Annotated in this window: 80 protein-coding genes and 2 pseudogenes (1 of these 82 running past the window's edge); 37 read left to right on the forward strand and 45 right to left on the reverse strand. The window is 38.4% G+C overall.

Translation table 11 applies throughout. The features are described from left to right. On the forward strand, positions 1 to 4,292 hold a 4,292-nt coding region (locus L2567_RS17190), incomplete at its 5' end, for a T9SS type B sorting domain-containing protein (RefSeq protein ID WP_235299051.1). A 356-nt stretch (positions 4,293 to 4,648) separates the two neighbouring features. Here the strand turns inward: L2567_RS17190 and L2567_RS17195 are convergent. Then, positions 4,649 to 7,435: a tail fiber domain-containing protein gene (locus L2567_RS17195; RefSeq protein ID WP_235299052.1), complete on the reverse strand. Its 2,787-nt coding sequence runs from the start codon at positions 7,433 to 7,435 to the stop codon at positions 4,649 to 4,651. A 285-nt stretch (positions 7,436 to 7,720) separates the two neighbouring features. Between L2567_RS17195 and L2567_RS17200 the strand changes: the two genes are divergently transcribed. The 3 genes from L2567_RS17200 to L2567_RS17210 are packed head-to-tail and all read left to right on the forward strand — an operon-like array spanning position 7,721 to position 12,000. Continuing rightward, on the forward strand, positions 7,721 to 8,425 hold the full coding sequence (locus tag L2567_RS17200; RefSeq protein WP_235299053.1) for a LytR/AlgR family response regulator transcription factor: 705 nt from the start codon (positions 7,721 to 7,723) through the stop codon (positions 8,423 to 8,425). After that, positions 8,397 to 11,579 (forward strand): sensor histidine kinase, encoded by a 3,183-nt coding sequence (locus L2567_RS17205; RefSeq protein ID WP_235299054.1) that lies wholly within the window; start codon positions 8,397 to 8,399, stop codon positions 11,577 to 11,579. Before L2567_RS17200 ends, L2567_RS17205 begins: the two co-directional genes overlap by 29 nt. After that, on the forward strand, positions 11,536 to 12,000 hold the full coding sequence (locus tag L2567_RS17210; protein ID WP_235299055.1) for a hypothetical protein: 465 nt from the start codon (positions 11,536 to 11,538) through the stop codon (positions 11,998 to 12,000). The genes L2567_RS17205 and L2567_RS17210 overlap by 44 nt, the downstream gene beginning before the upstream one ends. A 371-nt stretch (positions 12,001 to 12,371) precedes the next feature. On the opposite strand, the gene L2567_RS17215 is transcribed toward L2567_RS17210, so the two are convergent. Together L2567_RS17215 and L2567_RS17220 are read right to left on the reverse strand one after the other, a co-directional pair. After that, positions 12,372 to 12,839, reverse strand: coding sequence for a YehS family protein (locus L2567_RS17215; RefSeq protein WP_235299056.1), 468 nt, complete (start codon positions 12,837 to 12,839; stop codon positions 12,372 to 12,374). Positions 12,840 to 12,956: 117 nt separating this feature from the next. Continuing rightward, on the reverse strand, positions 12,957 to 13,565 hold the full coding sequence (locus L2567_RS17220) for a superoxide dismutase (RefSeq protein WP_235299057.1): 609 nt from the start codon (positions 13,563 to 13,565) through the stop codon (positions 12,957 to 12,959). A gap of 182 nt (positions 13,566 to 13,747) precedes the next feature. Here L2567_RS17220 and fumC point away from each other — a divergent pair, with 182 nt between their 5' ends. Next, complete coding sequence (gene fumC, locus L2567_RS17225) at positions 13,748 to 15,136, forward strand: class II fumarate hydratase (RefSeq protein WP_235299058.1); 1,389 nt, start codon at positions 13,748 to 13,750, stop codon at positions 15,134 to 15,136. A 17-nt stretch (positions 15,137 to 15,153) separates the two neighbouring features. Beyond that, positions 15,154 to 15,999, forward strand: a complete 846-nt coding sequence (locus L2567_RS17230; RefSeq protein WP_235299059.1) for a DUF6588 family protein — start codon at positions 15,154 to 15,156, stop codon at positions 15,997 to 15,999. Here the strand turns inward: L2567_RS17230 and L2567_RS17235 are convergent. Continuing rightward, on the reverse strand, positions 15,996 to 16,973 hold the full coding sequence (locus L2567_RS17235) for a CotH kinase family protein (protein ID WP_235299060.1): 978 nt from the start codon (positions 16,971 to 16,973) through the stop codon (positions 15,996 to 15,998). The two genes, L2567_RS17230 and L2567_RS17235, sit on opposite strands and share 4 nt — an antisense overlap. A 282-nt stretch (positions 16,974 to 17,255) precedes the next feature. On the opposite strand from L2567_RS17235, the gene L2567_RS17240 reads away from it, so the two are divergent. Then, positions 17,256 to 19,631, forward strand: coding sequence for a glycoside hydrolase family 15 protein (locus L2567_RS17240; protein ID WP_235299061.1), 2,376 nt, complete (start codon positions 17,256 to 17,258; stop codon positions 19,629 to 19,631). A 236-nt stretch (positions 19,632 to 19,867) separates the two neighbouring features. Here L2567_RS17240 and L2567_RS17245 read toward each other — a convergent pair whose 3' ends face one another. The 4 genes from L2567_RS17245 to L2567_RS17260 all read right to left on the reverse strand — a co-directional run bounded on the left by L2567_RS17245 (position 19,868) and on the right by L2567_RS17260 (position 25,100). Then, positions 19,868 to 21,457: a T9SS type A sorting domain-containing protein gene (locus L2567_RS17245; RefSeq protein WP_235299062.1), complete on the reverse strand. Its 1,590-nt coding sequence runs from the start codon at positions 21,455 to 21,457 to the stop codon at positions 19,868 to 19,870. Continuing rightward, complete coding sequence (locus L2567_RS17250) at positions 21,454 to 23,013, reverse strand: T9SS type A sorting domain-containing protein (RefSeq protein ID WP_235299063.1); 1,560 nt, start codon at positions 23,011 to 23,013, stop codon at positions 21,454 to 21,456. The genes L2567_RS17245 and L2567_RS17250 overlap by 4 nt, the downstream gene beginning before the upstream one ends. Continuing rightward, entirely contained in the window at positions 23,010 to 23,684 is a 675-nt protein-coding gene (locus tag L2567_RS17255; protein ID WP_235299064.1) for a T9SS type A sorting domain-containing protein, read from the reverse strand. The genes L2567_RS17250 and L2567_RS17255 overlap by 4 nt, the downstream gene beginning before the upstream one ends. A 93-nt stretch (positions 23,685 to 23,777) precedes the next feature. After that, the gene (locus tag L2567_RS17260) at positions 23,778 to 25,100 is read right to left on the reverse strand and encodes a right-handed parallel beta-helix repeat-containing protein (protein ID WP_235299065.1); all 1,323 of its coding nucleotides are present in this window, start codon (positions 25,098 to 25,100) and stop codon (positions 23,778 to 23,780) included. Positions 25,101 to 25,250: 150 nt separating this feature from the next. Here L2567_RS17260 and L2567_RS17265 point away from each other — a divergent pair, with 150 nt between their 5' ends. The 10 genes from L2567_RS17265 (at position 25,251) to rfaD (ending at position 35,530) form a co-directional block, all read left to right on the forward strand. Then, positions 25,251 to 26,465, forward strand: coding sequence for a hypothetical protein (locus tag L2567_RS17265; RefSeq protein ID WP_235299066.1), 1,215 nt, complete (start codon positions 25,251 to 25,253; stop codon positions 26,463 to 26,465). 90 nt (positions 26,466 to 26,555) lie between these two features. After that, a complete protein-coding gene (locus tag L2567_RS17270) occupies positions 26,556 to 27,101 on the forward strand; it encodes a YceD family protein (protein WP_235299067.1) in 546 nt (181 codons plus the stop codon). 12 nt (positions 27,102 to 27,113) lie between these two features. Next, positions 27,114 to 27,305 (forward strand): 50S ribosomal protein L32, encoded by a 192-nt coding sequence (gene rpmF, locus L2567_RS17275; RefSeq protein WP_235299068.1) that lies wholly within the window; start codon positions 27,114 to 27,116, stop codon positions 27,303 to 27,305. Positions 27,306 to 27,533: 228 nt separating this feature from the next. Beyond that, the gene (locus tag L2567_RS17280) at positions 27,534 to 27,914 is read left to right on the forward strand and encodes a RidA family protein (protein ID WP_235299069.1); all 381 of its coding nucleotides are present in this window, start codon (positions 27,534 to 27,536) and stop codon (positions 27,912 to 27,914) included. A gap of 95 nt (positions 27,915 to 28,009) precedes the next feature. Continuing rightward, entirely contained in the window at positions 28,010 to 29,050 is a 1,041-nt protein-coding gene (gene trpS, locus L2567_RS17285) for a tryptophan--tRNA ligase (RefSeq protein WP_235299070.1), read from the forward strand. Positions 29,051 to 29,079: 29 nt separating this feature from the next. Beyond that, entirely contained in the window at positions 29,080 to 29,688 is a 609-nt protein-coding gene (locus L2567_RS17290; RefSeq protein ID WP_235299071.1) for a fumarylacetoacetate hydrolase family protein, read from the forward strand. 60 nt (positions 29,689 to 29,748) lie between these two features. Continuing rightward, positions 29,749 to 31,002: a methionine adenosyltransferase gene (metK, locus tag L2567_RS17295; RefSeq protein ID WP_235299072.1), complete on the forward strand. Its 1,254-nt coding sequence runs from the start codon at positions 29,749 to 29,751 to the stop codon at positions 31,000 to 31,002. Beyond that, the gene (locus L2567_RS17300; protein ID WP_235299073.1) at positions 30,992 to 31,570 is read left to right on the forward strand and encodes an O-methyltransferase; all 579 of its coding nucleotides are present in this window, start codon (positions 30,992 to 30,994) and stop codon (positions 31,568 to 31,570) included. Before metK ends, L2567_RS17300 begins: the two co-directional genes overlap by 11 nt. A gap of 118 nt (positions 31,571 to 31,688) precedes the next feature. Then, positions 31,689 to 34,568 carry an aminomethyl-transferring glycine dehydrogenase gene (gene gcvP, locus L2567_RS17305; protein ID WP_235299074.1) on the forward strand — a complete coding sequence of 960 codons (2,880 nt, stop codon included), beginning with the start codon at positions 31,689 to 31,691 and terminating at the stop codon, positions 34,566 to 34,568. Continuing rightward, positions 34,565 to 35,530 carry an ADP-glyceromanno-heptose 6-epimerase gene (gene rfaD / locus L2567_RS17310; protein ID WP_235299075.1) on the forward strand — a complete coding sequence of 322 codons (966 nt, stop codon included), beginning with the start codon at positions 34,565 to 34,567 and terminating at the stop codon, positions 35,528 to 35,530. Before gcvP ends, rfaD begins: the two co-directional genes overlap by 4 nt. A 2-nt stretch (positions 35,531 to 35,532) precedes the next feature. Here rfaD and L2567_RS17315 read toward each other — a convergent pair whose 3' ends face one another. Next, positions 35,533 to 35,979, reverse strand: coding sequence for a DUF4348 domain-containing protein (locus tag L2567_RS17315; RefSeq protein WP_235299076.1), 447 nt, complete (start codon positions 35,977 to 35,979; stop codon positions 35,533 to 35,535). After that, positions 35,963 to 36,610: a 4'-phosphopantetheinyl transferase family protein gene (locus L2567_RS17320; protein ID WP_235299077.1), complete on the reverse strand. Its 648-nt coding sequence runs from the start codon at positions 36,608 to 36,610 to the stop codon at positions 35,963 to 35,965. Before L2567_RS17320 ends, L2567_RS17315 begins: the two co-directional genes overlap by 17 nt. A 91-nt stretch (positions 36,611 to 36,701) precedes the next feature. On the opposite strand from L2567_RS17320, the gene dcd reads away from it, so the two are divergent. Then, positions 36,702 to 37,238 carry a dCTP deaminase gene (dcd, locus tag L2567_RS17325; protein ID WP_235299078.1) on the forward strand — a complete coding sequence of 179 codons (537 nt, stop codon included), beginning with the start codon at positions 36,702 to 36,704 and terminating at the stop codon, positions 37,236 to 37,238. On the opposite strand, the gene L2567_RS17330 is transcribed toward dcd, so the two are convergent. After that, a complete protein-coding gene (locus L2567_RS17330) occupies positions 37,235 to 37,534 on the reverse strand; it encodes a rhodanese-like domain-containing protein (protein WP_235299079.1) in 300 nt (99 codons plus the stop codon). The genes dcd and L2567_RS17330 overlap by 4 nt on opposite strands. Position 37,535: 1 nt before the next feature. Beyond that, positions 37,536 to 38,324 (reverse strand): PASTA domain-containing protein, encoded by a 789-nt coding sequence (locus tag L2567_RS17335; protein ID WP_235299080.1) that lies wholly within the window; start codon positions 38,322 to 38,324, stop codon positions 37,536 to 37,538. A gap of 101 nt (positions 38,325 to 38,425) precedes the next feature. Between L2567_RS17335 and L2567_RS17340 the strand changes: the two genes are divergently transcribed. After that, positions 38,426 to 39,718 carry an MATE family efflux transporter gene (locus tag L2567_RS17340; RefSeq protein ID WP_235299081.1) on the forward strand — a complete coding sequence of 431 codons (1,293 nt, stop codon included), beginning with the start codon at positions 38,426 to 38,428 and terminating at the stop codon, positions 39,716 to 39,718. A 7-nt stretch (positions 39,719 to 39,725) separates the two neighbouring features. Here the strand turns inward: L2567_RS17340 and L2567_RS17345 are convergent, their stop codons facing one another. Then, positions 39,726 to 43,310, reverse strand: a complete 3,585-nt coding sequence (locus L2567_RS17345) for a reprolysin-like metallopeptidase (protein WP_235299082.1) — start codon at positions 43,308 to 43,310, stop codon at positions 39,726 to 39,728. 92 nt (positions 43,311 to 43,402) lie between these two features. Continuing rightward, positions 43,403 to 46,873 carry a hypothetical protein gene (locus L2567_RS17350; protein ID WP_235299083.1) on the reverse strand — a complete coding sequence of 1,157 codons (3,471 nt, stop codon included), beginning with the start codon at positions 46,871 to 46,873 and terminating at the stop codon, positions 43,403 to 43,405. Positions 46,874 to 47,065: 192 nt separating this feature from the next. Here L2567_RS17350 and L2567_RS17355 point away from each other — a divergent pair, with 192 nt between their 5' ends. Then, complete coding sequence (locus L2567_RS17355; RefSeq protein WP_235299084.1) at positions 47,066 to 49,024, forward strand: peroxidase family protein; 1,959 nt, start codon at positions 47,066 to 47,068, stop codon at positions 49,022 to 49,024. 294 nt (positions 49,025 to 49,318) lie between these two features. Here the strand turns inward: L2567_RS17355 and L2567_RS17360 are convergent, their stop codons facing one another. Then, the gene (locus L2567_RS17360; protein ID WP_235299085.1) at positions 49,319 to 50,251 is read right to left on the reverse strand and encodes a lysophospholipid acyltransferase family protein; all 933 of its coding nucleotides are present in this window, start codon (positions 50,249 to 50,251) and stop codon (positions 49,319 to 49,321) included. Between the two features lie 42 nt (positions 50,252 to 50,293). Between L2567_RS17360 and L2567_RS21185 the strand changes: the two genes are divergently transcribed. The 7 genes and pseudogenes from L2567_RS21185 to L2567_RS17390 all read left to right on the forward strand — a co-directional run bounded on the left by L2567_RS21185 (position 50,294) and on the right by L2567_RS17390 (position 65,922). Then, positions 50,294 to 50,950, forward strand: coding sequence for a response regulator transcription factor (locus L2567_RS21185; RefSeq protein WP_319942137.1), 657 nt, complete (start codon positions 50,294 to 50,296; stop codon positions 50,948 to 50,950). 113 nt (positions 50,951 to 51,063) lie between these two features. Beyond that, positions 51,064 to 54,114: a T9SS type B sorting domain-containing protein gene (locus L2567_RS17370; protein WP_235299086.1), complete on the forward strand. Its 3,051-nt coding sequence runs from the start codon at positions 51,064 to 51,066 to the stop codon at positions 54,112 to 54,114. 30 nt (positions 54,115 to 54,144) lie between these two features. After that, complete coding sequence (locus L2567_RS17375; RefSeq protein WP_235299087.1) at positions 54,145 to 55,059, forward strand: PorP/SprF family type IX secretion system membrane protein; 915 nt, start codon at positions 54,145 to 54,147, stop codon at positions 55,057 to 55,059. A gap of 326 nt (positions 55,060 to 55,385) precedes the next feature. Further along, positions 55,386 to 60,026, forward strand: a complete 4,641-nt coding sequence (locus L2567_RS17380) for a T9SS type A sorting domain-containing protein (RefSeq protein ID WP_235299088.1) — start codon at positions 55,386 to 55,388, stop codon at positions 60,024 to 60,026. Positions 60,027 to 60,291: 265 nt separating this feature from the next. Next, positions 60,292 to 60,423, forward strand: a pseudogene (locus tag L2567_RS21350) (hypothetical protein); the annotation flags it as partial. A 463-nt stretch (positions 60,424 to 60,886) separates the two neighbouring features. Next, positions 60,887 to 61,546 carry a hypothetical protein gene (locus L2567_RS17385; protein ID WP_235299089.1) on the forward strand — a complete coding sequence of 220 codons (660 nt, stop codon included), beginning with the start codon at positions 60,887 to 60,889 and terminating at the stop codon, positions 61,544 to 61,546. A gap of 365 nt (positions 61,547 to 61,911) precedes the next feature. Next, entirely contained in the window at positions 61,912 to 65,922 is a 4,011-nt protein-coding gene (locus L2567_RS17390; RefSeq protein ID WP_235299090.1) for a T9SS type A sorting domain-containing protein, read from the forward strand. A 62-nt stretch (positions 65,923 to 65,984) separates the two neighbouring features. Here L2567_RS17390 and L2567_RS17395 read toward each other — a convergent pair whose 3' ends face one another. The 22 genes from L2567_RS17395 to L2567_RS17500 all read right to left on the reverse strand — a co-directional run bounded on the left by L2567_RS17395 (position 65,985) and on the right by L2567_RS17500 (position 92,347). Continuing rightward, positions 65,985 to 67,352, reverse strand: coding sequence for an ATP-binding protein (locus L2567_RS17395; RefSeq protein ID WP_235299091.1), 1,368 nt, complete (start codon positions 67,350 to 67,352; stop codon positions 65,985 to 65,987). Continuing rightward, positions 67,353 to 68,207 carry a DUF4412 domain-containing protein gene (locus L2567_RS17400; RefSeq protein WP_235299092.1) on the reverse strand — a complete coding sequence of 285 codons (855 nt, stop codon included), beginning with the start codon at positions 68,205 to 68,207 and terminating at the stop codon, positions 67,353 to 67,355. A 55-nt stretch (positions 68,208 to 68,262) separates the two neighbouring features. Continuing rightward, positions 68,263 to 70,731 carry a contractile injection system tape measure protein gene (locus tag L2567_RS17405; RefSeq protein WP_235299093.1) on the reverse strand — a complete coding sequence of 823 codons (2,469 nt, stop codon included), beginning with the start codon at positions 70,729 to 70,731 and terminating at the stop codon, positions 68,263 to 68,265. A gap of 15 nt (positions 70,732 to 70,746) precedes the next feature. Next, entirely contained in the window at positions 70,747 to 73,500 is a 2,754-nt protein-coding gene (locus L2567_RS17410; RefSeq protein WP_235299094.1) for a hypothetical protein, read from the reverse strand. Positions 73,501 to 73,507: 7 nt separating this feature from the next. Then, a complete protein-coding gene (locus L2567_RS17415; protein ID WP_235299095.1) occupies positions 73,508 to 73,669 on the reverse strand; it encodes a hypothetical protein in 162 nt (53 codons plus the stop codon). Positions 73,670 to 73,671: 2 nt separating this feature from the next. After that, positions 73,672 to 74,580, reverse strand: coding sequence for a hypothetical protein (locus L2567_RS17420; protein WP_235299096.1), 909 nt, complete (start codon positions 74,578 to 74,580; stop codon positions 73,672 to 73,674). 3 nt (positions 74,581 to 74,583) lie between these two features. Beyond that, the gene (locus L2567_RS17425) at positions 74,584 to 78,570 is read right to left on the reverse strand and encodes a hypothetical protein (protein ID WP_235299097.1); all 3,987 of its coding nucleotides are present in this window, start codon (positions 78,568 to 78,570) and stop codon (positions 74,584 to 74,586) included. 30 nt (positions 78,571 to 78,600) lie between these two features. Next, entirely contained in the window at positions 78,601 to 79,020 is a 420-nt protein-coding gene (locus L2567_RS17430; protein ID WP_235299098.1) for a GPW/gp25 family protein, read from the reverse strand. Positions 79,021 to 79,028: 8 nt separating this feature from the next. Beyond that, a complete protein-coding gene (locus L2567_RS17435; protein ID WP_235299099.1) occupies positions 79,029 to 80,843 on the reverse strand; it encodes a phage baseplate assembly protein V in 1,815 nt (604 codons plus the stop codon). A 4-nt stretch (positions 80,844 to 80,847) separates the two neighbouring features. Further along, positions 80,848 to 81,522 carry a CIS tube protein gene (locus L2567_RS17440; protein WP_235299100.1) on the reverse strand — a complete coding sequence of 225 codons (675 nt, stop codon included), beginning with the start codon at positions 81,520 to 81,522 and terminating at the stop codon, positions 80,848 to 80,850. Positions 81,523 to 81,524: 2 nt separating this feature from the next. Next, on the reverse strand, positions 81,525 to 81,725 hold the full coding sequence (locus tag L2567_RS17445) for a DUF5908 family protein (RefSeq protein WP_235299101.1): 201 nt from the start codon (positions 81,723 to 81,725) through the stop codon (positions 81,525 to 81,527). Between the two features lie 2 nt (positions 81,726 to 81,727). Next, positions 81,728 to 82,189, reverse strand: coding sequence for a phage tail protein (locus L2567_RS17450; RefSeq protein ID WP_235299103.1), 462 nt, complete (start codon positions 82,187 to 82,189; stop codon positions 81,728 to 81,730). A 5-nt stretch (positions 82,190 to 82,194) separates the two neighbouring features. Further along, positions 82,195 to 82,653, reverse strand: coding sequence for a phage tail protein (locus tag L2567_RS17455; protein WP_235299104.1), 459 nt, complete (start codon positions 82,651 to 82,653; stop codon positions 82,195 to 82,197). A gap of 187 nt (positions 82,654 to 82,840) precedes the next feature. Beyond that, positions 82,841 to 83,296 (reverse strand): phage tail protein, encoded by a 456-nt coding sequence (locus tag L2567_RS17460; RefSeq protein WP_235299105.1) that lies wholly within the window; start codon positions 83,294 to 83,296, stop codon positions 82,841 to 82,843. 61 nt (positions 83,297 to 83,357) lie between these two features. Then, complete coding sequence (locus tag L2567_RS17465; protein WP_235291106.1) at positions 83,358 to 83,822, reverse strand: phage tail protein; 465 nt, start codon at positions 83,820 to 83,822, stop codon at positions 83,358 to 83,360. Positions 83,823 to 83,891: 69 nt separating this feature from the next. After that, positions 83,892 to 85,586 (reverse strand): phage tail sheath family protein, encoded by a 1,695-nt coding sequence (locus L2567_RS17470; RefSeq protein ID WP_235299106.1) that lies wholly within the window; start codon positions 85,584 to 85,586, stop codon positions 83,892 to 83,894. A gap of 37 nt (positions 85,587 to 85,623) precedes the next feature. Further along, the gene (locus L2567_RS17475) at positions 85,624 to 86,559 is read right to left on the reverse strand and encodes a hypothetical protein (RefSeq protein ID WP_235299107.1); all 936 of its coding nucleotides are present in this window, start codon (positions 86,557 to 86,559) and stop codon (positions 85,624 to 85,626) included. Positions 86,560 to 86,689: 130 nt separating this feature from the next. Beyond that, positions 86,690 to 87,211 carry a DUF4255 domain-containing protein gene (locus L2567_RS17480; RefSeq protein WP_235299109.1) on the reverse strand — a complete coding sequence of 174 codons (522 nt, stop codon included), beginning with the start codon at positions 87,209 to 87,211 and terminating at the stop codon, positions 86,690 to 86,692. Positions 87,212 to 87,216: 5 nt separating this feature from the next. Beyond that, on the reverse strand, positions 87,217 to 87,495 hold the full coding sequence (locus L2567_RS17485; protein ID WP_235299110.1) for a hypothetical protein: 279 nt from the start codon (positions 87,493 to 87,495) through the stop codon (positions 87,217 to 87,219). 6 nt (positions 87,496 to 87,501) lie between these two features. Then, the gene (locus L2567_RS17490) at positions 87,502 to 89,109 is read right to left on the reverse strand and encodes a hypothetical protein (RefSeq protein ID WP_235299111.1); all 1,608 of its coding nucleotides are present in this window, start codon (positions 89,107 to 89,109) and stop codon (positions 87,502 to 87,504) included. Next, positions 89,087 to 90,658, reverse strand: a complete 1,572-nt coding sequence (locus tag L2567_RS17495) for a hypothetical protein (RefSeq protein ID WP_235299112.1) — start codon at positions 90,656 to 90,658, stop codon at positions 89,087 to 89,089. Before L2567_RS17495 ends, L2567_RS17490 begins: the two co-directional genes overlap by 23 nt. A gap of 249 nt (positions 90,659 to 90,907) precedes the next feature. Next, on the reverse strand, positions 90,908 to 92,347 hold the full coding sequence (locus tag L2567_RS17500; RefSeq protein ID WP_235299113.1) for a M23 family metallopeptidase: 1,440 nt from the start codon (positions 92,345 to 92,347) through the stop codon (positions 90,908 to 90,910). Positions 92,348 to 92,496: 149 nt separating this feature from the next. Between L2567_RS17500 and L2567_RS17505 the strand changes: the two genes are divergently transcribed. Further along, positions 92,497 to 92,895, forward strand: coding sequence for a 5-fold beta-flower protein (locus tag L2567_RS17505; protein WP_235299114.1), 399 nt, complete (start codon positions 92,497 to 92,499; stop codon positions 92,893 to 92,895). Positions 92,896 to 92,955: 60 nt separating this feature from the next. On the opposite strand, the gene L2567_RS17510 is transcribed toward L2567_RS17505, so the two are convergent. The 8 genes and pseudogenes from L2567_RS17510 to L2567_RS21355 all read right to left on the reverse strand — a co-directional run. After that, the gene (locus tag L2567_RS17510; protein ID WP_235299115.1) at positions 92,956 to 93,345 is read right to left on the reverse strand and encodes a hypothetical protein; all 390 of its coding nucleotides are present in this window, start codon (positions 93,343 to 93,345) and stop codon (positions 92,956 to 92,958) included. A gap of 3 nt (positions 93,346 to 93,348) precedes the next feature. Further along, positions 93,349 to 94,884, reverse strand: a complete 1,536-nt coding sequence (locus L2567_RS17515) for an eCIS core domain-containing protein (RefSeq protein ID WP_235299116.1) — start codon at positions 94,882 to 94,884, stop codon at positions 93,349 to 93,351. Positions 94,885 to 94,900: 16 nt separating this feature from the next. Further along, a complete protein-coding gene (locus L2567_RS17520; protein WP_235299117.1) occupies positions 94,901 to 95,245 on the reverse strand; it encodes a hypothetical protein in 345 nt (114 codons plus the stop codon). 63 nt (positions 95,246 to 95,308) lie between these two features. Further along, a complete protein-coding gene (locus L2567_RS17525; RefSeq protein WP_235299118.1) occupies positions 95,309 to 96,325 on the reverse strand; it encodes a WG repeat-containing protein in 1,017 nt (338 codons plus the stop codon). After that, positions 96,325 to 97,047: a hypothetical protein gene (locus L2567_RS17530; RefSeq protein WP_235299119.1), complete on the reverse strand. Its 723-nt coding sequence runs from the start codon at positions 97,045 to 97,047 to the stop codon at positions 96,325 to 96,327. The genes L2567_RS17525 and L2567_RS17530 overlap by 1 nt, the downstream gene beginning before the upstream one ends. A 108-nt stretch (positions 97,048 to 97,155) precedes the next feature. After that, positions 97,156 to 102,456, reverse strand: a complete 5,301-nt coding sequence (locus tag L2567_RS17535) for an eCIS core domain-containing protein (RefSeq protein WP_235299120.1) — start codon at positions 102,454 to 102,456, stop codon at positions 97,156 to 97,158. Between the two features lie 26 nt (positions 102,457 to 102,482). Beyond that, the gene (locus tag L2567_RS17540; RefSeq protein WP_235299121.1) at positions 102,483 to 102,851 is read right to left on the reverse strand and encodes a hypothetical protein; all 369 of its coding nucleotides are present in this window, start codon (positions 102,849 to 102,851) and stop codon (positions 102,483 to 102,485) included. 554 nt (positions 102,852 to 103,405) lie between these two features. Further along, positions 103,406 to 103,693: pseudogene (locus L2567_RS21355) on the reverse strand (PAAR domain-containing protein); the annotation flags it as partial. Between the two features lie 142 nt (positions 103,694 to 103,835). On the opposite strand from L2567_RS21355, the gene L2567_RS17550 reads away from it, so the two are divergent. The 9 genes from L2567_RS17550 to L2567_RS17590 all read left to right on the forward strand — a co-directional run. Then, entirely contained in the window at positions 103,836 to 105,563 is a 1,728-nt protein-coding gene (locus L2567_RS17550) for an nSTAND1 domain-containing NTPase (protein ID WP_235299123.1), read from the forward strand. Between the two features lie 69 nt (positions 105,564 to 105,632). Further along, the gene (locus L2567_RS17555; RefSeq protein WP_235299124.1) at positions 105,633 to 106,859 is read left to right on the forward strand and encodes a HesA/MoeB/ThiF family protein; all 1,227 of its coding nucleotides are present in this window, start codon (positions 105,633 to 105,635) and stop codon (positions 106,857 to 106,859) included. 46 nt (positions 106,860 to 106,905) lie between these two features. Continuing rightward, positions 106,906 to 107,184, forward strand: a complete 279-nt coding sequence (locus L2567_RS17560) for an EsaB/YukD family protein (RefSeq protein WP_235299125.1) — start codon at positions 106,906 to 106,908, stop codon at positions 107,182 to 107,184. Between the two features lie 60 nt (positions 107,185 to 107,244). After that, on the forward strand, positions 107,245 to 108,051 hold the full coding sequence (locus L2567_RS17565) for a ubiquitin-conjugating enzyme E2 (RefSeq protein ID WP_235299126.1): 807 nt from the start codon (positions 107,245 to 107,247) through the stop codon (positions 108,049 to 108,051). A gap of 34 nt (positions 108,052 to 108,085) precedes the next feature. Further along, a complete protein-coding gene (locus L2567_RS17570; RefSeq protein WP_235299127.1) occupies positions 108,086 to 110,359 on the forward strand; it encodes an MPN domain-containing protein in 2,274 nt (757 codons plus the stop codon). Continuing rightward, entirely contained in the window at positions 110,346 to 112,727 is a 2,382-nt protein-coding gene (locus L2567_RS17575) for an FHA domain-containing protein (protein ID WP_235299128.1), read from the forward strand. The genes L2567_RS17570 and L2567_RS17575 overlap by 14 nt, the downstream gene beginning before the upstream one ends. A gap of 2 nt (positions 112,728 to 112,729) precedes the next feature. After that, entirely contained in the window at positions 112,730 to 113,635 is a 906-nt protein-coding gene (locus tag L2567_RS17580; RefSeq protein WP_235299129.1) for an ion transporter, read from the forward strand. A 2-nt stretch (positions 113,636 to 113,637) separates the two neighbouring features. Further along, complete coding sequence (locus tag L2567_RS17585) at positions 113,638 to 115,122, forward strand: hypothetical protein (RefSeq protein WP_235299130.1); 1,485 nt, start codon at positions 113,638 to 113,640, stop codon at positions 115,120 to 115,122. A gap of 22 nt (positions 115,123 to 115,144) precedes the next feature. Further along, a protein-coding gene (locus L2567_RS17590; protein WP_235299131.1) for a DUF4199 domain-containing protein crosses the window boundary here: on the forward strand, positions 115,145 to 115,343 show its beginning. Its footprint extends 326 nt past the window's final position; only the first 199 of its 525 coding nucleotides appear in the window; it begins with the start codon at positions 115,145 to 115,147; the stop codon falls past the right edge of the window.

The raw sequence follows: 115,343 nt of genomic DNA on the forward strand, positions 1-115,343 counted from the left end.
GAACGAATCTATCAGGAAACGAGGCTTACTACACTGCACCAAATGGTGGGGGCACAAGATATGATGCAGGAGATCAAGTGACGGAATCTCAGACACTTTTCATCTATGGTGATGCCAACGGATGTCCGTCAGAATCTATCTTTGAGGTGAATATTGTGGAGACTCCTGTATTGGATGAGATTGATCCTGTTGTGGCATGTGATGGTTACACATTACCGTCCATCACTGGTACCAATCTCACAGGAAACGAAGGGTATTTCACCGAGATGAATGGGCAGGGTACTCCATATAATGTGGGAGATTTGATCTCAGAAAACATGACACTCTACGTCTATGTTTCTGCAGGAACCTGTTCAACAGAAGAACAATTGGATATTACCATTATTCCAACACCAATTCTCGACAATCCAGACAATCAATTTGTCTGTGAATTTTATACATTGTCGCCTATCACTGGTGAGCATTTGGATGGAACAGAAGCTTACTACACGGGACCAGGAAGGACCGGAACCCTACTTAACATTGGAGAACAAGTCGAACCAGGCACCACTGTATTTATCTATGCTGGTGGAGAGCTGTGTAATGATGAGGTTACGTTCGAAGTTATTGGTCAGGATATCCCAGAAGCAGAATTAGTGGGAGGTGGAAGCGTTTGCGATGGTAAAGATGATGAAGTAACATTAACCATCAATTTCTCAAATGGTGACAATTGGATAGTAGAACTATTGAAAGACGGAGAATTGTATGAAACCATCAGCACCACAGATCCTTCATTTGAATTACAAGTGACAGAGGCTGGAAACTATACGTTAGGCAAAGTTACAAATGCTGCAGGTTGCGAAAATGACGCCACAGGCTCTGCTACCATCATTCTATACTATGTTCCAAGGGTTGAAAATGTAATGGTAGAATGTAACGCTGATCGACCAGGCTATAAAGTAACATTTGAAATTTGGGGAGGAGATCCTACAGGCTATATCGTCAACGGTAACACCATTGACAATCCTCAAGGAGTGGAGCCTTATGTTTATATAAGTGAAGACATTGAGTCGCTTGAAGATTATTTCTTTGAGGTAACTGATGTGAATGGATGTGAATTGATCACTATCGCTGATAAAGGAATTGAATGCGGATGTCTGACCATTGTGGGGACTATGAATCAGGATTTGATAGAAGTTTGTGGACCAGACTTATCTGCCACTGGAGTATATGACGCTACACAGCAATTCCTGGATTTCAATGATAGGGTTATATATGCATTACACGAAGGAAATGATACGATTCTTGTCAATATCATAGCATTAAGTGAAGATGGAACCTTCTTTTTTGATCCAGCAACTATGGTGCATGGACAAACTTACTACATCTCAGCAGTTGCTGGTAATGAATTAAGTAACGGTTTGGTTGATCTTACAGAGGAATGTACGGTGGTGGCAATCGGTCAACCGGTGGTATGGTACGAAATTCCAACTGCTGAGCTCAATGGTGAGGAGGAGATATGTTTGGGTGAGTCCGTAGACTTACAAGTTTTGTTGACGGGTACGGCTCCATGGACCATTGAGGTTAATGCCAATGGAGAAATTTTTACGTTCTCTGATATTTTAGAAAGTCCTTTCACTTTCGCAGTGGAACCAGATGTAGATATGAACATTACTTTGGTATCTATGTCCGATGCACATTGTGATGGAGAGGTTTCAGGCGAGGCCAATGTGGAGGTTAGTTATCCAACCACAGCAAGAATTTATGAGTATACTGAAATTTGTAATCTTGACTTTAAGGGTGCGATCATAGATCTCGATACCTTGGTTTTCGAAGGAACGCTTGATGGAGTTTGGGCAGATATATCTGAATCAGGAGCCTCCCTTAATGGTAATATTGCTGATTTTCATGGAGTGATCCCAGGTGATTATCAATTCACTTATACAGTGGATGATACTGATGGAATATGTGAAGCTAACTCTTATATTTTGAATATCACAGTATTAGATTGTTCATGTCCTGTCATAAACATTGGAGAAGCAGGGCCGTTCTGTAACGATGACGCAGTATTTGATCTTAGCAGTATAGAGAATGATTCAGATGATGGTACATGGAGCGTAGCTATTGTTCCGAACGGTGGGAATGCTGCTGTTATCAACGGAGACATATTCAACGCAACTGGAGCAGATGCTGGCGAATATGGACTCAAGTTTACACTTGACGAAATTGATCCTCTTTGTACTATGGACACCACTATTTTTGTAATGGTGATGGAGAGGTTATCATCAGGTGATCCTTTAGCACCAGTTGAAGCATGTGAAATGGATGCAGTAGTAATTGATCTAGCTTCCATTTTAGAAGGAGAAGATCCAGGAGGCACATGGACCAGTACAGTACCTTCCGGATTCAATGCTGCGAATGGTACCTTTACTACCAATGGTATTCCTGCAGGTACATACGAATTTACTTACCAGGTAGATTCTGAGGCACCTTGTGAGGATAATGAGACTACAGTACAAGTGATCATCCATGCTCTTCCAACTGTTGAAGCAGGTATAGGTTTTACATTGACATGCGAAATGCAGGAAGGTAGACTAGATGGAAATGGCACACCTACTAGTAATTATTCCTTCCTATGGTCGACTCCACAAGGTAATATTGTTGAAGGAGAAAGTACGCTTACTCCTTTGGTAGATCAGCCAGGCTGGTATTACTTACAAGTAACTGATAATACAACGGGCTGTATTGATATAGATTCAGTTGAAGTATTTATTGATGAGAACTTCCCGAATGCAGATGCAGGAGAAGATCAATTCATCAATTGTGCAGTGACAGAAGTGACCATCGATGCGACCAATTCAAGTAGAAATAAAGTGGTGACCTGGATAGGACCGGACGGTGAAGAATTTACGCCTGAAGATAATTTCTTATTCACCACCAGCATACCTGGAGAGTACACATTGATTATTACGGATACGATTTCGGATTGTACCAATACCGATCAAGTTTTGGTCACAGATGAAATTGCATTCCCGGAAATCGACACGAATGTTCCGGCAGTACTAAATTGTATTAATGACATCGTGGAAGTTGCTGCATTTGAATCAAGTGGCAATCCTGCTATGACCTTTACATGGACGACAGAAAATGGAAATATCGTCAGTAATGCAGATTCATCTGCTATATTTGTTGATCAACCTGGAGTGTACACGGTCACAGTGACCAATGGTGATAATTTCTGTATTTCCACAGAAACTGTTACGGTTCTTTTAGATAGAAATTATCCAATAGCGGAGGCAGGACCTGGATTTACATTGACATGTGTCATTACCAATGTCAATCTCAGTGGTGAAGGATCCTCCGTAGGAAATGAGTTTTCCTATCGATGGACGACCACCAATGGTAGCATTTTGAATGGCTCGACAACCTTGAATCCGGAAATCAATTCCATTGGATGGTATTATCTTGAAGTCACTAACAATGTCAATGGATGTTCTACATTGGATAGTGTTGAGGTTATCGATAATATCATACCGATCAATGATTTTGACATAGAAACCATTAATCCATGTTTTGGAGACTTTGAAGGCCTGGTAGCTGTACTTAATGTTGAAGGTGGCGTGGCACCTTACACTTACTCATTGAATGGAGGCTCGTTCCAGGATAGAAATGTTTGGGAGAACTTAGGTCCTGGATCTTATGATGTGACGGTAAAGGATGCCAATGGATGTACACTGACTAGATCAACGGAACTTTTCGAGGGATTAGATCTCCAAATTTACGCCGGTGAAGACCAATACATTGTTTTGGGTGATAGTGCACAACTGCAGGCTGAAGTGAATATAGATCCTTCTATTATTTCCTCAGTAGTTTGGGAAGCTTCTGATGCAAATATTGATTGCCTTGAATGTATGGATCCGATGGTATGGCCATACTATACTTCACAGTACAGTGCTACATTGACTGACATTTACGGTTGTACAGACGTATCTACTGTGAGGGTTTTTGTGGATCGCAGGAGCAAGGTCTATGCACCAAATATTTTCTCACCTAACAATGATGGCGAAAATGACTATTTCACCTTGTATTCCGGAAACCAGTTAGATAAAATCAATGAATTGAGAATTTTCAATAGATGGGGAGAAAAAGTTTTTGAAAATGGAAACTTTGATCCGGGAATTGATGAGATGGGTTGGGATGGAACTTTCCAGGGTCAATATGTTAATCCTGCGGTGTTTGCCTGGTATGCAAGGGTGCTTTTGGTGGATGGTACAGAGAGAATTTTGAAGGGAGATGTGACAGTAGTGAGGTAAGTTATTACTATGGAAAAAAAATCAAATTGATTATAATATCAAAGTGTTCCTCTGAATTATTAAAAGAATAATTCAGAGGAGCTATTCATTTTACGAAATGGTATATTATCCACAGAATTTACAAACTGTTTGTATAGGCTATATGGCTAAGGCAGTTTCATGCATTTTGAAGACAATCCGATGTATATTCTGAATTTATTTAATACTGTAGAGTTTTTATCTATAAGCATCAATCTTGAAGTTTCGAATTAAATATTACATAAAGTATTATATGGAAGAAGAAAAATTTGTTGCCTACGAAGACTGTCAAATTTTTGAGTGTATAGATATCTGGATTTAAACCATATTTTAACTATCTATTTTTCCAATTCAGCAATCCGCTCTCGTAAGGATTCCACTTCTGCCGATAACTCCTGAACTGCCTGTATAAGCGGCACGATAAATTCTGAATATTTCAAACCATATATGTCTTCAGGATGATCTGGCTTCGAAACTCCGTCAAAATCATAACCTTTTTGTAGCACTAGCTTTTCTACCTCTTGAGCGATAAGCCCAGTTCTCCTAACCCTGCTCTTCTGATTCCTTGCTTCTATCATATCTTGCGATTCAGGTGTTCTGATTCTTCTACCATTTACATCTGTTGAATATTGCTCTCCTATGTGGTGAGATATTTGATTGAAATCTAAGGTATAAGTCACAGGATTTAAAGCCTCAATAAAGCTTAAACCAGGAACATTATCCTCTCTCACATCCTTTTTAAATCTTCCATCACTCGCATTTGACCATCCAACAAAACCACCAATATAGGTCATAGAACTATTTCCAATTCTTACTGAATTTGACCCCACAATCACAGAGTTATAACCTAGTGTAACTGAGTTGCTGGGATTAGTATTGGATGAATGAATAGTAGCATTTACCCCCACTGATGTGCAGAACGAACTTGTAGGAGAAGGATTATTCAGCGAATTTCGACCCACTGCTACATTATTGCTGCCAGAGGTGATGAATAAACCAGCAATATCACCTACGAAGGTGTTTTGATGTCCGGTGATTAATGCCTGACCCGCACTTACACCTAACATTGAGTTTCTATAGCCTGTCGTTACATTGTATCCACTGTTTTCACCTACAAATGTATTTCGTTCTCCCGAAGTATTAAATACTCCAGCATCCTCACCTATGAAAGTATTTTTCGATCCACTTGAATTGGTTTGACCTGCTTGATGACCCACAAATGTATTTTCAGTAGCAGAAACCGCAGATTGCCCAGCTTGCCAGCCCACATAAGTATTTGCGGAACCATCTGTATTCAGGTTGCCAGCATTTCTACCTACAAATACATTCTCGCTTCCTGTGGTGCTGGTATACCCAGACCTATCTCCTATAAAGGTATTTTCGTTACCTGTCGTATTGAATCTGCCACTTGATTGGCCAATAAAAGTATTATTCATTCCAGTGGTATTAGATCTCCCAGCATCATAACCGACAAAAACCGAACCTTCACTGGAAGAACTCCTTCCAGCATAGCCACCTATTACTACATTTTTGCCCAGACCACTGATGTTATCTCCAGCATAGGTACCTATAATCACATTATCGTCTCCAAATGCTCCTCCGCTAGCCGCATAGTTTCCTAATACCATATTTCGAGTACTACTTATAGCATTTTTCGCAGCGTCATACCCGATAATCGTATTATCATCCCCAGACTGATGATTTTGTGCAGCGTTATTGCCCAGAAAATTGTTTCGATTGCTGCCTTGACTCAGCCATCCTGCGAAAGAACCTAGCATTACATTGTTTTCACCTGAGCCCAAGTCTTTTCCACTTCCATATCCCATCAATAAATTAAATTCTCCGGTTGTCGAATTACGACCACTTTCAGTACCTAAAAAAATATTGGAGCCTCCAGCAGTCTTGTTCTGCCCGGCAAATGTTCCTATGAAGATGTTGTTGCTTGCATTAGTGACGTTCTGGCCAGTTTCGCTTCCTATGTAAACATTAAAGCTGCCACCTTCTGAAGAGAAACCTGATTCATATCCAATCATCACATTACTATTTCCCGTTTCATTTTCTCTTGCAGAATTGACTCCCAAATAGGTATTTCTTTCCCCTTGATTTGTAAGGCCTGCATATGCACCAAGGAATGAATTGCTATTTCCCAACGTATTCATTGCTCCGGTATTATATCCTATAAATGTATTTTCTCCTCCTGTTGTATTTTTTCTCCCTGCCTCGTATCCTATGTAAGTATTGTATATGCCGGTCGAAAATTGAGCAGTAAAATTTCCAATTAAAGTATTGCGCATGCTAATATCATCCAGGAGAAGTCCAGAATCATAACCGATGCTTATATTACGAGGCAGTGGATTAAGATAAGATGTGTGTGCATTTCCTGACGCCGTCCAATTATTAATACCCTTGGAGAAAAATCTTACCAAGTCATCATCCTCAGTTAATTCTACATCTATTCCACTATCTCCATCATCATCAAAAACCTCCGTTATAGCTAGTCGTTCCCAGGAACCATTCCCCCAGGGGTCGCTCACCATTACCCGACCATCTCCCTCTGTACCATCTTCTATGCGAAAAGCATAGTTTTTAATGAAAGTAATGGAAATCGCATCGACCCATACCTTGTCCGCACTATTGAAGTTAGTATGCTGGTCTTTAACGTAGTACCAGTCCAGAGTATTCTGACCTATTGCGAGGTTATACTTATGAAAAGTCCAATCTATGTTCCCATTTCCGGTGTAGACTGGAGTTCCATTAATGTGCAATTCAAAGATGTCATTTTCAGTATCCTGCTTATGGTAAAAATTAATGTAACATTCCCTGTCCGTGGGACAATCGATATTTAAACGAAGCCGTCCAAAGTTATTGTCTTCTGGATTCACAGTCGCGACCGAAACAGAACCCTCGTAGACTTCCTCGTAATCAATATCCCATGTAAATTCTCCCATTCTTTCGAAGTCAGACAGATCCTCACTTTCGAAATCCTGACTGTAGAAAACAGAATCAGCTAAAGGGTGTGAGATATGAAGTTTTGACTCAGGTCCATTTGTGCCGATTCCTATATTTTGAGCGAATAAAAAGGCACTTGAATAAAGAAGGATGAAGAATAAAATCACACGTTTCATGAATTGGATTTTAAGGAGAAGACCGCTTCACCAGATGAATGGTTGATATCGAAGTTGACCAAAACCTTTTGTGAAGAGGTTGTGGAAATATCAATTGGTTTCATGAAGTGAAGCTTAGTCTTTATTTGTAATTTAGGTTGAAAAATGACTACAATATTTTATAATTTCCGATGGTGGGAACTTATTTATTATTGAAAGGGAGGAAATAATTATCGATCGGGAGAAATGTGTGCGATGAAAAGACGAAATTGACAAAGTACTTAATTCATCCTAAAACTTAACCTTATGAAAATCGCTATTGTAGACGATGAACCTAAAGCAGCAGAAGTTCTTGAAACCCTTCTTGTCCAATATTTTCCTAACGAAATCCAAAATATCAAAATATTTAATGACCCCCAATCTGCATTAATATCTGTAACAGCTAAACCACCAGACCTTTTATTTCTGGATATAAAAATGCCTAAAATGGATGGTATGTCATTTATCAAACAAATGAGTAACGCCTCAATCAAAGTAATATTCGTGACCGCTTACAGTACATTTGCAATAGAAGCACTGCGGGAAAACGCCTTTGATTACCTGGTTAAACCTGTAGATGAGGAAGATCTGATTGCAGCTATAGATAGGTTTAAAAAATCTTCCCATCTAAAGCCGGAAACGATCAAGATGAGATCTGGAGAAGTCGATGTTTTCGCTTCAGTAAAACATATCATAAGGGCTGAAGGATTTAGTAATTACACTAAAATCTTTAGGGATAATGGAAAAAGTATATTGACAGCCAAAACACTTAAAGAGTATGAGAAATTACTTAAGCCCTTTGGCTTTCTCAGAACGCACAAGTCCCATTTAGTGAATCCAGCATTTCTACATTCAATATCCAAAAATGCTGTTATCATACTTAAAAATGGCGATTTAATTCCCATCGCTAAAAGAAGACGCAAGGTCATAAAAGAGGCGCTTCATGAACTATTACTTGAAAGCCGATATTAAAATGAAGCGATCACCGTTGATCTTATTCATAATAACCGTTCTCTTTATTTCCATAGATGTCAGGAGTCAAACTCTTAGCCGTGAACTAGACTATCTGATAAAGAGCTCATACGAAATTAGTGTTACTAAGCCTCCGTATTTCATACGTAGCATTTTCAAAGATAAGGAAGGATTTATCTGGTTGGGATTGTTGAATTCTGTTGTACAATTTGATGGATCTAGAGGCAAAGAAATTTTCTATCACCCACAGAATAATCCCGAAATGATCACGGCTGGACCAGACATTATAAGAGAAGATCAAATGGGTAACATATGGTTTGGTTCATGGAAAGCGGGCCTGTGTGTTTATGATAAAGAGCGAAGGAAATTTCGATCACTAGAATTGGGCAGTAATGAAATTACCGACATTCTGGTCAGATCTGATTCGACCATTTGGATAGCTACAAAGAACGGTACTCTCTATCAATACACGAAGAATTCTAAGATATTGGAAAAGGTGCAAATTATTCAGGACGAAACCATTGGCCTAGAAGAAGAATCTGAAAAGTTAGGTAGAATGGCAATACATTCCTTATATGAAGATGAGCTGTGGATTGCTGGACATCATGGTCTTTTTCTTTACCATTTCTCTTCAGGATTAACCGACTACATCCCTTATCCTTTCACGGAAGAAAGATATTACGAGAGGTGGCCTCCTCCTGTATTGGTAGATGACCTACACCAGGTCTATGTGGGTCTTTATAATGGATTGGGAATTCTAATTTATAATGCTGACTCTAAGAAATGGACACACCAAATTACTGTTTCGGAAGAGCAAGGATTAAAACTAGGCAGAACTAGGATGATAAACATTTTTCCTTATCAGGACTCTCTAATACTGGCTGCTAGCTGGTTTAATCACTTCTACCTGATTAAGAAAAACAATCCATCAGACTTCGTAGTAAAGCCTTACTCGGGAAATCAGAACGCTCTAGGTTTTTTTGTAGACAAAGAGAGCGCTGTTTATGTAGGTCTACATAACAAATTGCTAGCATTCGACCAGTCGAACGATATTTTCAGAAACTTTACCTTCGAGGTATATGAGGATTATGATGGTAAGTCAAATTTTCAGCGTTCTTTTCTAAAGGACGAGGCGTCCGGGCGATATTATTTCGGGACAGCAGGTGGCGATGGAGTGCTTTCCTATGATAAAGAAATGAAAAACCTTGAAGTGTTTCGTCATAAATCTGAATATGGTAGAGATCAATTCGATTCAGAAATTAGCTCACTTTTTAACTGGAGAGATACGATATGGGCTGCTACATCTGATGGACTCAGGTATTTAGAAGATGAAAAGCTTAGACTTGGACGCAAAAATGATATGCATTGGCAGAACATCGATCAATGTTTCGATGCAGTGGATGGATACTGGTTTTCACTAAAGAATGGTGGTATGGTTTCTATCAATAATATGGACAAAGTGTATTTAGAGAAGCGTACTATAGATAAAGTGGTGGAAATAGATTCTTTCATTTTGCTCATCAAAGCGAGAGATCAGCTATTTTTTTACCATTATCCTTCAGAACAGATCGTTGAGAATTCTGTATTAAACAATGATTTGCTAAGGGCCTTTGAAATTAATGACTTCATTTGGGAAAACGATACGATCTGGATGGCAAGTAAAGGTAATGGCCTTCTCCAGGTCTTTGAAAAAGACAGTACTTTTCAAATCGTGCAATGGTTGAGTGACAGAGGTAAAGGGAGCAACGTCGTCAATAAATTATTACTCAGCAATGCCGGCAATATTTGGATGTCGACCGATCATGGGTTCTCTTGTTTCGTTCGAAATTCATCAAAAATTCTGGATTTTGGGATCGAAGATGGAGTCGATTTTGCACCCAGAGCAGGTCTGCTAGAAGAGCTGAGTGATGGAATTATTATATCATCAGCAAGAAATGGATTTGAATATTGGGATGAAGGATTATTGACCGGTGAAAAGCTTTCCCTTAATCCATATGTAAGAAATATTTATGTCAATGGTAGTTTTACAGATCATGATCCAAACCTTTCTCTTACATTGAAGCCACATGATGACCATTTGAGCATTGAGTTAGGCACTATTCACCACGGGCTCAATACCGATATCTATTATTGGTACAGACTGAAGGGTTACGAGGAAGGATGGATAGCTAATGGTACGAACAATGTTGTTCAGTTTACTAACCTCGCTCCTGGAAACTATGCCTTAGAGCTGAAGAGCACCACGACGCCCTCTTGGGAAGAGGGAGGTGTTACCGAAATGAAAGTACAAGTGAGGGCTACTTTTTTTGAGCGTAAACTTGTTCGATTTTCTGCTCTTATAATACTTACATTACTGCTAAGTTTATTGTTATTTCTGTATTATGATCGCAAGAAAAAGAGAGATGTGCTGCGGGAAAAGGAACTAAAACTTAGTGAAGCGAAGAGAGAAAAAATACATGCTGAAATGACTGCTTTAAGATCCCGCATGAACCCTCACTTTATATTCAATAGTTTGAATTCGATCAAGTGGTATATCCTAAAAGAAAAACCTGAGCTTGCCTCTAAGTATTTGTCAAAGTTCTCCAAGTTGATGCGTCATATTTTAGATTACAGTAAGCAGGAGATGATTAATCTTAAAGAAGAAATCTCGTGGCTAGAACTTTATGTAGAGTTGGAATCACTAAGGTTTGAAGAGTCATTGCAATTCATCGTCAAAGTAGATATAGCTAGGGATCAAAAAACCGTAATGATACCCACATTTGTACTCCAACCATTCTTGGAAAATGCTATCTGGCATGGCTTGGCGGATAAGAGTGGTGAGAAAAAGCTATGTTTAATAGTGAAGGAATATGAAGATCATCTTGAATTTCGTGTTAAGGACAATGGTGTCGGCAGAAAGTCCGTGCAATTTTGTGAAAAACCTCATTCTTCTAGTGGTATCGCTATTACCTCCAGAAGAATTGCACCATACAGTGTCGATGGTGAAGTCCCTATTATTATACATGACTTAATCGATAAAGGGGGTGCACCTTCGGGTACCGAAATTGTGATTCGACTCAAGAAAGTAATTCATGGAAAAAAGTATCTTTACGATCTTAAACACTTAAAAGATGAAGAAAATTTTATGGGTGATCACGATGACTTTAATCCTTAGTTGTTCTCAGGAATCAAAGTTTCAGGATTATGATCTGATGAAGCATGGCTTAGCCATAAAAATAAAGGCGCCAGCAGAACCTGAAGTCAAAGTCACTGATATGGGTATTGCAAAGGATGTCACTGTAAAAAAAGGTGATGAATATAATATTCAGATAATCTCTTCAGCTGCAACTACCTATGATATTGCTAAAATCATCGAAGAAAAGAAAAAAGAGGTTCAGGAAGGGGTCTATTTTTCTCAAATCATACAAGAAGATGACAACGGCTTTGTTTTTGAGAAGAAAGTAAACGAAGATAATGTCAACTATGACTTTCGAGTAGTCAAAATTGTGGGTGATGTGGAATACGACTTCCAGACTGGTTTGATGGGAAAGTTTTCTAAATCAGATGTTATCGATATGTACGACGCCGTTAGATAAATAATTGAAAATTATAAATAAAAAAAGGCACTTAGTTTAAACTAGGTGCCTTTTCTCTTTAGAAAGAAATCTTCTCAGGCTTTGCTTATAAGTCGTTCACCAAAGGCGAAGAAAAGTAATATAACAATTGATAGAATTAACATGGTTTAGTAATTTAGTTCAAATTAATGTTTTTAGTTATTCGTGTCAATCATATGAGCGAAATTTTATGTCGTACGATAGGCACTAACAGATTGTTCAATCATATTAAACAGAAGAAACATTTGTTAAATCTATCATATGCAAATACATTGCCAACAATTTCTATAAAAGATACGGAAGAGTTTATAGGTTTTTAAGGTCAATGGTTCACGGCATTAAATAATCATTGACTAGTGCTTGAAGTCTCTGTATTGCTTTTGCATGGCGAACAAGAAATTACGGAGATACTGATCAAGGCATTTTCTATATTGATTTTGTCCTGGTTTGCGAAAAAACGCATTTACCTCATGTTTGCTTATGACTATTCCTACAATATTATATAATTCCACCATCTCTTCCACTTTTAAGTTCATAGCGATCTTAAGTTTTCTCAGAATGATGTTGTTATTCAATTCCTTCTCCGGATCAGGTTGTATTCCCTCTTTTTTGCCCCGCTTTTTATTGATCAAACCATTCAGAAAAGCAGCCAAATATTCATCTGAAAGATTGGAAAAGGAAGCGTCGTCTTCCGGTTTTAACCACTCGCTCAGTTCTTTGCGATTAGTAGGTTTGCCTCCTGACCGAAATAAATCCATCATCTGATCATCTCCATAATCGAAAATATATCGAAGTTGTCTAAGCACTACATTATTGTCCATTGTTTCATTTTTATTAAGAAAAAGGTTCTCATCATTGACCTTTTATGGTAGTAAATGAAAAGAGCTGATGAACCTCCGCTCACCAGCTCTTTAAATTTTTTATTCAACAGCTAAATGTTACTTGGCTGCATTGTACCTCTTATTGACTTCATTCCAGTTAATAACATTGAAAAATGCCTGAACATAGTCTGGTCTTCTATTTTGATAATTTAAGTAGTACGCATGTTCCCACACATCTATTCCAAGGATAGGTGTTCCACCACATCCGACGCCTGGCATCATGGGATTATCCTGATTGGGAGTAGAACAGATTTCTACTTTACCACCTTTGTGCACACAAAGCCATGCCCATCCAGATCCAAACTGTCCTCCAGCTGCACTTTTAAACTTGGTTTGGAAATCTTCATATGATCCAAATGCTTTAGTGATTGCATTGGCCACATCACCAGTTGGTTCTCCACCACCATCCGGACTCATTATTTTCCAAAACAAACTATGATTATAAAAGCCCCCGCCATTATTTCTGACAGCTTTATTGTTCATATCAAGACCACTCAATATTTCTTCTATTGATTTACCTTCCATATCGGTACCTTCGATAGCATCATTCAGTTTATTGGTGTAACCCTGATGGTGCTTACCATGGTGGATTTTCATTGTTTTTTCGTCAATGTGGGGTTCTAATGCATCGTGAGCATATGGTAAATCTGGTAATTCGAATGCCATAATTATATTTTTTAGTTGTTTAAATTTTAATTTCAATTTTCACTAATTTAACCAATAAGTATATCTTTTGTTCGGATAAAATCCAACTTCCACGGAATATATATGTTATAAAAAAAAAGGTCGTAAATTTGCGCAGTTTATATGGCCATAGTTCAGTAGGCATTGCATTTATTATACAAGATATGAAGACAAGAATTGAGAAAGACAGTATCGGTGAAATTGAAGTTCCTGAAAATAAGTATTGGGCAGCTCAAACCCAACGATCTAGTGAAAATTTTAAGATAGGTGGGCACGAAATGCCGACGGAAGTGATCAAAGCTTTCAGCGTATTGAAAAAAGCGGCAGCTTTGGTAAATGCAGAAGCCGGTATTCTTGCAGATGAAAAAGCTGAGGTAATTGCGAAAGTTTGTGATGAGATCTATGCCGGAATATTAGACGATGAATTCCCTTTAGTCGTTTGGCAAACAGGTTCTGGTACACAGACGAATATGAATGTGAATGAAGTCATAGCAAATCGTGGTCATGTGCTAAAGGGTGGTCAATTAACGGATGACGATAAGTTTTTACATCCTAATGATGATGTGAATAAGTCGCAATCATCGAATGATACTTTCCCTACCGCTATGCATATTTCAGCATACATAATGTTAGTTGATGAAACCATACCTGCTATAGAAACGCTTGCCAATACCCTGGCATCTAAGTCAGCGGAATTTATGGATGTAGTGAAAATCGGAAGAACGCATTTTATGGATGCTACTCCAGTAACATTAGGTCAAGAACTATCGGGGTATGAATCACAGCTCAGACACGGAATAAGGGCCATAAGAAATACCTTGGCTCATCTCAGTGAATTGGCATTGGGTGGTACAGCCGTCGGTACAGGCCTAAACACGCCTAAAGGATATGCGGTCAATGTAGCTGCGAAGATTGCAGAACTGACAGGCAAACCATTTGTAACCGCTGAAAATAAATTTGAAGCATTGGCAGCTCATGACGCCATTGTGGAGTCTCACGGAGCATTAAAAACGGTTGCGGTTTCATTGATGAAAATAGCCAACGACATCAGAATGCTGGCATCAGGTCCCAGATGTGGTATTGGAGAAATAAAGATCCCCGCAAACGAACCCGGATCTTCCATTATGCCAGGGAAAGTTAATCCAACTCAGGCAGAAGCTATGACCATGGCCATGGCGCAAGTATGTGGAAATGATGTTGCGATCAATATAGGCGGAATGACTGGTCATTTTGAACTTAATGTCTTCAAACCCATGATGATCTTCAATTTTTTAATGTCTGCCAAACTGATTGCAGATGCTTGTAGTAGCTTTAATGAGAATTGTGCAAAGGGCATAGAGCCAGCTTACGAAAACATCAAGGAAAACCTCAACAACTCTTTGATGTTAGTCACAGCACTAAATACCAAAATAGGTTATGATAAAGCCTCTGAAATTGCAAAAAAAGCCTATAAAGAAGGAACTACTTTGAAGGCTGCGGCATTAAAGTTAGACTATCTTACGGAAGAAGAATTCGATCGATGGGTCGATCCCTCCAAAATGCTTGGCAGATAAAATAATTATGGACTAGAATGAGAACACTTTATATCCTTTTAATGGTATGTTGCTGTCTTGCGCTTAAGGCGCAATTTACAATAGGAGATCAAGTGTCCTATGAATTTGCAACCAGTGATCTTGGCAAAAAGTATTTTGAACCCATCAGTCAGGTGTACAGCAGTCTTCTTCACTCCGGTGTTTTTCCGAGATATAGTGAGGAGGGATTTCATATAAAGATTGGGGCGCACGTGACCAGATATCCTGTATATAGTGGATTGAGAACTTATGCAGCTTCGGATGAAATTACGGATGCACCCACATTGATCGGACCTGAAGAACCGATTTCAATGGATAATGGTGTATCCCTTCCCGGAGGTAGTGACGTTGATAACATCACACTTGGTATTCCTGAACTTTACATTGGTACATTACTGGGCACAGATTTTTATGGTCGGTATCTTCAGCTTCCCGTAGAAGGTAACCTGGGGAGGTTAGAGCTTTACGGAGGAGGCATCCGACATGACTTTGGTCGCTATTTTTTACCGGAATATGTGAAATGGTACTTATCATACAGCTATCATCAACTTCACGTAGGCGAATCGGTAAACGCAGTCAACCAATACGGTCTGACACAGCTAGGAGTCAAATTAAACCGTATTGGTTTCTATGGTCTTTTTGGGTATGAATACAATCGTTCAGAGTTGACATATGATTTTAGTGGAGGACCCAATGATCATACGTGGACTGTAAACATTGATGACGAAATTCCTATTCGCTATGGAGGTGGGTTCAATCTCACATTCAAACATGTGGACCTATACGGTGAGTATAATGTAAATGAACCCATTGTCTTGTTATTAGGATTCTCTGTGGGTATCTAGATTGAATTCATATATTCGCTGACCTGTGCATGTCTTAGAATTATAAATTTTTTCATGAGCTGTACTTCTTTTTGAAAGTCATCATTGTCGTAGTAATCATCGGCATCATGCGGCCATCTGATGAAATTCTTTTCTACCAATGGTAGAAGTTGTGATCGATAATTCTCCACCATATCCAATATTGATTTTACGGAAAGTACATTATTTTGGACCAGAAAATTCCAGCGATTTTTCAGCTGAAGACGATAATGTTCTTCTTTAACTAAATTTGAAAAGAGCAAGGATTTATCCAAATCTATCAATCGATCGAAGTTATATTCTCCATCACCATCTCTTCCGAAACTATGGTCAAAGTCCCACGGTGCGACTCTAATACCAGTTTGTGCATTGATCTTATAGAGATAGAAGTTTTTTAAAAAACCATCACCTGCATTACTTATAAGTAAGAGTAAATGCCAGTCAATAATGTTAGATAAGTCGAAAATCGTTTGCAGCTGTTGAAAATCGCTCTTATCGTATGACATCAATAGTTTTCTAATTAATCTTAGCGAATCTGCAAGATCACGATCGGCTATATCCGGACTAATCTGTTGATAGTAATTGGCAGTGTCTTGAGGTGTAACATACGCTTGATGTCTGAATAGGGAGGGCTCTTTGAAAATAAAAGAGGCACTGTCATTTTTATTAATATCGAGACTTGAAACGTCTAGTTTTTCCATTAAAACATAGAGACCATGATAACTTCCATTGAGCTCAAGTTCTACATATACGGATTGGCTCGCCTCGTGGTCGGGATTCATCTTTCGAAATAAGTCATAGCTTAATTTGTGCCGCATAAATGTCTTGTCAATATAGTTGGCATTCAAAATCCAATCATCGTCAGCAGGCAAATCAAATAGACTGACATCCTGATCAAAATCAATTTCATAGGAAGCTTTTGGATATCTGACCGAGTAGCCTCCTCTAGTCTTCATTCGGCCTTTTAAAGTTTTATGATTATTAAAACGGATAGAGGCATCGATGTAATTTCGAGACAGATTTTCCTTCTTGCACTGCACGCGAATGGTATCTATAGCTTCCGCTTTCTCGCCCTCACAGCTAACATTAACAAGAAGAAGTAGAGCTATTCCTATCACTAAAGAGAACAGCATCAAATTTTGCTTTTGCAAGGATTTATTAAAAGCCGAATCAATCATCTATGTGCAAGAAAATCAGGTTGTCTAAAACAATAGTGCAAGTAATGTACTTAATTAATTATGGAAAATGATAAATATGCTCCCGGATCTCCAGGAATCGCCCCTCGATGGACCACCAGTTCAAAGGAAGGAATTGGTACTTCTATCACCTCAGAAAGTAATGTGCACTTTACTTTGAGTCATGGTATATTGAATGAGATTTACTATCCCCAGACTGACACTGCTGCGATTCGTGACATGGGTCTAATCATCACTGATGGAAAGAAATTTTTCGCCGAAGAAAAGCGCCATACCAAATCTAAGACAAAGCAGATCGAACCAGGGATTCCGGCTTACCAAATTGTGAATGAATGTCCGGAAAAGCGTTATAAGATTACAAAGATACTTGTAACAGATCCTTCCAGAAACACCATGTTGCAAAAAATCAAATTTGAAAGTAAGGGAGAGGATGAATATAAGCTGCATGCCTTGCTAGCACCAAGGTTAAACAATCAGGGTGCAGGTAATTCGGGTTGGTTAGGACACTATGAGGATTATCCTATTATTTATGCTGAGAATGGTGGTAAATTTCTGGCGATGGTTTGCAGTAAGCCTTGGTTACGAAGATCTGTGGGATTTGTTGGTGAGTCGGATGGTTGGCAAATCTTGAATGAAGACAAATGGCTAAGCAGGGAATACACTGAGGCATATGACGGCAACATTGGATTAACAGGTGAGATTGATATCAGTGTTGGAGAAGTTGTCATTGCTATTGGTTTTGGAAACACACACGAGAATGCTGCCAGAGCGGCTATTGAAAGTATTGAAGAGGGATTTGACTTTATATCAGAGCAATATATTAATGATTGGAGGGATTGGCAGGATATGTTGAACGAGTTACATGAAGGTCGAAAATCTCCGGGTCATTTATTTAGGAACAGTGCAGCAGTTTTGCGAACTCATTCATCGAAAAACTATCCTGGCGCAATGATGGCCAGCCTCTCCATACCCTGGGGGGAAATCAAAGGAGATGACAGTGTGAGTGGATATCATATGGTGTGGCCGAGAGACCTCGTAGAATCTGCAGGCGGCTTATTGACGTTGGGTGCAAAAGAAGATGCCATGAAGGTATTGGATTATTTGGTCAAAACTCAAAAAGAGGATGGAAGCTGGTCACAAAATATGTGGTTGTCAGGTGACGAGTTTTGGGATGGTATACAATTAGATGAAACCGCCCTACCGATTTTGCTTGTAGACCTTTGTTTGAAGCATGAAGCCATTGGCAAAGAAGACATCGATCGTTACTACGAGATGGTTAGAAATGCTGTTACATTCTTGTTGAGAAAAGGACTTTTTACTCCTCAGGATCGATGGGAAGAACAAGAAGGTGTTTCAGCGCATACAAGTGCTACGATCATATCAGCCTTGGTTGCTGCGGCTGAGTTTGCTGATAGAGTAGGGGATAGTATAGGTCAATATTTGAGAGAGAATGCTGACGCATGGAATGAAGGATTGGATTATTGGTTATATGTACGTTCGACCCGATTGACTGAGGAGGTTGGAGTCGATGGATATTATCTCAGAACCAATCCGCTAAGAATGAAAGCAGCAGATTTAGGTGACAGAACAATGACGGTAAAGAATCAGCCGGAGGGAGAAAATATTATGCCAGTAGTAGAAATGATTAGTGTGGATCCATTGGCCCTGGTGAGATTTGGGCTCAGGCATCCCAAGGATCCAAGAATATTAAATACCATAAAGGTAATCGATCATACCATTATGGCAGAGACAGAGAACGGTCCTTGCTGGTATCGTTATGTTAATGACGGATACGGCGAACATGAAGATGGTACCGGCTATGATGGCACTGGAATAGGCAGACCATGGCCGCTTTTAGCTGCTGAAAGAGCACACTACGAAGTAGCAAAAGGTAATGTCGGTGCTGCTAAAAAATTATTGAGGGCAGTCGAAAAATTTTCCAACAATGGTATGATTCCTGAGCAGATCTGGGATAGTGAAGATATATTAGAGAAAGAACTGTTTAATGGGCAGCATTCGGGTTCGGCTATGCCATTGGCCTGGGCTCATTCGGAACATGTGAAATTGGTTTGCTCCATTAAACACAAAGAAGTTTTTGATTTGCCCCGATGTACTTACAAGCGCTATGTCGAAGATGGTGTGCAGTCTAGCCATGCTATCTGGAGAGGTGATTTGCGATTAGCGGAGATGCCTGCGGGCAGAAAACTCAGGATAGAAACGGTTTCTCCTGCGCGAGTGAAATGGACAACAGATGGTTGGGATACTGAGCATCAGGTAGAGACAGAAGATATGGGTCTAGGAGTTCACTTTACGGACCTGCCGGTTCAGGAATTACAGGAAGGACAAGTCATCTTTACAATATTTTGGACAGAAGAGGGTCAATGGGATGGAGAGGATTATAAGGTGGTAATTGTATAGCCTTTAGCAGTTCATTTTATTCCTGTTTTAAAATCATAAAACATATGGCAAGTCTACTTTAATGAGCAATGATATGGGATGTTTTAAAGTAATTTGTAATTTATTATAATGGGAAATTCTCTACCGTTTTTTTTCTGGAGATTTCGAATTTTATGAACTAGAATTGACTAGAAAAGTTTTATTAGGTGTAAAAATTTCCAGTATGCTTCATATTCATTAGCGTCTTTTATTATCTTTTATAAATTACTACTCCTTCTAGATCTTAATAAATCTGGCAATGTAGGCTTTCTTATTTTTTTATCAAAAATTTGTACAATGTATTTACCCGTTTGTAAACTGGAAATGTCTATAGAATTGTTAGCGACTAAGGAAATTTGGGCATTCACTATGGATCGGCCATCTATAGAAAAAAGTCTAAATTTAAGATCACTAGAGTTTTGATTTTTTAAACTCGGTAGGTAAATAAAATCCGATGATGGGTTAGGGTATGCATTGAATGCAGTAATATCACGCACTTCGTTGTTTTCTTCTTGTGTGGAAGATGTGAAAGATAATAGATCATCACAATCATTCCTGAAGCATCCATTTGGAGGCAATTTTATTAATAGTCCTACATTCACTCTCGGTTCTACATCATCTCCCACATTGTCTAATTCTGATCGTCCTGCTGCAATTAATGATCCATCAGATAATTCTATGACGTCATGAATTATACTGTTGTCTATTTCACCCTCCTTATTGAAATTAGTATATATGTATTCCCAGATTCGTTCTCCTGAATTCCTATCAAGCTCAGAAACATAGGCACTTGCAAAATTATCTACATTTCCTAAGTTCGGAAATTCCACACTGTCAGGATTGAAGAAATTCTCTTTGATTCCAAACGCGAATATATTCCCGTTCTCTCTTTCTGAGAACCCAGTAATTGTAACTGCGGTGAACTCTGCTGCTGCAAGGTCTGGAGCTTCCCAATGAATTCCTGAGGCCATGTTTTCATAATATTGCGCCCACCAGTTGGGAAAAGGAAGGTCTGGATTTCTTCCATTAAAGATATATTCAGTAGAATCGAAGAAGTGGAATGAAAATTTCCAAGGTTGAATGGAACCCCATTGATGAATAATGTTATTCTCCCCTTCTTCATCTATCCTTAAGATGCCACGACTATTTTCTGATTCAGGTATTCTTCCATTAAAGTATATATGAGCTAGCTTACCACTCACATGCAACGAGAAGAATTCCGAGGATGAATTCAAAAAGATTTCCGAACCCTTTAGGCTGTAAATTAAGGAGTCACGAGCCTGATCTATCTTAAGATATAATGCTTTATGATCTTCAGAATCATTGAAATATCCAGAAATATGAATGATTGAATCTGCAATAACCAATTGAGTAGGAACAAATTCAGGAAAGGAGTCAAGCGCAACGCGCAGAGTGTCCATAAGATCCAGATTATAATTGTATTCATTCAGGTACAATGAAGAATCTGGCTCATTGTACACCAATAGATAAATGCTGTTTGTGTCTTGGAAAGATCGAAATGAGGGTTGATCCCAGTCTCTATGCTGGGTTTTGTACTCTGGAAATATTGACTTAATCCTTATGAATTCTTTATTGTACTTAAATAAAAGGGGTTGTGTCCCTGCTCTATCTATATATTGACCACTGACTATGAAAGTTGAATCACTTGTTATGTGAATTTTAGAAAATTCAGTGTGATCATTAGCTGGGAAGAAAAGGCTCTCGTACTTGACGAAAGAAGTGTCACTTTGTGCATTAGAGATAATCGCAATCAATAATATTACGGCAACTGAGAATAAGTTTTTCATTTCTTTATTATCTTAAAAGTATAAGTTTCTTTTTTTTCTAGGTCAATGATATTAAGGAAATATATCCCAGCGCTAAGACTTGAAAAGTCGATTACACCCGAATCTGACATTCTCAACTCGGCATTTTGTACGCGTTTTCCTTCAACATTACTTACATTATATTTAAGTGTCCGATAGTCAATAATGTGAAGATCCTGAATATTTAGCTGATTGACCACAGGATTAGGATACACTTCTAAACTAGGATTGGAATCAAAAGTGATATTATTCGAAGAAGACAGAAAGGACTCCATACCCTCACAGTCACCAAGAAAACACCCATCTGGAGGTAATTTGATGATCCAGGGTTTTACTGCTACTATACGACCTTCTGGATCTTTTTCATCAAGTAAACCTACGCAGAAAAGATCCCTATTTTTTAAAACGGTCATTCCTGAAATACCATAAGTTTTAACTTTGCCGAAAGTATCATACTCTACGTAAGTTCTACCCCATTCTTTTTCTCCAGTTTCAACATTAATTTTTAGAAGATATGCAGTAAGATAGTCATCTAAATCGTCAGGTATCGGAAAATCAACCCCATTATATCCAAAGTGCCATTCTCGAACACCGTAAGCATAAATCATATCCTGTTCAATGGTGTAATTAATTATATCTGGAATATTAATATTAGTTGCAGGCAAGTCTTCTAATTCCCAAATCGTATCTAAATTGGTAGTCATCAGTACATGCTTTCCTCTAGGTGGGCCACCTGATAAGTGGCTGTAATATAATACTTTATCATCGAAGAATTTTGAAACATTAACATTCGAAGGACGGCTATATTGTCCAAAATCCTGACTAATGTACATATTGTTGGGGTTAATGGTTAGAATTCCATGATTTGGGCGGGTCCCGGGTTCGTCAAAGTTTTTCTTTGCAAAAAAATACACGTAAATATCTTCTTTATCTGAAAATGCTACTTGATGATACTGATGTCTACCATCATAATTTCCAGGAATAGTATCTAAAATAAGATCTGGAATCAATGAACTCTTATTTATTTTGACTAGAATCCCATTTTGCACATCAATTTTGTTAGCCCATCCTACAAGTACTATTGATTTATCATTAACAGCTATATCAACCCCAGCACATTCTATTGCGGCATTACCGCATGGATACAAATTCTGACTTAGTAAGTTGAGACTTGTATCTACTTTTGATAGTCTGAATTGAAAACTATCGTCAATCTTCACAACGTCGAAAATAAAAATGGTATCACTATATAAGACCATATTTTCGGTGCTTTGGGGAAAGAAATCAAAGAGCTTTGTTTCTAATACTGTGCCTTCACTATTGATCTTGGTAATATGTGAAGTAGGAATTCCATCGTCTGTAATATTTAGACCCAATACGTAAAGCGTTTCATTTTCACTCGATTCTACCCATCTGAATCTAATATTATTTTCAGTATAACCGAGGTCAGGAACAGCACTAAAGTATCCATTATCCTGCGAATACAGGATAATGGAATTTAATAACAATATGCTCAGAATGATTATTCTCGCATTCATATTTTACTAATTTTCTGCGAATGAAGAGTTCGTCCATTGGTGGAACGAATCATTACACCGTAAAGACCAGGTAAAAAATCTTCAGAATTAATGCTGATTACAGTTGTAGCCTCACCATTGATAAGATGAGACTGCTCGTAAATTTTCTGTCCAGAAATACTAAAAATTGTAACATTAACCTTGTTATCAGTTGTGCCTGCAATTTCTAAATTAATTTGATTAGATACAGGATTCGGAAATAGTGTTATATTTTGCTCACTAAAACTCCTATTTTTAACTGTGCTTTCCTCAGAAAATAGAGGTTTTTCATCCTTTAAGTTCAATTCACCAGTTAAAGCATGTAGCAGTGATCTTGCATATCCATCCAGGACATCTTTCTGATATGCAATGCTCTGTAATCTCATTTTATTAGCTGCTGATAAAACATATTTTTCACTTGATAGCCAGTCGATGACCAAGCTTTGAGTAAAAATAAAATCTTTCTCAGATCGATTCAAACTATGAGTTTCTGGAAGAGCAGTAAGATAGGTCCTTGCCTCTGCTAAATCTCCATTTGAAATCATTAGTCCTAGAATATATCTAGCGTGCATAAAGGAAAGAACGCCATAACTAAGCTTTAGTATTTCATAAGAATCACTTTCAAAATTGTTTACGATGTCCAAAAAATTCATCGACTGTTCACTATTTCTTGTGACGTTTATATCCTTGCTTTTTGCAGAAGCACCACAAGAAGCCACGTTACTTGCATCGAAAATATTTCCTGGTTAATTATACGGAACCTTAGTCGAAGATGTGGAAGTTCCAGTTTTTATGTGGTAATTAAAAACATCAGTGGTGCCATATCGACCTATTGCTTTAAATCTAGTTGTGAAAGAATTACCCGCTTCAGTAGTTGTGCCATCATGTTCCCCTAAAATACCAGGACTTGGTCCTACAGCATAAGTATTACCACTGTATCCTACATCCTTACTACTTGACCCGGTAAAACATTTTTGTTCAAATTCGAATCCAGAATTATCATAAAAGGCATAAATTCCGAACTCGCAATCATAAAATTTATTAAATTTACTTAGATTACTGTTGTTTCCAGTACTAGATAAGTAAATTCCTTCATAGGTTAAGTCTCTAAAGCTATTATCTTCAATAGTAAACCATCCATCACCTACTACATATACACCATAGCGGTCTCCGCCTTCGAATACATTGTTTGCAATAGTTATAGGAGATGTATTTCCAGGTGACAACATTAGTTTCTGGTATCCATCATCAAATATATTTCCGTCTATGTCGGAGACTTTGTTTCCTGAAAAAGTATGTTCAATAATAATAGAAGCTTCAGCACTACTATTAATATAGCTTCCGTCAAAGTTTGAACTATATACATCTACACCAGCATCCAAAGTGCTAATTGCCGAAGTGGAATAATTTAGAAAATCGCAATTGTTGTATTCCACACCTACAGTTTCCCAATGAGTGGCATTTTCATCCTGACCGTCAAACGTTACATTGACAAACTCACTTTTATTTTCAATATCATAATCAACAAACTCAGCGGCTCGGAAGCAGTTTTGGATAGTTGAATTCTCAACCAATATTAATCCACCGCGATAATCTTGCTCTTGTGGCCATCCTATTCCTCTAGAATTTGTAGAAAAAGCTGTCCATGCGTTTTCTATTAAGGAGTTGTTCTTAACCTCCACTACACCATTGGTAGCATAACCGATTTGAAAACCGGGCATAGTCTGAGATTGATTACTATAACCATCCACGAATATTCCACTCCATTCATTGGCACATGGAGCAGTAGTTATTGTGCCACCATCTATGATAAATTGCGAACCTCTTCGTACCAATACGTCCACACTTTCTCCCATTAGTAATGTTCCATTTAAAGTAAGTTTTGAAGTTGGTGCAAATTCTATTTCAGCATTATCCGCCAATTCTACTGTTCCATTTATTGTAATATTAGCTCCATGATCAATATATAAATCTCCGCCGATGTAATCATCATCAATGGTTTGAGTACCGCTGTAAGTCTTGCCTGATCCCATTCCAGCTGCTATTTGCACAGCAGCACATGCATACATTTTATTGTTTTGCCGGTTCAGGAATTGCAGTAAGGACAAGTCATCTTTACAATATTTTGGACAGAATAGGGTCAATGGGATGGAGAGGATTATAAGGTAAAGGTGGTTTGATTCCTGGGCTTTACTGAACAATTATTGCAAAATGATAGTTTGAAGCGAGACATGAAGGCTTCGTTATTTCTTTTGATTATTTGTTCCATTTTTATAGCTTGTGCTGTTGATAATCAGCACACAAACAAAGAAATTCCAATAGAATTGACCGATTATGAATGGAGAGTCCCTTTTAAATCCACGTTAGACACATCGGTGGAATTCACACGACTTTATGAAAGGGACGAGACCCTCTTACTATTTTTCCAAGACTCAATTGGTCAGTTTATAAAGAAATACAACAAGCTTGGTGGCAGTATCATATGGGAAACTGCCATACCTGAAACTTTTCATGTATGGACCAATAAAGAGCTTCGACCATCTAATCGAAGTTTTTATCTGAATGGAAATTTCGGATTGACTGGAAATGTAGACTTATCTGATGGCTCTTTTAATGACAATACTTTTGATGGTATGATTACAGATGTCATCTCATATGAGGAGACTGATGTGATAAGTTCTGACAAAGCGATCTATGTTTTGTCACGTGAAGGTACCCAGAATTTGGCATTGGTCAATCCGACCAGCACTAACCTAAAGTCATCTCATCAACTGATCCAAAATGAACTTGGAGATGTTTTTCTTTTAGAATACCTTGGAATAATAGGTCCACAAATAGGTAAGATCTATAGAAATATTTACCAGGTTTTATCTAAAGGCAATATTAACCTTAAGTTACTTACTCAGAGTGAGATTACAAAAGATGTTGAGTACTACGATGCTAGCTTATTCACAGATTTCACTTCAGATTCAATCATATTGTTGACCAAACGAGACAAAATCATAGGGTATCATATTTACAGTGGTTCGCAGACAGAATCGTCACCTTCCGTATTTAGTAGATATGGAAATAATGAATATAGGATTCATGAAGACATCATTGCAGTAAAACATAGTCCTAATGATATTATGATCTTGGATAGGAAAACACTTTCTGTCATTTCTCAACATGAAATTGGACAATTATACTCGATGAATCGCCAGGAGGTGGGGTTTATTAAGCAAAATCTGCTTGAGATTGGTAATTTTCTCCGTTTGTTCAATTATGAAAGGGGTAACTGGACCAATGTTTTTCATACGCCTACCGGTAGCAATGAGATTGGAGACTTTGGGGGTCTACACTTTCAAAGTCATACCATGGATCAAGAATACATCTACGTTTCTGATGAAATCTATTTGTATAAAATTAAAAAAGAAGATCTATTAAAAAATTAGGTGGTATACTAAGCGATATTTTATTTATCTAGTATTTCGTATTTCAAACCTTTATATTATCTTTGCACTCCTTTTGAAAAGTAAAATGTTATGAAGCGTCATAATACTTTCAATATTCCTTTTAAAAATGCACGTCTCGGCATTCATGAATACAAATTTCAGGTCGATTCGATATTTTTTAAGGATTATGAAAGCAAGACGATCGAGAAAGGAAATTTTGACATCGTGGTAGTCATGGATAAGAAGGAATCTATGTTGGATTTGGAATTCCAGATTGAAGGTGCGTATGAAGCACCTTGCGACAGATGCCTTGCCGATATTTCGATTCCGGTGGTATCCAAACAAAGAATACTGGTTAAATTCGATGATTTCGGAAAGGAAGATACAGATGAAGTCATCTACATTGGAACAGATGAGACCAATCTTAATGTGGCGGATTTGATCTATGAATTTGTATCAATCTCACTACCCATGTCTAATACCATCGATTGTGAGTCCAATAATTTTAAATATTGTGACGAAAAAGTGCTCGACTATTACGAAGAGTTAGAAGAGCAGGCAGAGCAGATAGAAGAGGAAGAGAAAGAAGAGAGTAGCAAAATCTGGGATGCATTAAAAGATATTAAGTTAAACTAAAAATATAGGGATATGGCACATCCGAAGTCAAGAATCTCAAAACAGAGAAAAAGAAAAAGAAGAACGCATAAAAAAGCTTCTGCTCCACAAATTGCTATCTGTAAAAATACAGGTGAAGCACATCTTTACCACAGAGCCTATTGGTCTGAAGGAAGTCTGTATTATAAAGGTAAAGTAGTGATAGAAGCGGCGGAGGAACTGTAGTTTTCTCTCTAAAGTTATAGCGAATAGCTCCTTTTCCTTTATGGATTAGGGGCTATTTGTGTTTATGTTGGAGGAGGAGAGGAGTAGTGGGAGGTTAAAGTGAGGGGGGATTAATGAAGAATTACGAATTGCGAATTGCGAATTGCGAGTTGCGAATGAAGAATTACGAATGACGAATTACTAATTGCGAATTGCGAATTACGAGCACCGAACAACAAAAAAATATCAATGAAAAAAATAATCAACACAGATAACGCTCCAGCTCCTGTAGGTCCATACAATCAATCAGTTTTGGCAGGCAATACACTCTACGTTTCCGGTCAAATTGCCCTGGATCCTGATACGGGCGAGTTGAGAACAGACAGCATCGAAACAGAAACGCACCAGGTAATGAGGAATCTGACCGCGGTTTTGGATGCAGCGGGAATGACATTTGACAATATTGTCAAATGTTCTGTTTTTGTTGCAGATATGGAAATGTATGGGAGAATTAACGCGGTTTATGCAGAATATTTTGATGAAGATTCTGCACCTGCCAGGGAACTGGTGGAAGTCGCAAACCTTCCTAAGTATGTCAATGTGGAGATCAGTGTGATTGCTGTCAAATAATCGATAAGAATAAGGAAGAAAAATGAATTGCGAAACGCGAACCGCCAAAGCGAATGGCATGCAGCCATCAATGAATAGCGAAAAAACTTTTAAAAGTGAGCGATAACATCAAACAAAAACAAATCTCCAAAAAAAAATCAATCCTGTCCTGCATCCAACCCACAGGCGATATGCACCTTGGAAACTACTTTGGTGCCGTTAAGAACTGGGTGGACTTACAGAAGGATTACACTTGCTTTTATGGAGTGGTGGACTACCATGCCATGACGATGCCTTACGATGTGAAAAAGCTGAGAAACAATACCTGGGAATTGATTTTCAACTTGATGGCAGTAGGAATCAAACCTGAAAATCTTTTCGTCCAATCTCTTATTCCTGAACATGCAGAGCTAGGATGGATATTCAATTGTTTTTGCTCCTATGGTCAACTGACGCGTATGACCCAATTCAAGGACAAAAGTGCACAAGTATCGCAAAGTAGTACAGACCAATTTATTTCTGTGGGCTTGCTGGACTATCCAGTTTTACAGTCTGCAGATATTTTAATTTATAGGGCTGATTATGTGCCAGTTGGAAAAGACCAGGAACAGCACCTGGAATTGACAAGAGATATAGCTGGACGTTTTAATCATTCCATTGGCAAAGAGTATTTTGTTCTGCCTGAAGGATTGTATACGGAAACACCTAAAATTCGATCTACTGCCGATCCCAGTAGAAAAATGTCTAAATCAGCTGGTGATAAACACTATATCTCTCTTTTCGAAGATGAAGCAAGAATAAGAAAACAAATCAAGTCAGCCGTCACCGATACGGGTGATGCGCAGGAAGGTCAAATGTCAGAAGGCGTCACTAATTTATTTGAATTGCTGAAAGTTAGCGGTGGAAAAGAGGAATATGAAAGTCTGACTCATGATTACAACGCAGGTAACTTAAGGTATTCTGATCTAAAGCAAGCAGTTGCAAATCAGTTGGTTACATTGACCAATGATTTTAAAGACCGAAAAAATGAAATTGTCAAGCAAAAGAAGGATATTAAATATCAGATCAAGCAATCTTCTGCCGAAATCAGGAAAAGAGCACAAGAAACCTTAAGGGAAGTTAAGGATATGGTTGGTCTTTTAAATGTGAAACTCTAAGTAATAAGTTAACAACCCTTAATTCAAATATGAAAATCATCTGTATCGGTCGCAATTACATTGACCACGCTAAAGAACTTAATAATCCTGTGCCTTCTCAGCCATTGGTGTTCATGAAACCGGCCACCGCCCAACTTAAGAATGGCAGTGATTTCTACTATCCTGAGTTCTCTGAAAACATTCATTATGAATTAGAATTGATCTTAAAAATCAGCAAAAATGGAAAGTATATCGAAAAGAAATTTGCTGAGAATTATTACGACGAAATTGGACTGGGAATTGATTTTACAGCCAGGGATCTCCAGGATAAATGCAAGGAAAAGGGACACCCCTGGGAAATTGCAAAAGCATTCGATCACTCCGCTGTCGTTGGAGACTTCATAAATAAAGAGGATATTCAGCAAGACCATATTGACTTTAGACTTGTCAAAAATGATGATGTTGTTCAACAAGGCAATTCTAAGGATTTGATTTTTCCTTTTGACACCTTAATTGAGCATGTTTCAAAGTTCTTTACCTTGAACAAAGGGGATCTGATTTTCACAGGGACACCAGCTGGAGTAGGGCCAATAAAAATTGGTGATCGACTTCAAGGATTTTTAGGGGAACATTCATTATTGACTTGTAATATTAAGTGATTTCTTAATAAATAATATCTTTGCGCTCAATTTACACATTGACATAAAATACATATATAAATGGCATATCTATTTACGTCTGAATCCGTTTCCGAGGGACACCCGGATAAAGTCGCTGATCAAATCTCAGATGCATTGGTTGATCACTTCATCGCCTTTGATCCCGAGTCCAAGGTGGCCTGTGAAACATTGGTAACTACAGGTCAGGTCGTATTGGCAGGCGAGGTGAAATCTCAGACTTATCTAGATGTCCAAAATATTGCCAGAGATGTCATTAAAAGAATAGGATACACAAAATCAGAATATATGTTCGAGGCCAATAGCTGCGGAGTTTTCTCAGCTATTCACGAGCAATCACCAGACATTAATCAGGGCGTGGACCGAGCCACCAAAGAAGAGCAGGGTGCAGGTGACCAGGGGATGATGTTTGGTTATGCCAGCAACGAGACAGAAAACTTCATGCCTCTTGCCCTTGACATTAGCCATAAGATTCTGGAGGAACTGGCCAGAGTGAGAAAAGAAGGGATAAATTTGACTTACTTGCGACCAGATGCCAAGTCTCAGGTAACCATCGAATATTCGGATGACAACAAACCTCAGAAAATTGATAGCATCGTAGTGTCCACTCAGCACGATGAATTCGCAGATGATGAAACCATGTTGGCACAAATCAAAAGAGACATCATCAACGTCATTATCCCTAATGTAAAGAATCAACTTAGTCCGGAATTACAGAAACTCTTTACGGATGATGTTACCTATCATATCAATCCCACTGGAAAGTTTGTGATTGGAGGACCTCATGGAGATACTGGATTGACAGGGCGTAAAATCATTGTAGACACCTATGGAGGGAAAGGTGCACATGGAGGTGGAGCATTTTCAGGCAAAGACCCTTCTAAGGTGGACAGGTCAGCAGCTTATGCTACCAGACATATCGCTAAAAACTTAGTGGCGGCAGGGCTATGTGATGAAGTCCTGGTTCAGGTTTCTTATGCCATTGGGGTCGTGGAGCCTACGAATTTATATATCAATACATATGGTACTTCTAAAGTGGATATGACCGATGGTCAAATCGCAGAAAAAGTATATGAAATCTTTGACATGCGTCCATATGCCATAGAAACACGTCTTAAATTAAGAACACCTATTTATTCTGATACAGCGGCTTACGGCCACATGGGACGTCAACCACAAACCAAAGTAGTATCATTTACTGATGGATCTGGTAATACCAAGGAAATGGAAGTAGAAACCTTTACCTGGGAAAAATTAGACTATGTGAACAAGGTAAAAAAAGCCTTTGGATTATAGTATTGTTGATATCCCGGATCTTATACCTGCATTAGAGCAACACTGTGATGAAATGGGATTTACCATGCCATCTGACCGACGGATAGGTGCGCTATTAAGGACGCTTTGCCTTTCAAAACCGGGAGGTCAATTTCTAGAATTAGGAACAGGTATAGGCCTTTCACTCGCCTGGATGGTTGATGGATTGACAAAAGGTTCAAATATTACCTCTGTCGATAATGACACGGAACTTATTGAATTTGTTTCTAATTATTTCGGAAATCATCCACAAGTCACCTTGAATTGTGTAGATGGCTGCCACTGGATTATTGCCAATAAACATCGCAGATTTGATCTGATTTTCGCCGATACATGGCCCGGAAAATATGAAATGATCGAAGAAACTTTGTCTATGCTCAAGACTGGTGGTTTTTATGTGATAGATGACATGAACGAGCAGGACAATTGGCCGGAAGGCCATGCTGAAAATGTGCATCGACTTACTGATTTGCTATCTCGAAGTGATGATTTGCAAGTCACAAAAATGAATTGGTCCACAGGCATCTTTGTTTGTGTCAAAATTACTTGACAAATCGCTGTGAAAGTTTCGTGAACAAATCTCAATTTTTAATATTTATAGTATCTATATTCATCGCAATTAGCTTAACAATGCTAACTTTGCGGCTGTTATAAACCAAGCGATAAAAATGCAGATAACTAATAAAGGAGATCGATTTGCAGACAGGCATATTGGTCCCTCTAAAGAAGCATTGAATGAGATGCTCAACACCTTGAATATTGCTGATTTAGATATGCTCATCGATGAGACCATTCCGTCTGATATTCGAATGAGAAAGGAGCTAGATATTAGCGAGGCCATGTCTGAATTTGAATATTTAAATCATATTAAAGCACTGGGTGAAAAAAATATAATAGCTGATAACTATATCGGCCAGGGTTACTACGGAACCATTACCCCATCAGTAATTTTACGAAATATCTTTCAAAATCCGGGTTGGTATACACAGTACACGCCCTATCAGGCCGAAATTGCCCAGGGACGATTGGAAGCCTTATTGAACTTTCAGACCATGGTCTCTGACCTGACTGGCATGGCATTAGCCAATGCTTCTTTGCTCGATGAGGGTACTGCGGCGGCCGAAGCGATGTCCATGTTCTACGGTCTTAAAAACAAGCGGGCCAAAGACGAACCGGTCAGCAAGATTTTTGTGGACAGTGGAGTATTTGACCACACGGTAGAAGTATTGTTGACCAGAGCCGAGCCTATGGATATCGAAGTGGTGATGGGTGATTGGAAGGAGATGGATCTGGAGGATCAGTACTTTGCAGTTCTGCTTCAATACCCGGACAAACATGGCGAAATTGAAGATTTCAGAAACTTTGTATCGAAACTGAGTGATAAAGGCATCTATTCCATATTTGCGGCGGATTTATTAAGCTTAGCCCTGATCACTCCTCCGGGAGAATTTGGCGCTGACGCAGTGGTCGGTTTGACTCAAAGATTTGGGGTGCCTATGGGTTTTGGTGGGCCTCATGCAGCGTATTTTGCTACCAGAGAGGATTTTAAGAGAAACATTCCCGGAAGAATTATCGGCGTGTCTAGAGACAGAGATGATAACTATGCACTGAGAATGGCGCTTCAGACCAGAGAACAGCACATCAAAAGAGATAAAGCTACTTCCAATATTTGTACAGCTCAGGCACTTTTAGCCATTATGGCCGGTATGTATGCGGTTTATCATGGCGAAGAAGGGATTAAAACCATTGCGGAGAACATTCATAAAAGAACTGCGTTTCTGGCTTCAGGACTTCTATCTCTGGGCTACGATTTAACTAGCGAATCCTTTTTTGATACCATTTCCATCAAATGCAGCAATGATCTCTTAACAAAAGTAAAAGATCAGGCATCAGAGCGTAGAATTAACTTCTTTTACGCTGATGGGGAAATAAGGATTTCTATTGATGAAACGAAGTCAGACCAACAAGTTCGTGATCTGTTGCAAATGTTCGCGGATATTAAGAGTGGCGACATTGCTCACGACTTCATGTCTGAAAATTCATATATTCCTACCAGTCTTCAGAGATCATCGGCTTACTTAACGCATGAGATATTCAACCAACATCACTCTGAAACTAAGATGATGCGCTATATCAAGTCTTTGGAAAACAAAGACCTGTCATTGGTTCATGCCATGATACCACTGGGATCATGTACCATGAAGCTAAATGCTGCATCTCAATTAATTCCGGTAAGTCTTCCTGAATTTGCGAACATTCACCCGTTTGCACCCTCTGACCAAACCAAAGGGTACATGGAGCTTATTCACGAGTTAGAAAAAGACTTGAGTACGATTACAGGTTTTGCAGCATGTTCGCTACAGCCTAATTCGGGTGCTCAAGGTGAGTATTCCGGACTTTTAACCATCGCTGCTTATCATAAAGAGAATGGGGAAGCACATAGAGATATTGCCCTAATTCCTTCATCCGCCCATGGTACCAATCCCGCGAGCGCAGTCATGACAGGAATGAAAGTGGTGGTTGTGAAATGTGATGAGAAAGGTAACATCGACGTCGATGATTTACGAGATAAAGCGGATCAACATTCAGCTTATTTGGCAGCCTTGATGGTGACTTATCCTTCTACTCATGGTGTGTTCGAGTCAAGGATAAAAGAAATATGCAAAATCGTGCACGATAATGGAGGTCTGGTGTATATGGATGGTGCCAATATGAATGCACAGGTAGGATTAACTTCGCCAGGCCATATCAATGCAGATGTGTGCCATCTTAATTTGCACAAAACTTTTGCCATTCCCCATGGTGGTGGAGGTCCAGGCATGGGGCCAATTTGTGTTAATGAGAAACTTAAGCCATTTTTACCAGGTCATATTTATGCGGACTGTGGTGGGAATAAAGCCATTAAGGCGGTGTCTGCAGCACCATATGGCAGCGCCAGTATTCTACTGATTTCATATGGATATATTAAAATGCTGGGTGCAAAAGGATTAGTGGAGTCGACGAGGTATGCCATTTTAAATGCTAACTACATTAAAGCCAGACTAGAAGAAGAGTATCAAGTTCTTTATACGGGCGAAAAAGGTAGAGCAGCCCATGAGCTGATCATTGATGTTAATCCTTATAAAAGTTTAAATGTAACTGCAGAAGACATTGCAAAGCGACTGATCGACTATGGTTTTCATGCTCCTACTTTGTCATTTCCTGTAGCAGGTACATTGATGATTGAACCGACTGAAAGTGAGAGCAAGGATGAATTGGATCGTTTTTGTGATGCCATGTTGGAGATTAAGAAAGAATTGAATGAAATAGCTACCGGAGAGGCAGATAAAGACAATAATGTACTGTCCAATGCGCCTCATACCTTAGCCATGCTGACCAGTGATGAGTGGAAATTGCCTTATACCAGAAGCAAGGCTGCCTATCCTCTATCGTATTTGCACCAGAATAAATTTTGGGCATCTGTACGAAGAGTGGACAATGCATATGGTGACCGTAATCTGATTTGCACCTGTCCACCTATGGAAGCTTACGAAGAGGCGGAAGCATGATCATCGTCACGGGAGCGGCAGGTTTTATCGGATCATGTATGATTCGTTATCTCCAGGATGAGGAATATTCCGACATTGTGGCAATTGACAATTTCCGGGTAGAGAAAAAAGAAAAAAATTACATCCATAAGGAGGGTATACTAAAGATCGATCGCAGGGAAGCCTTTAGTTTTATTTCGACCAATTCGAGTGATATCAGAGCGATCGTGCACTTAGGTGCCAGAACCGATACAGTGGAAACTGATCCTGCTATCTTTCAGGATTTGAATGTCAATTATTCTAAAAAAATATGGGATCTCTGTGCTACACTTGACATACCTTTAATTTATGCATCTTCAGCAGCTACATACGGTAATGGAGAACACGGCTTCGACGATCATTTGGATGATATTTCAGTATTGAAACCTATGAATGAATATGGTCGGTCTAAGCAAATATTCGATGAATGGGCGCTTGAACGTAGCAAAAAACCACCATATTGGGTCGGATTGAAATTCTTTAATGTCTATGGTCCTAATGAGTATCACAAAGACAGGATGGCCTCTGTTATTTTTCATGCTTTTTCACAAATTCGAAAGACCGGTCACATGAAGCTCTTCCGCTCTCATAAGCCAGAATTTAAAGACGGGATGCAATTAAGAGACTTTATTTATGTCAAGGATGTATGTCAATGCATCATTTCTCTAATATATCAGCCGATCGATTCCGGCATTTATAATCTGGGTACTGGACAAGCCAGATCATTCCTGGATTTGGTCAATGCCACATTCGAGGCCATGGAGATAGAACGCCAAATAGAGTACATTGACATCCCTAAAGACATTCGTGACAATTATCAGTATTTTACTGAGGCAGAGATGGGCAAATTAAAGCATCAAATGCCAACTCTGAATTTTTATTCTCTAGAAAAGGGTGTAGATGATTATGTGAAAAATTATTTATTGCCAGGTAAATACCTATAGCCTCACCAATTTTTTTCCTCGGTTCCGTAGTAAATCAGACTCCAGGTCGAATCTACTTTGCCCCATCGCCTTTCAATTGTCAGTAAGCCCATGTTATCCTGAATTTTCTCGATCACCAAATCTCCCAGTACCGTAAAAGATCTGGAATACCCGGCATCCATGTTAAAAGGTCGATGAAGTTTCCATGAATCTGAAACATAAGTTTTTTCTAAGGTGAGTGTTTCCATGGAGTCTCGGCTAGTCATTTCACCTTTCAACGGAAAAACGATGTGACTCATCTGAAAAGATGAATCGGAATGAAACTGGTCATAGAAGTCATGAAAGCCGTCTGGTAATTCAGTCTGTAATCCGGATTCTTTCACAGGCTCTTCCTGTAATTCCGGCTTGCTATTGTTACAGCTTGTAAGGAAACAAGCACAGAATATTATTAATTTAAATGGCTTCGGCATACACTAGAATATGTGAATTGATTTTCATCGCTTCTAACTTGAAATCTGATTGATAATCTTCTTTTTCGAATCGTCCTATAAATGTGATGGGTGAGCCATTCCATTCGTTCACATGGATATCCATATGCTTTTTGAAATCCACCGATTTCTTTCCATACGCTTTAAAGAGCGATTCTTTAGCTCCCCAAATAATGTGCATTACTTCAATGTGTTTGTCCTCCGATATATTGTCTAAATCTGACCATTCTCTTTCATTCATAAACTTAGGTGCTATTCGATCGATCTTACTGACAATAAATTGGATGTCGATACCGACCAATGACTTAGAGGCAATGGCTGCTGACATACCATGGGAGTGGCTGAAAGAAATGTGATGTTTTGAATCGTGGATGTAAGGTTTACCATGTTGATCTTTCAGAATAACAGCCCTCTGCGTTCGTTTAGACATCAGGTGTATCAAATGGCGGGACGACAGCCATTCTATACTTCTTCGTCCTTTCATATCAGCAACCAGATCTTGTTCCTCTGAGGTGAGTGCGAGCTCATTTTCGAAGTATGCATCATCTTCCTCAATCATCCAAACACCTAGCATGGCTCCTCCAAATACCTGTTTATCTATGTAGTGCGGCATGGCCCAAAAATAAGGTATTATCTTCTAATATACGCATAAAGAAAGGTGGATGAAATTTGTCTATATTTGCACGCACTTAAAAAAGTCATATATGATTCTTACAGATGTGAGTATAAAACAGGCCATAGAGAATGGTGAAATCATTATAGATCCTTATAGACCTGATTGCCTGGGTACCAATTCATATGATGTCCATCTTGGAAAGTATCTAGCGATTTATAAGGATGAAATTCTCGATGCAAAAAAACACAATGAGATAGAAGAAATCATTATTCCTGAGGAAGGCTATGTACTTAAGCCGGGAGAACTTTATTTAGGCGTGACAGAAGAGTACACGGAAACTCACAACTCTGTTCCATTTTTAGAAGGTAAATCAAGTGTAGGTCGACTTGGAATTGATATTCACGCCACTGCGGGTAAAGGTGATGTAGGCTTTTGTAATACCTGGACACTGGAAATTTCATGCACTAAACCGGTTAGGGTCTATGCTGGAATGCCTATAGGTCAACTCATCTATTTTATGGTAGATGGAGAGATCCACAACTACTACAATAAGAAAAAGAATGCTAAATACACGGAACGGACCATTAAGCCGGTGGAGTCGATGATGTGGAAAAACAGTTTTTAAAGCCCTTTACGGTTCCATTCCAGCATTCCACCCACCAGATTTCTTACATTTTTAAAACCCATCTGCTCCATGAATGCTTTAGCTTGTCCGCTTCTATTTCCGGAACGACAATAAACCACGATTTCCTTTTCCTTCGCATCTTCGTAGTCTTCTAGGTTGGCGGGAAGAGTTCCCAGTGGTATGTGATCGCCACCTACATGAAATTCAGCCCTTTCATAGTCCTCTCTAACATCGATCAGAATGAAGTCATCCTTAGCGTCTAATTTATCTTTCAGTTCTTCTACTTGAATATCCATTTTAATTGCAATTAACTGGTTTGTTCTGAGATATGGTCAATGTGATCTCGTCTCCTATTTTTATGAGTCCTTCGGGATTGTAAGTGGGGTTCTGTCCCACCACATAGGCAGAATTAGCATCAGCCACTTCCCCTGAAGAAACAATCTGGCCTACATTTAGTTTTAAACTTTCTATTAAGAATTGAGCAGATTCCAGATCCATGCATACCAGATCAGGTATGCCCATCTCTCCTCCGTATCTTTTACTTAAAACAAACTGTAATGTTCCACCTTTTTCAATCTCCACTTCATTATTGCGGCCTTCGCTGGATATAATTTTCTGGCCCTCATAGTAGACTTCCAAAATATGGTTAGGCTCTCCCGGGTCATAGATGTAATCCCTCACCTCTGAATTGATATCCATAAAACCTAATTCTTTGCTTTTTCTTTCAAAATCCCTTCCATACAAGCTGGGAAGACTACTGACTTTGATTTGATCAGCCAGATATTTCGTTGTGGTTACGTATACTTTCCGATTTTCCTTGACCTTACTATCAGGTTTTGGATTCTGGTCAATGATGATTCCACCTTGACGGCCAATTAAATGCACAGAATCATTTACTATGATTTCAAATGTCTCTTTTTGGGCCAATTGAGAAGCTTCCGTCAATGGCATGTCCACAAAATTAGGTAGGATTAGCTTCTGTCCGTGATTGGTATATGACCTAAGCCACAAGAGGACCAAAAGGAAGATGACCACGAAAAAAAGTGCGATAAAAAGAAGATTCTTTATAAATGACTTGCTTGTCAAAAATTTAAATATTGAATTTGCCAATAAAATTAATTCATTTAAAACGCGAAATATAGCTATTAAAGGTGATTAATCAATGATATATTGTGCTCAATTGTAATATGAATAAAGAAATCCTCCGGCTTGCTATTCCCAATATTATAAGCAATATTTCCATCCCTTTGCTATCTTCTGTGGATACTGCTTTGATGGGGCATTTGTCAGCGCTGGAATTGGGTGCGGTGGGCATCGCATCTATGATCTTCAATTTTGTTTACTGGAACTTTGGTTTTTTACGGATGGGCACAACAGGTATGACAGCCCAGGCCTTTGGTCAAAAGAATGAACAGGAAATTGCTGCGCTACTACAGCGATCCTTGCTGCTTTCATTCGGCATTGCATTCGCGATCATTTTACTCATGACACCCATTGGTTCAGCGGCTTCTTACCTGATGAATGTCACCACAGAGCAGCAAAGCTTTGTCGATGATTACTTTTACACCAGAATATGGGCCGCACCCGCTACTCTTGGCCTGTATGCTCTGTTGGGCTGGTATTTCGGAATGCAGAATGCAAAAGTGCCTCTTTTAATCACGGTTTTTATAAATTTGGTAAATATTGCCGCCAGCTATTATTTTGTAAGAATAGAAGACTATGGTATTAAAGGTGTGGCATGGGGAACAGTCATTGCTCAATACCTGGGCTTGTTCCTTTCTATTGGAATAATCATCTATCAATATGGTAGATTTCTCAAGAGCATTCCGGTTAAAATTTTATTAGCCCGCAAAAAAATCAAAAGATTCTTGAATGTCAATCGAGATATTTTCATTCGCACAATTTGCTTGACATTTGCTTTTGGATTTCTCTACAGCCAGGCATCTTTAAAAGGAGAATTATTCCTTGCTGCGAATGTTATCTTATTGCAGTTTTTGAATTGGATGTCCTATGCCATCGATGGTTTCGCTTACGCTGCAGAAAGTTTGGTAGGCAAATATTTTGGTGCAAACGATCGTCAAAACACAAAGAAATCTATCAAATATATATTTTATTGGGGCTTGAGTTTTGCATTTGGATTTACATTATTGTTCTGGCTGGGAGGAGACGCCATTATAAGGATATTCAGCAATCAAGACGATGTGATCAATAAGGCCAATGAGATGCTAGTTTTGGTGATTATTTTGCCGTTGATTTCCTTTGCCTGCTATATTTGGGATGGGATATACATTGGACTTACTGCCTCCAAGTCAATGAGAAATGCCATGATTTTGGCAACTGCTATCTATTTGGGGATTTATTTCGGCTTAGATTTACTAACAGGTCAATCAATGATCTGGCTGGCCTTTATCATTTTCATGGGAGCCAGAGGATTAATCCAGACCGCTCTGTATAAACGATACGGGTTAAGACTTCAATAAAGAGAAGCTAGGGAACAATAATTTTTCTAACATCATTGATGGCATCACTTTGTACATTTAGGAAGTAAATGCCACTAGTTAGGTGACTGACATCTATTGAAAATTTCAAGTCAGATGCAGGAACTTTCTTTTGCAAGAGGCTACGACCTGTGGCATCCAGTAAATTAATGTGCCTGACTTCATGGTCGAACGTAAATTCAATCACTAGTCTGTTTCGAACAGGGTTTGGAAATACTTTAAACCTTGGAATTGATACATCTTCAGTATTGATGATGATGTCATTATCAATAAAAATATCGAAAGAAGTGATGCTGATCCAACCTCCTTCGCCATCCTGAACGGTGAAAAGGAAACTGTCCTGCTCACTTGTCCCGTCGTGCTGATAACTTATAGTCATTTCATTAAGGTTTTTCTGACTAAATTGGTCACCTTCCGATAGTACCTGATCCTCATTTCTTAAAATGCCACTTTGTGGTAAGCGAACCAATGTATAGACGAGTTCTTCTTCCGTATTATTACCATCCTCAGTCAAGAGTAACTCGGAAGATAATCTTCTGGCAAATCCATTAGGTAAGCCCATCTTTTCATTGTTAATCAATGAGGGACCATCTAAGACAGCATTGGAGCACACCTCCAAATTGTACTCCTGGACAGTTCCACCATTTCCTACTTTCGTATCTGTCAGCTTAAATAACCACTCTCCAGCGATTTGCTGTCCATTAAATGTGTCCAGCTTTTCCTGTGGTTTGAATGACAACCCCTGACTTAAGGGACAAGTCACTTCGCCCATAGCTTCATCATCGAATCCAAGATTAAAATTGGATTGATTTCCGCATTTATTTCTAAAAAGTAGCACCTTGGTCCCTTCGGGGCTAATGATTTCACCCTTTAATTCACTTACCCACGAGTGTGTCCCTCTAATCTTTTTGATATTGACATCTGTTACTTGTCCATCACCTATAATATTAATCGGCATATCTATCTCCAAAATACCTGATGGTGATATCCCAAGTGGAAGATCATTGTAACTGTAAGTATTACAACTTACGGCCTCTGTAGCGAAGGCATAAACTTCGGGATCCTCAGCCACGCCGCATTCATTCCTGGCGGTCACTTGCCAGTAATAAACGGTATTTTTATTCAGTATATCATCCAGAATAAAAAAAGTATCTTTTACATTCTCTTTATATAAGATATCACTTTGATTTTCATTAAAAGATGGATTGTCAGATAACTTAATGTCATACGATTGTGCATCTGAATCTCCTTTCCAGGAAAGGATTGGTGCTACACCATTACCTGAAGATCCTTGTTTGGGATGATCAAAGGCAACGTTTGAAAAGTCAGTCGAAACCAGGTCTAAAATAACTTCTCTGGTTAAGGTGTCTGTCAATGATGCCGCCTGAATTACAATGGGTATTATTCCTGTCAACGAAGCATTATTAAAGTCAAAGAGAGCTGTTGTTGTTTCTCCCGGAGCCACCTCAGATTTTGAGAATTCGACGGAAAGGTCTTCGGGCAGTTCAGTCAAAACTTCAAATGTGATGGGCTCATCATAGCCCAAAATACTTTCTGTCGTAAAATTAACCGAAACAGGCTGTGGAACACAATTGCGGATGTAACCAGGAGTATATGAAAACAGAAATCCGGGAACCACGGGCTCTGCGATAGTAATATTTTGATCGTTAATGTCGAAAAATATGTTTTCAGCGGCTTTCACCTTCAGTCTAATGGCATCTCCCGGGAGATTGGGCATAAATACTTTTTCCTGACCATCATTGGGTGTATTTTCTAACAAAATCACATCATAAGTATATCCTCCGTCTTGCGATAGAAGTATATCTACAGCCTTGCATCCTACAATTTCATTGTCAGTATTGGCAACGTCCCATAAAACCTCGATTTCTTCTCCCACCTGGAAGGTGTCAGGTTGATTGGGAAAGTCAATGACAAATGGTCCTGCACTTTCCGTGGTATAAAAATCAATTTCTTCCCAGGCTACTCCTCCTGATTCCAGATTATTGTCTCGAACTACAAACTGAAAATTTAGATCGCGTTCGTATGAAGGTAAGACCTCCGTTTTAGAGCTTACATTATTGACAAGGAATTCTAAATCAGGGAAGACACGAGTTGGAGCGTGCGAAGGATAGGCAGAAACGAATAATGGGCTATTTCCCACGGGTTCACCAGGGATGGCCATTGGCCCTAAATTGAATTGCTCCCAGGTATAGGTAAGTTCATCTCCATCCTCATCCGTTGCTTCACCTATTAGTTCGAACGGTGTGCTAACCGGGATAGCAAATCCACCTTGTAAAGGCAGATTAATCTCAGGAATGTGGTTGTTTGTGGTGATAATGTTAGGACAGTTGCCACCCAGGCCTTCCCTGGTATAATTAGTCACTTCTATGATGGAACTTACGTGGAAGTAATCATCCGAGACAGAGGTAACATTGAGCTGTGAACCACACAAACCGCCATAAGACATAATTGTTGTGCCGCTGCCAGGCTCATAGGCAGTACCACTATTTTCGTTACCATTACAATTATTAAATGTATGATTAGAACCCAGTTGATGCCCTACTTCATGCGCAGCCACCCGAATGGCCATGGCAGTAATGTCATTATTATAGTGGCACGTCACACCGGCACCTTTATTTCCAGCACAGGCACTACGTATAGCCGCAATACCTCCCGTATCATCGCACCCTCTGGTGTAAACATGACCGATATCAAAGTTGGCAAATCCAATGGAATCCGTTAAGTACTTGGTATTTACAGCAAGCAATGAAGATCCGGTATTCCCATCGGTGTAAAAGTCATTTTCTGGGTCGGTATTAATCACCTTGTCGTTGTTATCTACAATCACTAATCGCACAGCGAAGTCATTCTCTAAAACCATATTCATTCTATTCACAGACTTCATCATTTCTCCGAGAACATCCTCAATTGAGGGTCCATAAAATGCACCGAATTCTCCTGTACAAGCCAGCGCAAATCGGTATTCCCGTAATGGCAATAAGGTTCCGGCACTTCGACTTTCGACCTTGAATGGATCTTGCTTCCCACTTTCCCCAATTGTACCGCAAGTTTGTTTGAATATATTTTCGTCTATGTGGTCCTTTGTGTAATAGGAAATGTAGAATTGATCTTGTTTGTCTGCATATCGATCAATGGAGTAGGAGGCACCAGGCTTTCTAACGGTGGCATAAAAACCCGTACTACTGAACCCAAAATAGACTCGCTCACTCTTTCTTTCAGGATGGTATCCCATATAAGTCTTGATGCCCGGATACTTGGCTGCGATTCCATCTTGCATCATTTTTGTTTCGAAAACGCTATACCCCACTTCTTTACCCTCCGGATCGATCAAATAAAATAGTTTTCCTTTATCGTCTGAATTAATATGGTTTGTTAAGTATTTTTTCATTTCATCGAAGTTCGCTTCTAAAACGCGATATGAAGTAGGTACGATCGAGCGTTCAGTTCGTATTTGCTTTTGAATGGATGATTCTTGTACTTCGGTAAAAAAAGATTGCCCGATAAGACCCTTGGCCAGAAAGCAGATCAATAAAAAGATAAAGTTATGCTTCATAAGATGCTCGTAAAACGAAATTTTAAGATTCAAAAGTAGGATTTCTGTTCACTTTAATTGTCAATGCGCGGCCTATTATTGAGAAATATGATCTAAAAACTGCTCTTAACCTGCGCCCTGCCCACATGCACGGTATCTCGATCTCCGGTTTTTCGACCCTCGTAAGAAATACTGACATCGATATTTTTTCGGATTCTTCTGGAGTAGTCGATTGACCAAAGAACGTTTCTTCCATCTTTCAAGCCATCCAACATGCTTAGCTCGAGGGCTGTATTGGGTTGGCCGGTATAATTCACATTGGCATACTTGATTTCTCCCATGATCCTTGACTTACTTCTTTCTGCATAGGTAACGCCAAAATTCACATCATTGATCATGGCCTTTTCATTGTTTTCACCTGCTATATTTACTTTTCTTTCATAGGTGTATTCCATGTTGAGTCGAAAAGAATTTCCAACCCTGTAGGTTAATTGTGGTTCTGCCCTTGCAATCTCTAGAGCAAAATCATTATTAGAGTAAATTTCAGACACCAAAGACCTTTCTCCTCTGGTAATTACCAAGATCACATCTATATTTTTTGAAGCAGCGATCCGATTTCGAAGATAATACTCTTCAAACCCTCTTTGTTCAAATCCAAGTGTCTGTACGACCTTACTCTTATTGTTCCGAATACCTAATTGTATGTCATATGCCGGATTTCCTTTGTTAAAAAACAATATTCCATTATAAAGTGAGCTATAACTTACCAAAGAGGTGTCGTTAATAGAAAATTGATTTCCTTCGAAAAGTCCCTTACTTCCTCTATTCTTGGCATCTACTCTATAATTAGAAATCAATGACCAACGGCTTGCAAATTGATGCCATTTTTGCTTTTCCTTGATAGATCGTAGGAATATTTTGGGGTCTATTCGCAGAGATTGAGTTAGGCCATTATTATTGGTTCTAATGAATTCATTGTTGAATAGACTCACTCGAACATAATTCGCCTGATCTTGATAAGGAGCGATTTGAAATTCATTTCTTTGTTGGATTCCATCGCCATCATCAATCCAGATATACTCTCCATCCCCCTGAAGTACCTCTCGGAAATCAAATTCGATTTTGGGCTCTTGACCGCTGGAGACTTTGTAATTGAAGGTAGAATTAAACGCCCCCTTCCATAACTTTAGAATGTGGTTAAAGTTCCCCAGCAGCACAGCATTGTTTTGCTCCGCAGTCAATTCATCATCCTTTATCATCAATTCTCTGTAGGTAAATGACCAACTGGAATTCGAGTACTGCTTCACGTTCCACTTCCCATTAAGCACATATTCGTTCGCAGTGGCTGATAATGTAAATTCGCCTGGTTCAGAAGAGTAATCATTTCTTTGATTGAAACCCACACCGAAACTAAAATTATCCTTGTCATCACTTCTGAGAAAGAACTTTGAATAATCATAGAGGAAACTGAGATCATCTAAAGTGTCTGCATTCTTTTGTTGAATTTCATTTCTTTCACGTTCACCATAATATCCCACGCTCCAGTTGTCTAATTTGCTAAACTTCTTAGATATATTGATTTTCGGACGCGCAAATTTGGTGGTCTGATCCAATGAAGTGGAAGTAAGATAATTATTGTTGAAGTTGACATCGAAGCCGCCTTTATTAAGATCCGCTGAAACATTATGACGATGACCTTCGTAAAATCCATACTGTGTAAAGTTACCATAGGAATAACCCACGGCAGCTTCGTTATTTATCTGATTAATTCGAAAACCAAAGTTTCCCAAAAACTCATCAGTTTCAATATTGGGGTCCAGATTCCAGTCTCTGATAAATTCAGGATTTCTATAAGGGTTAAAAGCTTCAAAATTACTGGTCTTGGATTCCATGCTGATGAGGGGGCGCAGGTTCCAATTTTTGTTTTTACCCAAGCCGATCTTATGTTCAAAATCAAACCTCCCACTTAATCCAAGGTTGTCCCGATCGTCAAGAGAGGAAAAGCGGTTCAAATCGAAATAAGACATCCCTATTTCAGCAGTAGCATGGGCATCTTCATTGAATTGGTAGTGGCTTCGAAGCGCATACATCTGATTTTGCTCCGGTGCAACCAGTCTTACAAACGGCTCATAGTTGCCTTGACCCGGGCCTACATATTTATACACCCGTCCATTGGCATTTACATTGGTATTGATGATATAAGAACCATTTCCATTACCCACATCTGAGAAATTCGCCTGATACATGGCACTGTCAGGGTCAGCTGTAAACACCAAAACAGAATCTGGAGCCTCTGGTCTGAATTCTTTCTTGTAGTAGATTTTATTGTTACTGAATTCTGCCCGATTTCTTCGAATACCAGATCGTACAGCGCTTTCATCCGAATCTCCGGCATTGTCAAGCAAACGGAAGTCCAGCGAGTCCAATTCAATATTACCTGTCGTATTCCTACTGTCTTGCTGACTGACGACATTGAAGTCCATCTGCAACTTGTCCTTGGTGTAGGTTGAACTGTATTGATACAATGATCTCAAATAGCGCTGATCCGCATATTCAAATTCAACAATGATTCTGCTGTCCTTAGTAATCAAACGATTGGTGGTAAACACAATCTCTGCACGGTCATAGTAAATGACGTAATCATTTTCTTCGCCCCTGGTCATCAATCTACCATCAAAATAGACCTTCTCAGTTCCTGACAGCACAATAAGAAAGCGCTCACCCTCACTACCTGTTAATTTGTAAGGGCCTTGATTTCCTTCTGCAACATCTAATATGTTTCTGCTAAACTTACCTCTCGATATGGCAGCACTACCTTTTTGATATAGGTTGCCAAACTTGCCCAAATCATTTTCCTGAATTACTGAAACCCCTTGTAGCTTCTTGTAATAGTTTATAAAGTAAGAGTTGGGTCTGCTGATTTCATAATCCCCTGCGAGAAGTGTGGTGTTTTTTCGTTTGAGTTGAATGAAAACCTTATCGAAGTCCTGTAGCTGTTGAGTGGTGCCTTCAGGTTGAATGGGTATGTTAGCGTCTGAAATGGACGCCAGAATTTCAAGATCGTCTGAAAGCTTTCCACCGAGTTGCAGGTTAAAGCTAGAGTTAAGTACGAGGGACTGACTATTGCCAAAAGACAATCCTCTGGAAAAACTACCATCGTACTCAAGACCTCTGGAGAATAGGAGTTCCGGCTCTTTTCTTTGATAGATATCATAGTCATAGCCAATATAAACCTCGTTCGGTTTTGGCAAAACTTTGGTGCTATCTAAGTGAGAATAGGGAGTGCCGAAGTACACCGGAAACACCCTATACATGACTTTAATGCTGTCTGAAGTAGTGGTCAATGCCTTAGTTTGCGGTCTTATGATCAGACGATCATGATCTAGATGATAGCTGAGTTCTTTAGTGATGTCAATGTTGTTATTGAAAAAACGAAGGGATGAGGGAACAATACTTAGCGTATCTAGTTGTATAATCGTATCGCTTAAACTGATGTTCTTCAATCTGATATTGGATAACTCCACTTGAGAATTAACAGGTGAATAGAGCAAGACGCTCAATATCAGTAATGAAAAAAATCGCATACTTTCTAGGTAACAGTCTTATCGTACGATAGAGATTTATAATAGTTTAAATCACTTCGCTGAATATAAACGCTTGAAAAGTCGGCATATTCTAAAAAAAGAAGAAATTTAGAACTTATGTGTCATATTAAATATTTTTGTAATATGAATATACTAAATTTATATTTGTAAAACATAGGTGGGTATCGGTAAATGTTTATCTTTGACCCCTATTACGATTGTCCCATGATGCAGATTGATTTAAAACTAAGTCTATTTATCCTATTGCTTGGAGCGCTTTGCTCTGGGAATCAATTATCTGCACAGAATGTAAGAAATATCGATGGTTTCGGGAATAATACAAATGATCCTGAATTAGGTGCTGCGGGAAGTTTACTAAAGACAGCGACGACAGTTGATTTTAGTGATGGTATCGGATTACCTGCCGGAGAAAATAGAGAGAATCCACGCGTCATCAGTAATCAACTTTTCCAACAAGAAGGCTTTATACCGGATGCCAAATCTTTAAGCGATTACAATTGGGTTTTTGGTCAATTTATTGATCATGACCTGACATTGGTGGAAAATGCTTCACCAACTAATATTTTTGAGGGTTTGGTGATTGTTCCGCCTGCAGATGATAATTTTTTTTCTGAAAGTGATCGGATTTTCATGATGAGGAGCAAGTTTGCCGAGGGGACTGGAACGGATGAAAGTAATCCTAGAAGATTTGTCAATGAAATTACCAGCTTTCTGGACGGATCAGCGATTTATGGAAGCGAAACAGAAAGAGCGCACTGGCTTAGATCATTTAAAGATGGAAAACTGAAGGTATCCAGTGGAAATTTGCTTCCATGGAATACAACGACAGGTGAATTCAATGCGCCATTGGACAGTAAGACTCCATTTATGGCAGATGACACGCGTGTTAACAATGCCAAACTTTTCGTGGCAGGGGATGTAAGAGCTAATGAAAACCCACTTCTGATCGCGATGCATACTATTTTTGTGCGAGAACACAATAGAAATTGTGACCTTCTCAAATCTGAAAATCCTGGTTGGGATGATGAAGAGTTGTATCAACATGCCAAGCGAATTACTACAGGTGTTTTGCAATCCATCGTATATAATGAGTGGCTTCCGGCTCAGGGAATAGAAGTTCCGACATACAGAGGATATAATCCATCTATAGACCCTTCGATTTCCAACGTATTTTCTGCTGCGGCTTTCAGAATGGGACATACGCTAATCAATTCCAATATCATCAGATTAAATAATCGAGGAGAATCTAACTTTAGCTCGATGTCATTAAGAGATGCCTTTTTTAATCCAGCAGCCGTCTGGTTGTCAGGTGGGATAGATCCATTTTTAAAGGGTATGGGTACACAGATCCAACAAGAGCTTGACTGCAAGATTATTGATGATGTTAGAAATTTTCTTTTTGGAGCTCCCGGGGCGGGTGGTTTAGACTTAGCAGCTATAAATATTAATCGAGGAAGAGAAAGAGGGTTGCCGCACTACAATGAAGTGAGGATCAATTTTGGCTTGCCGGCGGTTAAGTCATGGGAAGACATCAGCTCAGATGTAGAAGTCATAGAAGGAATGAAGGCCATATATGAAGACGTGAATGATATTGACCCTTGGGTCGGTATGTTGGCGGAGGATCATATGAAGAATGCGATTTACGGCGAACTTTCGATGACCATCATCGAAAAGCAGTTTAGAGTAATAAGAGACGGAGATAGATTTTACTACGAAAATGATGACATGCTTTCAGAAGCTGAAAAACGCGAGATTTCAGCCACCACTTTGCATGATGTGATTATGCGGAATACCGGTATTGATTTGATGCAAAAGAATGTATTTACTGCGATGCCACACGAGGAAATTCCCAATGGTCCGACTTTGCGAGTTTTACAACTAGATGCAGCCATTTATCCTAACCCGGTAAAGGATCATTCGACAATTAAGGTCTATTCTGAGCGTGATACGGAATTGGAAATAGAAATGTTTGACAATTATGGTCGGCTGATCAGAAAGGAGAATTTTTCGGCCCTAAAAGGTGACAATTTCGTTCCTTTTAATCTCTTTAGGGACCTGCCCAATGGTGCCTACAACATCAAGGTGACCAACGACCTTGGAATTTTTACAGTAATCAGGGCTGTAAGGTAGAACTGATGGGCTTTCTTTGTTAAAATGTACTTGTTTAGATAAGAATAGTTTTGCTTGTTTGATTGGCCTTTGGCGAAGAGCGAATCTTGAGCAATCCATTAAAGAGCTTCCTGTGCTGTAAGGCAATTCTGTAGCTCTTAAAGTCTGCTGCATCCCTTTAAGAGCTTCCTGCGCTGCCTAGCTCTGCTGCAGCTCTTAAAGTGAACAGCCGCCTGCGCTGCCTAGCTCTGCTGCAGCTCTTAAAGGGAAAAGCGAAATGTGAATGACGAACTGCGAACTGCGAACCCCGCACCACTATACCTCCTCTCTTCTATGCTTCCACCTCTTATGGGTCCAAAGCCAGTTTTCCGGCTGCTCGATTATCAATTCTTCTAATCTTTTCATAAAAAGTGTTGTGATTTTTCCATCATCACATTGACCTACATCCCTCACTAGCCATTCCAATCTCACTTCATAGAATCCTCGCTGCACACGTTGAGGATATGCAAAAACCACCGGTAAGTTATATTTTCGAGCATATTTTTCAGGACCATGCAAACAAGCAGTATCCTGGTTTAAAAACTGAAGCCAAACAGCCTTATCGGTATTAGAAGGACTTTGGTCAGCGGCCATTAAATAAATACTAGGCTGCTCTTTATCTTCATGAATTTGAAAAGCTCTGGCAGTTTTTTGAATTTCGTACATTTTCACTCCCGTATGCGAACGAGAATTTTTCATGTATCTGTTCAAGTAAGGATTATGTAACCTTTTATATAATGCGACCAATTGGTGGTTAAAAAAATACGGTGGAGACAAAGCTGCCCATTCCCAATTATTGTAGTGTCCTGCTACCAAAATCACGGACTTACCTTCCTCATAAGCCTGATCTAAAATTTCAGGATTAATGAATTTATACCTCCTCACAATTTGTTTCTTCGTCATGGAACCACCTTTTATACCTTCCACCATAATGTCGGCTAGATTTTGATAAGCGCATTTTATGATGTGGTTATAGTGTGATTCGCTTTTTTCTGGAAAAGAAGCTTTTAAATTCGCTACCATAACATCCTTGCGGTATGCTAATACGCGGTGTAGCATAAAACGGATGGCATCAGAAAGAAGATAAATAGCCCTAAATGGTAGAAGGCCAAAAATGAAAATGAAAAACCGAATAATTAAGTAACTGACAAACTTCAAACTTGGAATGGCATTGGTTTTGTTATACAATATTACACCTTTTAATTTCACTGGAATAATCTTTTACAGATTAAGAACAAAGACATTTTATCAATGCTGAACACTGTCATACTGGATCATCAAAATCTTTTCGTAGAAGGATTCAGATTAATTTTACAAAAGATGGAGCAGCGCAATTTCAAATTTATCGATCTTAGTTTTGAAGAACTTTGTCAAAAAGAAACCGATCACGAAATTGATTTGATATTTGTCGAATTGAACATGGACCTGGCAGAGCAGCAAAGAAAAATTCGGAAGTTGCGAAGATGTAATAAAGACGCCAGGATAGCTATTCTAACTACTTTTGAAAACACAAAAATTGTGCGAGAAACATTCCAAAGCGGAGTGGATGCTTACTTTTTAAAATCAACAACTTCAGCTGAAATTTACCGTGGCATCGATGATATCTTAAAGGGCAAAACATTTATGACTGATGGTTTGCGCTTGACTCCAAGAATCGGACATAAGTCTAATTCTGAAAACAGGCAATTTTTATATGGTGACCAAATGCAAGCCAAACAAAAATTGACCAAAAGAGAAAGAGAGGTGCTTGAGCATATCGTTCAAGCCAAGTCCAATGTTGAGATTGGAGAACTTTTATTTATAAGTGAACAAACAGTCGGAGTACATAAAAAAAATATAATGCGAAAATTAGGAGTACACAATACAGTTTCACTCGTTAGGTTCGCTATAGACCACAACTTGGCATAAGACTTGTATTAAGCCTAATACTAATATTTGTCCCAAAGGATTCAAGTGGCACGAATATTGGAATTAAAACTAATGCTATCTTTGCTGGCGTATTTTAACAATAAAAAGAATATATGCAAATCATAAAAAGTCCCTCTAACATGGTAAAGAAATACTCCTTGTTTTTACTTGGACTATTCGCAATGATTCAGGTTGCAACCAGCCAGGTAACTGTGACCATAAGTGACGACGCAGCAGATGCAGGCGGAACGGTAGATATGGATATCACCTATGAAGATTTTACAGATATCATTTCTTTCCAATATTCAATCAGGTGGAATACAGATCATTTTGATTTTAATTCTATTCAAAATATTACTTCTAATCTTCCTGATTTTTCTATTTCTGCAATCAGTACGCCGGATCAAACCGGTGACCAGGGTGTTATACAAGTTTCATGGAATAAGTCAAATACACAACCTGAATCACTGGCAGATGGAACTCGAATTTTTACTTTGAGACTAGATGCCGTAGGTGATCCTTGCGATAATTCAACGGTAAGATTTTCCAATGATCCTTTGGAAATCGAATTTGCCAATAACGATGCAGTCAATATAGGAGCGAATACGAACAATGGCACTGCTTCTATCAATGGTATGAACTGCAGTGGTGGAGATGGTGAATTGACTGTTACTGTTGAAGATGTTACAGTTAACAAGAGATCTAACCAATGTGTCAAAATTGATGTAGAAAATTTTATAGATATACAGACTGTTGAATTTGCGGTAGAATTTGATCCGGAAATCATTAGTTATACTGGTTTTCAGAATGCCAACTTGCCTAATTTTACAGGCAACGGCGGCAATTTAAATGAACTACAGGCTGATCAGGGTAGGCTACAATTGGCATGGTTTGACAATACCGCTGTGAATCCTGTTACCCTTGAAGGAACACTCATTGAGTTCTGTTTTGATGCTATTGGAACAGATGGACAAGTAAGCCCCATTACCATAGAAGAGCAAATAGATTTTACAAATGAAGATGAGGTATCTCTTCCTTATGTATTGAACAATGGTTCTTATACAGTTGCAGGTGGAGTCAATGAAAGTGATTTTATCCTCATCGCAGGTAAGGAAAATATAGGGATGGGACAAACTGGTTGTATTCCTATTTCAGTACGTAATTTTTCAGACATCCAGTCTATGCAATTCAATGTCAGATGGAATCCAGATGACTTGATATATAATAGCGTTCAGAATTTAAATTTGGAACAATTAACAGAGGATGTGATCAATAATGTTGGAGATAATCTAGTAAGAGTATCATGGGGAAATCCTACCGGCACAACGGTTGCAGACAATACGGTCATATTTGAATTATGTCTTGAAGCTAAAGGTGATTGCGATAAAACTGTTCCTGTTCAAATTGTAAGTGCAGGTGGTGTTGCTATCGAAGTAAGTAATACTTCAAATGAAGAATTACCAGTTAGTGTCATCAATGGTTCAGCCACCATTGATTGTGATGGCTGCTCTATAGCAATCGAGTCTTTAGAAAATCCTACGTGTCCAGGTGACGCTGATGGAAGTATCATGGTTAGTCTGCCATCCGGTAGCTATACTTGTACATGGACTGATGACGATGGAAACATTATTCAGCAATCATCAGAATGTGATCTTGTCAATGTAGAGGCAGGAACCTATACTTTAATGATAGATGATGGTGCAGATTGTCAGGAATCGAGAACCTTTACGTTAGAAGGACCGGGTACAATTGTGTTTGGTGGTTCTAAGGTCAATGAAACGAGTGGATGTGACGGAAGCATCAATCTGGATATGATGGGAGGAACAGGTGAATTTGATTATATCTGGGATGATGGATCTACTGAACAAAGTAGAGATGAATTGTGTGCGGGTGAATACTGTGTGACGGTTACTGATGATAATGGATGTACAGCAGAGACTTGTTTCACCATCACCGCAGGTGGACCAGTGACATGTGGAATTGACATAACGAATGTAAGATGCAATGGTGATAATGATGGAGCGATAGACATTTGTGTAGAAGGAGGAACAGGACCTTATACCTATGCCTGGAATGGCCCTTCAGGTGAATTTAATACCGAAGATATTTCCGGATTGCTAGCCGGTACTTATAATTATACCATAACGGACTCTTCTGACCCAGCCTTAAGTTCACAAGGTTCGGTTGTTGTGGAGCAACCTGATATGATTACCGCTTCAGCTGTTCCTACAGTTTCCTCAGGAAATGATGGTGCACTTGATTTGTCTGTTTCCGGTGGTACACCTCCTTACAGTTTTGTGTGGAGTCCTGGTGGTCAGACGACCGAGGATATCTCTGGATTATCAGTGGGGACCTATACGGTAATGATTACCGATGATAATAATTGTAATAGATCTTTCGACTTTTTAGTACCATCTGATGGAATAACCTTTATTCCTAATCTGACCCATGCATCATGTAACAATGTTTGTGATGGTATCATTGATGGTGAAGTACAAGGTGGAGTTGGACCCTATACTTTCTCAGTCGGAGGAAGTGCCATTACCATTCCTTTCAATGAGCAATGCCCCGGAGATTATGAGTTATTGGTCACAGACAGTGAAGGTACAACAGGCATGCAGACTATTACCATTAGAAACCCGGAAGTGCTCTCAGTGGAAGTAGTGGAAAAAGTGAATTGTTCCGAAGGACAAGCAGATGGATCTATTACGGTAGAGGCTAGCGGCGGAACGGAACCATATACCTATAATTGGGATGCATCAGGAAATATGGCCAGGATTTCAAATTTAGGATCGGGAACCTATAATGTTATTGTCACAGATGCAAGAGGCTGTACAGCAACACTAGATAGCCCTGTTAGAATACAATGTATTGACAATCCATGCTTTAACGCACGAACAATTATTACTCCAAACGGTGATAATTTTAACAATGAATTTGTAATCATGTGCGCAACGGATTTTCCTAATCGATTGCTGGTTTTTGATCGATGGGGAAGGACAGTGTTTTCACAAGAAGATTATGCCAATGATTGGACAGGTACTGATGATAATGGAGAAGAGCTTCAAGATGGTGGCTATCTATGGGTACTTGAAATTACAAATGGAGATGGTTCTAAAGAAATACATCGAGGTACCGTCACGATATTAAGAGATCAATTTTAATTATTAGACCACTCCGGATAAAAAAAAGATATGAAGAAGATTTTAATAGCTTTAGTACTTGTAGTGGGAATGTTTTTGAATGTTCAGGCTCAGGAAAGAAGTGTTTATACACATCATTTCATCAATCCTGTTCTGATTAATCCGGCCGCATCTGGTTTCAACGGAGAATATAACATTCTTGTCAACTATAATAATAAGTGGTCTGGATTTTCAGATGGACCGAAAGCTTTTACATTATCATACGATGGGCCAATAGCAGATCGATTATCCATCGGAGCAATATTATTTCGAGATGGGTTTGCTGCGCTGGAAACAACAAAGGGTCAACTTTCTTTTGCCTATAAAATTCCAGCTGACAATTATGAGATCAGCTTTGGTCTGGCAACTGAATACTTACAGTTTGGATTGGGCGGACCGGCAATTGCCTCACCGCTGGTAGATCTCAATGATCCGTCCTTACAGGAAAGACTTTCAGGAGCAAGATTTTTTGACGTGGCTTTTGCCACTTATGGTACATTCAATGATAATGTTAAGTTTGGATTAGTGATACCAGGCCTGGTCAGAGCGAGATTAGATGACAATGAAGGTGACTCCGATCGAACAAATAACTATATCCTTCATTTAGGGTATGCGTACGATGTACCTAACTATGACTTTACAATAGAACCCTCCCTATTTATAAAGCAATTAAGAAACGTTCCTTTTCACGCGGATATCAATGTAAAACTAGGTTTTATGGAAGATCAGCTGATGGGAGGTTTATCCTATGGAATAGGATATGATAGGTTAGGATTTTTATTGGGCACGCAGGTGAACAATTTCAATATATTATATTCTTACAATGTTTCCATGACAGATTCTCAGTCATACCATAATGGTATGCATGAAATAACGCTGGGATTCAATATCAATAGGATGCTTGACGGGAATACGATGAACAATTAAAAGAGAATTAAAAATTATAAGATATTAATATTTAGTCAAATTAGATATGACGAATATTTATAATATAAAAAATACCAAAATGTTGGTATGTGATCACAAGATCGAAAATGTATCTTTGTGTTTGTGAGTACCGAGAGCAAAAGTGTCTCTCTGTGTTCTATTTATAATAAGACAACGAAAACTACAATTTTTTAGAGGCTTTTCATTTTTGACGAATTGTGAAAAGTACTTACACAACTAGGGTAATTCATAATATCCTTGTCTTACATTAAATAAGGCTAACTTTTTTTGAATTAAAATATATTTAATAACCAAAACTCAATCTCATGAATAAGGCGAATTTTACCTTCTTTCATTTGAAGAGGACTGAGAAGCTGGGCATGAAAATCGCCGGTTCTTTGTTCTTATTCTTAAGTTTGTTCTTCTCAGTTAATCTGAGCGCTCAGACTGTTTCCTGTAATGGAAACTTAAATGTGTCGGTTGATCCCGGAACATGTACTGCAACGCTGACGCCAGCGACTGTAGGTACTGTGAACGGAGCAGCTGCAGACACCATTGTTTCAGTTGTTGGGCTTCCAGAAGCTGCAACTGATCCTACTCCTGATGGTAACGACCATAACAACGATAGTGACAGCGATGAAACTAACGGTAGTGATATGGTAGTTATCGATGTAACTGAAATTCCTGCATTCCTGGCAACAGGAATGGTTATGGACATTTCTTACAATTTAATTGTTCTTGACGGTAACGGAAATGTTTCCAACTCTTGTTGGGGAACATTCTTGTTGGAGGATAAAGCTCCTCCTGCTGTCCGTATGGGAATTGATACTTCTATCTCTTGTGATGATTACAACGAAGCCACTTTCTGGTTGCCGTTCACTCCTACTGTAGATGATAATGATGGTATTGATAATACTGATGACCCTGCTGAAGGTGATGAGTCAGTTGTTGAATGTACCAACATTACTGTGTCATTTTCTGACAGAGAGAAAAATGTAAGATGTGTTGCAGACACTATCTTTAGAACATGGAGAGTTCGAGATGTTAAGGGTAACGTAGCAACTATTGTTGATACACTTGAACTTACACCTGAAACACTTGACTCGCTAACTTTACCTCCATATTTCGATGGCCGAGGTGACAGAGATGGTGACCCAGCTGTAGCTGGAGATGAACCAGATTCTGTTTTAATCGGTGGCGTTTACTACTTTATTGCAGATGAAGGAACGATTCTTTGTTCTTCTTTAGATTCATTTAATCTATTGCCTGATGGTAATCCTTCTCCGGATGGTAATTTACCTTCAACTGGTATTTGGGCTGAAGACGATAAGTATGGAACGGGTAGACCTGGCGGAATCTCTTGTGGAACGATTAATGCAGATTTCGAAGATACTGAAATTGATGTATGTCTTCCAGTTGAAGAATGCGATCAATTCAATCCTTCTTATAAAATTTTAAGAGAGTGGACGATCGTTGATTGGTGTACTGGTGCTGTACTTGAGTACAATCAGATCATCAAGATCGAAGATACGCTTGCTCCAACTATTACTGAACTTCCTGATGTAACTATCAGTACTGACCTTTGGGGTTGTGGTGCTACTTATTTGTTGCCAGCTGGAACAGCTACAGACAACTGTACTTCTGCTGATGCCATCAGAGTAACTTATGGTTCTTCTGAAGGTACAATTACTAATGGAGTACTTATCTTACCTTCTGTTGCTAAGACTATGCCTGGCGAAGAAGTGGAAGTTTACGTGAATTATCTCGATTGTTGTAATAATATTGCTATTGATACATTCCTAGTAACTGTTGAGGATCAAGTTCCTCCAGTAGTTGTTGCAGACAGACACACTGTTGTTTCTTTATCTCAGTTCGCTGAGGAAGGATTGGCAAAAGTTTTTGCTGAAACGTTTGATGATGGTTCTTTCGATGGCTGTGGTCCTATTGGATTTACAGTTAGAAGAATGGGAACTGCTTGTAGTGGTAATCTTCCTGGTGAAGGTTCTGTTGCTGGAGATGATGATGATTTAGAGAACGAAGACGGAACTGATGATGATGATATGCCAGGTGATGGCGAAGGAACTAAAGCGAGTGATATCTGGTTTGACTACATCCACTTCTGTTGTGATGACTTAGTTAGAGATGAAGATGGTGATGGAGAAGTTGACCCTGTAATGGTTCTTTTCCAGGTTTGTGATGATGCAGATATGGATGGAAACATTGGTTTCGAGCCCGATCCTACTCAACCTAACGGAAGAAGAAAAGATGCAGGTGATTACTGTAACACTGCTATGGTAGAGGTTACTGTACAGAACAAATTACCTCCTATCTGTCAAGATCTTCCTGAAGTAACGATTAACTGTATTGATCTAGTTGCTATTGATGATCTAGTTGGTGCTGGCCCTCTTGATGAAGATGGTGCTGCTAAATTAGATGCATTATTTGATCCTTTCTTAAGTGCTTCTACTTGTAACCTTACAGCAACTCAGCAGATTTCTGGTGATGACGACTGTGGTGAGGCAGTACTTACTAGAATCCAGACTGTGACAAGCACAAGTGGTTCAACTACTTGTAGACAAATCATAGATGTAATCGTTGAAGATGAAAACATCTTGGGTTGTGAAGATATTACTTTCCCTGATGGCTCAGCTGAGGAAAAGGCTGGTTATGACTGGTGTGAAACTAACAATGATGACATTGACGATGGAGATTTAGATGACACTGAGACTGAAGATTTCCCTGCAATTGAAATTACTGATTGTGGAGGAGCTACAATTACTCCGCCTCAAATCAATATTGACAACTTGTGTTCTGAAGTTGGTATCAACTTAGAATTAGATACATTTAACTTCAATGGTGTTGGAACTTGTGTTAAGATCCTTGCACACTGGGAAGTAATTGATCAGTGTATCTTCCGCGAAAATTATTTACACAAACCTACAAGTGATCCTAGTTCATGGGAGGTTAATCCTTTCGTTCCTGAAAATGGATACTTCGAGATCTATGTAGAATATGATATTTTTGATAACGTTGGTCCAGAAATTGAATGTGGTGACGGTTTATTGGTTGGATGTGGTGAAGAGCTTACAGGTTCTTTAACAGCTACAGCTACTGATGATTGTACTACTGATCCTTCTTTCTTCGGATGGTCTTGGAGATTAGATCTTGACGATGATGGAGACATTGATGCTGAAGGTGAAGGTCAGACAGTAAGTCCTAGCGATGCTGGATTGGATGAATTCCCAGAAGGAAATCACGTGATCACTTGGATTGTTTCTGATGCTTGTGGTAACATTTCTTCTAAAGATTGTCCATTCGGAACAGAAATCGTTGACAATAAAGAACCTACGCCTTACTGTTATGATGGTTTAGCTACTGCTGTAATGGAAGTTGGTGGTGTTACATTGTGGGCAGCTGATTTTGATGCTGGTTCATTCGATGCTTGTACTGATGTTACTGTTTATATTATCCCTGAGGATGATGTAGTTGATGGTGAGTTGTCTAACGAAGAAGCTTTTGCAGCTGCAAAAGAAAATATCGTTTTCAACCCAATCACAGGTCAGGATGAGTTTGGATTCACATTTACTTGTGACTACATAGATAATGGTGTTTCTTCTACCATTGATGTTAGAATGTATGCTGAAGATGCAGCTGGTAATTTCGATTACTGTACTGCAAGCTTGAGACTACAAGATAACTTAGATGCTTGTGAAGATGATATCGATGGAAATAGAGCTATCGGTGGAACAGTTGCTACTGAAGGAAGTGACGCTGTTGATAATGTATTAGTTGAAGCTATGGCTGACAACCCTGAGTTCCCTAAATATGCGAATACAAACGCTGCGGGTAACTACGAGTTTTCTAATAATCCTGTTGGATTAGGTTATGAGCTTTCTGCTACAAGAGAAGATAACCATATGAATGGTGTTTCTACTCTTGACCTTGTAATCATTCAGAAGCACATCTTAAACATTGAGTCTTTAGATTCACCGTATAAGAGAATTGCTGCTGACATCAACAATGATGGTAGCATTAAAGTGAATGATTTACTACAATTGAGAAAATTAATCTTAGGATTATACGACGACAATAAATTACCTTCTAACGAAGCGTGGAGATTTGTTGATGCTAAGCAACAATTTGCTGACCCATCAAATCCATTCCCTTTTGACGAGGTAGTCAATATTGGAATACTTGCTGAAGACAGAATGGCTGAAGACTTTGTTGCCATCAAAGTTGGAGACGTAAATAGCAACGTTTCATTGAATGCAAAACCAAATGCAACAGTGAGATCTGCTAAGTCACTTACTTTTGACTTGAACAATAGAGACTTTGCTGCTGGTGAGATAGTTGAATTAGAATTTACATCTGCAGACTTCAAAGAAGTTTACGGATACCAGTTTACTTTAGAATTTGCTAAAGGATTATCTTTCAATGATATCGTACCAGGCGCATTAAACGTAACTGAAGCTAACTTTGGACTTAACAGAACTTCTGAGGGAATCATTACTACATCATTTGATGATGTTAGAGGAGCAAATGTTGCTGCTGACGAAGTATTATTCACTCTTAAGTTTGCTGCTACAACTGCAGGTACATTAAGTGACATGATAAATGTTACCTCTACTAAAACTGCTGCTGAAGCATATGTTGGATCTTCTCTTGAAGTACAGAATGTTGATGCTTCATTCAGAACGAATGAAACTGAAGCTGGATATGTACTTTATCAGAATGAGCCTAACCCGTTCAAAGGTTCTACAGTAATCAAGTACAACTTACCTGAGGCTGCAAATGCAACTCTTAAGGTATTCGATGTAACTGGAAAAGTACTTTACAACCAACAATTAAGTGGTGAGAAAGGCGCTAACAGAGTAACTGTTAAAGGTCTTAACGCAACAGGTGTTATGTACTACCAGTTAGATTCAGATGAATTTACTGCAACTAAGAAAATGATTGTTATTGAATAATCTCCTTCTTAGTTAGCCGAAGATAAAATCGGTTTTTGGGATGGCCTCTCTCTAGATTTCTAGAGGGGGGCTTTTTTTTTGTCCCAATTTTTGTAGTGATAGAATTTTTGACGAGCTGAGTTAAGCATGTGTTAAGGTTGTTGCTTAGTCGGTAGTTTGTGTTGATTTATTTTGATTTACAATGTCTTTGATGCACTTCCAAGATCATCAGACTAGGCAACCATGCAAGAACAAATTAATATGACTTGCAAAGCTAAATGTTTGTGAAGATCGATACGGAAGGGCTTCCACGTTAAAGGTCTCACAGTTACTTGCGAAAGCGTGGAAAAAATATATTGGAGAATACACGCTAGCTGATGCGATAGGGGATCGACTTAGACAAAAAGCGCAAAAATAGAACTCAAAGGAAAAAGATTACCGGACATTAGTAGCCTAAAGAAATTATTAACCTAATAATGATTGAAGCATTTCTCAGAATTTGAGGGGGTCAACTTGTTAGAATGAGACTGCTTATGATAGGTGTAAACTTGTAGGAATTTTGTAAAGAAATAGAAGATTTGTACCATTGCTTCCACGTCATGATCTGAAGATCAGCTTGATAGAAATAGGGGGTCAGAGATACAGGTATATATGATTTGTGTAAATTAAACTGCAAGCTATAACTGTATTATCTTTACATATAGCTAGTGTTTTTTAATATCTTGCGATTAAGAGTTTTTAAGGATATTTGAATGTAGATAGAATACATCATGCGAAAATAAAATTACAACTTTTTTTACAAATTTTATATGATTTATTATCAACTAGAAGTTAAAGATTTTTTGAAGCAATATAAGAACTGTAAACTTACTCTAGAGGAAATGACGAGAATTAGAGAATTTGCAAGTACTTACATTGACCCCTATCAGGGAATTTCTAGTAAAAAACCAAATGATATTCCATTACAAAAAATAGTTTATAATGTTAACGTAAAACCAAAAGATATTTATGCTTTAAGTTCTTCTTTTGTAAGAGGAAATGCGATCAGTAATCGATTGAAGGAGGTCTTTAATGACTATAACTTGCCAGGGCATACTGAATTTGAAGGTATAAAGTATTATTACAAAAATAAAAACTTACGTAATGACTTTAATTATCTTTTTATATATGAAAGTGTCTATGATAAAATTGATTTGAGTAGATCAACATTTTACAGCTATAATTATTCAGATAATATTGAAGTTCGAAAAAGTGGAATAAAATCAGAAAAGATAATCGATAGAAATTTGAAGTTTAAAACTAAAGAAGAAGTAAAGAGCTATGACACTAAATTAGAAAAGCTGTATAATCAAAAACTTTGGTTTCAATCATTGGTGATAGCATGTGAAATAGAATATGATATTGTAACTCTATACAATTTAGCGAACAGGTATTGGATGATTTCCGAAAGACTTCTTGACAAGATGCAGAAATTAAAGCTAACGGGATTTGATTTTATAGAATTTCCGGTGAATATTAAGTTTAGAAGTGATGCTGGCTAATTATGCTGGGTAGTTAGTATTTTTTTAAACGATACCTTTTACTATTATTCTCTCATGAGAAGTAATTTAAAGAGAAACAGTACCGCTGTTTCATATTTACAAATTCAAATATAAAATATACCATAAAAAAGGTAGTATAACATATTAAAGAAATCTTATATTTGTTCCTGTAAACTAATCAACTGTTAAAATCTGTCCTTTCGGACAGTTCCTTCCTGAACGATAATGTAAAATAAAACGATAGAGCTTCGACTACTCTGATCGTATGGACTTTTCGTCTAAGGTATTTAATAACTACAATTTTATAATGTGGGCTGCCGACTACAGCTTACCATTACTCATTTTAAGAAAACTATTTAAATCTCATGAAGAAAGCGATTTACACTTTCCGAACTTTAAGATGTCATCTTTTGATGCCTCTGACACTTTTGTTTTTAATAAGTATTCCAGAGGTTCTTGATGCTTGTGAACTTTCATGTACACAATCCCAGCAGGTTTCATTTGATGAAAATTGTGAAGCATTGATTACACCCAACTTAATTCTTAGTGATGATGGTGCTTCTTGTCCTGATGGAACAACCTTTTCGGTAGGTGTTAGAAGAACGATGAATGGCCCCAATTTACTTGAAGGACCAACCGTTGTGGTTGATGAACAGTTCTTAAACGAAACCATCATTGTAGAAGTTACTGCTGATGATGGAAATGTGGTCAACAGATGTTGGGGAAATGTATTATTAGAAGATAAGCTGGCTCCCTCCTTGAATTGTCCTGATATCACAGTTTCATGTGCAGAAGATGAACTTCCTCAACCAACATTAGACGGTAATGAATGTGGGGATTTCACTATTAATTTAGTGGGCCAAAGCCCAGATATGACTATGTGTTCTGATACATTGAAAACTTTCGATCAATCCTTTACAGCGACAGATGAACAAGGAAACACTACACCAGAGCCTTGTACCAGAACTGTTTCCGTGATCAGGTTAGATATTGAAGAGGTTATATTTCCGGAGAATTTCAGAGTTTCAATGGGTACAGCCTTATCATGTGATGGTGATTATCCGAGAGTGGAGGAAGGGAGTATTATTCCAGATCCTTCATTTACTGGTGTGCCGACGCTGGATGGCGAACCATTATTTCCAACAGATGACTTTAATTGCAATACAGTAGTGACCTATGAAGATATGATACTTCCTGAAGTAGGTTGCGTTACTAAAGTGATGAGAACGTTCACCATTTCTGAATGGATATGTGGTGAAGATCAAATAACAGATAGCACACAGATTATCGAAATAGTAGACAATCAAGGTCCTGAAATACAGCCTATCAATGATGCTACCATCTCTACATCAACTGGTTTCGACTGTGAAGCGGCTTATTTATTACCACCTGTAAATGCAGAAGATAATTGTAAAGAGGTCTCAAGAATAGACATAGCCTATCCAGGCGGCTTTATTGAGGACTATGATGGTTTCGAAATGATCACTCTTGATAGAGGTTCAAATTTAATTACGGTTACAGCATATGATGCTTGTCTGAATTCTACCGAAGAGACATTTACGGTATTGGTAGAAGATAATAATGCACCAGTAGCAGTATGTGATCAGAATACTGTGGTGGCTTTAAGTTCAAATCCTGATGGATTGACGGAAGTGGCAGCCATTTCTTTTGATGATGGTAGCTATGATGAGTGCGGTCTCGCTTCGCCGGCTTTTAGTGTTAAAAGAATGGATGACGGAGCGGCATGTGGAATTGATGGAGATGAATTTTCTAGTTCTGTATTCTTCTGTTGTTCAGATATCGGAAATAACCCTCAAGTCATTTTTAGAGTGACAGACCTGGAAGGCAATACGAATACTTGTATGGTCAATGTAGAGTTGCAAGACAAACTTCCTACTTTACTCATTGCACCAGCTGACATGACAGTTGAATGCGATGAGCCATTTGATCTTACAGAACAAGGCCTGATAGATGCTTTTGGAGACGCCACAGGAGTTGATAATTGTGGCAATGGAGCAGGTGCGATTAACAGATCGTTTGCAGATCTGCGTGATGATTGTAATTTAGGTGAAATAAGAAGATTTTTTACCAATCCTGATGGTTCAGGCAATACTGCAGTACAGCGTATTTTCTTTGAGAATGATGATCCTTTCGATGTTGAAACGGATATAGAGTGGCCGGATGATGTGACTTTAAGCGATTGTTTGCCATTGGCGATGGGAATGCAAACGGAGGATTTAGCAGAAGTAAGTCCTGATGTTACGGGTAGACCTATTTTAAGCAAAGATGCATGCGACATGGTGGGCATTGATTATGATGACATGATTTTTGAGATGTTTAATTCAAATAGCGCTTCTTGCTTCAAGATCATTAGAACCTTTACTGTAGGAGACTGGTGCCAGGATAAAACGGTACGCTACTCGCAGACCATTATGGTTATCAATGAGATTGCCCCTGAGCTTCAGTTATCATGTGACACCATCAATGTAGAAACATTTGATGCAGAGTGTGAAGATGGAGAAGTTACTCTTAGAATGGCCGCAAGTGATGATTGCACCCCAGCTAGTGCTTTGTCCTGGCAGTTCTCAATAGATGCCAATAATGATGGATCTTTTGATACGATCAGCCCAATACTTAAGGGAAGTGAAATTGACTCACTCAATGGAGAAGAAGTTTCTATAATCGATGCCTCAGGTGACTATCCAATAGGAACACATAGGATCGTTTGGACCGTGGAAGATCGATGTGGAAACTTGACAAGATGTACACAAATTTTCACTGTTTCCAGTGGAAAAGCACCTACACCTTATTGTTATAATGGCTTAGCGATCGAAATTATGGGGGTAGATAACGACGGTGATAATGTTATAGACGACGCAATGATCGATATTTGGGCATCCGATTTTGATGCAGGATCATTTCATAGCTGTGGTTATGACGTAACTGTTTCGTTCTCTCCGGATCCACTAGATACCGGAAGAACATATACTTGTTCCGACTTGGGTGAAAATCCTATAGAATTGTGGGCTACTGTGACCTTGCCAGATGGTACTCAAGTTCAGGATTTCTGTACTTCTTATATTGATGTTCAGGACAACATGGATCGTTGTAGTCAGCTCAATGGAGGTGATGATGAAGAAGAGGATATGTTGACTGTCAGAGGCCGAATAGCCACAGAATCAGAACTTAATATAGAAGAAGTAGCAGTTCAGGTTACAAATATGGATATGTTGCCTGCAATGACTAATGTTGATGGGGAGTACTTATTTGCTGAAATGCAACAGGGTGGTTCGTATAGCATGAAACCACATCTGGATAAAAACCCTATGAATGGCGTTACAACTATCGATCTTGTTCTGATACAAAGATATATTCTAGGGCTTAAGGATCTAGAATCACCTTACAAAATCATTGCTTCGGATATCAACAACGACGGACAGGTTACTGCCAAAGATCTGTTGGATCTGAGAAAGTCGATATTGGGACTAACAGATGGTATAGCCAATAACACTTCATGGAAATTTGTAGATAGAAGTTACAATTTCATTGACCCTACTAATCCTTTACAGGAGCCATTTGCGCAGAGTTATGATATATATAACATGAATTCAGATATGGCTATTGATTACATTGGTGTCAAAATCGGTGATGTCAATAATACGGTTAAAGCGAATAGGGCTATAGAAGGAGAGGTAAGGAGTAGCTCGAGATTAAATTTCGCAATAGAAGAAAAGGCAGTCGAAAAAGGCGAAATGGTTGAAATTCCGGTCTATGCAGACAATTTTGACAAGGTATACGCTTTCCAGTTTACGATTGAAATAAATAAAAACTTAAGCTTTGTGGATATTAAGCCAGGTGCACTGGAGGTAAATGGCAATAACTTTGGTTTACAATTAGCTCATGAGGGCTTGATCACAACCAGCTGGGATGACTATGTCGGCAAATCAGTGGACAGTGAAGAGCCTTTATTCTACCTTCACGTCAGTGCGGAGAACTCTTTTGATGCGTCCGAAGCCATAACGTTTGGGTCAAGCATTACAAAGGCTGAAGCTTATTCTGAAGAAGGTGTTTTGGATGTCAATCTTGTAAAAAGGAATCAACCATTGGCGGTCAATTCCTTCAAATTATTCCAGAATACTCCGAATCCTTTTGAATCGTCAACCGTTATTCGATTTGAATTACCTGTCAGCCAGGTGGCCAGTTTGAATATCTATGATGTAACAGGGAAGTTGATTAATTCCTATAAGAAAACTTATCAGCAGGGTATGAATGAAGTAGAGATCAGTGTAAATGAAATGCCGACTCAAGGAGTTCTTTACTATACTTTGAGTACAGAAAATTATACCGCTACCAGAAAAATGGTAGTCATTAAGTAAGATATTATTGTTTGTGGGATGGGGTCCTCCTTCGCATTAAGTTGTGAAGGAGGCCTTTTTTATCAAACAGTTTTACCTTCTTTTCTAAATTCTTTTTTGATACCCTCTATGATATCTTCCTGATAAACCTTTTTTTCATCACGAATAACTGCATTAAGTGCGCAATGCCTTAAGACGTTGATGATAGAACCACCTGTCATTTCGTAATTCTTGGAAATGGGCCATAGATCTACCTTGGGATCGATCTCAAAATCCTTGAAGGCGTTTTCCCATAATTTCAGTCTTAACTGTGGGCTTGGGGTAGGGAAGTAGATCATAGATTGAAACCTTCTGGCAAATGCCTCATCCATATTACTTTTAAGATTGGTCGCCAAAATGAGAACACCTGGAAAGTCTTCAATTCTTTGTAGCAGATAAGCAATTTCCTGGTTAGCATACCGATCCTTTGAATCTGAAGTACTCGTTCTTTTCCCAAAAATAGCATCAGCCTCGTCAAAGAAGAGAATCCAATTCTTATTTTCGGCCTGATCAAATATGTTCGCCAGATTTTTCTCTGTTTCACCTATATATTTAGAAACAATCTTGGATAAATCCACTCTAAATACATCCAGACCAGTAGATTTACCAAGCAGTGAAGCAGTCATCGTTTTTCCTGTGCCTGGAGGTCCGTAGAATAAACTTCTGTATCCTGGTTTGAGTACTTTTGCAAGCCCCCAATCATTAAGTATTTTACTATAATTATTGATCCAAACCAATATTTCCTGAATCTCATCCATGAGATATTCTTCAATGACTAAATCTTCCCATTCCAGTTTTGTCGTAATTTGTTGAGCTGGAAATTCCGATGAAAAGTTCGGTTTGTATTGAGTTCCATTGGTGAAGTATGAAAGATAATCCGGTGTGATGGAAAGAATGCCGCTAAGAATAGGCTCGTTACTTTTATCTTTATCCAGACTTACTATTTTGTATTTACTAAAGTAATGATCTGGATCAAATATGTTCATCACTTTGATCTTGCCCAGAATATCGTTTCCTGCTATGACAAAGGCAGCAGTCTCACCTGTAGGGATAAATCCACTGTGTTGGCTTCCTTTTACGCCGCCAAATTCCGTGAACCCCCTGCCATATTTTTCATTCTTGGTAAAAAAAACGTCCAGAATTTGTGGACAGATGTGTGGAGCCATGGCCAAGAGAATGATGATCCTTTCTTCGATGGAAACATTGTAGTATTTGATTACATCAGCATAGACAGATGACCCTTCCTTAATTTCGGGAACTGGAATTTCATGAATGCTAGCGTACTCACTAGGCTGATTAAAATACAACTTGAACCTGGTATCCAGTATACTGTGTAGCCACTTCAGCTCCTCTAAAAGCGACTTGGAATTGTTTTCAATCTTTAGGTTTTTTTCGGTAGCTACAACGTCCATTTACTTTCCTGCTTCCAAATCAGTCATATCTACAAGTTGATAAGCAGACAAATCAAATAGTGAAGGATCTGCATCTTCTTGAATATCAGTAACATTGTAAGTCACGATTTTATCGTCGTCATATTCAAGACTCATTCTTAAGGGAAAACCCAATGCGGGATCAAGATATAAGCCATCAAGCTCTAAAAGGGAATAAACTACTGCTATTTCAGCATCTATCTCTTTCGTAAACCATATTTCACCTTCATAATCTTTATGATCCACAATATACTTTCTTGCAATGTATCCTCCTATGGTTTCAATATCGTCCGTTCTTTCAGCTTCAGCATATTTATCTTCCACAACATCGGACAGGGAAACCCAATCTTTAAGAGCTTTTCCATTGTAAAGTTCGTTGTTAATCGTAGTCTGGGTTTCTTCTTCTTTGTTGTATATAATTAGATTGTGCGGTTTTTTAATCATCAAGGGCCTGATGGCTGTTTCATATTCCCTCATGGCAATGGTATACATGTTGCTTTCATCATCTCCTTCGCCAGAAACATCTCTGGTGATTAGAAACTGTCCATTAAATGCATTAGGAATAACTTCCTTAACTACAATAGCTTCCCCATCACCTTCGTAATAAATATCATCATCCTTATCCTTATTCTTACCGCGTTTTCTGCGTTTTTTTCCTTTGATAGCATCTTCAGTCTCATCTAGAGTGTTATCAATAGCTTTATCAATATTGCGGTCAATACGCTTGTTGACAGAACGTTTCGCATCACGTGCGATTTTACTTAGATCAATTTGAGCCTGACCACTGACTACAAAGCAGAATAGAAAAAATATAGGAAATAATGACTTGAGGTTCATAATTTAAAGTTTATCATTCAAAGAATATTTTATAGACGGTTGAGATACTATAAAGTTACATAATATTTCGTTCCCACTCAACACTTACGACGTATGGTGCCCAAGATAACTTGATCATTCCGATACCCCATGGAAGCTTATCCATTAAGATATCATAGGCTTTTTTCTCAACGGTAAGTAACCATCCATTAGAAGATGGAGTCAAAATTCCATCTCTTATTAGGAACGAGCCTCTTAATCCATCAACACTTGAGCTTTTTAAAGCGTTCCATTGCTTTAGGACATTGTTTAACAAAGCATTAGATACGTCTATTTCTTTTTCTGTCATCTTTATTTCATAAGGCAAAGATTCATCGAGCGGGTAGCCTGTTAAAATTTTGTTAAGGGGATAATAGAACTCTTCACCATATGACCTTTTAATGGCAAGGTATTGTAGAAGGTGACAAGCTCTTGCCCTTTCTTCCATAGATCTGAAATTCCCTTTGCCATCCAATAATTCGAGCATATTGAAGTATATCTTTAAAAATGGCCACAAAATCACTAATCCGGCATTCTTAACACTAATGTCCTGAGCATAATTGTCATAGGTAAAATCAACTTTCAATTCATCTTCTACTTTTTCCTTGGTTAATGCCAACAATAAATTGAGCTCTTTACTGACTTCCTCAGATAGTTTCCATCGGTTTTGCAGAACGGTTTTAGCATCGCCGAATTGTTCCATCCAGTAGTTGACCATTTCTTCCAGATAACTCTTTTTATGCTCTTTGCGTGCATAATAAAGCATGAAAGCTTTTTGAAATTTCTCCGGAACACCGCCTTCTATGTTGTACTTAAAGTACAAGTACTTGTTTTTGATTTCACTATCTGTATTGGGAGCAAAGGCTTTAACCATATGTAATAGTGCCTTTTCTGATAGATTTCCGAATATTTCATAATTCATCTTATCATTATTAGCGAAGATGGACAATTTTTTAATCTGGCTGGCACCCAAAGATAATATTGCGAAATCGATTCTTTCGACTGTAGTCTGAATCCCTGAACTGAAAGGAATCGCATGATGTCTTAAATAATAGTCCACAAGGTCGACTTCTTCATATATCTGTTTTGCATACTTAGGTTCTGAACCAAAATAGTTTCGCTGTTTGATGTCAAAATCGAATTTGCTGGTATCTCCTTCCTTCAATAAAATTTTAAACAGCTCTAAATGAGCATTTTTAAGCCCACCACCACTCTCTCGATTTATACTATTCAAATGTTTATTAACGTATGCTCCTTTTCGGACGAATGAGGAGATTACTTTAACGATCGAGGGCTTCGAGATCTTTTTAAAGAATTGCTCAGCTATTTTTTTCCAATCGCGATCTGAGTCATATTCGATGATAAGATATTTAAGCAATGACTTAAGTTTGTTAGGATTGTCAGCGTAAATAAACCTGATCATATCGTTGATATCAAATCTCCTGATATGGGCTTGAAAACTTTCATCACTAAGATCTAATACGAGTGCTGTAAAGTAATCCTCAAATGCCCTGGGAATCCTGGGATCAAACTTAGATTCAGATTTTGTTTGGTCTAACAGTCTATTTAATCTCACCTTAGCCTTATTATCGTGTCTTATTTCTTTATTTATGGCCTCTGAGAACCCTGGTTGCTGATGATTAAGATTAAAAACATCCAACATGGAAGTTCCGAGTTCATATTTTACATTAGAGGGTAGTCTTCCATATTTTAAATAGTATATTAATGCTTTATCAAGAGGTGTCAACCGTTTAGGCTCCACTGGCAGTCTTTCAGCACTTCTGAGCTCTTCTTCCTTGTCCGGTTCAATATTTAACTTCTCTCTTTGTTTCCCATCTTTCAGTTCTAAATGCAATTTTGCTGGCATACCTTCAATTGAGTGTGGCTCTGACTTATTCTCTTTTTGCGATTCGTCTTTAATCGTAAACTCACTTTCCGAACTCGACCTTATTGGTTCTTCCTTAGAATCAAGATTGATTTCATTTTGTTGGGGGGCAATCCGAGATTTTTTTATGACCTCTTTTTGAATATCAATGGCATCGGCTATAATGTAGTCTTTTAGGTCAATGATCTCTTTCTCTCGTGCTTGAATTTCTTTCGTCAGCATGGTAGATCTTTCCGTTTTAACATCTGATCTGTAAAAGAATTCAGTCTTATCCAATTCATAATGTCCTCCGGAGGTAGGTCTGAATTTAGCCTGAGAAATCTCTTCCTTCAGATTGCTAACATGCTTTTTTAAAAAGAGATCGATTTCTGACGCGATGGCATTCAAGATGTATTGCTCGAACGCATGTGTTGGAATATTGCCCAGATCTATTTCAAGCTTTTTAATAATGAGGTCACCTCCCGGAAGATTGTATTTCTTGAGAATTTCAGAAATGGCAGATGGCAGCTGGTAATTGGTTAGTTTAGAGATTTTATCTGCATAGGGTTTGAATTCACTTTCGGAAGCAAATTCAATTTCAAAATTGAGGTTATGAATGATCAATTTATCTTTTGAAGCCATCCACGCAAGCTAATGTTATTTTAGAGCTTTGATTGCAGATGCGATCTCTTTCTCCAGATTTTTATTGACTTCCTTACTATCAAATTTCTTAATGAAGAGTAGTAAAAGATGTGAAAGGTCATCCAATAAAGGTTGAGTGGGCTCAGGTTTGCATCGTTCTTCAAGCCATTTTTCATAATACTCTTCGAATTTTGCCAAATCCTCTATTCCCAACCAGAAAAAATTTAATTTCAAATGCGCCGGAGCGTTTATTTTGACAATATTTTCGAATAAATATTTCATTCTACTACTATTGAATCTACCAGACCATGAAGGAATAATGAAACTCATTTGTAGGGAAAACGGATCATCATCATAAGCTTTGATTTTACCAAGATCCTGTTCGTACTGAATTCTAAATTCCAGTTGGGGACTGTCTATAGGTGTAGCCTTTATTTCCTCAATTAGAGCCGGAATGGCATCATCTGCACTCTTCTTAAGTAAAAATGAATCATTAGAGGCTACTATATTACCTGAATCATCTGTTAAATTCAAGGCATATTGCTTCTCTCCAATTTTCTCCACTTTATAATTCTTTTTCACCTTTCCGAATTGAATCAAATCAGCAACAAAACTGAGTTGATCTATTTCTGGATCTAAGTATTGATATTTACTTCTTAACAACACATTGTTATCGCTTAAATAAGTAAAGCAGTACCTTGAATCCGTATCTCGTAGAAGGATGTGCTCGATGATATGAAAGCCTTCTGACTGAGAATTGTAATCCGTCAATTTCTTAATCAATTTCGTCAGATCATTCTCGCATTGCTTGATATCTTTTCCTTTGTATATCAATATAGATTCCCGTGATACAGGGTTTTCGAAGAATATACTGATATTCTTGCCATCATTATCTAAATGGTAATTCGACCGCTCTACGCCATAAGCCAATATTTCGGAAAGAATGTTCTTATTTCCAGAGGTGAATGTAAAATGATTTGCTTTTGTCTTTGATTTGGGCTTTTCAGATGTTTCTTCGACGGCTAAATCTTTTGAACTTTTGATTTCAGAAAGTTTCTTGTAGCTGTAGTCCTTAATATTGAATAGAAGGCAGATTTTCTTCTTCAAACTGGAGACATTCTCCTCAGATTGAAAATCCTCCATCTTATTGAATCCTACTGCTTTGTCTCTGCCGATTTCCACGTAGTTCTTGATGTATTTGAGTTTAGCATCAATGGTTTTCTTGAGAAAATCAATTTTTGCATAGGAGCTCGATTCTCTATGAATTGCAGAATAAGCCTCACTCAGAAATTCTTCTCCAAATCTCGCTAATATGTGATCTAAAAAGCGGTTTCTACGCTCATATTTGTTGTCGTATTTGGACAATATTTCCTTAAAGGTTTCTTCAAAACCATCTTCTCCATTGCCCAGAATATCTTCATATCCATTAATATAGTCTAAGGGCTGGAAAAAGTAAGTTTCATTGATATCTTCATCAGCGGAGAGCAGTTTGTCAACATTGACCAGCTGCCGTAGGTAGTTGGCCATAATTTGCTCATAAACAAAAAGATAGGCTCTAAGTTGTTTAACTTGTGCCAATCGCATGTCAGTTTGCTTACCTTGGAGACCATAGTCAGTGATACCGTAATTTCTGGGAAAACTATTTTGGATAGAATAGTAGTATTCGATTTCTTCTTTGATTCTTGATGATTCAGTTTCTTCTACATCAAAATCGATAAACCTTTTATGTTGGATGGTATCCCTATTTCTAATGGTGTCTAATGTGTACTGGATTACATTTTCATCCGGTGCATACAGAATTTCTCCAGCATATAAGGAGATCGACTTACTTCGAATAATTTTCGAAATATCCAGATTGGGTATTTTATAATCATCTAATTGGATCAGTTCAGTTTTCACTTCTTTTCCACTCTTGAAGATTGAAAAGTTGATGACTTGTTCAACGCCTTCAGTGTCCGAAATAAGTCTGATCAAATCAGATTTAAAGAGTTGATTGACTTTGCCTAAAGATGATTTTTCCAGTTCATTGTCGAGAACCAATCCATTTTCGATAGGTGGATTATTAAAAGCAGATTCATAGCTATAACCTTTCTCAAGAATCTCTTCCAAATTGTATAATGAAATATTAGGCGCAAAGTGATCCAGCATTTTACTTATGATGCGGGCAATGATGGCCTCTCCTACAGAATTTTGAGAAATGGATATATCCGCTTCGATGCTGATATTTTCTGGTTCCAAAATTTTTATGGATTCGAAATCTTCACATAGATTGCGATTCTTATTCAGAAGATTAAGTACTTTATTGATGATATAGGATCGATCATACTTTTCTTCATCTAACAATAAAAGCACTTCATAAAGTCCAATCACCTTGGCCCCAAGACTACTCTGTCGCTTAGGAACCAACCAGGCATTTTTAACTTCTTTGACATTATCTATCAATAATTTACGATAATCATTGATGGTAGTTGGTGCTGCTGGCAACACTTCGTTGGCCTTATAAAAAGTTTCCGCAAAAGCTCTTTTCTCCCCATTTTGGCTGAAGAAAAGGTCGGGAACCGAAAAATTAGACTTGTATCCAAGTTCCGTTAGTGCAAAACATAGATTCTCAAGAATGGTAATACCTGGATCATGTTCGTTGTAATCTGTCCAAATTTTTCCTGAAAGTTTTTGAATATGCTCTATTCCTTCACGCTTTAATCCTTTAAAGTCCATACTGATGGGCAGGACTTTCCCTTTTTTGATACTTTTAGGTTCTATGTTGGACATACTGTTTTCAGTTTTCTTTGCTGATGGAATTCAATTTCTTTATTTGTTCATCAGCTTGCTCATTGATTTTTCCTATTAATTCATAAACTTCTTTAAAAGGCTCTTGAGCCAGGGATTTGATAATTTTATTGGTTTCCTCTAATGTCAAGGTTAATGTTATCTCTTCCATACTTACTTTCTTTTAATCGTAAGACCACCCTTCCGTTTAGTAGATGTCGCACCATTACCGGGGCTAGTGGGCGCAGGTCTGGGAGCAACGGGCCTGGTCGCGTTACTATCTTCCCATTTTCTTTGTGGATAGACTTCTAATTCATAGTCTTTGTCCCATAGTCTTTTGACCCTATAAAAAATTTGCTTGGGTTGACCATCTTTCATTCCGTAGTGACCTTTGGTTTTGATCTGGCACATATACTTAAGCTTGCCTGGTTCAGTATTTAAGTCATCTATGATCCAACGAAATTTAATCTTATTCCAAAACCTTCCAAAGAGCCATTTATTACCAGATTCTACAGAGACTACTTTTGTACGATATCCTCTCTTACCGTAGGTCATTAGTACTGTGCCAATGGACAGTCCGAACCTCTTATCTTTTTCGTCCACAATGTGCGCAATAATTTCATAGGCCTGGCATCCTTCCAGATTGGTCATTTTTGCCATGGTATGCCATTTTGCATCTGCTAAAGCAGTTCCTACAGAATAAGTTCCTACAATGCCTTTGACTGCTATCAAGCCATTTACATCCAATTGATAATTAGGGTTTTCTGTATTGATACCGACTCGCCCTCCTTCTTTAATGAACATTCTGCTTTTCTCACCTTCGAGGAAATTAAGACCTTTACTTCCTCTCTCACTATCTAAAGAAATACTCCACAGTGGAGTCGATTTATCACTGATCCTCTGATAGAAAGAGGCGAGTTTTTTTGATGGCCCTTTCGCGGTAAGTACTAATCCTTGTTCGGGATTAACACCAAGACCGTCATCTTTTATATTTAGGGCGCTGTCCACTAAATGTTCAAAGGCTTTATCGTGAAAACCGCCTTTGTATATTTTATATAATTCTGATCTAGTATGTTGAGCCATTCTTTATAATTTAATACTAACGGTATAGGTTTTCTGAGTTTCTTCGGTAGATGTGTAAGCTCTTTCCAAGATAGGGTTTTTAATTTTGATATATTTCTTTTCGCCAAGGATGTTGACTTTATCCTGAAAACGAATTATCTCGTCTGTATTCACCCGTTGTTGAGGTGGTTCTTCTTCTTCATACTCTACCATTTCTATTTCATGCTCTGAATCAGGCAGTAAGACCCCCCAAGGCCTAGCTTTAATAATCGAGACAATATCAGTTTCCATTGCTGTGTCATGCAGTTTGTATAAACCATCTTCTTCGATGATATGGATAATGGAAAACTTGGTGAGAAACTTGACATAATCAAGACCTTTAATAAAGTTTTGAATCACGTTTTCGTTAATGGATCCTCCGATTACAATTTCTTTTTTATCGTCGTTTATCCATGGAGAAATAAAATGGTTGATATCCTGCACAAGCCTTTCCATGGTCTGCCCGTTGTTCATGTTTTCAATAAATTTCACGTTGCAAACAATTCGGACGTATTCATACTGAGGATTGACCATCTTTACAGATGTAAAGGGTGAAATCAGATAAGCTAATTGTTCTTCAAATTGCATTAGTTGGTGTAAAGAAAACTTAGGAGTGAGGTTTTTAAAGTAAACTTTCTTTCTTGGTACAACGACTACTTTCACGCCTTCTTTGTGCTGAACGCCATTATAATCCTCCTTACTTTTTTCGACGTTGATATACTCTTCAACGGTTTCAATGTGATTTTCTTCTAAAGGATTGCTTAAGTATGATATCACTTTGGTTTGCTGGACTTCATAAAACTTTTCAAGAACAATCCTTTCGATATCCCAGTGAGTCACACCTCTGCCCTTATGTCTAATCCTTTCACTCACCCGGGCAAAAAATTCTTCGTCATTTTCTTTAGGCTTTCCACCAAAGGATTCGAATCCTTGACGAACCGTATCTATGGCCACCACTGATTGCTGCAGTCTATTGATTGAAAATGGTGGAAGCGGTTCACGAATACGATCTATAATTTCATCGTTCATAACCCAATGTGCCTTCACTGCATGTGGTTGGAGATCTATCACGTGACAAACCAGTTCCGTATTGCCATGCAGAGATGCAGCCAACCAAAATAAGTCATAATCGAGAATATCATTCTGGTCTTCCAGTGCGGCTGGTAATTGAAGTCTGACAATTCCAGACTTGGTAAATCCATCTGTACCATCAAACAAAACTTTACTCTCATCCATAGTGTACCAGATGTTATTAGACAGATACTTCCACTCTATCTGAGGAATGGTATTCACATTTTGAATTTTAGTTTTTTTCGAGCTTAATTCAAAGTAAAGTGAAATTGATTCCGGAGGATTAACATCCTGAAGGCCTATAAAAAGGTAACCATCGGCTTCATATTTTGGAAGAAGGCCATCTTTGTCAGCTGATCCATCATAGTAAGTTTTCTCGATACCAAAAGGGTGAATGTAAAAGTACTCTTCAGGCAACGGTTTGCTTCCAAAGGTCACATTAAACTTAGCTTCAGCCTGGTAGGAGATGTTAAGATTTCGAGCATACGGTGTCACGGGTTCTTGTGGGAATTTTCTTTGCTCCTTAGGATTATTTATATTTCTATTGAGGGCTTCTTGTACCTCATTTTGATAGACATTATGTGAAAATGCATTGCGTGGTTCCACGATCTCCATCACGAAATATCCAGTCTTCGTATTTTCATCTAAAGGATTATTCTCAGGTAAATATGGATCTGGATATATGTCAAGATTATCGAACGCATAATTATTTAATTCAAATTCACTTTCTGAAATATCAGTCTCATCATGAATTTCCAGATCCCCTTCGGTAGATGGGAAAAATGGAAAATTTAGTGAATCATCAAAATTGGTGATCACTTCATAATCTGAAATGGCTCCGAATCTTATTTTGAGCGAAGATGGATGAACCGATTCCTTATAATCAGAGTATCTGTTCTTAAACTGACTTACGGTATCGGGCATATTTGCCCAATTGAATTTAAAAGTGGCATTCGTCACTTCTTTGCGAAACATTTCAGGAACACCGATGTAACACCTGGCATTTCTGCCGGGATTATTTCCGAATGGATATAAGTTTCTTGAGGTCTGAATATTGTAATTTTCATCGTACACTGTAAAGTTCCTAATTTGATCTACACTGACCTTCATTTCAACGTCTTGTACAATAAGACTCTGGAGGAATGAATATGAAAATGGTTGTTTATTATCGTTTAAGACCACCTTCATTACAGGGAAATCAGTGTCGAAATATTCGTCCTTGTACTGATCCGGATCAAATGGAACGATCGGAGGTTTTGCCTTGGATACAGAAAATTTGATTTCAAGAGTGTTCATAATGTCAATGCAGTCCTCTATATTCTGACTAAAGTCGTAAAGCCAGTTTCCATCGCCTACCGCTCGGATAGTAATGGTACTGGGATCAACTTCTATCCATTCTTTTTCTCCAGTAAGATAAATTTTAAAATTTCTGGTGGTGTCTATCTGATTGAATACTCTGTTATAGAACGTTTCTTCAATCGTATTCATAGGTTCATCTGCCTCTTTACTGGCATTTACTTTTTCATGTACATCATATACCAGGCGTTTATAAATTCTGGTGGACTCTCTGGTGAAATTTAAGCGAAGCGTGACTTCTCTTCTTCCTTCGGCTAATTCCAATATGGGAGAGGCAATGGCAAAACCCAATTCAGCAGTTTGCATCGTATTTTGTCCTTGTGGCTTATATTCTTGTTCTTCACCGAATGTAGGCCATTCATCGTAGACATTTTCAAATTTTGCACCTAGGCCATCTTTTGAATTAGCTATGGGAGCAGAATAGATGTGGCTGACCAGTTTATAATGGCTGGTATCCAAATCATCAATTCTACTGAGATATAGCGTTTTTAGTGCTGCAATTTTTGCACTTGTAATTTCCAGATGATCTGAAGTTTTAAAATCGACATTCACACCATCGATGATCACAGATGTGTTTAGTATACTACCTTTAGGGAGATAATGTCTGTCGAAACGATCCTTCAATGTAAAATTTACGAAGACCTCATCAGGAGTTGCTCCATTGGGCTGCAGTTTGAGATACTTTTTGTAGTAAAAATTTAGTAATCTGGAGCTGATTGAATTGTAGTCGTTTTGTACATGATTAAACAATTTCAAGAAGGAGATCAAGAGTCCAATATTGGGATGATGGTCATTCTTGAATTTTAAAGAATTGACAAAAAACTTCTCAAAATGATAGACTGAATAGTTCAAAGAGTTGAAAATGGACCTAAACAACAATCTGAATTGCAGCATGGCTGAAGTAATCTTTTCCAACTTATCTTTCCCGAAGTATATGTTGTCTTCTTGTACATCATCTAAAGCCCATATTTTCTTGAAATTTTTGAAATCATATAGGTCCTTATCATCAATGATTTTATCCTTTACTCCAGCATCGATGTAAGATTTAAATCTTTGAAAAGGAAAGCGGACTTTTTCTACAATAACATTGTGAAATTCATGTTCTACTGTATTTTCAAACCGGCTGGACTGGAGATTTAGTTTGGTAATGTCAGCATACCATCTATTAAATTTTTGTGCCTGTTCGAATAATAAATCAGTAAGTTCTTTGAAATATTTATATCGTTGATCAAAGTTTTGATTTTTATAAAAATTTGAAATAATGATATTAAACTTTTCAGTTATCTTCTCAAGATCTGTGCTGATAATGGATGCCAGCACGATGGAAATATCTGAAGAGTAGAAATTATTCCAATTGCCTTCTTCTTCGTTTTCTAGATTGTAATACTTAACATGTTGGCTAATATCTGCTATAAATGCCAACATGGTAGGCATATTTCGATCTTCAAGTCTTACGTAATTTGGATCTAGTGCCTTTAAAAGCCGTGAGGATTGGTGGGTACCATTGCCAAAAAAAGAGGAACTATTGTGTAGTACTTCCTTCATTATGTTTCAATTGGTCTTTATTGGTCGTTGTTAAATATTGTCTTCGTCAATCAGAGTTCCCTCTAATTTATAAAAAGGAAATACAATATTACTCCTAACATTGATTTTTCTTATGGTGTATTCTAATTTAATATCAAGGATACCTTCTAATTCTCTGCTGGTATCTATTTCAACGTTGTTGAGTGTAATTCTGGGTTCAAAGTAGAGTATAGCCGTTTCAATGGCACTTTTCATTTTGGTCAAAGTGGACTTAATGGTAGGTTCGAAAAGGTAATCATAAAGGTTGCATCCAAATTTTGGGTTGGTGATTCTTTCTCCCGGTCTGGTAGAAAGAATAAGCTTCAAACTTTGTTCTATATCAATTTCGTCTTCGACCATTTCCACTGCATTTTTTTCTTTGACGAATGTTGGTGGAAAGGTCCATCCTCTACCTAAAAATGTATTTTTCATATTGATTATCAATTTATCATTACGACTGATCCTTTAATAGTAGCTATGGCACTAGATGACATGGTGGCACCGATGGTGCCGGCTTCAAATTTACTTCCTGCAGTATTTTGCATGGTGGCTGACATTCCTCCCTTTGCGCTAAAAGTCATTTTTGATTCTAAAGCCATTTCTTGCATGGAGTCCATATTCACCTTGCCTTTTACGTCCACCACAAAATCTTTGTTACCTGTGAATTTGAATCCACTAGAATCCATGACCATCTTATTGCTATGTTGATCTTCTAGAGTGATAGATTTTTCTCGATCATCTAATTTTATCTTTTGTCCGGCTGGAGTTTCTACCCGCACAATTTTATCTTTATCGTCAAAATGGAGTAATAGGCCTTCCCTGGTTTTCCACCCTTTGTGGTTATTTTCATCAGTGTGTATGAAGTCATTCGAGGCAAAGTAATTTACACTTGAATAAAGATGACCCAGAATGACAGGAAATCTTAAATCACCCCCTAATGCTCCAAGTATGACCTCGTCATCAACTTCAGGAAAAAAAACGGAACCGAAATCTCTACTGGCCATGATATTGCTCACCCTGGCCCACACCCCTCCATCTATATCTCCGCCAAGCATTGGAATTTTAACCAGAACTCTTGCTTCACCTTTGGGATCAACTATGTCTAATACTTTGCCGATAAATAAACCTTGATAGCCAGGAAATAGACCATCAGCTAAAGGAAGTGTGACGTCATTTTTATTACTAATAAAAAGTTCAGGCTTAAGTCCAACTTCAACTTCAGTAATCCAATCGCCATCTTTTTCTTCATGATAAACTCCAGTCACATAAGCTTCCCCGCTAAAGTGCGGAGAAACTTGCTCCAACTTTAAAAAGTCGTTAGGATTAATTTTTGCAAAACCTCTAAATTTTACAGTTCCTCGGACCCTTGATAATCTGGATATCAATAAGGTAGATTCTGCCCATTTTTCGAGCTCCTGGCCTTCTAAATAACCTGTCGAATGTAGTTTTGACTTTTTAAATTGCAGTTTACCTGCAATATCTTTTCCTTTAATATTCCCCAACTTGTCGACCTCTGAGGGTTCTTTGCTTTTGCCTGTTACATTTTGTTGTGTCGTGTAGTCCCATGCAGAGGTTTCCACCTCTAATAATTGTGTTCTGGCATCAACAGATAAATCCATCGAAATGATATCTAGTCCATATTCTACTACAGCATCAGTTTTTGCACCCTCACTTGGTTTAACAATTTTCAGTTCATTATTCAAGGTGTAAACGACGAGGTAGTTAGCTTGAGCACGAGTAACTATAAAATCCCAGGCAGTGCAATTTTGTTGTACAACCCGTTCATGAAGGATATTTGTAGCTGAACATGAAACAGGAACGCTCTTATCACTTGCTAAAGCCTTGATGACATCAGAGTCCTTAATATCCTCATAGATCTTAAATTCTCTTTGACCTGTAAGTACTATACTCTTATCGGCACATTCTATAAATACATGTGAGGTGCCGGTAGAAGAGATCTTAATGCCATGTTTGACAATGATGCCTTTAAATACAGAGTCATTACTGGTACCATAGCCCATTTGAATTTCAACTTCATCGCCTTCTTTGAATTTGTTCTCTTCTATAGTTTTAAATTCAGTATCATGCATGGTGCCATCCTCAATTTGTATCTTTGCAGTTGCAATTTTATTAAGTGCCTTTGATACAGAAATATATGTTATGATAAACTCATCAGGGACGGCTTGTCCGTTTATCTTGACTTCGTATGAAGTTAATTCGATCTTTTCCTGACTTGTTAATGGGCTAGCAGGCATAGTATTAATTGACTAAAGGAGGAAAAATAATTTGTTGTCCCGGTCTCACCTGTCTAAAATTTGTAAGATTATTTGCTTCAGCGACCTGGACATAATAAGTTGGGTCATCATATATATCATCACAAATGATTGGAATTTTATCACCTTCCTTCATTAACTTCATATGTGTCATGTCTGGCGAGTTTCTATTTTGTTGATGAGCCTGAGCAATCGCGGGCACAAAATTAACAAAGACAAGATCCACTTCAGCATTCGTTGCGGTGCCATCAGTATTAAAAGTGTTATAATTAATACTCATGTCTTTCAAATGCCCCAGAAACTTAAATTCACCCCAAAGTACTGTGACATATGGTGATTTGTGGCTAGAACCATCATAGTCATAAGTTGCTTTCAATAGATTATCTATTTGTTCACTGACACTGGTAGATTCCCGTCCTGAATATGCGTCAAATTTCGTCAAGATTAGTTTGATCTCCATTTCTATTTCACCGTGACCTTGGTATTGTTTGACATCATAACCTGAATTAGCTCTATTGTTGGTATTGAATAAAATAGATCTTTTTGTCTTTATATTGGAAGGGTTAACCTTCGCTTTAAATTCTTTCGGTCCAGCTTGACCAGGTGAAGATGGTGGATCTGTGTGTCCCCAGATGTATATATATTCTACTGTTGCAGCCATGGTTAACGTTGATTTTGTTTATCAAATTCATTGGCAATAATATCTCGACATTCATTCAGAATTTCCTCTCTCAGAACTTTAATAATTGAAGAGTTGATGATATTGCTGTTTCTGTTTTCAAATTCTTTGACCACTGCACTCCTGGAATGAATGGAGTTAGAAACAATTCCTTTTATTCTTAATTCTCTGATTTCTACTGGCATAATTAGGTATGAACGTAAATAGATGTGCATTCTAAGACGATGGTTTCCAAGGTCAGTTCTTTACTCATGGCATCAAAACTGGAAATCTCCCACTTCGTAGGATATGCTCCTGTTAACAGAAAGTAAGCCACTGGATCCCCTTTCTCGTTCATCAGAGTAACGGTCACATCCTGATGACTAATTTCATTATCGACCTGATTCATCTTTAGATTGAAAACAGAATCAAGGATCTTCTCGCTTAGTAAGTTGCCTTTGACCAGTCCTTTCTTAAAAGATACCGGACCTGGTTTTACTTTATCAAATTTTTTGGGTGCAGCCGTTGAGTCTCCACCTGGGTTTTCTTGCTTATATTCAATGGTAGCTGAAAGACCACTAACTTCTTTAAAAGCCATTTCTGTGCCTCCCATAACCACTTTAAAATGGTAACCAGCTACAGGATATTTGAGTGAATTGGTTGATGCCATAATTGTTATTTAATCTCTATACCGGAGTGACTGAATTCTATTTGTTCTATTGCGATTGCATTGTCGCTAGCACTCAATGACTCCATGGTCAGTTTGGTGGGTACTGCGTTTTTGGCGACCCAAGTAAAAGCACTTGAACTGGTTTCATCCAGTAAGTCAATCTGAACATCAATTGCTTTTTCATCTGTACTAAAGAATTCTTTGAGCTTAGTGACGTTATCATAAATTTTGATCAAGTCTTTATCATCTTTAAATAAACCTTTTTTTAAAGTGATGCTTCCTGACTTGCGCATACTCACTCTTCTTGCGGGAATAAATTCTTTGTCTGTACCATTTCGGTATTCTGTGATTTCATTTTCAACAGTTAAGCCCGTCACTTCCTGAAAAGCGATGGTGTTACCATCAATCTTTACTTCGAAATGAAATTTCGGTAATGGGAATTTATTATCTGCGGATGATGCCATTAATAATCAATTAATTTTTACAAACCTATTAGGTGATCAGAGAACATTTAAATTTCAGAATGAAGAAATTAAATTCATTCATTTCTTGAAAAAGTCCAGCATGAAAGAATAATGCGCTCCTCCTTGCTGAACTTATAATATGATTCGTTGTAAAAAACTTAGTAATATTTACAATGAATTATTTGTATTACGCTTGAATTATTCCGGAATGAACAAAATCAATTTGTTCAATCGCGATAGCGTTCTCTTCAGACTTTAAGTCTCCATTGGTCATTTTTATTGCGACTGCCTTAGCAATGGTCCAAGTTATCACTGTTCCACCTGATTCATCTAAGAGTGTGACTGTCAGATCAACTGGAGTTGACTGGCTGTAATAATTCTTATCATCTATGATGGTTTTATAATTGTCCCAAACGTCGGTATCACCTGTAAAGACGCCTTTCTTGAAACTTACCGTTCCTGTTTTTCTTAATCCTGCCCTTTTTAAGGTTACAAATTCAGGATCATCACCTGACCGGTATTCCATATGATCGTTTTCCATATCCAAGCCAGTCACTTCCTGAAAAGCAATGGGTCCTGATCCCAGGTCAACGGTAAAATGAAACTTCGGTACCGGGAATTTATCTTCTGCTGACGATGCCATAAAGTTTTACTTTTTAAAATCGCCTCCGGAAATATTACCGGAGGCGTAAGATTAATAAATTTTATTCGAATTCAATTTCGATTTCCTCGTAAGCAAATTCGATAGATTCTATCGCTACTTCGTTAGCATCTGATTTCAAATCAGTAAAGCTATACTTAATAGGGAAACAATTCGTCAAGTTACATGACATCACAGCTTCGCCCTGCTCGTCTAGGAGAGAAACGACAATGTCCATTCTGTCATCTTGAGTATAGTAAGCCTTTTCCTCAGTAATGGCTTTCCAGAATTCCAAAGAATCTTCATCATCGTGGAAAATACCTTTCTTAAGAACAAGATTACTAGTTTTAATTAAGCCTGCGCTTTTGTTAGGGCTGAAAATCTCGCTATCGCCATGTCTGTATTCGATAACAGTAGTCTCAGTCTCTAACCCAGAAACTTCTTGAAAGCTAATCGGAGTACCATCAATTTCGACTTCATAGTGAAATTTAGCTACTGGCCACATGCCTTCATAATCTTCTGCTGCCATAATTTATTTGTTTTAAATTTTTTTAATAATTAATACGATCAAATTAGCTTCTAATGAAGCTATAGAAGATTACTCTTCAGCTGCGCCATCTTCGCCACCTTCTTCTTCGCCTTCTTCTTCACCTTCTTCTGCTCCTTCTTCTACCGGCTCTTGCATTCGTTGCTCAAATGTGATTTCAATGAATTCTGCAGGTCTGGCTACAGACAAGAAGACAGATATTCTCATGACACCATCTAGAATGTCTTCCGGAGTCATGGTATCGCCTAATCCTATCGCCACTTCATATGCTTCTGCTGGAGAAATACCCATCAACGCTCCTCTCTTCCACATAGAAGTCAAGAAGTTTTCAATAGCTATTCTAACCCTCATCCACGTCTGAGGTGTGTTAGGTTCAAAAATGTAGTTTTCAACAGCAGATTTAACAGATTGCTCAATCATAAGAATAGTTCTTCTTACATTGATGTACTTCCAATCTTGACTGTTTCCATCCAGGGTTCTTGCACCCCAAACTAATACTCCTTTACCGATAAAGCTTCTAATTGCATTGACGGCCTTACCGTTAATAGGTAAATTTAAGTCCTCTTGAATTGCTCCCGTAATGTTAAGAGTAGGTGATAATACCGAATTCAAACCTATGTTTGCCGGCGCCTTATGTACACCAATATTGTTGTCTACATTGGCATAAATACCAGCAATAGCACCACATGTTGGCATTACATTAGCACTTTCTCTTATTTCTCTCAATATCGCATTATAAGTAGGACTGATGGCTTTCAGGTTTTGATCTAGAACCTGACCGCTTCCTGATACACTCTTGAGTCTATCGATCTCAGCTTTCACCTCATTGAACTTCATCATTGCTCGGCTATCCACATTTTTTGTAGAAGAAGCAGATGACTTGGAACTTGATGATTTAGAACTTGAACCCGACGAACTCTTCGAGCTTGAAGAACTTTTTGATGATGATGATGAACTGGAAGATGAGGTTGAACTGGAACTTGCACTTGGTTGAGGTCCACCCAGATAGCGATATTCTGCTTCCTTTGTCAAAATTTTAACCAGTTCGTTCACATTGCTGATATTCTTGAACGATATCTCGCTGCCAGAAACTACTGTAGTATTAAGCCAAGGATAGTAAGCTGCGCCATAAGCTAAATTCTGATGACCAACTCCTTCTCTGAATTGGTTGATATTATCTTTGTCATCGTAAGATCTTGGTTCATTTCCGTTAGGAACATCAAAGATTGCAAATCTATCTCTGGTTTCGCGCCCACAGTGATTTAATATATCTCTGTAAAGTTCAAAACACTCTTTAGAGTCGAGATTGACTGCATCTGGACAAACCACTAAGCTTGGCTCTTGTTCTGCCACTAATACTTCAAGTCCTTCCTGAAGATTTTTCAGTTTAGAACCGCTTTGATAGTTACCTACGGAGACGATATAGCATGATCCTCCACCGTTAGAGTAGAATAATCTTAAGCTATTATATAAGTGGAAATTACTTTCCGGATCTAATTTTAAAGTATAGTCTTTTTCATCTTTTGCTTTGATAGAAAAAGAAACTTTAGGACCTTTTCCAAAGTAGTTGATAAACTCTTTAAAAGAATCAATCCTTGTAGGGGTATTTAAAAGAGATTCGTGACCTCTTTCAGCCTTTGCGGTATATCCAATAAATGCCGGTATTGCCGACGGTGCTTCAACCACTGAGCTACTGAAAGCATTATTCTCCCGAACGTAAACACCCGGGGTTGCTAATCTTGCCATAGTACGATTATTTGATTAAGTAAATAATAAAAATTTGTTATAAATAAATGTAAGTGGTGGAGTAAATTTTATTGGATTCCCTGTCCGGTTTCACGGATTTTATCTTTGGTTTTGGAATCTTAACTGATTTGCTTAACCACTTTGAGTTGTTCTTTATTTTCAATTCTAGTTTATCTGAGACATTTACCACTTCTTTTAATTCAATCGGTTCTTTTGATTCTATAGCAAATGCGTCTTCTCCATTGGTCAATGTTACTTTTTTCGGTTTAGAAAAAGCGATGTCCTTGCCATTATAGCTCACTTTGACTTCTTCTAATTTTAAGTCCACATTTTTATTCTCAGAAAGAATAAAATATTTCCAGAAAGTTTTGCGGGCATTGAGATTAATTACATACTCCTTATGATCTATTTTTCCGTCTGTGAAGAACTTGTTTTCTTTTGGCAGATCATTCAGGAATAAATCCATGATGCCCCACATAGGTTCTTTTATGTAGTCTATCACATAAAAGGACATTGAGGACTTTCCGTTAAGGATGGAATATTTTCCTTCGGAAAGATTTTTAAGTTTGACCAATGTATGATCCTCAACTTCTTGAGTCCAAAGGTCTTTCTTTAAATCGTTTTGTCTTACATCTACAAGTTTGGTACTTTTAATGACTTTGTCAAGTTTTATGGACTGATATTTATTATAAATTCTCAATGCCTGCTCCTCATTGACGTATTCTTTGTCGTGAATCAGCAGTTTAGCCCCATCTTTAGACGTGGACAAGTTCGTGAAGTAGTACATTTTGTTGTTATCTGAGAATGCCAGATCGGTGTAATTTAACAGATAGCTATTTTTGTTTCGAATGAGAAAGATCAGCTTTTGGTCTAGTTTAGCCTTTATCTTTTGAATCTTCTGAAACTTTTCCGTATTGCAAAACAGTGAAAAACCATTCGTTTCCGGCTTGAAGAACAAATGATAGTTCTTCATAATAATCTGAGTCTTATTAGTAGGAATAAACTCAAAGTCCCTACCAGATCCATCGTGGTAGAAGTTGTTTAAGCATTTTATTGTTAATAATTTATCCCACTTAAAACCGAGATTAACCCTTTGGTACATACTAATAGTCGTCTATAATTGAGCCGGAAACCGGTGGTACTTCATCATTAATTCTATCATCATCCATACTAATTGTTCTAAACCTGAATAGTACAGATGGCATGTATTTAGCCCCGAGACCAGCCCAAATGTTACTCATTTCTCTGAAGTCGACATTATGAAGTTCTGCTAAAATGGTATCTGATTCTATCACAAAGCTGGGATTAGCTTGAAAGAAGCCAATTACTCCAGACAGGAATTTTAGGGATTCAAAATAGTTGGTGAAATAAGCAGAAAATAGAACATATAAATTGACATGAATGGGCATATCTCCTGCTCCAGGTCCGCCACTCCCATAAGGATTAGAACCGTCCCTCTCGACATTGATCAGCGATACAATAATCTTATTTTCTTCTCTTACGGCAATAGATCCATCTTGAGCCAGGATATTCGATAGAATAACCGGGTCCTCGCTGGTATCAAATTTAGCATCCAGATAATCATTGAGCTCATCTGCGATGATAGGAATTACTTCATGGATCATTTCAACTAGTTTTTAGATTCATCGTGATAGATGTCTGGAATTATATAAGGTATCTGGGTTAAAATTCTTAAAATCAAGTATGCTGTAATCCTCATCAGATAGATGCCTGCTACGCCCAGCAAGATACCGTAAAGAATAAGCTTTATTTCGTCTCTGATCAGATACTGAGCTTCTGACATGATAAAAAAGATGGAAAGCACCATGCCTGCAGGTAGTATCCTGAACAAAAAAAGTTTGAACTCAGGAATAATATGCGGAACGATAGATCGAAACATCTTTTTCATACACCTCTATTTTACAATGTTTACATATTTCTTTGATCTCATCATCATCTTCTTAACCATAATATAAATGAAGAAGCACAGCATAATTAATAATCCAAGCCCCAGCAATAATATTCTGGCTCCTCCTATCCCGGTACAAATGATAAAAATCAGTATTGATACCAAAAAGAAAATTCTAAACCTGGTCCAATACTTATTAAATTTTGCCAATGAATTTCTGACCTCCCAGTACCTGAGTATCGAATACACAAATCCAATCGGTAAAAAGGCTGCTAAATAATAGGCAATGACCCAGCCGATCTTTTCTCGTTTTTCACCAAAATTATCAGCTATGGCAGCCCAGTTCTCCCCCCTGCGATTATCTGGATTAGAGTAGTAGCCTAAGGCATTAACTGCAAATCCCCGCATTCCCAAACTGTCAACTAAATAAATATATTTGGATGCCAATGAAGTCGAATCCTCAATAAGATAGGCAGATTGCGTTTCATTGTCAAGATAGTACGCCATCGTGTTGTCATTCTTATATTGAATCGTACCTGACCGACCTCTGATGTCTTTGTTAAACTTGTCAATGGTAATATATGGACTTCCTTCCTTCAAATTGTAGTTGTTGTTTTCATCACGTTTGAAAATAACCCCATACCATGGTAGTTCTACGATAAATTTATCCAGAATGACATCTTCATATCCAGGAACCATATAGTTGTTCAATGTGCCCTCAATACTGTAAGACGATTGCTTATCTATCGCTACCAAGGGTGAATAGGATCGCGAGTACTTTTCAAATCCATAACCTTGAATAATAAAGCGATCAACCATCGGTTCCAATAACTGTATAATTTCGAGCGGTATTAGGGACTCTTTCCTATATTTCGCAGGTACTTTCAAATAGATCAAATGATCCTGACCTAATTCATTTCTTAAGAAGGTTATAAAATCAACAAAGTCTTCATTATAAAAGCTGTTCTCGATCTGTAAATCGATCAAAATACCAGATCGATCAGCGGTGATATTGTAATCCTCACTTAATTCCAGGAAATAACTTTGTAAACTATCCTTTAAAGTCTGATGGACTTCTACGTCCTTTAAAAGGGTGTTGATGTATTGTCTTTGCTTTGCTTCTCTTCCATAGTCACCATAGTAGGTCAATTGAAGCAGAAAGTTGATTCGAGGTTGGTGATAATCAGCAGTTTGGATGATATTGAATTCATCTTTAGCTGTCTTATCTCTCACTTTTTTCTCAAACTGCGCTCTTAAACTGCTTCGATTTCTCGTATTTCCGGTCGTAGGATTAATGTCATATTCTCCAACCACAAGGGTGGTCAACAAATTAAAATAGTGGTCTTCAAATCTACCTTCATTAATCATCCAGGAAGGCTCAAATCCGATAACCTCATATTGTTGTTGTATGGCCATATCTATCAGGTCGGGTCCCTTGCCAGTATTCACAAGTCTTTTTCCGTATTTTTTGACTCTATTTTTCTTCAGGAAACGTTTTGAAATCCTGTCAAATACTGATTGTGACTGCAATGACTCAGTCGGTATACTCACCGCCATAAAAAGCGTAAGTAATGGAATTAAGAATCGTATATTAAAATTCTTTCTTCTCGACATCGATGGCAAAAAATTTAAAAAATACATTAACTGGTGTTGCTTTATTATTATTACAGGCGCAGAAATAGATGTCTCCATCATCTGCAGCCTTGCCGCTAATTCCATTGTCTGCTGTGATGAACTGAGCATTTCTGACCGGCTGATTAAGCTTGCTATATCGCTCGCCAGCCATAAATTTCAGCATGTTTTCCGTATCCACAATGGCATATTCTGCATCTTCATTCAAATATTCACTGTATCGGCGTTCATCGGGATAACTTGGATTTTTCCGTCCCAGTTCTGTCCCGCCGAATTTGCTGTAGATGTACTCTGCTGCAGCATCTGAAAATTCTGTACGATAAACCCTCTTGATTTCTTCACTATGAATGTCAAAAGCTTCTTCAGCATTCTCTCCCACGCCTACCCAGTAAAACCAGATATTAAAATTAGTAGGTTGAAGTGTGATGATCTCACATTTTCTATTTTCATTGTTGGCTGCAAAATTCAGCTCCGGCTCTAGCCTTAGTTCAATGTCATTAGGAATAGAAGTGACTTGGGTAATCACATTTTTTTTGTTCAGGGTTTCTTGCATTTCCTTCATGGTTTCCGCAATGGCTAGTGCAAGTTCTTCACTACTTTTATTGCCTTCAGCGATTAGCTTTGCGATGTCCATACCGGGATCACTTTCAGCTCCTTCAGCATCAGCATTACCAGAGTTGTCAAATAGATCTTCATTCTCACCTCCTGTGGAATTTTCAGAATTGGTGTTATTGACCATTTCTGAATAATCTACGGCACGTTCTCTATAGATACTTAAGTCTCTAAATAAGATATCATCGCGTGAAAGCAAGTCCCTCAGATTTAATAATGAAGTGCCTTCATCGTCATCATCCAGATAAAAATTAAAAGTATAGGTACCGTCGGAAGTGATGTCGATCACTGTAGAACCCCTAATGGACATGATTTTTGGTTGCTGAGTGATATTGAGTTTGAGAAAAGCAGCTTTTTTATCTGTACTGCTTATCGTTATTTTATCTCCTTCCGTGAGATAGTAAACCACTTTGAGTGCGTTGGCTTCACCTTCTTCAATTACAGCATTGGTGGCATGTAAAACTTCCTTAGACTCTCCTTCCTTCACACCTTCATAGTCTTGGATGTCAATTTTTAAAGAAAGATCTAAACTTCTTTCCTTTAAAATTCCGCTACCTCTACCGGTATATATGAAATCCACTCTGTATGTGCCTTCATACGCAGCAAGAAAATCTCTGCCTGACCGGTTAAAAGTTGCAATCACTTCCTCTTCCTGTTGGTTGAGGTCAATAATCTGTACTTCCAGATTCTTTAAATCCGCATTTCCTGAGTTCTTGCCATAAGAAACCGTCACAATATCTTGTTTTTCTAACTCCAGGACAAAACTTGCGGGGTAGTCTTTAGATACCTTAATAGAGGTGATGTTTATGAGATTGCCAGCATGAATATTGACAACACATAAAAGAAAAATGCAGGTAGAAAGTGTAGAATACACTGATAGCCTACGAATGTAATCCGTAAAGATTGATTTTATTTTCAATGATTGTTCTTTGGTTTATGTATTAGTGTTAACTAAATACGCTTCGAAGTTATAAAGAATATAATAGTATGTCAAACTTTTTTAGAGTGTTTATATGGAAATTTCGAAAATAGAAATACTTATACATCTAAACTTTTGAAGATAAAGCTGAAATGCAAATTTTGTTTCCTGTTTTAATCATTAAGATTGTAAATCGATTATCCTAAGTCACAAGGCCTCTTTTCATTTCCTTTTTAGTAGAAAAAGTAATCAGAAATAGTTTATTTCTTTAAGCCTTGCTTTAATGGGATTAATGTATTCATAGTAATCCTGAATTTCTCTGGAAGCGATTCTGCCACCTGTACCTGCATTTTCTTTTCTTGGGTCCTCTTGTTGATTGTTCTTCCAAAATCTATAACAAACGTGAGGTCCAGTGGAAAGACCAGTAGATCCCACATATCCGATGATATCACCTTGAAGAACCCGGGAACCTACTCTTAAGCTAGGTGCAAATTTTTGCATATGTAAATACTGAGTCTCATACACTTTATCGTGGCGCATTTTAACATAATTGCCATTATTTGATTTGAACTCTGCTTTGGTAATGATTCCGTCAGCCACCGCCTGAATAGGTGTCCCTTCTGGGGCGGCAAAGTCTGTACCCAAATGTTGTTTAGCATGTCCCGTCACTGGGTGAACACGAAGGCCATATCCAGAAGTAATGACGCCTCCATACTTAATAGGAGTAGCTAGAAATGATTTTTTCATGGATTGCCCAAGTTCAGAAAAGTAACCTTGTTGACCTTCATCATAATAAAAGGCGTAGATATCTTCGTCATCTTTCCTGAAATATAAAGCCTTGATTCGCTCTATTTTATTGGACTTCCCATTGACAAATTCTTCATCGTAAAGGACTTTGAACCTATCACCATCACTTACATCAAACAAATCCACGGACCAGGCCAGTATTTCCTCAATGGCAGAAATTAGTTTTAAGTTCAGATTGTTTTCGATAAATGTGTTGCCCAGCGTACCTTCTACAATTGCAGCTGTATGATTTTCACGGATTTCAATTTTTTTGTCTTTTTTGTCTATCGAAAGTGCCGTAGCATCTATCAGATAGAAATCGTAAGGTTCAGCCTTGGGCTCAATGATTAACATTTTGACATCTTCGGGCGCCCCCTCGGAATGACCAATAGTAATTTTGTCACCTGCTCGTAATCTTCTGATCGAGTACTTATTACCTTCTCCCTCCAAAGTCTTGACATCTGATCTGGGAATACCAATTTCTGTCATCAGTTCTCTCAAAGTCATATCACGTGACAGGATATCTTCTATTTTCTCAGTACCTGAAGGCAATTGATCTTTGATCAATGTCGCTGCTTCTTCACTATTAGTTTCAATCGCCATTTCATCCATTGATTCAAAATCATCATTAGAAAATAATGGCCACACTACAAAATAAATCAATGCAATCAATCCTAAAATAACACTTACAGTGACGCCTATCTTCAACCAGGGAATGGGTTTGACAAAATCGTCGTAATTGATTTGGGACTCATTGACCTCAGGCGAAACAGGGACCTTTTCGCTCAAATCATCATGATTCTCTTGATGCTCTTCGTGAAGAGGATAAGTCTTTTCTTCCACAGGTTCTGCGGCCTTTGCTTCACCTTTTCGTACAATTTTTATTTTTGGCCGATCGCTCATATAACTTCAATGGTATTTGTGATTATTTCAATCCAGCAAACCGAAATTTGAATTAGTGTAAAATGGGAAATCACCTCACTAAATTAATAAGTATGGTTAAAGATTGTTAATAAATTGACTAACTATCTGAAAAATTGCAACTTAGGAATATGAAAATTACCATGGTTTTATTAATAATAGCTGGTTTTAGTTTCCCTTGCATTTCACAATCGATATATCTTAATGGCAGCAATGTCGGTAAAATAGAATCAGATGGCGACGTTTATATCGGCAACGCCAGAGTAGGTGAGATAGAGGAAGATGGCGATGTTTATATCAATGGATCAAGAATAGGAGAGATAGAAGAAGACGGCGATGTATATCTCAATGGAAGACGAATTGGGAAAATAGAATCAGATGGCGACGTCTATCTAAATAATTCACGAATCGGAAAAGTGGAGAGCGACGGAGATATCTATAAAAATGGATCTCGGATCGGAAAAGCCAAAGGCATTAAGAAAGAATGGGCAGCAGCTGTATTCTTCTTTTTCGATTTCGGTTTATTATAACTTAGATTTCGTTGTATATTCATTAGAGTTAAGAAGTCATGCTACACCGTTCGCCATGATCTACTCCTTCACTCTGTTAATAAAAACGCGACCGATTCCAGGCGATTCTGGTTTTTCAAACTTTGCTATATGAAACTTATCATCATTCAGAATAATGGTATCTCCTTCTTTCGGAAAAATGAATTCCTTCATATCCACGTCAATTTGTACATTGACCTCCTTGCTTCCATTCACTTCTCTTTCTGCAATACCACCAAATAAAAGTTGAGCATTATTTATAGATATTGAACCTGTCTCTGATACCACGAAGTCGTATTGGCTATCCTGAGATGGCGCATCAGATTTAATACTTGGGTTTTCTGTTGTATGATCTTCCATCGTTTTATTTTTAAAGTAAAAAAAAATCCCTATTCCTATAACTGCTGATGCGATAATTAAAGTATTTCTCATCGATTAGTCTTTATTCGAATACTGGTCAAATAGGCCAAAGAATTGAGCCCATGTTAATACTGGCTGTGCAACCCTGGCACCTCGGATTCCGTTAGCTGCATCACCTTGTCCATGGGGATTCCTCAGTGTAATTGTCTCATCATTTGCACTTATAACCGTATATGCGTGTGGTGTTACTATACTATTTAATCTTGCAAAGGTTTGTAATTCTGCAGATGCATCTGTGATGTTAATTGCAGACGCTACGACGGGTACATTTTCATCCACCATCTCTATTATCCTTTCTTTTGCGGCTGCATTAGTATCATTGGAAATGACTCTTTCAGTATACCTTTCACCGGTAAGTACTTCTAATGCATCGGCTGATAAGCCTCCTTTACCGATCTGCGTATAACTACCTATCAATAAGGCGTATGCTTTCTCGATCAATTTCACCCAAAGTTCATTTTCATCTCCTGGCGCACTCCATGCATGTGCGGCGTTTGGTGGATTAGGATTGGCAGTATCTGTTGATCCTGCCGCGACCGGGAAAGTCGGATAGATGGTGACGTTATGTGGTCGAAGTTGCATATCTTCAAAGATCCATCCTACATCTTGCTCTGTGTAAAGTCTTACGGTGTAAGTACCATTAGAATTCTCTGTGATAGCATCTCTAAGTAGCCCAGGATTTGTATTTGCAATTGCTCCCAGTGAAGCCAGAAAGTAGCAATCACCAATGGATCCTTGCCTGATGTCATTAGGTGAAAATGAATGAGCATCTCCCTCTCCTCTTGAAGCTATGGGTCCTGTTTGAGTTTGTCCCAAAGTTTCCGGGAGTGATTTTTCTTCCCTTTGTACTATTTCACTGGAACTGACATTTGTATCCTGGCTTTTTGTTCCATTTTTATTTTCTGGAATGGAATTCTTAGCAGCTTTTTTCCCTTTAAGGTCGGCTTCATTTTCCAGGGAAACATCATCATTAATACTATGGCCTTTCATTTGTTTAGTGCCTGAGACTCTTCCAGCTCTTTGCTGAACAACGTGCGTTAATTCATGACCTAGTAGTTCCTGTCCGGACTGTGTTCCCGGATTATATTTTCCCGGTGCGAAATGGATATCATTTCCTTGAGTATATGCTTGTGCTCCTAATGAATCTGCATTTGATGAATTATTATGAATATTCACATTAGAAAAATCTGCACCAAAACTGGATTCCATCTTATTCTGAACTTCTTCCGGCATTTTTGTCTTAGAAGAAGTTTTCTGACTTTTATCTTCTGGTTTGAATGCTGCTTTTTTCATTTGTAATTCCTCCTCTTCCTCCTCGATATTTTTGGATTGAACCACACTTTTCATTTGGAGTTCTTCTTCCTCTTCGTCTTCTTTTCTTTGAAAAGGATCCTTTTTCATCTGGATGTGACCCGCTGAAGAATTGATATTTGATTTTTCAGCTGTAGGATTAAATTCCGGTACTGAAATGGCGTGTTCTGAATCTAGATGGTCAGCTGAATTGGTTTGCGTACTTTTTGTTTCTCGTAATGATTCTTTTGTGTCTTTCATTATTGAAAAAATATGGTTAAAGTTTAAAGGAAGGTTTTTCTGCACTTTTATCTGATAACTGAATGGACTCCTTCTTCTGTACAATAGGCATTTTGAAAGGTTCTGCAATTCCTTTACCCTGAATGATGTCTGTTCCGAAAAGCCTTGTACTTTCTGTCAGCGGATTATCGGCTGGTGAAGCAAGTACGAACTGGAAGGGACCTTCATCTTCTCTCTCTTTTTCTCCACCCATGTCTTCTTGTTGACCTTTTTCTGCTTGCAACTGCAAAGCCGGGGGATGGAGTGTCTCGGTTGCAGTCTCGAAATCTTGAGTATCTACTTCTGGGCTGGCGGTTTCAACATCCTTTTTCTGGATCGTCATATGGTCTTTTTGGTCACCCACTTGTTGGAATTTACTGTAAGATAATGTTTAATTGGTGGATTGTCAATTGGGTCGAAAATAAGGATTGTCATCTTCAGGATGGACAAAGTGATTTGCACGATCATATTTGGGGCTTAATACCCATTCTCCAGAGGCATCTATGTAACCTAACTTACGATTTTGCTGAGCAATGCAAAGTTCATTTTTAAATTCAAATGCTGCTTCAAAAGTAGGTGGAATCACCACTTCCCCTTCTTGATTTATAAATCCCACCTTACCTTCCAATTGGAAAGCCGCTTTTCCTTCCTTAAAAGCTCGTACCTGTTGAAACCTTGGCGCAATGGTTACCATGCCTGTTGAGTCTAAAAAGCCCCAAAGTCCTTTCTCTTTAAAAGCGCATTGACCTTCAGAGAAATTGCCCATATCCTGGAATATAGGTTGGACTATGACGTCTCCGACATCATTTATAAACCCAAATTTTTCATCTGATCGGACAACAGCAAATCTCTCATGAAAGTCAAAAATTTCTTTTTTTTGCGGCTCGATGAGCCATTGACCTGTCTGGTTGATAAAACCGATGTGCTTTTCTCGTATAATTTTCGCGATCCCACCCGAGAAACTGTGCAACACATCATTTGGCTTCATTAAAAATTCCCACTCTCCATTCGTATTGAGGTAACCTAAATTTCCCTTCTTTTTTGCTGCTGCCAGGTGGTCATTGAAAGGAAATATATGATCGAAACTCTGAATTTTCAAACTACCATTTACATCTATTACGCTATAATCATTTCCACTTTGAATGACAGATAGACCACAGGAAAAAAATGAGGGTTTCTCCATCCAAACAGGGAGGACATCACCTGCAACATTGACATATCTAAAATTACCACCGATGACCCCTTCAGGATTTTGAATTCTTTCACCACCCATGTTCGTGCAAGCCCATCCACTTGAGAAATTATCAGTAAAGCGGAATTCACCAATACTTTGTTTGCTGCCTTCTACATTGATAAAAAAAGCGCTTGGTCCTATTCGAACGGCTGCCAGCAAATTTTCAGGATTCGATGCGTTTTTCATCATCAAATCTCTATCATTTCATTTTGGCCATTTTTATTATCGTCCTTAATTAAATGGAATAGCTTCTCTTCATCTATTTGATCTACGGATCCGTTAACAATTTTGATAAAGAGTACCTTTTGCAGGTATTGCATTTTATTGATTAGATGGTCCGCATCCTCTTCAGAAGTAGCATCAAATCCAAATGTCATTTCATCCAGATTTTTACCTTCCAGAAATCCCTTGGGCCAGAAGCCGGCATACAGTGAATAATTATTATTATACTTACTGTGCATTTCTTCTAAAATGGCCCTGAGGGTCACAACAATTTGATGAAAAGGTCTGTCTGGGATTTCAAAAAAGTAGGTGTTCATCTTAACCGTACTCTTCGGGCTTCTTTTATCCAGATATTCACTCCATTCAGGTACCTCATTTCCAAATTTATGTTTGTAGTCAGTGTGGACAGAAGCTGAGGCGATATGCTTTAATTCCTTATTAGGAAATAAAGATTTATAATATTGACCAGCCTGATAGGAAAATTTTTCGTTAGGGTAGGCGTCATGATCAATTTTATTCGCTTCTTCGCTTTCTCGCTCATCATATGTTCCTTCGAACTCAATTTCAGGTTGTGCAGCAGGATGTGCAACAAAAAGGTATAGATTTTGTGATTTGTCGAAGTAAGCTTCCTTTACTGTGAATTCTTCAGAGTATTTGGCTTTTAGTGTTGAAGCAATCTCTTTTTTCATGTTTCGTTTTTGATTCTGATCAAGTGACAACTGTGATGTTGAATTAGCACAAGATATCAAGATTAGAATATTAAAGTATGCCAATAGAATTTTCATTAAATAAGTTATTTAGAATGGCAGATTGTCTCTGATTCGCTGAGCAGCATCACTGATTCCATCCCGCATTCTGCCCAGGCCATCCCTGGCACCTTGTTCGATTGCCCTCGCTCTATTTCTCACTGCATCATAGGCATCCATGGCTCTGAAAACCAAATGAAATAGTCTTTGTAATTCTGGTCCCAATGTAGATCGAAGTGCTTCTGCTAATCTCCGTTCGTCCTGATGCGGATGACCTGAAAACTGGCCCAATCTTGCAGTTTCACCTGACATATTGCCGCTGTCAGCCTCTCCATTGGCAAAGGCTTCATCCTGAACACCATGCCTTTCCCTTATATCAGCATAATTACCAGCTGAAAAGACCCTCATGGAGTGCGCAGCGCCAACGTTTCCACCAATTTCAGACATGTAATTCTTTAAATTTCCGAAGGAGGCTTTTAAGGCTTCAAAATCAGTAGCATTCTGACCTGGGGATCTAAAATCTATATCGAGAAGAGCATTGGCATCAGCTCGAACTTGAGCCATATGTCCCAAAAGGTCATCTCTCATTTGATAAAGATTCAAAAATTGTCCAAAGTCGTGTTCATATACATCACCTCCTATATTACCTTGCCCTGCTTTATCTACTACATCTCCTGTTACTATATGATGTGTGGCCAATGGTCGGACTTCCTCAGGCAAATTGTTAAATCGATCGACGGATTCCTGATCTATTCCCGGTGACTGGAAGGTGGTCACACTTGCCACCATAGATGAGAAATTAACTGCGGTGTGTTGAGCCATAGCTCCACCTAGACTATGTCCGGTTACATCTGCTCTGCCTCCTGCTTGTTGTAGTAATGCCTGGATCAATACTGCGTTTAATCTGAATTGTTCTGCTCCCACGGCTGCCTGATCTAAATCGGTCATGACGGTTTCAAGATCTGCACGACCTGTTCCGGGTTGGGTGCCTCTAATCGCGAGAAGTGGTAATTTACCAGATCCTGGTTTAGGATATATTAAGACTGCTCGGAAGCCCATCGGCCCCTGATGGAATGACATGCCATTTTCAGTATCAGTCATATATCCATTGGCCGCCATTGAATCTAATACGGCTTGAGGAACAGACCTTCTGTTTGGTTTGTAGGCTATATCATGAGCGGCAATTTCATACAGCATCTGCATAGGTGCAAGTTCTCTAAGAGCTTCTTCCGCTTCCGGCATGTGATCATATCCTTTATCTGTTTGAGCCTTTCCTTCTACAAATGGGTTCAAAGCATGAGAGCCTCTTCCTAGAAATCTGGCTGACCATGGTACTTCACGACCTTGTTCATCATAGACTTCATTCCACCACTCGATATTGGTCTGTCCTGACAGTGGATTAAATTCTTGCTCTCCCTGCTCCCGATGTAAGTAATCATACCCTGGTCCTATATTATGAGCATTGTAGAGGTACCCAGCTGCATCATGGACTGTGCCATGAATGGAAACGGGATTAGAAGGATCCAAATTCGTTAAAAGTGGATTGCTATTCGCAGGACCTACTAATCCACCTGTAGGACTGATTAGACTTCCAAATACGGCATCAATACCAAAGGTGTCGCCCAGAATCTTTCCAAATTTTAATTGTCCATTTGAAGCGGTAAACAAAGGGTGTTGTACTATATTGAGATTAGGCGCTGCTCGATCTCCCGAATGATCTTCATTAGGAAATTGCCTTCTCATATTTTCCTGATAAGTAATCTCACCACGGATCCTTAAGTCAATAGCTCTGTTATACTGAGCTTCTGCTTGCTGAAAGGTCATACCCCTCGAACTGGCAATTGAGGTCAAAGCCATATTGTAAACAAATCCAGCGCGTGGGTTGCTGTACAGTGACATCATTGCTAATCTGAGCGTAAGTGAATCCTCTCCTTCGAAGGTTGAGTCGATGAAGTCTTCCCTTAATGCTTCCTGATTGAATTCAAGATCACCTTCTTCATTTCTTTCTACTGTGCTTGATGTCATGGAGTCTCCAGGTGCAGATTGTGGCGTATTTACCTGTGGACCATTTTGTAGTTCTGAGGATACTCTGTTTTCAGAAGAAGAAGATAATCCTTCTTGCTGCTCATTTTCTGAGATGAGCTGATCTGCTGAAGCCGTTTCTGGACTTTCAATGGCGGGCTCTTGTTCTTGAGTCTGTTCTCCTGTTGATTCAGTTGACGGAGAGGCTCCAGCACTATTATCGGCAACTGAAAGCCCAACATAAGAAGTGCCGTTTCTTAATAGATCTTCGATTTCAGCTGAAGTAAGAACTCCATCTCCAAGTTCAGCAATCATGTCTGTTTCTCTAAATACACCAGCAGCAAACCTGCCATCCAATCTAATTTTTGCCCCTTCAGCAGCTTGAGCGCCAGCAGCTAGTCCGATACCACCCTGTAATCTCACTTTCAGCTCGGTAACCCTGGTTTTTGATACAATATCTGCGATCAAAGTAATCATATAACCCGGTATTTCACCAGTCTTAAAAAATCTGATAAAATCTATTAGCATATTCTGCCAATTGCCGTCCGTCAAATGGTTTTTATGGAACTCAAATAGCGTTCTCAAAATAGATTGCAGATTTGCTTTGGATATCTCTAAGCCATAGGTTAAGAATCCACCAAAGTTAATACCAGTATGTTTGTAGTCTTTGCCTAACAATGACTTAACAGCGCCTTGCCTTCTGCTTGAAGACATGAATTTCCTTCCAAAACTGGAAGCAAGTCCAATTCTTTGTCTATGTTTTAATCCAGATATGCCTTCAATGAACTCCTCAAAATTAAGCATTGATCCTTCTGAATTCAACTCTGTCTCCGAGGCTGGTCCATTGAACAGATCCATATCACCGGTTTCGAAATAGGGAGAAGCACCTTTAAAGGTAGAATCGAAATCAAAAAAACCACTACCACTTTTCACAAAGGCCCAAGTGGCCTTGACACCAACAGTTGAATCAACTCCAAGGCCATTTAAAGGGAGCGGAACAGGTAGGCTAGCATTAATATTGGCAGCAATCGAGCCTTCTCCGAAGACATCTAACTCTGCGGTGTGTGGTTCTCGATTGCCTTCGCTATCCTCACGCCAGTCAGCGGGTCTTAACTCTACGCCAATTCCAGCTGAAAGATTAAGATTTGCTCCGGCACCTACATTTAATTTATTCAACAGATTCATCGGACTGTACCATGGGGCGTCGACTCGCTGATTAGTATTACCTCTTTGCGCATCGGGATTTTGTCCATCAGTACCCCAGGTATTGGGTTGATTTGATCTACCCTGATTTCCGCTTTGGTTTCCTCCGAGACGCAGTCCTGCGTTGGCTTCAGCGCTGGCACTACCATAAACACCAAACTCCATTTTTGTCTTGGTGTTGTATCGCATGGGATCCAAGTTGACTCCTGGGACTTGATCAACCAATTTTGTGGTAAGTCCAGAGATGCCGGTGGAATCACTTCCAGTGGCAGCAAGCATGAAGCTAATAAAAGCTACATCTTCGTAAATGGGAAAGTCAAATTCCTGAATCAGTTTCATTTGCAGCCCGGCTTCCAAATTTGCACCGGCCTCAGCACCCAAGCCCCATTCCTGTCCTTGTTGGTCACCAGATCCTCCTTTTTGATGACCGGACCCCACAAATACACCTGCACCTACCCCTGTATCAAGTCCACCTTTCACAATGCCCTGTCTAAAAAAGTACATCACTTCAGTAGATTTGTGTTGTATATAAGAGACATAGTCCACACCTACGTGAAGTGGTATTCCAAAGGTGGCTCCGATTCCTCCTTCTAGATTAATCCCATATCCTACCGGCCAGATGTAATCGATGACCACTTTTACTACTTCTAGGAACATTCTGTAACCTTCGATCAAAATTCTAATGATCGCTTTACCCAATTTGATGAGTAAGCTACGCATGAATTCGACGGTCTGCATGATAATGGCCCTAACGATATTTATTACAAACTTTCCATGATTTACGATCTTGCGAATAATAGCCGCGGCAGCATCAATTGAGATCGCTGCCAAAACTTCTGCCATTCGTAAGGCATTTAATAGAAGAAAACAATAGGCTGCAAAGATGTGACCTGGTACTTCCAGTAGGAAGTTGACAATCTTTTGTATGTCAATAGATGCAATCGCTGATAGTATTTTTTCAGCTATTTTTTTACTGACTCTGGCTAGAATGGAGATAATTTGCTGCACATTATCGATGACCCTGGCTAATTGAGCAATGACGTAATCCGCCAACTTATATGCTGGAGAATTAACTAAAATATCAATTAACATGGTATAGTCTATTCGGGCCATTATCTGAATGGCTTTTCTTGCAATACCTTCACTTAACTCTCCCAGAAAATTCAAAATGGCCTCCGCTCCATTCAATGCTCTAATTGCCTGTTCAAGTGCTAACTCTTTCCCTGCGTCCCAGGCATCGTCTATTCTCTCTGATGCCCAATCAATTCCATCGCCTACCGCATCAACCACTCGCCCGCCGGTAGCGTCCCAGGCATCTCCAGCCATATCTCCTATACCACTTGCAGTATCTTTTACATCGTCCCAACTTGGAAGACTAGGCCACATCTGAACTGTATTTTCCTTTCTCTGAACCGGAAGACTGCTCTTAAATCCTCCTCCTAGTTTTTGCTGAATTGGATTCTCGTCTCTGTTTTGTAAAGAATCGGCAAATGCTACTCCGAAATTGTCTGCCTCCTTTTCTAAAGATGGATCATTATTGACAGGAGTACCCTTGGCCTCAAAATTAGGCTTGACCCGCCCTTCTTTTTGCTGAATGACATGACCAAGTTCGTGACCAATTAGTTCTTGACCGGATCTGGTATCTGGTTTGAATTGCCCTGGAGCGAAGTGAATGTCTGAACCTTGCGCAAATGCCAGAGCACCTAGTTCAGAGGCTTTGGGAGAATCGGTATGTAAATTGACAGAAGATGGAATAAAAGGTTCATTAGGTACATTCTTATGGGTATCTCCAGCGGGAGAAATATCATTTTCTTTTTTCTGAATAGGCGCACCAGCACCTGAAACCACATTGCCGGAAGAATCACCTGCTCCAGACCCATCCTCATCCTGGTCATCCGTTCCTCCTGCTGCATTTGCGAAAAGAAGTGTCTGATTTTCTGATTCTGCATCCTCTTCTTCTCCTTTTGATGATACACCATCTGTTTTATTTTGTACAACCTGGACCTCAGGGTTAAATTCAGGTGGTTGCATGGTTTCCTCATCTTTCGAAGTCAGATTATGGTCATCATATTCAGCGGAAGCGCGAGATAGCTCTACCTCGTTGGTGTTTTCATTGTTTTTCTCCAAAGCTTTGTTTTCCTATTAAAAGTTTGTCAACGATTGATAATTTTCTTATCCATTGCATCATCACCGGTGAGGTCGCTATACTCCGTTACATTCAGGAGTGCATCTGAAATGTTATACTCATTGATTGCGTACAATTTAAAGAAATCTCGATTGTCTGTCAAGTTTATGTGGTGTGCAAATTCTTCATTTTCTGATCTGTTATTAATTAAGTGATATACTTCCTCTATATTATTTCCACTCTTTTCAATCTGAATGGCCTTTACCATAGCATTAGTAGCACTACTTTTAATGATGAAAGTACTTGTCGTACACTTCATTATTTCAATATCCACTACTTCATGAGTAATATCTTGCAAATCGGCTTCACTGTCTTTATGGTTGTCTTTAATTTTCAACTGGTTTAGGTCAATGAATGAACTTGATGACTGGTTGATTTAGGTTGTGAAAAATTGATTAGCTTGTTTATTAAATAATTTTAAGAAAAATATGCTGAAATAGACAGCATTCACCTTTAAACAAATCAATATAGGCCATTTTAATTCGCATGTCAATCTAAGGCGTAAATTTATTTAATATTACTTGCTGCGAAGTCGGGTCATTTATCAAGTGGGTTTGATCAGAGCATTTGGAACTGAATGAATGTATCACTTTTCTTTCTTTCTAATTCTGCAACTGAAAATGATATGACAAATCGAAAAGAATTGGAAACGGCAATGAATTAATTGTTGAGGCCCATGTCGTTTATCGTATCACCATAATCACCCTGTAACTCATTTAATCTTTCTTGTTGGGCCTCGGATAAGTTTCCTTCCTCCAGTAATGCATTCATTTCTTCGTTTGCGGCTTGCACTTCTTGCATTACGGCATCAGCTTGTGCTGCAACATCTGCAGCTGCCTGAGCAGCTTCTGTGGCTTTAGCAGCTATTGCGGATGGGTTCATAGCACCTGCGCCCACCACTACAGTAGTACATCCAATAATGATCGTACCACCATGAGCTGTTGTATCTCCCATTTTCGCCAATGGTGTATTGTTGACCAAGACATTGCTCGTCGCTATAATACTATCTGGAGGTCCCACACATGTGCACAAGGAGCCCGCACCTGCTGCTGGCAATCCACCAATTAAGCAAGGTTTTCCCATGATTGGTTGCACGATGGGTCCGCCTACATGAGGTATAGGAATAGGAGGCGTTTGCAATGGGCAAATATGCATATCTGTTATTCTAGCTGCAAACATATCGACTAAGATTTCAATAAAGATATGTGATTATTTAGAGAAGATGCAAGTCACGTATTTGTAAATGATGAATTTTTACTATAAATTTAACTTATCTAGGCCATTGCAATCCGTGGTTTAGAACTAGAAGACCCAAATTATTATGTTGAAAATAAAAAATCCCTATCCGGGATTTCATGACGGTATTCATCGTGCTTATGATGTCGACGAGTCCTCTCTATTTCATGGAAGAGATCAGGATATTTCCAACATCAAACTCAGATTGAGGCAGAACAGGTTGGTGGCTTTATTGGGAGCGGGTAAGTCAGGTAAAACAAGTTTTTTAAGGGCTGGGGTCATGGCCAATTTCGATAAAAACCTTTTCAATGGCATCAATGGCCCGAGGTGGAAAAGTGTATATTTTACCCCAGAATCGGATCCGGTTTTAAGTATGGCCAGGGCGATCGTGAACCCTAAATCTTTTCTAAGCGAAAAGATAAAGCCCAGTATGGAAGAAGAGGTGCTTAGAAAGCTAGAGAAAAATGACTATGGATTAGTCAGGGTTGCTGAAGATATAATCGGGGATCAAACTTATAACCTACTGATCGTTGTTGATGACTTTGCAGACTTATTTACCCGAAAATCAAATCTAAAAAGAAGAGATCAATTCATTAGTCTCATCACAAAGGCTATCAAAACCACTGATCTTGGTTTCTATTGCATCGTTTCCATGAATATTGAGGATTTATCGCATCGTGAGCTCAAAGATTATGAGGAATTGTACAAGAGCATCATGAAGGGTAATTACCAACTTCGACTTTTAGATCAGATGGGCTTAAAAGATGCCATTGAAATTCCCGCAAAAATTGAAAAGTCTGAGGTGGAAGAGCAATTAAGTCTTCAATTAATAGAAGAACTCATTTCGGATTCAGACCAATTAAGAAAACTACAGGTTTATATGTCCAAAACCTGGTTTGAATGGAAAAAGAATCATAAAGACAAATTCATTGACGTCAACCACTTTTTAAAGGCGACGGGTCAAAGACAAAAACTCTCAAGTACCACAAGTAGAAAGAGCAGTAATTCAAAAATAAAAATTAAGGGAGATACGGAAGTCGATTTTAATCCGATGGCTTCTGGAAACATCGTCTCAGGATCGGTTTCAGATGCTTATGAAAATCTATCAGGAAAAAAGAAGGAAATTGCGACCAGGATTTTGCAGACCCTACTAAAGCGAACACAGAACAACGGGGTGGACGCTGTGAGCAAAGATCTTGAAGAAATGGCAGGAATTGTTAATGTTTCAGAAAATGAAATTATAAAGTTGGTAAATGAAATACCTTCAGTATTGTCTATTGAAAGGAAACAGGTTAGTGTAAACGATATCAATGCTATCTCAGACTGGTCCAAATCAATTAAGTTTATAGAAGTCGAAGAGGAGGCCATAGAGAATTATAAATTAATGGCAGATGCATCCATTCTTCATTACATAGAAGGTATTGATATTGATTCGGTTTTCAGCAAGGAGCAGTATGAAAAGGTAAAAATCTGGTATGATGACTTTCAGCCTTCGGAATCTTGGGCAAAACTATATCACAAACAGTACGATTTGGCCATTGATTTTATTGAAAAGCTCGAAAGTCAATATGGACCTGTCAGCAGACCTGCTGGCTTGAACACTACACGTGATAATAAATCTATGGGTAGTCCGGCTAAAAAATTGACACTAAAGAAAGATGAGGAAAAGTTAGCCGTTGAGTCCACCGAAGAGCAAATCATCACAAAGAAAAAGATCATTAAACCAACTGGATCATCCAGTAAAAAAATTGTTTTTAAAGAAAAGGGAGATGACGCCTCTGGCAAAAAGAAAATAGTAATCAAGAAAAAGTAGAAGTTGAGAAAAATTGCTAGTTTAGGGTGCCCTAATCACTTTAAAATAAAAAAGTAAAACCAATAGAAAATGGGAGAAGAACCGAAGAAGTCCCAAAAATTAAAAATAGAGAATACCGGAGGTGCTAAAGAACATTGGGATGACACTTTTAGGTTAATGTCGTGGTGGGATGCAGAAAGAGTTAAAAAAGCACAGGTAATGGTAGTAGGAGCAGGTGCTTTAGGAAATGAAGTACTAAAGAATCTGGCTCTTATGAATGTCGGTTCTATTTTTATTGTAGACTTCGACACCATAGAATTCGCGAATTTATGTAGATCTGTACTTTTTAGGACAGAAGATATTAAGAAGAATAAGTTTAAATGTGAAATTGCGGGAGAACGTATAAAGGAGATTAATCCAAATGTCAAAGTCCAGACTGTCAACGGAGATATCATGATTGATGTGGGTCTTGGAGTGATGCGAAGAATGGATGTCATTATAGGTTGTCTCGACAATAGAATTGCAAGGCTATTCATTAATCGATATGCCTTTAAGGTAGGAAAAGTATGGATAGACGGAGCGATTGAAAATCTTTCAGGGCAACTCAATGTATACAAAAATGGAAAGAGTTGTTACGAATGTGCACTAACCAATACCGACTGGGAAAACATTAGATTTAAGATGGGATGTGCTGATATTGCGCAAAGAAATTCAACGCAGGGAAGGGTGCCCACCACACCTATTTCGTCATCAATTATTGCAGCTATGCAAGTTCAAGAAGCCATTAAAGTCATTCACGGTAATGAAAAGCAATCTATGGCAGGAGAGCAATTCAAATATGATGGCATGAATAATTGGATCATTCAGTTTCAGTCAGAGCCTGTGAGAGATGAATGTGATAGTCACTACGAAATTAAGGAGGACGAATTAGTGAAGGCAAAGGGGTTAAGTTGTGCCATGACCATCGAGGATTGTCTTTCATGGCTTGAAAACCATTTTGAAGATGATTATATAAGCATTCAACTCAATTATAAAATCATACTCGAGATTGCATCCATGAATACAGAAGTGTCTCATGATATTATCATCCCTGAGCCACATTTTTCAGAGCAAAAGCAGACTAAATATCAAAAGGAGCCGGGAGAGCCCATTGGGATCACAAAATATGCAGATCAGATCAATAGGGATTTTCCTGATTTAAGCCTTACATTAAGAGAAGTGGGTGTGCCTCCTTTGCATATATTAACAGTGGAAACAAGTAAGGATATTTATTTTGTGGAATTGACAGGAGATGAATCCTTTTTAGAATTTAAGTAATATATTTATTGAAAACCATATTTAAGCATACAAAACCAATATAATTATGTCTAACTCGGAAGTAATGGGTATTGTCGTTAGGGTCATGCCTAGCGGGGATGAATTAGAAGTGGAATTACCGATCTATTCCACTGGAAAAGAGATCAAAGAAGAATTGTTGGCAGCAGAAGTTGCACCGAGGGTTGATCCTGAAGGAAACCCTTATGTATATGACCTGATTTTTAAGAGAAAAAATGTTTCTATAGGGGACAGTAAAACGCTGTTCGATCTTCAGATACAGGAGGGGGATACGCTATATTTAGCTCCCAGACTTGTACCGGGATAAAATAGTACCCAAGTATACTCTGCTATTGCTTTGAAACTTTTTTTACAATAATTTAAGGTTATGTCCAGTAAACCAACATACGACTTCAAGTCTGATTTCTTTAAGAAAAACCCATTCTACAAGAGACTAGCAAAAGACCATTTATCTCTCTTTGAAATTGATAGTGATGTCATCAAATGGGAAGTAGTCAATACGAGAGGAGCTATGAAAATTCCTTGTGAATATCATTTTCACTTTTATATAAAAAGTATTGTAGGAACTAAAGCGGATAAGTCACCAGTATACGGAAAGCATCATATTGCAAAGGTGACCTTTCCACCTAAGTATCCTATTGAACCCCCTGAGCTTTACATGCAAACAGATTTGTGGCATCCCAATATTAAATCGGAGGGTAAGTATAAGGGCAGAATCTGTGGTAATACAAAGGGATTTGGATTAGGCTATGATCTTTATTTATTGGTCATCAGAATAGGCGAAATCCTGCAATTTAAGCAGTATCATGCCGAAAACACTCCACCTTTTCCTGAAGACATTAAGGCTGCACGTTGGGTGATGGAGTATGCTGAACCCAATGGAATTGTAAATAAGTATCAAGATTTAGCGGTGGATGAAACACCCCTTATTAATATAGATACTTCGAAAGATAGAAAGCCAGCTAAAGATGACGCGGCTGCAGACGAATTGCCAAAGGAAGAACCTAAAAAGCAAGAGCCCAGAGTTGTTGAAACGAATATTAGTGAGACTCCAGTCAGAACCAAGCCCAAAGAAAGTGAAACTACATCAGTTCCGGGTAAAATGAAAATAAATATTGTTGCAAAAAAAGCCGCAGGTAAGAAGAAGATAGTGATACAAAAGAAAAATAAATAATCTTTGTATTTCCAAAGTCCAAATTATCCAATTGATGAAAACTAGAAAGGCAATCAGCTTTATTGCGTCTTTTTTAATTCTGAGTTCTATACTTTCAGGGCAAGATCAAGTTCGTATTATGGACAAGTCGGATGAATCTGCAGGAAGATTCAAGACTCAACTATACCATAAGATTGGATCTTCTGAGGAAAAGCTTAGGGGTAATTCACCTACTGTAGAGGCCAATGGGAAGGAGGTAGAACTGATTCTCAGACTGAAAGACTTGAGATGGTTTGAAGATAAGAATATCAATGAAAGTATCAAGATCAGAAGATCTGATATTGTCATCAATGATCCTACTAACTTGCAAATTGCTTCCTCTCCATCTCAATATGAAATTGGGCCAGTGGAAGGTTCGCAAGCTGAAATCAGATTTAAAGTACTTGCTAATGGAAAGTATTCGTTAAAAATTCCGTTTTCCACCAATCAGATTTCTGGTCAATATGTCCAGTCGTTTTCAGTAGAGGGCCTTTCAGGTACAGCAAAAAATTCAACTCCGTTAGGAAATATTGCAGACTTGAAAAAAGAATGGAGTGATACAGATAAAACTAATGCTTCTGATGTTCAGAAATTTATCAATAAGTACCAAAATAATCAGATCGCTTTAGAAGAGAATCTCATAGCTATAGCCGAAAGAGCGTTACTGCGAATAGAGAAAACGAACGAGTCTGGAGAAGATGAAGAAATGTGGGCCAGAATCAGTGATTCTGACGACGAAGACCAATTTACAGCCTTCCTTGATCAATATCCAAACTCCAAGTATGCAGAAGCTGCTAGGGCTAAGTTAGGGATGGAAGCAGATGTTTTAATTACTTCTGAAACCGAAAACCGTAAAGCCATTAACACCATTACAAAACTGGTGGACAACGTCTATAGTATGGACTTATCTCATCTGGAAGAAGTGGACATTAAAATTTCAGATCCGGATGCAATAGAGATATTTGATACTGGAGGAAATATATTTGATCTGAAGGTTAGTGGCAGTAATGTTTATACCATTACGGTGAAAGAAAAAAGTAGTGGGGAAGAGCTTATTTTCACGCTAGATAATAGATTCAGTGCAGATTTTAATAGAACAGGTGGTGCCTTTAATTTTGTTTTAGATGGAGGTGTTTCACCTTTTACTGTTGAATTTTTAAAGAAAGATGAAGAAGTTTCAACGCCAGAAGGACGATTTGAAAACCTTAAGCCTAATCGGGCTAATACCATAGTAATTACGCAGAAAATGCTGAATAAATCAGGCATGGCGGGGGACTATGGTACGGTTATTATCAGAGATAAAACAACTCAATCTTTGTCTTCTTTCCCCATAGACCTGAACGTGTCTCCTAGTAAAATATCTCCTGGATTATTAATCGGCTTATTACTGGCAGGAGTGTTATTAGGAGGTGCCTTTATGATTATTCGCAGCAAGAAGCAAAAGCAGACCAGACAAGAATATTTGCAAAAGGCGAAGGTTTTTCAGGAAACTCAGAAACTGGAAGCAATGAAGGAATCTGGTATTCATCAAGATAAAATCACTCCGGTAGCTAATGCAAAAGGATCTCCGAAGAAGATTACCATTACTAAGCCAGTCAAAAAGTTTGTGCCTGCCAATGGTGGTACAGGTGAATATAAATCTTCAGGAAAAATGAAAATTACGCGAAGGGAAGTGAAAGGTGGTCGATTAACCGGAGATGAATTCAGAGAAATGTTGGAGGGCGATCGCTATGCTTTTCTGGACCTTACAGAACTTTGGAATGACTCTGCCATTAAAGAGCTTTATTTAAGCAAAGACTGTATAAAAGACCTCGGTAAGTTCTTGAAAGAAGAAAATCTAGATAAGGCCATTGCTGAGATGGAAGGTGCGATTCCTGAAGTAGGAGGATTTCTAATGGGATATCACCAACAAAATGATGCCGGAGAAATTAGGGTTACCATGGACGAATTTGTACCATTTGTTCCTGAATACCATGATGTCTTTAAGATAGAGATCGGAACTGCCACTTTAGTACAAGAATTAGGAGATGCTCAGGATACACATCCTGATAAAGATGTTATTGGGTGGTTTCATACTCATCCGGGCCATGGTTTATTTCTATCTAACTCTGACCTATCTGTACAACGTCACTTTCCTCAGAAGTTTCAGATAGCAATGGAGATAGATAGTTTGACGGAAACACTAGATACAGCTTTTTTCACAAGAAAAATGGATGGAACTATTAACAACGTAGAACATCGAAGAAAGGGAGCAAAATGGTTTAGTTGGAAAAAAATTGAAAAGATTTAGAAAAGTAGATTACACTGACTTAATGATGCGAAAAAACTTAATACTTCTTGCCATAATTCTCACTGTATTTTCAAAAGGATTTTCGCAGGATGCAGATCAAACCCTGGAGCATCTTCAGATATTGTCTGTCAATATAAGCGAGGAAACCAATACAGTGAATGCTACGGTACTAGCACCTAAAATTGGCAATGCTAAATTCACGCATCAAACAGCAAAATTTACTGAACAGATCGGTGGTGAGGTGTACCCCATGAGCTTCTATAATTTTGAAGAAGTAGGTGCTCAAAACCAAGAGATATATAGCATTCTATTCGTGCTTGATTGGAGCGGAAGTATGCGGACAGAAGATCGTCTGATCAAAGCAAAAAGAGCTATCTTTAACACCATTCAGAGCATCACTTTACCCCCGGGTTCCAAGTTTTATCTAACCGCATTTCACGATGATATATTTTCAAATGTAGAAGTCAATAAAAGTAATATTGAGGCTCAGTTGGCCAGATACCCTGTACCTTTGCCTGGACAAGGTAAGGGTACAGATCTGTATAGGGCAGTTATTCGAAAAACAGAACAATTGCAGGATTTTAAAGGGAATAAAATCATCTTGCTACTGTCAGATGGAGAAAACGATCTACAACTGAATTCTTTCTACAGAGAAAACAATGTGACGCCACCTACACAGGAGGATGTTTTTAATACTATATTGAAAGAAGATAGTACGCACAATATTGCATTTTACCCTATTGGTCTGGGGAGTGGTGCAGATACTACTTTTTTGAAAAAGCTTCCCGACCTGACAAAGAATACCAAGGATAGATATATTTACTCCAATAATCCCGATGATTTATTAAACATTTTCCTATCCGTCATAGCACAATATTCTGTAACCTATAGAGTTCAGCTGATTCCTTCACCTGAAGTTCAGACCTTTAAAGGAGAAAACAGACGGTTAATGCTAAATTGGGTAGCGAAAGGATTGCCATCTGCGATGATCGCCTCCTATGACTACAAAGGAGGTTCATTCATAGAGCCTATAAACTTAGGAATCAGCCAAAGTACCTATACTACCTCTTTTTGGTTGATCCATATTCTGATCGGGACCTTATTAATTGGCGGATTATTGGCACTATTGATGTATCTGGTCCCATGGCTGAAAAAGAGAGAATTTAAAAGTAAATATGTTATTCCCTATGTACCTGAAAAGAACAAGATAAGGAGAGACCCCATCACGCAAGATGCTTTTGAAGAAGGAGATAATGTAGTGGTCAAATGTAAGCAAATGACCTCACTGGCAACTTGGGAGGCACTGGGTCATTGCCCAAATTATCCTAATTGTATGGAATTCGCAGACCCATGTAATGGATCTGGAGGAGAAGATATGCAGGGAAATTTTTTCTCTCAGCAAGGAGTTTTTAGAGTGTTGAATTGGCTTTGGTTTGGTGCCACAGGAGGATTTGCAGCGTGGGTTCTTTATGCTATTATGCAAATGATAAACATAGAGGGACTCTACCAAAGTGCATTTAATTTATTCAATGGTGAACGCATCAGGGCCAGTCTTTTGGAATTACGAGGTGGTGAGTCTTTTTTGAAGAATATTCCTGAAATGGTCGATCAGACTTTGATCGGTTTATTTTTAGGAGCTTGTTTGATTATAGCGATTGCATGGGTCGAAGAAAGAGGGCATTCCAGGAAATTTTCTTTTTGGAGGGTATTCGTTCGTGGAATCTTAGGTGTTTTGATTTCGTTCATAGTTTTTTTTACCGGCTATATTTTCCAGTATTTAGTGTTGGATAATCCATTCTTAGCAGGTATTGTTATTTGGGCAGTATTTGGAGTGGCCTTCGGAGCCATCCTTTCCATTAATTCAACTGTAGAATTAAAGAAAGGAATTTTTGGTGGTGTAATTTCATCTCTCGTTTGTTATTTAATCTATTTCGGCCTAAGTGCAATAGCACCTGATGATGTATTGGCCAAATTGATCAGTTTTATTGTTTTGGGCGGAGTACTTGGAGCCTTAATCGTGACCGTACTATCTAATTTAGAGGATTTTGAACTTATCTACCTTTCTCCTAAGGAGTATACAGGAATGAAAAAGCCCATTAGTAAGTGGTTGAAGAAGGGTATGGAAATCTATATTGGCCGGTCTTCAAAATGTTATGTTTTTGTCAAATGGGAAGATGAATATGTAGATGATCGCCATGCTAAACTCGTATATCAGGGTGGGTCAGTTCACATCATTCCATTATTTGAAACGATGGTCAACGGGGTAATTGTGCCGGAAAATCAGAAGACAGCACTTCAGGGAGATGATATCATTCAATTGGGAAGATATAGCATATCCCGAATGCAATACAAAGAAAAAAGAAGCTAACAATGAGACTACGAAGACAAGTTTATCGCTTAATTGATGATGACAACTCTGCAAATCTGAAAATCAATGATCGGATTGGAACATTTATAATGATTCTTATTGTCTTAAGTATTATCGCTGTTGTTGTGGAGTCCGAGGAATCGGTTAGAATTAATTATGAGGGTGTTTTTCTTTGGTTTGAAGTCATTGCGGTGGTGATTTTCACCATTGAATACTTAGCCAGAGTTTATACGGCCAGACTTGCCTATCCGGAATTAAGTCCCGGCAGGGCGGTGTTGAAGTATATTTTTAGTCCAATGGCCATTGTGGACCTTCTAGCCATATTGCCTTTCTACATTGAATTGGCGGCAGCATCTATGGGTCTTCTCGAAATAATGGACTTGCGTTTTATCAGAGTATTGCGTTTAATGAGATTGTTGAGAATTTTCAAACTCAATCGCTACAACAGCAGCATGAAATTGATTGGCGATGTGATGCGCGAAGAGAAAGAAAAATTATTCATTACCATATTTATGACGGCCATCTTATTGGTTCTTGCTTCAGCTTTAGTATTTACAGTTGAACATGAGGGACAACCTGAAGCATTTCCAAATATTTACTCCTCAATGTGGTGGGCAATCGCTACATTGACAACTGTTGGTTATGGAGATGTCTACCCGACTACTGCGATGGGCAAAATTTTGGCTGGTATTATTGCTCTACTAGGCATCGGTCTGGTTGCACTTCCTACGGGCATATTGTCGGGTTCATTTGTGCAGGCCATTAATGAAGAAAAGGAGCGTAAATTAGAAGAAAAGGCTGCGGAAATTGCGGCTGATGTTGCAGAAGAGGTGGTTGCCGAGCATGAAAGTGAAATCGAACATTTTGCCATTTGTCCTCATTGTGGGAAAAGTCTGGATGAGCATTAGTAATGAGTGAGCCAACGAGCGACAAGAGGAGTGTATTTAAAAAATGGTTGGAAACGCTACAGCAGGAAAGCTGGCAGCTTGAGCTTCTTATATCTGGTCTAGCACTTTTAGGCGTATTTAATGCAAAAGTTTTCATTGATGGCCTCGAAAGCTATTTTGCGGTTCAATTTCTCCGAGGAGCCGCTGTTTTTGGCGTAGAGATATTCATGTTCTTACTAAAGGGCAGTTGGTACATTTTCCTTATTAACCTTATGATTCACATTATTCTGAGGGGATTGTGGATAGGAGCTATAGGTCTTCGATATGTGTCTGAGGATATTGACTACCAAAAATTAAATTTTTCAAATTATTTCACGAAGTTATATACCCGTAAGTATCAATCTTTCGACGATTATATAGAAGATCTTGAAAGAATCTGTAGTGTCATATTTGCCTATACCTTCCTTCTGTTTTTCATATTGATTTCAGCTTGCCTATTTCTGATCTGGCCTATCTTGTTGTATGCTGTAATAGACGAACTTTTGGCCACATTTATCGTCATGGCATATTTAATCATAGGTTTGATTGTTTTCGTGGACTTTATATTTCTAAATCCTTTAAAAAAGATAAAGGAGGAATGGTTTGGACGAGTTTATGGTTTTGTGTTCCGTTTTTATAGCACCATCACGTTATCATTTATTTTTAGGCCCCTGCTGCTTAATTTTCTAGACAATAAATTTACAAAACGGCTTTTTTTATTCAGCATTCCGTATGGTATCGTCATTATCTTATTACTTCCTAATTTAACTAGCAGGAGTGCTGGATACTTTCCTTCATTTGAAAGTAATAGCCTACAGATAAGGGCATATAATTCCAATGCTCTTAATCCACATCTGTATGATGACTTAAGGCTTGATGGCAAACAAAAAGTCAATTATATTTCATTAGATAAGTACCGCATATCAGGGAATGTTCTTGAATTCTTTGTTACACATATGAAGTCAGATGAATACTACTTTAAGCAAGTGAAAGATATTCAGCCTTTAAACAAAGTCGGAGTGTATACTGGATTTAAAAGCATGACCATAAAAGACAGCATATTTCAGCAGTTAAGTGAGCAAAACGTCCAGGAAAGAGTAGCATTTTTATCAGAAAAAAGAGAAAATAGATCCGAAAGGTCTAACTATGAGTGGGATAGCTTATATAATGTGCTGGAAAACAACCATCAATCAATAGAGAGGGCTTATCATGCTGATAAGATGCTGGAGCTTAATGCCGCTTTTGAATCACTTTGTAAATTCTACATTGATGATCAGGAGATCACAGACCATGTAGAATGCTTAATGACTCAGCATGGCAATTTAGGTGAAAAAGGATGGAAGTGCATTACGGTCCTGGATAGTTTGCAAAGTGGCCTCCATAGATTGAAAGTAGAGCGTGGAATATACCGGCGAAATTTAAATGTTATTTCCCCGGTCGTTCTGGAAATTCCCTTTATATTAGATTAAATAATCATCTAAATCAAGAAAAATGACGGAGCCGGTAAAGTATGGTTTATATTATTTCGCAGTTAGCGCAGGTATTACATTATTACTATATCTAGTAAATACAAATTTGATTTTTAATCCAACTTTAAGTTTATTAATGTCCTTTGGACTGCCTATTTTGTTCATTATACTCTCAATAAAAGCAGACAGAGCTGATGAACCAGGATATTCCATGGCAGAAG

Source organism: Portibacter marinus (assembly GCF_021533195.1).
Taxonomy (GTDB): Bacteria; Bacteroidota; Bacteroidia; order Chitinophagales; family Saprospiraceae; genus Portibacter; species Portibacter marinus.

Excerpts from the sequence above, each read along its gene's own strand:
- L2567_RS17195 (WP_235299052.1), bottom strand. The coding sequence starts at position 7,435 with ATGAAACGTGTGATTTTATTCTTCATCCTTCTTTATTCAAGTGCCTTT.
- L2567_RS17200 (WP_235299053.1), top strand. The coding sequence starts at position 7,721 with ATGAAAATCGCTATTGTAGACGATGAACCTAAAGCAGCAGAAGTTCTT.
- L2567_RS17205 (WP_235299054.1), top strand. The coding sequence starts at position 8,397 with ATGAACTATTACTTGAAAGCCGATATTAAAATGAAGCGATCACCGTTG.
- L2567_RS17210 (WP_235299055.1), top strand. The coding sequence starts at position 11,536 with ATGAAGAAAATTTTATGGGTGATCACGATGACTTTAATCCTTAGTTGT.
- L2567_RS17215 (WP_235299056.1), bottom strand. The coding sequence starts at position 12,839 with ATGGACAATAATGTAGTGCTTAGACAACTTCGATATATTTTCGATTAT.
- L2567_RS17220 (WP_235299057.1), bottom strand. The coding sequence starts at position 13,565 with ATGGCATTCGAATTACCAGATTTACCATATGCTCACGATGCATTAGAA.
- fumC (WP_235299058.1), top strand. The coding sequence starts at position 13,748 with ATGAAGACAAGAATTGAGAAAGACAGTATCGGTGAAATTGAAGTTCCT.
- L2567_RS17230 (WP_235299059.1), top strand. The coding sequence starts at position 15,154 with ATGAGAACACTTTATATCCTTTTAATGGTATGTTGCTGTCTTGCGCTT.
- L2567_RS17235 (WP_235299060.1), bottom strand. The coding sequence starts at position 16,973 with ATGAAGACTAGAGGAGGCTACTCGGTCAGATATCCAAAAGCTTCCTAT.
- L2567_RS17240 (WP_235299061.1), top strand. The coding sequence starts at position 17,256 with ATGGAAAATGATAAATATGCTCCCGGATCTCCAGGAATCGCCCCTCGA.
- L2567_RS17245 (WP_235299062.1), bottom strand. The coding sequence starts at position 21,457 with ATGAAAAACTTATTCTCAGTTGCCGTAATATTATTGATTGCGATTATC.
- L2567_RS17250 (WP_235299063.1), bottom strand. The coding sequence starts at position 23,013 with ATGAATGCGAGAATAATCATTCTGAGCATATTGTTATTAAATTCCATT.
- L2567_RS17255 (WP_235299064.1), bottom strand. The coding sequence starts at position 23,684 with ATGAATTTTTTGGACATCGTAAACAATTTTGAAAGTGATTCTTATGAA.
- L2567_RS17260 (WP_235299065.1), bottom strand. The coding sequence starts at position 25,100 with ATGTATGCATGTGCTGCTGTGCAAATAGCAGCTGGAATGGGATCAGGC.
- L2567_RS17270 (WP_235299067.1), top strand. The coding sequence starts at position 26,556 with ATGAAGCGTCATAATACTTTCAATATTCCTTTTAAAAATGCACGTCTC.
- rpmF (WP_235299068.1), top strand. The coding sequence starts at position 27,114 with ATGGCACATCCGAAGTCAAGAATCTCAAAACAGAGAAAAAGAAAAAGA.
- L2567_RS17280 (WP_235299069.1), top strand. The coding sequence starts at position 27,534 with ATGAAAAAAATAATCAACACAGATAACGCTCCAGCTCCTGTAGGTCCA.
- L2567_RS17290 (WP_235299071.1), top strand. The coding sequence starts at position 29,080 with ATGAAAATCATCTGTATCGGTCGCAATTACATTGACCACGCTAAAGAA.
- metK (WP_235299072.1), top strand. The coding sequence starts at position 29,749 with ATGGCATATCTATTTACGTCTGAATCCGTTTCCGAGGGACACCCGGAT.
- gcvP (WP_235299074.1), top strand. The coding sequence starts at position 31,689 with ATGCAGATAACTAATAAAGGAGATCGATTTGCAGACAGGCATATTGGT.
- rfaD (WP_235299075.1), top strand. The coding sequence starts at position 34,565 with ATGATCATCGTCACGGGAGCGGCAGGTTTTATCGGATCATGTATGATT.
- L2567_RS17315 (WP_235299076.1), bottom strand. The coding sequence starts at position 35,979 with ATGCCGAAGCCATTTAAATTAATAATATTCTGTGCTTGTTTCCTTACA.
- L2567_RS17320 (WP_235299077.1), bottom strand. The coding sequence starts at position 36,610 with ATGCCGCACTACATAGATAAACAGGTATTTGGAGGAGCCATGCTAGGT.
- dcd (WP_235299078.1), top strand. The coding sequence starts at position 36,702 with ATGATTCTTACAGATGTGAGTATAAAACAGGCCATAGAGAATGGTGAA.
- L2567_RS17330 (WP_235299079.1), bottom strand. The coding sequence starts at position 37,534 with ATGGATATTCAAGTAGAAGAACTGAAAGATAAATTAGACGCTAAGGAT.
- L2567_RS17340 (WP_235299081.1), top strand. The coding sequence starts at position 38,426 with ATGAATAAAGAAATCCTCCGGCTTGCTATTCCCAATATTATAAGCAAT.
- L2567_RS17345 (WP_235299082.1), bottom strand. The coding sequence starts at position 43,310 with ATGAAGCATAACTTTATCTTTTTATTGATCTGCTTTCTGGCCAAGGGT.
- L2567_RS17350 (WP_235299083.1), bottom strand. The coding sequence starts at position 46,873 with ATGCGATTTTTTTCATTACTGATATTGAGCGTCTTGCTCTATTCACCT.
- L2567_RS17355 (WP_235299084.1), top strand. The coding sequence starts at position 47,066 with ATGTTTATCTTTGACCCCTATTACGATTGTCCCATGATGCAGATTGAT.
- L2567_RS21185 (WP_319942137.1), top strand. The coding sequence starts at position 50,294 with ATGCTGAACACTGTCATACTGGATCATCAAAATCTTTTCGTAGAAGGA.
- L2567_RS17370 (WP_235299086.1), top strand. The coding sequence starts at position 51,064 with ATGCAAATCATAAAAAGTCCCTCTAACATGGTAAAGAAATACTCCTTG.
- L2567_RS17375 (WP_235299087.1), top strand. The coding sequence starts at position 54,145 with ATGAAGAAGATTTTAATAGCTTTAGTACTTGTAGTGGGAATGTTTTTG.
- L2567_RS17380 (WP_235299088.1), top strand. The coding sequence starts at position 55,386 with ATGAATAAGGCGAATTTTACCTTCTTTCATTTGAAGAGGACTGAGAAG.
- L2567_RS17385 (WP_235299089.1), top strand. The coding sequence starts at position 60,887 with ATGACGAGAATTAGAGAATTTGCAAGTACTTACATTGACCCCTATCAG.
- L2567_RS17390 (WP_235299090.1), top strand. The coding sequence starts at position 61,912 with ATGAAGAAAGCGATTTACACTTTCCGAACTTTAAGATGTCATCTTTTG.
- L2567_RS17395 (WP_235299091.1), bottom strand. The coding sequence starts at position 67,352 with ATGGACGTTGTAGCTACCGAAAAAAACCTAAAGATTGAAAACAATTCC.
- L2567_RS17400 (WP_235299092.1), bottom strand. The coding sequence starts at position 68,207 with ATGAACCTCAAGTCATTATTTCCTATATTTTTTCTATTCTGCTTTGTA.
- L2567_RS17405 (WP_235299093.1), bottom strand. The coding sequence starts at position 70,731 with ATGGCTTCAAAAGATAAATTGATCATTCATAACCTCAATTTTGAAATT.
- L2567_RS17410 (WP_235299094.1), bottom strand. The coding sequence starts at position 73,500 with ATGTCCAACATAGAACCTAAAAGTATCAAAAAAGGGAAAGTCCTGCCC.
- L2567_RS17415 (WP_235299095.1), bottom strand. The coding sequence starts at position 73,669 with ATGGAAGAGATAACATTAACCTTGACATTAGAGGAAACCAATAAAATT.
- L2567_RS17420 (WP_235299096.1), bottom strand. The coding sequence starts at position 74,580 with ATGGCTCAACATACTAGATCAGAATTATATAAAATATACAAAGGCGGT.
- L2567_RS17425 (WP_235299097.1), bottom strand. The coding sequence starts at position 78,570 with ATGAAGGAAGTACTACACAATAGTTCCTCTTTTTTTGGCAATGGTACC.
- L2567_RS17430 (WP_235299098.1), bottom strand. The coding sequence starts at position 79,020 with ATGAAAAATACATTTTTAGGTAGAGGATGGACCTTTCCACCAACATTC.
- L2567_RS17435 (WP_235299099.1), bottom strand. The coding sequence starts at position 80,843 with ATGCCTGCTAGCCCATTAACAAGTCAGGAAAAGATCGAATTAACTTCA.
- L2567_RS17440 (WP_235299100.1), bottom strand. The coding sequence starts at position 81,522 with ATGGCTGCAACAGTAGAATATATATACATCTGGGGACACACAGATCCA.
- L2567_RS17445 (WP_235299101.1), bottom strand. The coding sequence starts at position 81,725 with ATGCCAGTAGAAATCAGAGAATTAAGAATAAAAGGAATTGTTTCTAAC.
- L2567_RS17450 (WP_235299103.1), bottom strand. The coding sequence starts at position 82,189 with ATGGCATCAACCAATTCACTCAAATATCCTGTAGCTGGTTACCATTTT.
- L2567_RS17455 (WP_235299104.1), bottom strand. The coding sequence starts at position 82,653 with ATGGCATCATCCGCAGATAATAAATTCCCATTACCGAAATTTCATTTC.
- L2567_RS17460 (WP_235299105.1), bottom strand. The coding sequence starts at position 83,296 with ATGGCATCGTCAGCAGAAGATAAATTCCCGGTACCGAAGTTTCATTTT.
- L2567_RS17465 (WP_235291106.1), bottom strand. The coding sequence starts at position 83,822 with ATGGCAGCAGAAGATTATGAAGGCATGTGGCCAGTAGCTAAATTTCAC.
- L2567_RS17470 (WP_235299106.1), bottom strand. The coding sequence starts at position 85,586 with ATGGCAAGATTAGCAACCCCGGGTGTTTACGTTCGGGAGAATAATGCT.
- L2567_RS17475 (WP_235299107.1), bottom strand. The coding sequence starts at position 86,559 with ATGAAGAACTATCATTTGTTCTTCAAGCCGGAAACGAATGGTTTTTCA.
- L2567_RS17480 (WP_235299109.1), bottom strand. The coding sequence starts at position 87,211 with ATGATCCATGAAGTAATTCCTATCATCGCAGATGAGCTCAATGATTAT.
- L2567_RS17485 (WP_235299110.1), bottom strand. The coding sequence starts at position 87,495 with ATGAAAAAGATGTTTCGATCTATCGTTCCGCATATTATTCCTGAGTTC.
- L2567_RS17490 (WP_235299111.1), bottom strand. The coding sequence starts at position 89,109 with ATGTCGAGAAGAAAGAATTTTAATATACGATTCTTAATTCCATTACTT.
- L2567_RS17500 (WP_235299113.1), bottom strand. The coding sequence starts at position 92,347 with ATGAGCGATCGGCCAAAAATAAAAATTGTACGAAAAGGTGAAGCAAAG.
- L2567_RS17505 (WP_235299114.1), top strand. The coding sequence starts at position 92,497 with ATGAAAATTACCATGGTTTTATTAATAATAGCTGGTTTTAGTTTCCCT.
- L2567_RS17510 (WP_235299115.1), bottom strand. The coding sequence starts at position 93,345 with ATGAGAAATACTTTAATTATCGCATCAGCAGTTATAGGAATAGGGATT.
- L2567_RS17515 (WP_235299116.1), bottom strand. The coding sequence starts at position 94,884 with ATGAAAGACACAAAAGAATCATTACGAGAAACAAAAAGTACGCAAACC.
- L2567_RS17520 (WP_235299117.1), bottom strand. The coding sequence starts at position 95,245 with ATGACGATCCAGAAAAAGGATGTTGAAACCGCCAGCCCAGAAGTAGAT.
- L2567_RS17525 (WP_235299118.1), bottom strand. The coding sequence starts at position 96,325 with ATGATGAAAAACGCATCGAATCCTGAAAATTTGCTGGCAGCCGTTCGA.
- L2567_RS17530 (WP_235299119.1), bottom strand. The coding sequence starts at position 97,047 with ATGAAAAAAGAGATTGCTTCAACACTAAAAGCCAAATACTCTGAAGAA.
- L2567_RS17550 (WP_235299123.1), top strand. The coding sequence starts at position 103,836 with ATGTTGAAAATAAAAAATCCCTATCCGGGATTTCATGACGGTATTCAT.
- L2567_RS17555 (WP_235299124.1), top strand. The coding sequence starts at position 105,633 with ATGGGAGAAGAACCGAAGAAGTCCCAAAAATTAAAAATAGAGAATACC.
- L2567_RS17560 (WP_235299125.1), top strand. The coding sequence starts at position 106,906 with ATGTCTAACTCGGAAGTAATGGGTATTGTCGTTAGGGTCATGCCTAGC.
- L2567_RS17565 (WP_235299126.1), top strand. The coding sequence starts at position 107,245 with ATGTCCAGTAAACCAACATACGACTTCAAGTCTGATTTCTTTAAGAAA.
- L2567_RS17570 (WP_235299127.1), top strand. The coding sequence starts at position 108,086 with ATGAAAACTAGAAAGGCAATCAGCTTTATTGCGTCTTTTTTAATTCTG.
- L2567_RS17580 (WP_235299129.1), top strand. The coding sequence starts at position 112,730 with ATGAGACTACGAAGACAAGTTTATCGCTTAATTGATGATGACAACTCT.
- L2567_RS17585 (WP_235299130.1), top strand. The coding sequence starts at position 113,638 with ATGAGTGAGCCAACGAGCGACAAGAGGAGTGTATTTAAAAAATGGTTG.